Genomic DNA, 115,343 nt, shown 5'->3' with positions numbered 1-115,343 from the left:
GGTGTGAAATAATATGCTAGAAAGTAAGTGGGGATTAAGGTTAATCGCACTTGTATTAGCGTTAGTATTTTTCTTATCAGTTAATAATATGTTTGGTAATATTTTTAATGCTGATAACTTAGGACAGAAATCTTCAGAAACAATTGAAGATGTACCTGTTCAAGTGAAGTATGACAACACATCATTGTATGCGAGTGAAGTTCCAAATAAAGTAGATGTAGAAATATCTGGACCACAATCACAAGTACTGAAGGCTGAAAATGGTGAAAGTATCAAGGCCGTATTAGACTTGAGTGAAGAAAAAGCAGGTAAGCATACTACACAATTCCAAGTGAATGGGTTAAATAAAGATATTGATTATAATGTGAAACCGAAAGAAACAACAATAAATCTGGAAGAGAAAGTAAGTAAAACATTAAAAGTAGAACCAGATGTAAGTAATAATGATTTGGATCCGGAATATAAAGTAAGTGAACAGAGCGTGTCACCAGAAACTGTTAAAGTGACTGGCGGTAAAAATCAAATTGATAAAATTGCTTATTTAAAAGCAACATATAAAAACAAAAGTAAAATTTCTAAAGACACAACAGATGTTGCACAAATTACTGCATTTGATAGAAACTTAAATAAAATTGATGTGATGGTTCAACCAAATGAAGTCAATCTAAGTGTGAAAGTAGAAGACTATAGTAAAAAAGTGAAAGTAAAAACTAAAGCAGTAGGCTCATTATCAAATGGTCGTGAAGTAGATAATATCGAATTAGATAATGAGGAAGTTGAAATTTATGGTAATAAAGAAGATCTAGAAGATATTGATGAAATTACAGCCAATATTGATTTGGATAATGTGGCAGGTTCTACTGAAAAAGATATTACGTTTGAAGTGCCTGATAAGGTTACTAAAGTAAGTCCTAAAGATACAACTGCAACAATTACAGTCAAATAGATTTTTTAAAATAAAGGAGATATATATAATGGCAAAATATTTTGGAACAGACGGCGTAAGGGGCGTAGCGAATAAAGAACTTACCCCTGAACTTGCATTTAAATTAGGACGCTACGGTGGTTACGTATTAGCACATAATGAAGGGGAAAAGCACCCTAAAGTACTCGTTGGTAGAGATACGCGTGTTTCTGGAGAAATGTTAGAATCTGCTTTAATTGCAGGACTTATTTCAATTGGTGCAGAGGTAATGCGTTTAGGTGTTATATCAACGCCAGGAGTTGCTTATTTAACTCGTGCAATGGAAGCTGATTTAGGTGTTATGATTTCTGCTTCTCATAATCCAGTTCCAGATAATGGTATCAAATTCTTCGGTTCAGATGGTTTTAAATTGTCAGACGATCAAGAACAAGAAATAGAAACACTTTTAGATCAAGAAAATCCCGACTTACCTCGACCAATTGGAGAAGATATCGTTCATTACTCTGACTATTTTGAAGGTAGTCAAAAATATATCAGTTATTTAAAATCAACAGTAGATGTAAATCTTGACGGTATGAAAATTGGCTTAGATGGAGCGAATGGCTCTACTTCATCATTAGCACCATTTTTATTCGGAGATTTAGAAGCAGATACTGTGACAGTTGGATGTAATCCAGATGGTTATAATATAAATAAAGAGGTTGGTTCAACACATCCTGAAACTTTAGCTAAGGAAGTTGTAGAATCTGAATGTGACTTTGGACTTGCTTTTGATGGTGATGGAGATAGACTTATCGCTATTGATGAAAATGGAGAAATCGTTGATGGTGATCAGATTATGTTTATTATCGGGCAAGCGATGTCTAAAAATCGTGAACTTAACAACAACATGATTGTTTCAACAGTGATGAGTAATTTAGGTTTTTATAAAGCTTTAGAAAATGAAGGTATTCAATCAAACAAAACTAAAGTTGGAGACCGCTATGTTGTTGAAGAAATGAGAAGAGGCAATTATAATTTAGGTGGCGAACAGTCTGGTCATATCGTGCTTATGGATTATAATACGACAGGTGACGGCTTATTAACAGGTGTACAATTGGCAAGTATTATTAAAATGACTGGTAAGAGTTTAAGTCAACTTGCGGGCCAAATGAAAAAATATCCTCAATCATTAGTCAATGTACGTGTTACAGATAAATATCGTGTAGAAGAAAATATTGATGTTCAAGAAGTAATGACAAGAGTTGAAGTAGAAATGAATGGCGAAGGCCGTATATTAGTAAGACCTTCAGGTACAGAACCACTTGTTCGTGTAATGGTTGAAGCTTCAACTGATGAAGATGCACAACGTTTCGCGCAAACAATTGCAGATGTTGTACAAGATAAAATGGGATTAGACGAATAAACAAATTCCAATTTTGATTAAAATAAAAAAGCTTGGAACAAGTGTTAAAACCCTTGTTCCAAGCTTTTTTTGTTACTATTTTACAGCAATTTCAAAATATTAAAGTACGTTGTATGCTTGAATAATTTCTGTAGTTAATTGATCATCGATTTTAGCATAATCTTTTAAGAATGATTCAACACCGTGTGCTTTAATATAATCATTTTTCTCTACTGTTTCTGGATCGTTTGTGTCATCATATTTTAACAACAATGCAATTGCTTTAACTAAACCGTCATGGGCTAAATTATTTTGATATAAATAATTTAATGGTTTAATGATACGATCTTGAGGCCCTATTTTACGAATTGTGCCACGACCGACACGTGTAACTTCGTCCGATAAGTTAGGATTTTTAAAACGTCCAATAATTTTTTCAACGTACTGTGCTTGTTCATTTTCTGTGAAATCAAATTGACTTGTAATATACTGGCTTGTTTCTTTAAGAACTTTATCTAAATCATGTTTAATATGCTCATCGTTAATAGCATCTAATACTGTAGGTTGATTAAAGTATCGACCTGCGTAAGCTAAGTAAGCATGACCAGTATTTACAGTTAGCAGTTTTCTTTCAATATATGGTGTTAAGTTATCTACATATTTAATGTGATTTAATTCTGGACCGAACCATGCATCTTTTTCGATAACCCACTCATAAAATGGTTCAACTACGACATCTAAAATATTTTCATTCTTTTGCATTGGTACGATTCTATCAACTGCTGAATTAGCAAAATGGATATGGTCGTCTAAAGGACCAGTTATATCTAGAATCGCTTTTTTCAAAGTGTTCGTAGCCATAATAGCATTTTCGCAGGCCACAATATTTACAGGTGTTTCTTTTTCTTTTAAATAGGGCGCAAATGATTTAGCAATAATTGGTAAGATATTAACGCCAACAGCAGTTGTAATTAAGTCTGCTTCTAATACTGCTTCTTTCAAACTTTCGGAAAGGGAACCTGAATCAATTGCATCAACGTTATGCACGCGTGTTGTTGTATGAGCTTCATCAGCTAAAATGACATCATACTCTTGTTTTTCATCTAAAGCATTGATAATATCAGCGTTCACATCTGCAAATGTTACTTTAACGTCATTATCTGCTAAGATGTAACCGATAAAACCTCTACCTATGTTACCCGCACCAAAGTGTAATGCTTTCATTATGCATCAGCCTCCTCAAAGACTTGTTTAATTTCTTCTGCAGATGAAGCTTTAACAATACGCTCCACATTTTCTTCTTCACTAAACGTAATGGCAATTTTAGAAAGTAAGTCTAAATGTTCACCATCTTTACCTGCAATTCCGACCACGACTTTAACTTCTTCGCCATCCCAATCGACACCTTCAGGAATTTGAATTAATGTCAAACCTGATTTTAAGACACTTGCTTTAGCTTCGTCAGTACCATGTGGAATTGCTAAGCCATTACCCATGAAAGTCGTAACGACTTGTTCACGGTCTTTCATTGCTTGAATATAGGCTTCTGTCACGGCACCACTTGAAACTAAGGCTTGTCCCGCTTTTTCGATTGCTTCGTTTTGGTCTTTCATTGATTGGTTAATAAAAATGTTTTCGTTACTGAATAATTCGCTCATTTTCTTCACTCCAAGTTTAATAGATTTTGTAATTGTATAAGATAACTCTGCTTTAAAATATCTAACAATTGTTCTGGATGTTGCATAAATTCATCAATATTGTCTAAATGTTCAACCATTTTTCCTGATATGTCACTGACAAGTTGTGACATCGTATCATCATGCGGTACAAACATATTTAATAAATAATTTACTGATAGATCGTCATTTTGATTACTCTTTAGTGTGATAGGCTCATTTAAAATCGTAATTAAGATAAAAGGTTGTTGAATTATTTCATTCTTTAAATGAGGTATAGCTATCGGATATGGTTCCAAGACAAATCCTTGAGTATCCATATGATGCTTAATGAGTTCGGCGAATGACTGACCATCTGTAATAATTTGATGTGATAATAATGTTTCGGTTAAATAGGTGGTCCAATTAGAAACGCTTATATAGTCAATATATACTGAATCAATAAGTTCTAAACCTTTTCTGATATAAGATAGTTTAGCTTCAGGGTCTGGTATATTTTGATGTGTATAATCTAATGTGTCGCTTGGTTGTACGTCTTTTTGCATGTTTAGAAATGCGACAACATGATTAATATCTGAATCAGGCAGTAGTGGATTTACAGTGATATAAGGTGTTGTAATGTCCAAATCTACCGTCGTGATAATCGCATCAAATTGTGTTGGATCTAATTCATTTAAATCTCCAACAGAAGCTTGTGTCGTTTTTTGAATCTCACTGAATGTTTGCTGTAATCGTGTAGCGAGCAGGCGACTTGTGCCAATACCACTACTACAAACAACTAAGACGCTATAAAATGGACTTCCTTGATTTTGAATAGCGCCACCAAAGTGCAACACAATAAATGCAATTTCACTATCTGGAAAATTAAAATCTGGCCAAATATGTGATAAACCTCGATGTACACTTTCAAAAAGTCTAGGGTATTTATGTTTAATCATTTCTGTTAATGGATTATATGTCTCAATGTTTGCGTTCAATCGATTAATTGCGGGGATAAGATGCAATTTCAAACCTTCACTCAGTGTATCCCAATCTTTAAAGTCTTGTTGTGAATATTTAGCAACAGAGTGAATAAGTTGATCTATACGAGCTTCGTCCTTATTATCTTTAAACACTTCTACGGATTCCTTACGTTTCGCACCGCGTAAATGGATTGTAATAAAGGTTACTTCTGCTTGATTAAACTGCACGCCATAAATGTGTTCTAAATGTAAGGCGAGTGCAGCAGCTACTTTATGTTCAAATGAATCTTTAACATTATTATAGATATCATTATTTAGCGCAACGTATTCACCATTGAGCATACGATCGATGCTTAATACGATATGCACAGTCAATGTGAGATAACTAGATTCAGTCAATGAATAGGGGAGTTGATCTAAATGATCCATAAGTATACGCTCTACTTGGAAAATCTTATCCATATCTACCATTGCCAGTTGAGATTGGTTAATGGATTGGTAGACAAAATGATTTTCAATCACTGAATAGACACTCGTACTATTTAAATTATTGACCATAAGTTGACTTAATAATTCACGTTTTTTTGATTCAGCACCATTTAAATGAATACCTTCACCGCGTTTTTTCTGTAATTTTAATTGATATTGGTCAAGCTCGATGTCTAATTCATCCAAAAGTTTGGTTAACGTCTGTGTAGATACACCAATTTCATGTGCTAAGCCATATTGCTTGATAGGTTCTTTAGCTTGAATCAAAGCATATAAAATAATAACTTTTTGTTCTTCTTGAGATAAATCAATTGTATTTTGTTGTGACAGTACATTTTTCAGTGAGGTCACTGCATGCTCATCTGCATCCAGTTGTATGCCTTTTTTAGTTACACGTTCTAAGTTAATATTAAAAGTATTTATAAATGACTCAATTGATTTTAACTCTCTATGAATAGTACGAGAGGATACAGCTAGATGTTGAGCTATGTCATAAATCGTGACATATTGACCGTGATACTTAATTAACATTTCGATAATTTCTTTTTCACGTGTACTCAAAAACATAGTCATACCCTCCAGTATTATTCTATATAGTTTTAATTAATTTTCGTCTTGTTTAAGATTTTCAAGTAATTCATCATATCTAGGTGAATTTAAGAAATTGTCTACTGAAATATGAATTGCATTAGGTGCTTGTTTAATTGCTCTATCAGTAAGTTTTTTCTGTGTAATAACAAGTTGTGCATCCTCAGGTAATTGATTGATTGCGGTATTTGAAACATCCACATCTTGGATACCTGCTTTTTTAAATTTATTACGTAACATACTTGCACCCATAGCACTTGAACCCATACCAAGCATCACAAGCGAATATAGCATGGTTTACTTTACTATAATCATGCGCATGTACATTTTCTGTATCATAATTATCTAATAAGTCTTCTTCAGATTGTGCTTCACCGCTTTCAGTATCTGCAGATGTAGCCGCAGCACCAGAGCCAGTCGTTCCAACAGTATTATTATCTTTATTCCCTGTTAGTTTAGAAGATACACTTGATTTTTTACCTTTAGTAGATTCCATTTTTTCTGTCGCGACTTCTAAATCTTCATCAGGTTCTTTTGTGAATTTCAAGATGATGGCAACAACGATGAATGAAACTAAGGCTGCGAGTACTACACCGATAAGCATGTGTAAAAATTCGCCTTTAGGTGCGTTCAGAACATAGACAATAAAGGAGCCGGGTGAGGCTGGGCTCTTGAATCCAAAGTCAAATAGTGAATAAGTAGCAACGCCTGTCATACCACCTAAAATTACAGCTACGAATAGTAACGGACGCATTAATACGTAAGGGAAGTAAATTTCATGAATACCACCTAAGAAGTGGATAATACCAGCACCGTAAGATGTTGCTCTTGCAGTTCCAGTACCAAAAATCATATAAGCAACTAAAATACCTAAACCAGGTCCAGGGTTAGATTCAATTGTATATAAAATGGATTGACCAACAGAAGCTGCCTGATCGGCACCAAGTGGCGTAAACACGCCGTGGTTGATTGCATTATTTAAGAATACGATTTTTGCAGGTTCTACTATAATACTCACTAATGGAAGTAAATGTGCATGTACTAATGTTTCAACTGCTAATGAAAGGATGTACATAATGAATTCCATAATTGGTGCTAAAAGTTTGAAACCTAGGATAGTCATTATAAAACCTAAAATACCAGCAGAGAAGTTATTGAATAACATTTCAAAGCCTTGTGGTGTTCTCGGTTGAATAAATTCGTCAGTTTTTTTCATTAACCAACCAACGAGAGGTCCCATAATCATTGCACCAAGTAACATTGGTGTATCCGGTAAAGCAACGATAACCCCCATTGTTGCTACAGCGAGCAATAATACCGCCACGCATTTCATGAATTAAACGTCCACCACTATAAGCAATAAGTAATGGAATCAAGTATGAAATCATTGGTCCAGATAATTCACTTAAATCTTTATTTGGCCACCAACCACCATCAATGAAAATAGCGACGATAAAACCCCATGCGATAAATGCGCCAATGTTTGGCATGATCATACTACTAAGAAACGACCCAAATGCTTGGACTTTGCGCCCAATACCTTTGTTTTCTTTAGTCTCTGTTTGTGACATAAATTGCACCTCTTTTTCTCTTTTTATTTATAAGTTCATTGTATGGCTGTTCACATTAATAAACAACTTAAAGTAATTTCAATTTTGTCATAGAGTTTTTGACAACTTTACGACAGTTATCTAATATGAAAAATAAAGTGAAATACGTAGTGTAACAACATATAAATAATTTTTTAAGTGGTTGTAAAAATAATGTTAATAAATGATTTGCAATCAGCATTGTTTACATTGTACAATAAGAATTATTGAGGGAAAGGAGGACAGTTAAATCGTTTAGTTCAATTATAGCGCCTGTGCAAGTGAAGTGATGAAATGTTAATTATTTAAGGTTTATAACAGAAATCTTAATAGACATGATATCAGTACTTGTAGACGAGGAGGATAGTTATCGAACCATCGGCGGATGCTATCCCGGATGTGGCTCATTCGTGAACTTATTAAGGAAAACATTAGGGCGACCTAGTGCACAAAGTTAATAAGATAGCCAAAAACAAAATAAAAATAATATTATAAGGTGTATGGGACTAATATGCCTATCTTAGACATGGATTCGCTTTTAAATAAACAAAGACACCAGTCCGTCTATGATGGCATATACGCAATTGAACAGGTTCGTACACGCTGAACGTTCGTTGCCCATCGCCATTACATTGGAGGAAAATTAAATGTGTGGAATTGTTGGATATATTGGGCATGATAATGCCAAAGAATTGTTATTAAAAGGTTTAGAAAAATTAGAATACAGAGGTTATGACTCTGCCGGTGTTGCAGTAGTGAATGACAAAGGTAATTCAGTATTTAAATCTAAAGGACGTATTGCTGAGCTTAGAAAAGTTGCAGATAGTGATGATACAGACGGTAATGTAGGTATCGGACATACACGTTGGGCGACACATGGTGTGCCGAATCATGAAAACTCACATCCGCATCAATCAACATCAGAACGCTTTACACTTGTACATAACGGTGTAATTGAAAATTATGAAGAACTTAAAAACGTATACTTAAAAGATGTTTCGTTTATCTCAGAAACAGATACAGAAGTGATTGTGCAATTAGTAGAATATTTCTCAAATACAGGACTTGCTACTGAAGCCGCATTTACAAAAGTAGTTTCTTTATTAGAAGGTTCTTATGCACTTGGCTTAATCGATAGTGAAGATAAAGATAAAATTTATGTAGCTAAAAACAAATCACCATTATTAATTGGCGTAGGCGATGACTTCAATGTGATTGCATCTGATGCAATGGCTATGTTACAAGTTACGAACCAATATAAAGAAATTCACGATCATGAAATTGTAATCGTTAAACGTGATGAAGTTATTATTAAAAATCAAGATGGCACTATTCAAGAAAGAGAAGCTTATACGGCACAAATTGATGCAGCTGATACTGAAAAAGGTGTTTATGACCACTACATGCTAAAAGAAATTCATGAACAACCAGCAGTAATGCGTCGTATTATTCAAGAATACCAAGATGAAGAAGGTAACTTGAAAATGGATGAAGACATCATCAAAGATGTTGCAGCAGCGGATCGTATTTATATTATTGCTCGCAGGTACAAGTTATCATGCAGGTTTAGTAGGTAAAGAATTTATTGAAAAATGGGCTGGTGTTCCTACTGAAGTTCATGTTTCTTCAGAATTTGTGTATAACACGCCATTACTTTCTGAAAAACCATTATTTATTTATATTTCACAATCAGGTGAAACAGCAGACAGTCGTGCTGTATTAGTTGAAATGAACAGATTAGGTCACAAATCGTTAACAGTTACGAATGTTGCAGGATCAACGTTATCACGTGAATCTAACCATACATTACTATTACATGCAGGTCCGGAAATAGCTGTTGCTTCAACAAAAGCATACACAGCGCAAATTGCAGTACTTTCTATTTTTGCAAAAATCGTAGCCAGAGAACGTGGTAAAGAAGTAGATGTAAGTTTATTACGTGAATTAGCTAAAGTAACAACTGCAATCGAAGCGATTGTAGATGACGCAGATGTTATGGAACAAATTGCAACAGATTTCTTAAGAACTACGCGTAATGCATTCTTTATCGGTCGTACAGTAGACTATAATGTGAGTCTAGAAGGTGCTTTAAAACTTAAAGAAATTTCATATATCCAAGCAGAAGGATTTGTTGGTGGAGAACTAAAACATGGTACGATTGCGTTAATTGAAGAAGGCACACCTGTGATTGCATTAGCAACACAAGAAAAAGTTAATTTATCTATTCGCGGTAATGTGAAAGAAGTTGCGAGCACGTGGTGCAAACCCATGTATTATTTCAATGGATGGTTTAAACAAAGACGGCGATACTTACGTTATTCCAAAAGTATATGAACTGTTAACACCATTAGTTTCTGTAGTAACAATGCAACTCATTTCTTATTACGCATCATTACACAGAGATTTAGACGTAGACAAACCACGTAACTTAGCAAAATCAGTTACAGTAGAATAAATAAAAATCAAATTATAAATCTTTGTTTATATAACAAAAGGCTGAATCTATTAGTGATTCAGCCTTTTTATTATGTAGTAAACTTAGTGAAATATATTGATTTTTTTCAAAAGAATTAGGCATAAAATAATTATAAACAATTGTAGCATAACTAAAACAAATGTAATGTTATTCCTGTATAATAGGAAATAAATAATATCATACAAAAATACATAAAAAGTTGTAAGTACTACAACGTTCGAGATTATAATTTTGAGGGTTTTGAATGATTAACAACTAACATAATAGGAGCGAACTAAAATGAAAAAAATAAAATATTTAGTCTTACTTTTAATGTCTGTTTTTATTGTTGGTTGTGCCAACGTAGAAAATACATCTTCTGCCGATAAAGAGACAGATGCTAAGGTAGTCACAGATTTAAAAAGTGAAAAAGAAGAAACAACTACTAAGGTAAAGAATGAAAACAAATCAGAAGAACCTCAAGTAGAAGGTGAAACGACAACTGAAGCTAGTGATGATACGTTTCCAGGCTACAAAAAAATTGAAGTCGATGGTGGTGATTTGTCTGGCAATCGTGACGCGAATGTCGTTGTAGATATCGGTTATGGCAATCGAAAATATTGGGCGTTCACTAACGAATACGGGCAATTGACACGAGTTATCGCAGATGAAATTAAAATACAAGATGATGAGACAGAGGATGTGTTATCCTCTGGTAGATATTATGCTGATGAGGCGAAGGTACCTGGTGTTGAAAGTGATGACTTAGACGAAGGACACATTATTGCTGACTCACTTGGTGGCGTGTCGAATGCTTATAATATTACTCCACAAGATAGTACGCTAAACCGACATGGTGATCAAGCTTATCTCGAAAAGACTATCCGAGAAGCGGGTGGAGCTACTAATTTTGAAGCTAATATTACTTATCCCGATACCGAAACACAAATCCCTTCTAGCTATCAATATACTTATACTATAAATGGAAACGAAGTAACAGATTCATTTGATAATGTGAACCCTGATGAATTAAATGAGTCACTTGGGTTAACTGGTAATAAGGAACCTGAGTCCGAGCCGGCAACTTCAACGGGGGATGAAGGAGCAGTTGCGGACGTTGATTCTGATGGTAATGGACAAGTGACAATAGCAGAGGCAGAAGCTGCAGGGTTCAGTATGCCAATAAATAGTGATCATTGGTTATATGCACATATGGACGATCGAGATAATGATGGGGTCGTAGGTGAATAGTATTTCATTGTTTTAGTGAAATATTAAATAAATGATATAAGTTTAATTCTATACTGATATTATAGTGACGATTAAAGAAAAGTTTGTTGCTGTATAGGCATTACTTTCATAAAAGGCTGGTTGCTTTTGCAAACCTGCCTTTTATTTTTGATTTTGAAAGGTATATAGTATTCATATTATTTTCAAATTATAAATTGTTCTATTATGCTAATATTATTATAAAAATTGTTAAGAGAAACTAAGAGAGGATTTTTAAAATGACGAAACCGAAAATATATACGATGGCTTTCGGCTCTGTATATCCGCATCTGATTAAAAAAGTTGAAAAGAAAGCAAGAACTAAAGCTGAAGCAGATGAAGTTATTCGTTGGATGACAGGATATACGCAAGCACAAATAGATAAACTTGTTGTTGACGGTACGGATTATGAAACATTTATTTTACAAGCACCAGAGTTAAATCCTAATAGAACTAAAATTACAGGTGTCATATGTGGTGATAGAATTGAAAATATGGAGCCGTCAGTTATGAAAGAAATTAGATATTTAGATAAAATGATTGATGAACTTGCTAAAGGCAAAACTATTGAAAAAATATTTAGAGTCTCTCAATCATAAAGTGATTTAAATAAGTGTTTTAAAAATCAGTTGAAGTAAATAGAATAGGGGTGATTTCATGCTTGTTGAGTTGAAAAACGTTGCAAGAAGAAAGCAAGGGAAAGAAATAATTGAAAATGTGAGTTGGCAAATAAACGAAGGTGAAAAATGGATGTTATATGGTTTAAATGGCGCAGGTAAAACAACATTACTAAACATCTTAAATGCTTATGAACCACATACATCAGGGACGCTATCATTGTTTGGTATGCAACCAGGGAACAAAGGTTATTCTGCAGATAATGTACGTGATCAAATCGGGTTTGTTTCAAGCAGTTTAATGAATCGATTTCAAGATGGTGAAATTGTATTAGATGTAGTCATCAGCGGTATTTTTAAATCAATAGGCGTTTATAAAGAAGTGAAACCGACTCATATTGAAATGGCTAAGCGATATTTAGAGCAAATGGGCATGCGTCAATTTGAAAATCAATATTATGGTTATTTATCAACGGGTGAAAGACAAAAAGTATTGATTGCTAGAGCATTAATGGGCGATCCTAAATTACTGATTTTAGACGAACCGGCTTCAGGATTAGACTTTATAGCACGCGAAGATTTGCTCAGTGCACTTGATAAATTATATAAACAAAATCCAAAACTTGCGGTGATTTATGTTACACATTTTGTTGAAGAAATCACACAAAATATTCAACGCGGTTTTTTATTAAAAGATGGTACATGTTATAAGCAAGGAGAACTACAGTCTGTATTGAACAGTGACACTTTAAGTGATTTTTTCAATAGAGATGTGAGTGTGGTGTATCAAAACCACCGCTACTCACTATTTTTAAAACGATAACGCGTTGCGGAAAAGGAAATATAATGCCATAATTTAATACGATAACATGTGATGGAGGATTATTTTAATGGATAATGTGAGAGCAATATTTTTAGATATGGATGGTACGATTTTACATAAAGATAACCGAGTAGATACGGAAACAACTGAAGTGATTCAACAATTACGAAACCTTGGTTATAAAGTGTTTTTAGCAACTGGTAGAGCACATGACGAAATTCATTATTTGGTGCCCGAAACTTTTGAAGTAGATGGCATTATAAGTTCGAATGGAACGTTAGGTGTAGTGGAAAAAGAGACTATTTTTAAACATGGTCTTTCATATAATACAGTAAGTGAAGTTATTAAACGTGCAAAACAAGAAGCTATATATTATGAAATCTTCCCATTTGGTAGTGACCGTGTCGTGCTTAAAGAAGACGAATCATGGGCGAAGGCATTATTTGAACCAACAACACCACCAGGCAAAGTAGGAGAAAGTGAATGGACTTCTAGAAGAGAGTCTCTAAAAGGCAAAGTAGATTGGGAAGATGCTATTCCTGATACGTCATTTTCAAAAATTTATTTATTCTCACCTGATTATGAGAAAATTACTAATTTCCGTAACCAATTAATCGAGGATAAAACAGCATTACAAATCAGTGTATCAAATTCATCACGCTTTAATGCAGAGACTATGGCATTTAATACAGACAAAGGTACAGGCATTAAAGAAATGATCGAACACTTTGGTATTAATCAGGAAGAAACTTTAGTTATTGGTGATAGTGATAATGATAGAGCGATGTTTGAATTTGGACATTATACTGTTGCTATGAGAAATGCGAGACCTGAAATTCAGGCTTTAGCAAAAGATGTAACATCTTTAACAAATGAAGAAAATGGTGCGGCAGACATATTTAAAAGAACATTTCATAAAATAATTAATATAAAACAGATAGGTTTTCCTGAAAAAGGTTATCTATCAGTTTTTTAATATGTTCAAGAACTTTATAATACATGATATAGATAGAGCGCACATAATAGGGGTTTAAAACTCTGCGGATAAATAAGCGGTATGAATGTATCGAAATATAAAAATTGCCAATGTAGACATTTAAAATGCTACATTGGCAATTCGTGTTTGTGAAATATATTATTTATCTGTTTTGTTAATTTGATCTTTTAAATCTGAAGTTTTATCTTTTGTAGTATCTTGAATATTATTACTTTTATCGTTTAAGTTATCTTTTGCATTTTCTTGAATATTATTACTTTTATCACTTAGATTAGACTTCGTTTTTTCAGTAGTATTATTTACACTGTTTTCTATTTTTGAATCGTTGTTTGATTGTTTTTTAGAGTTCTTTTTATCTTTTTTAATTTCAGCTTTATCTATATCTTCACCATTGCGGTTATAATATTGAATAATCGCTAAAATATTCATATAGTAAACGGCTAATCTTACGATAATTACGATAATAGATACAATGTAAATTAAAATCATTGCGATAGTTTGGGAAATACCACCTGTTGAAATTGAAATTAATTGACTCACAGGGTTAGCAAGGATAATTACGATTAAGTTTAATAGTAATATACCAAGGTAGAATTTAAACCATGTTTTCTTACCATTTTTAACGCCCTTGAATCCACGTTTAACAGCTGCCCAAGCACCAACACTAGGATCTTTAACAAATGCTACAGTAAAGTTAATAATTACAATAGCAAAGAACCAGTAAATAAATGATTGAATAAAGACAGTGATTGTTGCCGCAATAATTTGGAATGTTAGTGAAAGACCAAGTGCATGATCAGAACTACTTAATGGACCTTGTAGTGCTTGGAATAATTGCATAATTCCTAAATTAAGCACTTGAGATATGAGTAAATTGAGCGCGAATAAAATTAGAATAAATAATAAAGTGAATAAAGCTAATTTTAAACTTTTAAGATATTTACCTTTTTTAAAGACAGAGAATAAATCTTTTAATTTAACCTTGTCTTTATTTAATGCTTTGTCTATAGTGTATATAGTTCCAGCTATTAAAGGGTAACCAATGAATACAAAAATCAACAGTGGAATCAGAATTGTTAGTATCAACATAAATATTGAACCACCAATTGGTTGTTGCATTGCCATCGACATTGCGAATTTATAAATTGCGGGTTGAACGGGTATAAACGATAAAATTGTTAAAGCAAATAATATGATAAAACTTACAATTGAAAACAGTATTGTTTTAGCATTTTGGGGTTTTACATTTTGCAAAGCTAGTTTATGATATTTAAACAAATTTTAAGCACTCCTTTTTAGTGATAACAATACGATATCAAAAAAATGAAGATTTTAAAATTAATAGGTAACAAATTGGCTATAAAATGTTAGAATATCCTAATGAGAAAAAGTTGAAAGGAGATATCATCATGAAATTTGCAATTATTACTGATGTACATGGAAATTTTGATGCATTAGAAACCGTTTTGGATGATATTGATAGAAGAGAAGGAATCAATAAAATATTTAATCTAGGCGATAATATCGGAGTTGGGCATGAAACAAATAAAGTGCTTGATGAAATTTTCGATAGAGATGATATGGAAGTCATTGCAGGTAATCATGATGAAGCGGTTATGTCGATCGTAAATGATACTCCTTATCCAGAAGACTTAAAGGATAAATTCTATGAGCATCATCAATGGATTGAAAGTCATTTAGATGAAGACTATTATGAGAAATTGGATGAATTACCACGCGTAATTGAGAAGACTTTTAATAATAAAAAAGTGTTGTTTATTCATTACGAAATCGCCAATGAGAAATTAAATACACCTATTGATGGGCAACCTTATAGTCCAATTGTTGAGCCGAGTGAAGAAAACGTTAAAGCATTATTTGAAGACAAGGATGCTGATTTAATTGTTTTTGGACATAATCATACAGTACATTTTTATGACGACAAATCTACTGTGTACTTTAACCCTGGTTCTGTAGGACTTAATAATGGCCCTTATGCAGTTTATGGTATTATAACGATTGATGAAAATGAATGCTCATGTGAACGTGTTAAAGTTCCATATGATAATGAAGAATTTATAAGAGGATTTAGTGAAAAGCAAGTACCAACAAAAGATTTAATTTTTGATAAGTTCATTTAAATTATCAACGGTCTATTAAAAAATATAAGGTTTCATAAATAAAAAAGTGATTTTCCAATCGTATTTGGAAAATCACTTTTTTTAAATATTATTTAATATGAAAATTTAATGTGAGTGTGAATGATCAGTTGTTTGTTTTGAATAAATTGCAGAACATAAAATATTATTATCATGCAGATGATCAGTCGTTTCTAGTTGTATGGTCATATGTTGAATATTTAAGTGTTCTAATTTATGTTCTAATCTGTTTAAGAGCACTTCGCCTTCTTCAATAGTCATCGTATTTGGCACTACAGCATGACAACTTAAAGCATTCATTTCGTTTGAAATTGTCCAAATATGACAATCGTGGATATTTTTAATTTGTTCTTCTTTCGTAATCATAGAAAAGACTTGATTCAGATTAACATCACTTGGCGTACCTTCCATCAAGATATTGAGAGAAGACTTTGTGATGCCCCGACTACTTCTAATAATCAGTACAGATACAATGATACTTGCAATAGGATCTGCGATTGTTAGGTTGAAACTCCATATAAGTACAGCAGCTATAATTGCACCAACTGACCCTAATAAATCTCCGAGTACATGGAGAAATGCGCCACGCATATTAATATTATGCGATGTGTCTCCGCCCTTAAACATTAAATAAGCGACTATAAGATTCACTATTAGTCCAGTAACACTAATTATAAACATTTCTGTGGATTGAACTTCTTGTGGATTAAAGAAACGACCAATAGCTTCAACAATAATAATAATTCCTATAACGAATAATGTGACTCCATTAAATAACGCGACCAATATTTCAAATCTTTTATAACCAAATGTTTTATGACGATTAGCGTGTCTTTCAGCATAAATAAATGCAAGAAGCGCTACACCTAAAGAAATCGTATCACTAAACATGTGTAGACCATCGGAGAGTAATGCCAAACTATTAGAAACAAAGCCGCCAATAATCTCAACAATCATAAAGATTCCAATAATTAGAAAACTAATAAGTAATATTTTTTTGTTATTTGTGTGTACATGACCATGTGCATGATTGTGTCCATGGTGTTCAGATTCAGACATGTCAAACGCCACCTTTCCTTACTATTGATGTGTTGCGTGATGTATCGCTTGTTTTAATAGGGTAGTAACATGCGTATCATCTATGGCGTATATCATAGATTGACCATCACGATTTGCTTTCACTAAATGCGCTTGCTTCAGTACACGCAATTGATGAGAAACATTAGATTGGCTCATTTCTAATTTGTGAGCAATATGACCGACACTATTTTCGCCATGCGATAATAAGTGCATAATACGTAAACGATTGCCTTCACTTAATGCTTTGAAAATTTCAGTCACGTTATCAATTGTTTGAGAATCTAAGGATTCATTCATTATGTAACGCCTCCTTATATTAATATATGAACATTTATTCATATATTAATATAAGGAGGCGTTATTGTCAAAGTATAAATCGCTTTAGTTTTAAAATCCTACAGAAGTGGTAAACTTTTAAGTAGCAACTACCTTTAAGGAGGCAATAATTTATGAGTATATTAGTAATTGGAGCAAATGGTGGCGTTGGCCAACATCTAGTAAATCAATTAAAAGAACGTGGTGAAAGCTTTACAGCCGCTGTGAGAAAGCAAGAACAAGCAGACGCGTTAAAAGATAAAGGCATAGATGCAACTTTAATAGATGTAGAAACGGATGATATCAAAACATTGACTGAAAAGGTTAAAGGATTTGACAAAGTTGTCTTTTCTGTTGGATCCGGTGGTAACACAGGTGCAGATAAAACAATCAGTGTGGATTTAGATGGTGCAATTAAATCAATTAAAGCAAGTGAAGCCAACAACGTAAAACAATATGTGATGGTTTCAACTTATGATTCTAGAAGAGAGTCGTTCGAAGCAAGTGGAGGTTTAAAACCATATACAATTGCGAAGCACTATGCGGACGAATATCTTAAAAAAGCAGATGTAGGTTATACAATTGTGCATCCAGGCGGTTTATTAGATGATGCGACTACGAATAAAATTGAAGTAGGTGCATTCTTTGAAGGTAGAGGATCAATTCCTCGTGAAGATGTAGCGTCAGTATTAACAGAAGTTTTGACTTCAGATGACTACTTAAATACTGAGTTCCAAATAGTTAGTGGCGATGAAGAAATTTCAAAAGCTTTATCAAATTTTAATAAATAATTATCAAAAATAGTACGGGTTTTAGAAGACCAATTTACATAAAAGTGTAAATTGGTTCTTTTTTTATTTGAAATATATAGCTTATAATATAAATATATAGCAAAAATTTGATACAATAATAGATATCGTTTGGAGGTAATTATGAAAATTTCAAACACGAAAATCTATGAACAAATCGCTGACATTATTTTAGAGAGTATAAAATCAGGGGAGTATCAAGTGGGTGATAAGCTACCTTCTATACAAAAACTTGGTCAACAGTATGGTGTAAGTGTTGCATCAGTGAGAGAGGCGTTAAATGCTTTAAGAACGATTGGCATTATAGAAATGAAACAAGGATATGGCACATTTATTAAGCAAATAGAACCTACCTTTTTTGAATTAGGTGATAAGTTCACGTCGTTAGATCAAATTACAGAACTTTTAGAGTTAAGAGAAATCGTAGAAAGCGCTACGGTAGAAAAAGCTGCCATACATCGCAATGAAGCAGATTTAGTAAGTTTAAAAAAAGCATTGGATGAAATGGGTGAAGCGGTAACGGATGGCACATCTGGTGAAAAAGCAGATTTACAATTTCATCTTTCGATTGCAAAGGCAGACAAAAAATTCATTGCTAGTTGAGCTACTAAATAACATTTCTGAATTAATGCAAGATTCAATGGAAGAAACAAGGAAGATATTTATTTATAGCAAACAAAAAACAATGAATAAATTACATGAAGAACATGTAATTATTTATAATGCAATCGTAGAACAAAATGCTACCAACGCAGTCAAAGCCATGGAATCTCACTTATTTGAAGTTAAAGAAACAATTTTAGCTAATTTTAAAGAGCAATAATATTTGATAAGTATCTGAGAGTGGGACAGAAATTTAATTTTTTAACCAGCTTTTGTTGTGTCAGTTTAGGTCGGCAAAGATGACTATAGATAAGAATACAAGAATTGAAATTTTTTAAATGCTTTAATATAGGCATATTTTCAATTTAGTCAGCTACTGCCAATATAACAATGTGGCTGAGACATGTATTTATGTTTCAGTCTTATTGAAAAAGCGCCAATTTCAATTTAAAAAATGAAATGGTGCTTTTATTATTAATTACGTTTATAGCACATGTTTTTCACTCTAGGTTGTTGAGCAATAATAAAAGCCCAAACTTCCGTAGTTTGGACTTTATCGCAAATTTTATATTTTTGAAAAAGTAATCAGCTTTTTCAAGTACATCATAACAATCTTTTAATAACCTTATATGTAAAACAGATAGAGTCCGTTTCCGTAACTCTATAGTAATTATAATATTTTTAGGTATATTATGGCAAGTATTTTTGTAAAAAATTTACAACAATACTATAAGTGTTCATTAATATGACTGAAAATGTAATTGAGTCAAATAAAATAATCTATTACGCTTTATAAAAACTTGATATAATAACAAGTGATTTTAGTATCGTTGAACGCTGAATTAGTCGTTTATAACGCGCATCGTTATATGATACAATCTTTATAGTTCAATTAAAAAATACAAAACTATACATAAAAATTTCCGTTGAAAGTATTTTATATAGAAAGACTTAAAATTTAAATGAAGCAACTTAAGAATTTGGAGGTGTGATTCATGCCATTATTTTTAAAACCAATTTTCCATGAAAAAATATGGGGTGGCAATAGATTAAAAGAATTAGGATATGATCTACCAAGCGATCGTATTGGAGAAGCATGGGGGATATCAGCGCACCCAAATGGCAAATGTGAGATATTAAATGGACCCTACCAAGGTCAGACTTTAGACCAAGTATGGAATAACCACAGAGAATTGTTTGGTGATTTTCCAAGTAAGGAATTCCCGTTAATGACTAAAATTGTCGATGCTAAAGAAGCATTGTCAGTACATGTTCATCCAGATGATGCATATGCTTATGAAAAAGAGAATGGTCAATATGGAAAGTCTGAGTGTTGGTACATCATCGACGCTAAAGAAGATTCAGAAATTATCTATGGACTTTCTGCAGAGACGAAAGAGCTGGCCATAGATAAATTAAATGACGAAGCGTATAATGGTTTATTTAATAAAGTTAAAGTTAAACCAGGAGAATTTTATTTTATTCCTGCAGGTACAATCCATTCCATAGGTGCGGGTATTCTTGTGTATGAAACGATGCAATCATCAGATGTCACGTATCGCGTGTATGATTTCGATCGTGAACATGACTCAGGTAATAAACGCGAACTTGACCAAGGAAAAGCTAAAGATGTCATTGAAATAGCCAATGAAAACATAAACATTTCTACAGATACTGAAATCATAGAAAATCACAAACGTACACAACTCGTATCTAACGATTTTTTCACAATAGTGAAATGGCAAATTTCAGGCACACTAAATTATATGAAACCAAGAGAGTTTGTTCTCGTATCAGTACTCAAAGGTGAAGGACAAGTGATTATTGATGGTGAAGTCTATGATTTAAATCACGGACAAAACTTTATTCTAACTTCAGACGACTTAGATACGATATTTGAAGGAGACTACGAACTAATAGTAAGCTACTTATAGAAAAAATGGAGTGTTTTGAAATGTATAAATTTTTGTATATCTCATTAGTTTGTGGAATGTTAGCAGGTGCAGGCATATTTTTAAAATTACCAATTTTTCCTTCTATGACATTTCCGGTAATTATAGGGGCAATTGGGATAATTTCAGCATTGATTACGATTCCTAATAAAGAGATAAGCGGATTATTAAAGCTTGGCGGGGTTATGATTAATATCATGCCGATTATGGCTGCGTTTGCAGTAGGTCAATAACCAGTAAGTTCAGTATCTTTACATTATTGTAGAAGATACTTTTTTTGATTTTATGAAAAGTATAAACATTTTAAAATTATTTTGAAATATATTTTAAGAAGCATCTTATGATTAGTTGTTTTTGTAGCTGTGGGAATTTAGCTGAAAATATTTAAATAAACATTATAAAATATAATATTTGTTTTTCCAGTTTTATGTCAAAAGAAATATGCTAAAATGGAACTAAATTAGGAGGTGGTAAGTGTGCACAATGTGCGAGGTATCATGATGACCTTGGTAATTGCAATGGTTGCAACAATATTAGGAAGTGAATTTCCAGTCATTGGCGGTGCAATTTTTGCTATTATTATAGGAATTATTATCAATAATATAATTTTAATTCCAAAAAAATATGAAGCTGGTATTAAGTATAGTAGCAAAAAGATTTTGCATTACAGTATTATCGTGCTTGGGTTTACATTGAGTTTTCAATCTATTGGAGCAATTGGATGGAAATCTTTACCAATCATTATCATTACTTTACTTGCCGCCTTTATAACTGTGTTCTTGTTAATGAAGTTATTTAAAATTAATGAACATCTAAGTATATTAATAGGGGTTGGAACAGCTATATGTGGTGGGTCAGCAATTGCCGCAACAAGTCCAGTAATTAAAGCGAAAGAAAGTGAAGTAGCATTCGCTATTTCTACGATATTTTTGTTCAATTTAATAGCAGTATTTATATTTCCACCATTAGGTCACGTATTAAATATGGGGCAAACTGCATTTGGATATTTTGGAGGTACAGCTATTAATGATACTTCAAGTGTGATTGCTCGCAACTTCAAACTATGGCAATACGGCCTTAGAAACAGGCGCAGTTGTAAAGTTAACGCGTACGTTGATGATTATACCAGTAGTACTCTTTTTTACATATAGAACGATACGCAAAGAAAAAGCGAAACAAACTGATACATCTATCGCTAAAATATTTCCATGGTTTATTGTATGGTTTATCGTAGCATCTTTAATCAGTACTGTTTTTAATTTTTCACTTACAGTGATACATGTATTCCAACAAATTTCATTATTTTTAATTACAATGGCAATGGGCGGCATTGGACTAAGTGTTGATTTTAAACAATTTAAACAAGCGGGTATGAAACCGGTAATGCTTGGGCTAGTAACATGGATTGTCGTCATTATTTCAAGTTTAATTACGATGAAGTTGATAAACTTATTGTAATGTTTGTTCAGAAAGAATTTTTTGCATATAATAGGTAAGATAGAATTTTTATATGAGATAAGGAGTATCTAAATGGCAGAGGAAACAAGTTATTTTTGGTTAAACTGCGGATATAATCGTTGGAACCATAATGAACTATTAGTAGGTCAAACGACATTATTTGAATCAGGTGCACAATTTAATCCTTCACAAGGTTTCCGATCATTTAAACAAGCTAAAGTAGGAGACCGTGTTATCTTTTATCAAGTACAGATGGATACTGGTTTATTAGGTTTTGGTGAAATTACAAGTGTACAAACAGGTGCTCAAAATAAAATTCGTGTTCATTTTCAATTACAAGAACAGCTTAAACCATTAACTGCGGATTATTTGAAAAGAAGCGAACAATTAGAATTTAGAATGAGAAATATGAAAGAAACTTTATTTAATCAAATGACACAAGATGAATTTGAGTTAATTGTTAGTTTAGGTAAAGGAGAAACCAAAATTCCTCGATACTTTTTTATATCTGAAGAACAAGAGTTTGAACCTGAATCATACAATACAATATATACGCACACATATAACGGAATTAAACGAAATGGTTATCATTTTTACACGCAACTTGAAATAGGTGATCAACTTATTTTTTATAATAAAAATAGAGATCAGTCCGTCATTGGCGTAGGAGAAGTCAGCAAGCATATACATGAAAAAGCACCTATACCTGGAAGAACAAACAGTACTGCAATTGAGGTCTATTTTGAAAAAGAAATTGACCCTGTCTCATTGGGTACGTTAAACAAACATCCTAAATTAAAAAACTTATATTATCTTCAAGAAAACGCAAAGCAAGCTATTGCTAGCATGTCAAAAACACAATTTGATGCGATTCGTGAAATAAGTGAAAATGATGGTATGAAATCACAATTTGAAACTGTTAAAAGTGGTCAGATGATTGATGAACATACTGAAGATTTAAAGCCGTTTATCTTACTCGTAGTTGATAAAGGAGAAGGCTTAAAGGCAGCTGAAGATTTATTACAAAAAACGAATGCGAAACCAGTTATAACTTCTGGTCATCCTGACTTTTCCGAAGATATGTTGTATGGTAAATATTTACCAAATGAAACAGGTGCACTGTACTATAGAGAAGGATTCATAACGAATCTTATGCCACGTACAGATAAAAGCTATCTTGTTATAGATAACTTTAATCGCATTGATCCAGATATCTTCCAAACATATATCAATGTGCTAGAAGGTTATGAAATAACATTACCACGCTATAATAGAGACGGTAGTATGGTTAAATGGTCTAGAAAAAAAGATTCATTTTATCATTTTAATCCAAATTGGCATATTGTGGGTATCACATATGATGACTTAAATGAAATTAAGCAAAAATATACTGAGCAATTTTTGAAATACACAAGAATCGTGAAAGTAAATCAAGATTAATCTATCTTTAACTCATAGTGTATTTAAAGTAAATAATATAACAAAAGTGATGGGCGTGCCCATAGCTTAAAATAGAAGCATCAATTCATTACGTTTGATTAATGGATTGGTGCTCTTTTAAAATGCTTGGAGTTTTTAAGTGTTAGTCCAATTTAGTTTAAAATGTCCACATCGGTTATAATTAGAGTATAAATGACAATCAAATTGTAGAACGAGTGATATAATGATTTAATTTTATAATTTTAGGATATAATAATAGTGTGGAGAAATCATATTCACTTATGAAGTGACAATAAATTATTTTACTGTTAGGGGTGAAGTATATGCCAATAATATATTATGATGCCAATTGTGTATATTGCTATAATTATGCAATTTGGTTAATACAAAATGGTTTATCAAGACGTTATCAATTTGCTGAATTACAAGGTGAAACAGCACAAAATTTATTTGAAAATTATCCTGAAGCGAAACAATATGACAGTGTTATATTGCAAGAAGGGAATCATTTCGAATATAAATCTGATGCAATCACAACACTAATCACAACACTGACAAATTATAAATGGATCGGTATATTGCTACATTTGACGCCTAAACCACTTAGAGATTTAGGATATCAATTGTTTGCTGATAATAGAGATAAAATGTGGAAAACGCATTGGCATCAGCCTAATGCTTATGAGCAATCATTTTTTATTGATTGAATAGACGGAGGAAGCAAATATGGAGAACATTGTTGTAATAGGTAGTTCATCAATTGATTTAGTAGTGAAAACAGACGTGTTACCGCAAGCAGGTGAGACAGTTATGGGTAATTCATTTTTTACAACTACAGGTGGCAAAGGTGCTAATCAGGCTGTTGCAGCAGCACGTTTGAGTAATAAGGTCTACATGATAGGCGCTGTAGGTGATGATGATAATGGTAAACAGATTATTCAAAACTTAGAACAAAACAATGTAGATACAAGTTTTATGGACAAAATTGAAAATGAAACTTCTGGAACAGCGCATATTACACTGTTTGAAGATGATAATCGAATCATCGTTGTGCCTGCTGCTAATAATCATGTAACGCCTGAAAAAGTGTTGCCAAAACTCGAACACTTTGGTGCAGGAGATATTATTTTGATGCAACATGAAATACCAGAACAAACGATTAAAGAAGTGACAGACTATGCTGTGAAGCATGATATGAAAATAATATTAAACCCAGCACCATATCGTCATATTGACGAAGACATCATAGATAAAGTGACTTGGATTACGCCAAATGAATCAGAAAGTGAACTACTATTTGAAAACGGAGTAGATGAAGCACTGAAAGCATATCCGCGTAAGCTTATTGTAACTAAAGGCGCAACAGGGGCTATGTTTTATAATGATTCTCAACAACTTGTCAAAGGATATACAAAGAAAGTTGTTGATACTACAGGTGCTTGGTGACACATTCAATGGTGCTTTAGCTGTTGCACTAATTGAAAATAAACCTTTAGAAGAAGCTGTTGATTTTGCTAATTTAGCAGGTAGTTTTTCTGTAACTGGATTAGGTGCTCAAGGTGCAATGCCATACAGAAAAGAACTAGATTAATCCCCCTTAATTTGGGTATAATATAGTAAGGTTATGAAATGATGTCCTAGATTAAAATAATTCTAATTTAGGTAGCGAAATTACTTTACAGATTGTAATTATTATTATATAATAATAAATGTAATCAAGAACTCGAGTAGTCATTTTGTAATGATAATTAAACTTAAAGGAGAGATTTTAGCATGACAAACAGTAATAAAGACGTAGTAAAAGTATTAAATGAACAAGTAGCAAACTGGACAGTAGCATTTACTAAATTACACAATTTTCATTGGTATGTAAAAGGACCTAATTTCTTCTCACTACACACTAAATTTGAAGAATTGTATGATGAAGCAAGTCAATATATCGATGACTTAGCTGAACGTATTTTAGCAGCAGGTGGAAATCCAGTTGCAACATTAAAAGAAAGTTTAGACCTTGCAATCATTGATGAAGCTGGTAAAGGCTATAAAGCTGAAGAAATGGTAGAAGAACTATCTAAAGACTTTGAAAATATTACAAAACAATTAGAAGAAGCAATTGAAGTGGCTTCAGCTGCTGAAGATGATGTAACAGAAGATATGTTCATCGGTATGAAAACAAATATAGACAAACATAACTGGATGTTAAAATCTTATTTAGGTAAATAAGAGAATTCAGTCACATATATGAATATTATATTTTGATTGAGCAATAGGCTAGTGTATAACTAGCCTAATCTCAGATTAAAAGCAGTAATCTGTTGTTTTTAGTGGATTGCATAGTAGCTGTCTGTATCTGTATCCAGTCAGTATAATGAGAGCGGAAATAAGAAATCAAATTTTGATTTTTTTCGCTCTTTTTCTATTTAAAAAATCTGTACATTTATATAAAGGCTATGCATATAATTACTATCACAGTGAATCTATTTATTATCTATTCGAACTTTTTATGTCCCATAAATTTTTTCATTAAAAAACAGGTCCTCCAAAACAACGTATGTTTTGGAGGACCTGTTTTATTTAAATAATGATTTGAAATATCAATTACTCAGCCATTTCGAGTGCGACTTCCATCATTTGTGTGAAAGAATTTTGACGTTCTTCAGCTGTAGTTGCTTCATCGCGTAATATATGATCACTCACTGTAAATATACCTAACGCTTTTTTACCAGCGTAAGTTGCATTTAAATATAATGCGAGCAGATTCCATTTCTATACCTAAGATGCCCATACGTTGCCATCTTTCATTAAACGTTGGATCAGCATTATAGAATGTATCAGACGATAATATGTTCCCTACATGTGTAGTTGCCCCAATTTCATCTGCTTTTTGTTTTGCTTTTAAAACTAAATCGAAATCAGCTAATGGTGCGTAATGACCTGGAATATTATATTGTTCTACATAACTAGAGTTTGTAGAAGCGCCTTGAGCAATAATTATATCGTAAAGGTTAACGTTTTCTTGTAATGCACCACAAGATCCAATACGGATAATTGTTTCAACATCAAAGAAATTATAAAGCTCATAAGAATAAATTCCAATACTAGGTACGCCCATGCCTGATCCCATTACTGATACTTCTTTCCCGTTATAAGTACCAGTATATCCAAACATATTTCTAACTTCGTTGAATTGTTCAACGTTTTCTAAATAGTTGTCAGCTATGTATTTTGCTCGAAGCGGATCTCCCGGCATTAATACTGTTTTTGCAATTTTAGTTCCATTGGGTTGAATATGAGGTGTAGATTTTGTCATAATCATCTTCTCCTTTATGTTCTTTTATCAATTTAAAGATAACATTTGTTTATTATTTTTGCGAATTTTTGTAATATAGCTAATAAGAGAGTGTTTATAAAGATATATATTCAATTTTGCTTTATAATAATAAGTGAAATGAATGTTTATTGTAAACAAAAATTAGGAGGATTTAATATGAATTATGCAAAATATATAGATCATACATTGCTTAAACCGGAGTCGACTAGAGCTCAAATCGACAAAATTATCGAGGAAGCTAGAGCATTCAATTTTAAATCAGTGTGTCTTAATCCTACACATGTAAAATATGCAGCTGAAAAACTTAAAGATACAGAAGTATTAGTTTGTACTGTAATAGGATTCCCTTTAGGCGCGTCTACTACAGAAACGAAAATGTTTGAAGTTGAAGACGCTGTGAAAAATGGTGCTTCAGAACTTGATATGGTTATCAATGTTGGTGCATTAAAAGATGGACGTTATGAAGACGTACAAAAAGACATTGAAGGCGTTGTCGGTGCTCGCGAATGGTAAAACAGTTAAAGTAATTATTGAAACATGTCTATTAACAGACGAAGAAAAAGTTAAAGCAAGTGAACTAAGTAAAGCAGCAGGCGCTAACTTCGTTAAAACGTCAACAGGCTTTGCCGGTGGCGGTGCAACGCCAGAAGACGTGAAATTAATGAAAGATACTGTTGGAGATGACTTAGAAGTGAAAGCTTCTGGTGGCGTGAGAAACCTTGAAGATTTCAACAAGATGCTTGAAGCTGGTGCAACACGTATTGGTGCGAGTGCAGGCGTTCAAATTATTCAAGGCTTAGAAAGCGATTCTGACTACTAGAATAGTTAATATGCAAAAAAGGGATATATTATTAAGTTTGCATGATAGACAAACAGGGGAGGCCAACTCATATGAGAATGGTAGATATTATTGAAAAAAAGCGTGACGGACAAGTACTTACAAAAGAGGAAATTGAATTTTTTATAACTGGTTATACAAATGGTGATATACCGGATTATCAAGCTTCTAGTTTAGCGATGGCTGTATTCTTTCAAGATATGAATGATGAAGAGAGAGTCGCGTTAACTATGGCAATGGTTAATTCAGGTGATGTTATTGATTTATCAGATATTCACGGTACTAAAGTGGATAAGCATTCTACTGGTGGAGTTGGAGATACAACTACATTAGTACTTGCACCTTTAGTTGCGGCTGTAGGTGTACCTGTAGCTAAAATGAGCGGGAGAGGACTAGGCCATACAGGCGGAACGATTGATAAATTAGAATCAGTTGAAGGTTTCCATGTTGAAATCAGTGAAGAAAAATTCGTTAAGTTAGTTAATGAAGCAAAAGTTGCTGTCATTGGACAAACTGGTAACTTAACACCAAGCAGATAAAAAATTATATGGTCTTCGTGATGTTACTGGTACCGTCAATTCTATTCCACTTATCGCTTCATCAATTATGAGTAAAAAAATTGCAGCAGGTGCTGATGCAATTGTACTTGATGTTAAGACAGGTAATGGCGCATTTATGAAGACGCTTGAAGATGCTGAAGCTTTAGCACATGCTATGGTAAGCATCGGTAATAATGTAGGTAGAAATACAATGGCTATTATTTCAGATATGGGTCAACCTTTAGGACACGCTATAGGTAATGCCTTAGAAGTAAAAGAAGCAATTGAAACATTACAAGGTAAAGGTCCTGAAGACTTAACCGAACTTGTAATGACTTTAGGTTCACAAATGGTTGTAGTGGGCGGCAAAGCAAAAGATTTAGAAGAAGCACGTGCATTATTAGAAACAGCAATACAAGATGGTTCTGCTTTAGAAAGTTTCAGAACATTTTTAGAGAATCAAGATGGAGATGGCTCAGTAGTAGACGACGTATCAAAATTACCACAAGCTAAATACCAAATAGAATTGCCAGCAAAATCATCAGGTTTCGTGACTGAAATTGTTGCGAATGAAATGGGTGTTGCCTCGATGATGTTAGGCGCAGGTAGACAAACAAAAGATGATGATATCGATTTAAGTGTTGGTCTTGTACTGCATAAAAAAGTAGGAGACAGAGTCGATGAAGGCGAACCACTATTAACAATACACAGTAATCGCGAAAACGTTGATGATGTAATAGAGAAATTGAACCAAAGTATCACAGTAAGTGAACAAGGTGCAGAACCAACATTGATCCATAAAATTATTACTGAATAGGAGTTGAGACAATGACTACACCATTTAAACGAGTACACTTAATTGTGATGGACTCAGTAGGCATAGGGGAAGGTCCTGATGCAAAAGCTTTTAACGATGAAGGCAGTCATACATTAAAACACACATTAGAAGATTTTAATCAGTCATTACCTAATCTTCAAAAGTTAGGTTTAGGTAATATTGAACCATTACCTGTAATTGAAAAAGAAGCAAAACCACAAGCATTTTACACTAAAATGAGTGAAGCTTCAGTAGGTAAAGATACCATGACAGGTCATTGGGAGATTATGGGCTTAAATATCATGCAACCTTTTAAAGTATATCCTGAAGGTTTCCCTAAAGAATTGATAGATGAAATTGAGTCTATAACAGGTCGCAAAGTAGTGGCTAATCGTCCTGCTTCTGGAACGCAAATTATAGATGAATGGGGAGAACATCAAATGAAGACTGGAGACTTAATTGTCTACACTTCAGCTGATCCAGTACTCCAAATTGCAGCACATGAGGATATTATTCCATTAGAAGAACTTTATGATATCTGTGAAAAAGTAAGAGAATTGACTAAAGATCCAAAATATTTAATTGGTAGAATTATTGCCAGACCTTATCTTGGTGAACCAGGTTCCTTTACAAGAACATCTAATAGACACGACTATGCTTTAAAACCTTTTGGTAGAACAGTTATGAATGAATTACAAGACGGCGGCTATGATGTTATTGCTTTAGGAAAAATAAATGACATTTTCGATGGTGAAGGTGTGACTGAAGCGGTTCGTACAAAAGATAATATGGACGGTATGGACAAATTAATAGAAACAGTACAACGTGATTTTAATGGACTAAGCTTTTTAAATCTTGTGGATTTTGATGCCTTATACGGACATCGTCGTGATAAAGCAGGTTATGCACAAGCGATTAAAGATTTTGATGAGCGTTTACCTGAACTTATGGAGCATTTACAAGAAGATGATTTAGTCATTATCACTGCTGATCATGGTAATGATCCTACTGCTGAAGGTACAGATCATACAAGAGAGTATATCCCAGTTTTAATGTTTAGTCCGAAAATTGCTGAATATCATGAATTATCGGTAGATACTACATTTAGTTCGCTAGGTGCAACGATTGCTGATAATTTTAATGTGAAATTACCAGAGTACGGAAGAAGCTATTTAAAAGAAATGGGCATTGAGTAATGAAGAAAATAATTAGAATTTTATTTGGCATTGGTTTTAGCGTAGGCGGCGTGCTTCATTTTAAAGATGAAGAAAATTTTAGAAATATTGTACCTGAATATTTACCATTTAGAAAAGCTGCAGTTTTAATCACAGGTGTGTTTGAAATCGTGTTTGGTTTATTATTATTAATCAAGCAGCCTTCAACATGTTTGAAAAAAACGATAAATGCTTTTTTATGGGCTGTATTCCCAGCTAATATTTATATGGCACGTAAAAATTTACCGCTAGCCGGTAAACAATTACCTAAATGGGCTTTGTATGGCCGTTTACCATTACAATTTATCATGATAAAAATGATTAGTAAGCTATGATAGGTTAAATAAAGAAAGTGGCTGTTAGTATCCTTATTGGAACTCTAACAGCCACTTTTTTATGCAACATAATTAAGTTTGGAATAAATGAACTCACAGTTATCTTAAGTTAATTATAGGATAGTATGATTATTTGTTTTCTCCGTATACATCTTGCCATACTGATTTTTGATCTAAGAAAGTTTGTGCAATTTCTTTAGCGCCTTCAAGAGAGTGACTTGCTGCCCAACCACATTGTACTTCGTTACAAGCGGTACTTCTGTAGCGTTTAATACATCATTGATTGTCTGTTCGATGATGTTTAAGACATCTTCATAATCATCATGGTTAATGAATGAAACATAGAAGCCAGTTTGACAACCCATTGGGCTAATATCAACTACTTTATCTGAATGGTTTCTGATATTCTCGGCCATCAAATGTTCTAGGGAGTGTAAACCAGGCATATCCATATGCTCTTTGTTCGGTTGTTTGAAACGGATATCATATTTATGAATAACATCACCGTTAGCGCCTTCCATTTTACCAACTAGTCTGACAAATGGTGCAGATACTATCGTATGATCTAAATTGAAGCTTTCAACGTTCATTTTTGGCATGTCATATCCTCCTAATATTATAATTAAGTTAATTGTAACAAGACCGCAATGTATTTACAATTTCTGAAACGGGTATAAATATAAAGCGGTAAATACTAATTTATTTTAAAATTCAGAAAAGGAATGACAGAAGACGACAAACCCGATAGAATAAATAATAATTAAACACGATATAAATATTTAGCATGATATGTGGTGTTATCTATAAAATTACTTAATGCATAGCGTTTGGAAGTTGATAGTGTTTTGGTAATTCAGGAGGTAGAGTGCAAACGATGGAGAAAAAACAAATTATTTTAGATTATATAGAAAATGAAAATCATAAATACTTAGAAATGAGTCATCAGATACATCAAAGACCAGAATTAGGAAATGAAGAGATTTTTGCTTCGAGAACTTTGATTGAAGATTTAATAGCGCATGATTTTGAAGTAGAAACCGATATAGCAGGTCATGCAACAGGATTTATTGCACGATACGACTCAGGTATAGAAGGGCCGACAATTGGATTTTTAGCAGAATATGATGCTTTGCCAGGCTTAGGACATGCTTGTGGTCACAATATTATTGGCACTGCCAGTGTACTAGCGGGTGTTGCTTTGAAACAAGTGATTGATAAGATTGGTGGTAAAATTATCGTCTTAGGTTGTCCGGCAGAAGAAGGCGGTGAAAACGGCAGTGCTAAAGCGACTTATGTTAAAGCAGGTGTTATAGATGAGTTGGACATTGCGCTCATGGTCCATCCTGGGAATGAGACATATCGAACGATAGATACATTAGCAGTCGATGTTTTAGATATAAAATTTTATGGTAAAAGTACACATGCATCTGAAAATGCAGATGAAGCAAGAAATGCTTTAGATGCGATGATTTCTTATTTCAATGGGGTAGCGCAATTAAGACAACACATCAAAAGCCGCCAACGTGTGCATGGTGTGATACTGGATGGTGGTAAAGCAGCGAATATTATACCTGATTTTACACATGCACGTTTTTATACGAGGGCTACGTCTCGAAAAGAGCTAGATGTTTTGACTGAACGTGTTGGACAGATAGCAAAAGGCGCAGCGCTACAAACAGATTGTGACTTTGAATTTGGACCAATACAAAATGGAGTCAATGAATTTATTAAAACTTCTAAATTAGATGACTTATTTGCGAAATATGCCACTGAAATGGGTGAAGCAGTTATAGATGATGATTTTGGATATGGTTCCACGGATACTGGTAATGTCAGTCATTGTATACCAACAATTCATCCTCATATCAAAATTGGTTCACGAAATTTAGTTGGTCATACACATCGTTTCCGTGAAGCAACAGGTAGTACCCATGGTGATCAAGCATTAATTAGAGGTGCCAAAATCCTCGCTTTAATGGGGCAAGAACTCATAGAAAACAAGCCATTGTTTGAAGAAATCATCGAACAATATCAATATACAAAGGGGCACAAAAAATGACAAATCAAAGCTCTCTAAGACCTACATTAACACTTAGTGATCTTTACGATTCACATATTGTTTATACTTCTAGACCATCTTATATATCAAATCCTTGGTTAGAACCCGAAGTACATCAATCTAATTTTTTGACTGGTAGAGAGCTGATTATTGCTAATGAGATGCCTGTAATCGTACATGAAGCAAGCGTAACGGATAAATTAAAAATGCTATTTGAAGCAATTGGTAAAGGTATGCCAACAAATATTCTTAAGTTTGAAGATCAAAGTAGCTATGAACAATTGATACAAGATTTGGCACATGATTATAAAAAAGTTTACTTTCAATACATTCATGGTGAAGATATTTTGAATAAAAAGTATTATGCCTTGGATAAGGATATTTTTGTAGCTTTAAATAATAAAGCACGCATACCAGAATGGACAAACCATAAATATCTACCTACAAGAGAAGTTGTTGATATAGATGATTTTGTAAAAGCAGTAGCAAAATGGGAGTATCCATTTGTATTGAAACCTGGAGACGACCTACCAACAGCGGGTGGATATGGTGTGATGATTTGTTATAATGAGGCTGATTTAGAACAAGCAAAGTTGCGCATTGAAAATGCTAAAAACGAAACTGATACGATGATCATCGAACAAAAAGTAGAAGCAGTTGCAAATTATTGTGTTCAATATGCATATTCAAAGTATACTGGTGTGCGTTATATTGGTACTTCTGAACAGTTAACCAATGAATATGGACATTATAATGGAAACGAAAATGTACAAGATGTGCCTGACGCTGTAATTCAAGCAGGGAAAGAGATTATGGAGGTCGGTGTGTCGAATGGATATTTTGGAATAGCGGGTTTTGACCTTTTGGTAGATAGCAACGATGACATTTTTGCGATAGATTTGAATTTTAGACAAAATGGCTCAACAAGTATGTTGTTGCTAGAACCGTTTCTTCAAGAAGGTTATCATAAATTTTATAGTTATTTGTCACAAGTAGATAATTCAAAATTTTTCAATACAATTATGAAGTATGTTAATAAAGGTGTATTATTCCCGTTATCTTATTATGACGGAGATTGGTTTGATAATGAAGTTGTTAAATCAAGGTTTGGTTGCATATGGCATGGGGAAAATAAAGCAAGTGTAGAAAAAATGGAGCAACAATTTTTAAAAGATTTAGAAGCAAATTAGAACAACTATTCACAAATATAATGAATAACTCTAGTGAATTGCATTAGACGTTAATTGACTAGAGTATAAGAGTCATTTATATTTTAAGTATAGGTAAATATTATAAATGAATTGAAGGTGCTATGATGTCTTATAAACAAAATTCATTTTTCCAAGAAATTTTAGTCAATGAAGTCTTTTACGTAGCTACAAAATCAAAAGAATTAATTAGACATGAAGTATTGGGAAAAAACGTAGTGTGTGCGTGGTCAGAAAAATCAAAGGCGGAAACTTTTTTGAAGAAGCTTAATATTGACTACACCCATATAAAGAAAATTGATATAGACCGTTTTGTAACATATGAAATGGATAACTTATTTGAAGAAGGCGAAGAAGTACTCATTGATGCTACTAGTACTACAGATGGAGAATTGATTAATATTGTAGAAATTACAAATGAGTTAATGTCTGATTTAGACAATATTCGTTTGAAAGAATTTGTGAAAGATGTTTCTAAAGAGGATGCAGTATTTGGTTTATCTAATCAAAAAGAAAAACATTTTATATTGATTAGTGATGATGAACACCAAAGACCACAAATTATGCCTGTTTGGAGCATTAAAAGTAGAGCTGAAAAGGTAAGGGACGAAGACTTTGAAGAATGTGAAATTATCGAAATCGAAGGGGAAGTATTCGCTGAATGGTTGGATAATTTACGAGATGATGATAAAGCTGTAGCAATAGACTTAAAATCTGGGGTCGTAGGCACAGTTGTATCTGCTCAAAAAGTGATTGATCAACTTACATTTTAATTATTTCTAAATGCGTTTGAATACGCTAGTATTTTGTTTTTATATTATTTGAATAATGGTAATTATGATGGTTTGTTTTGAAAGTATAAATAGTAATTTGAACCATAAATATTTTGAATTACTAATAAAAGCAGTTTCTACTGAACAAGTAGGAAACTGCTTTTTTATGTTTAAATTTATAAATGAATTGCACCTAATGCACCAGAGAATGCACCATGTTCAATATAATAAGGTTTAAATCCACGAAGTATTGTATAATCTGTAACAACTTTTTTTAATAGATCGTTATTATGAAAAGATGAGCCAATATAAGCTACATTTTCAGTATTGTTTTCTCTAGCAACAGTAATAGACATTGTAGTAATAACTTCCCCGACAACACCTATAACAGAGGCTAATTTATCAGCATCTGTAAAATCAGCGTCCAAATTATGTAGGACGTGGCCAAAGTTTGCCGCTGTAAGGTCACCTGAAATCGGCGGTTCGCTGTCCTTATAAATATGTTTAACCTTCAAATCAATAATCTCTCTATTGCCGTTTTGAGCTGTATCAGTTAATTGCTTATAATCTTTAATACCAGTTAATAAATAACCAAGCCCTTGAATCATTCCGCCACCAGCGCCAACACCACCTACACGTTGTTGATGCTTACCGTCGGAAAAGTGTAATGAAGTGCCAGTACCGACGTTAGTGAAGATGTAATCATCTAATAAGTGCTCTTGTTCTACTAAAAGTATTTCTAAACCTTTTGCAGCTGCATCAAATTCGACAAAAATACGCGAAGGACAAGTCAAGTGTTCTTGTATTACTGCGGCTTGTCCACCGGTTAAACTAATGCTTTCACAATCTTGTTGATTTAACCATGAGATAACATCATCAATTTCAGTTGTTGATTTTGTTGTGTATACACGTTCCCCGTTATTGTCTTGAACTATTTTAATTAGAGTTCCACCAAGCATCAATGCCAATCTTCATCTCTATTTCCCCCAAATAAATTTACATTATAACTAATATTATAATAAAATGGGGGAAAATCAAATATGAAATTAAAAGGAGCGTTATTTCATGATGCAATTAAGCCCATTTATTAAAGTAGACGACGTTGATGAAGCGGTAAAATTTTATAAAAATGCGTTTGGTGGAGAAGAAAAAATATTAAACGAAACGAATGGACGACGACTACATGTAGAATTGCATATGAATACAACAGTGATATTACACATATCAAGTACATACGGAAAAGAATGCCGTAATGATAATACTAATATTATTTTGACCTTTGACGATTTAGAAGCGCAACAACAAGTGTATGAAGCTTTGAGTCAATCAGGTGACCCTCATATGCCACTTAAAAAAACATTCTTCAATGCCATTCATGGTCAAGTTAAAGATCAATTTGGCGTGAATTGGCTCATGAATTGCTTTTTAAACTAAACTGTTTAATATAGGTTATAATTAGTTAGAAAGTGGTATTAATAAATAATTACTAAGTTTTAAATAGGGGATTAGATATGTTTATTAAAAAACAATTTGAAGGAATTACAGTTCAAGTGTATGAAGATAAATATAAAGACGCACTTTATAATTTTAAATTGAACGAGCGCCAACAAATTTATTCATCTTTACCGAGTGAAGTATTGGAAGATGCATTGCAAGATAAAGATAGAATTGCAAACATTGCATTGAATAAAAAAGGGGAAGTTGTAGGATTTTTCGTTTTACATCAGTATTATCAACATGAAGGTTACGATACACCAAAGCAAGTGATTTATGTTAGATCATTATCTGTTAACCAAAATTTTCAAGGTTATGGTTATGGTACTAAAATGATGATGTATCTGCCACAATATGTACAATCTTTATTTCCGGATTTCAATCACTTATATTTAGTTGTTGACGCAGAAAATGAAAGTGCGTGGAATGTTTATGAACGTGCTTGGGTTTATGCATACTGCAACTAAAGAAGAAGGGCCACTTGGGAAAGAAAGATTATATTATTTAGACTTAGATTCAAACCATGTATCGTCATTGAAGTTAAAGCCAAATACGGAAGATGTGCCTTTCAATATTCATATTATTGATTTATATAAAGATGGGAACAAAGTAGGATTTATCGCAGTAGAAAAACATGAGCAACGTATGAATATTTCTTCTGTAGAGGTTAATAAAGCAGAAAGACATCATGGTATTGCGGAAAGTGCTTTGAGACAACTTTCAACATATATTAGAAAACATTTTGACGATGTCAGTCTATTGACAATTACGCTATATGGTGAGAATAATGAATTAAAACCGTTATGTATCAATAGTAATTTTGTTGAAATTGAGTCTGCGGATGATTTTAAGGTATTTGAAAAACATATAAATTATTAATAGAGATTGCGAAATCACGAATTGTCATTTATAATTTACATTTGTTATTATTACTTAAGATGAACTTAGTACGGATTTGGATAAATGCCTTTGAAAGGAAGAATAAATAATGAGAATTCAAGATTATACAAAAGAAATGGTTGATGAGAAATCATTTATCGATATGGCCTATACGCTATTAAATGAAAAAAACAGTACTATGAATTTATACGATATCATCGATGAATTTAAAGCACTTGGACATTATGAAGACCATGAAGTAGAACAGAGAATTGTACAATTCTATACAGACTTAAATACTGACGGTCGTTTTTTAAACGTTGGAGAAAATATTTGGGGATTACGCGATTGGTATTCAGTAGATGATATTGAAGAAAAAATTGCGCCAACGATTCAAAAATTCGATATTTTGGATGATGATGCAGAAGAAGATAAAAATTTAAAATTACTTGGTGAAGATGAAGCTGATGACGATGATGACATCCCTGCTGTAACTGATGATCAAGAAACTTTAAATGATCCCGAAGAGCCAAAAGAGGACGAAGTTGAAGAAGAAGGCATTGTTATTGATGAAGAAGATGAGGACTTCGATGATGATGACGAAGAAGACGAAGAGGCCGAAGAAGAAACTAAAAAATAATTATTAGAGATTTAATTGACTTTTCTCGTGAAAATGATAAAATTTTATTCGGGCTCCTTTAATTAGGACGACGTGTATAAATATTATACGCTCCCCCTTACAACGATGTGAGAGGGAGCGATTTTTTTATTTAAATGACTATAAAAAATTTATAAATTCTTTGAAATTTGGTAGTTGCATAGAGCAACAATTTATACATATGAAAATAATAAATGATAATTATAATATGTAAAACACGCTATTACACAAAAAAATTAAGCAATTGAGTTTAAAAATTCGATGTCAATATCGGTATTGATTGAAAAAAACTGTTTTAATAACTAGGAGGCAGAACATGACAAAATTTATTTTTGTAACTGGTGGAGTTGTTTCTTCATTAGGAAAAGGTATCACAGCAAGCATCTTTAGGAAGACTATTAAAAGATAGAGGGTTAAAAGTAACAATCCAAAAATTCGACCCATATTTAAACGTAGATCCTGGAACGATGAGTCCATATCAACATGGTGAAGTTTTTGTTACAGATGATGGTGCAGAGACAGACTTAGACTTAGGACACTATGAACGATTTATCGATATTAACTTAAATAAATATTCTAATGTTACAGCCGGTAAAGTGTATTCTCACGTATTGAAGAAAGAACGTCGTGGTGATTATTTAGGAGGAACAGTACAAGTTATCCCTCATATCACAAATGAAATTAAAGAACGTTTACTTTTAGCAGGTGAAAGCACAAATGCTGATGTTGTTATCACTGAAATCGGTGGAACAACAGGGGATATAGAATCATTACCATTTATTGAAGCTATTAGACAAATTCGCAGTGACTTAGGTCGCGAAAATGTAATGTATGTACACTGTACATTATTACCGTATATTAAAGCTGCTGGAGAAATGAAAACGAAACCAACACAACATAGTGTAAAAGAATTACGCGGTTTAGGCATTCAGCCTGATTTGATTGTGGTTCGTACAGAATATGAATTAACACAAGATTTAAAAGATAAGATCGCTTTATTCTGTGATATCGACAAAGCAAGTGTAATAGAGTGTCGCGATGCTGAATCACTATATGAAATTCCTTTACAGTTAAGCAAACAAGATATGGAAAACATCGTGATTGATCGTTTAGAGTTAAATCCAAAATACGAAACACAGTTAGATGAATGGCAATATTTACTAGATACAGTGAATAATTTAGATGGAAAAGTGACAATTGGCTTAGTAGGTAAATATGTTAGTCTTCAAGATGCTTATTTATCAGTTGTTGAATCATTAAAACATGCGGGTTATCCATTTAAAAAAGATATTGAAGTAAGATGGATTGATTCTAGTGAAGTGACAGACGAAAATGTCTCAGAAATATTATCAGATGTAGATGGTATTTTAGTGCCCGGCGGATTTGGCTTCCGTGCAAGTGAAGGAAAAATTTCTGCGATTAAATATGCACGTGAAAATAACGTACCGTACTTTGGTATCTGTCTAGGTATGCAATTAGCAACAGTTGAATTTGCTAGAAATGTACTTAACCTTGAAGGTGCTCACTCAGCAGAGTTAGATCCAAACACGCCTTATCCAATTATTGATTTACTACCTGAACAAAAAGATATTGAAGATCTAGGCGGTACATTACGTTTAGGACTTTATCCTTGTCATATTAAAGAGGATACATTAGCACACTCAATTTACAATGAAACTAATATTGAAGAAAGACATCGTCATCGTTATGAGTTTAACAATGAATACAGAGAACAGTTAGAAGCAAACGGTATGGTATTCTCAGGTACAAGCCCTGATGGTCGCTTAATTGAAATGGTAGAAATTCCTGAAAATGACTTCTTTGTAGCTTGTCAATTCCATCCTGAATTTTTATCAAGACCTAACCGTCCACAACCAATTTTCAAAGCATTTATTGAAGCTTCTTTAAAAAATAAACAAGCTAAATAAAAACATAAAATAAAAATGACGCATGTTAGCTAAGTAATTAAAGGTTATAGTTAGCAATGCGTCTTTTTTATATCACTTAATTGTTGAATAGCATTATGCATTAATAATTGAAGTTTTTATAAATGGTTCAAAATTCATATTATTTATTTTAAATGATTTCATAATTATATATTTATAATTACTGTAAAATAAGATGTATACTATAACAAATTCACAAAAATCAGCAGAAAAACGTCTATTTTTATGGTTTTAAAAAGAAAAAACAATTAAAAGCGCTTACAATTGTTTAGAATAATGCAAAAGTTTTCTAATTTTGATATAATTAGATTGTAAAAATATGTGCTTTAAGCACCAAGGAGGAACTTTCATGCCTTTAGTTTCAATGAAAGAAATGTTAATAGACGCAAAAGAAAATGGTTATGCAGTTGGTCAATACAACTTAAATAACTTAGAATTTACACAAGCTATCTTAGAAGCTTCACAAGAAGAGAACGCTCCAGTTATTTTAGGTGTATCTGAAGGTGTTGCTCGCTATATGGGTGGTTTCTACACTGTAGTTAAAATGGTTGAAGGGTTAATGCACGACAAAGAAATCACTGTTCCTGTAGCAATCCACTTAGACCATGGTTCAAGCTTTGAAAAATGTAAAGAAGCGATTGATGCTGGATTTACATCAGTAATGATCGATGCTTCTCATGGTTCATTTGAAGACAACGTTGAAATCACTTCAAAAGTGGTTGAATATGCGCATGAACATGGCGTATCAGTTGAAGCTGAATTAGGTACTGTAGGCGGACAAGAAGACGATATTATCGCTGAAGGTGTTATCTATGCAGATCCTAAAGAGTGTCAAGAACTTGTTGAAAGAACAGGCATTGATACATTAGCACCAGCATTAGGTTCAGTACACGGACCATATAAAGGTGAACCTAAATTAGGATTTAAAGAAATGGAAGAAATTGGTGCTTCTACAGGATTACCGTTAGTATTACACGGCGGTACTGGTATCCCAACTAAAGATATCCAAAAAGCTATTCCTTTCGGCACAGCAAAAATTAACGTTAACACAGAAAATCAAATCACTTCTGCTAAAGCAGTACGTGAAGCATTAGACAAAGATAAAGAAGTGTATGATCCTCGTAAATATTTAGGACCAAGCACGTGAAGCAATCAAAGCAACGGTTATTGGTAAAATTAAAGAGTTTGGTACATCTAACCGAGCAAAATAATTTAATCTATATTACAAATGAGGCTGAGACATGTAATTATGTCCCAGTCTCATTTTTTTATGTTATAATTGCTATCGTTTGGTAAAGAGGTTATTATTAAAGCCAAACTATTTACATAAATCTCAAACAAAATATATATAATTATGATTTAAAACATAAAATAATGGGAAATAAAAACTATAGTAAATAATTTATATGTAACTTGCATCACTTAATTTTAATTTTAAAAAGTTTTAGTAGACTGATGTACTTTGCAAACTGGAAAAAAGTAATTTATAATGCAAATAATGATTGCAAGTCAAAGGAGAACAAGCGAATGGCTCAAGAAGTAATAAAAATTAGAGGTGGACAAACACTTAAAGGTGAAGTGGACATCCACGGTGCTAAAAACAGTGCAGTAGCAATTATACCTGCAGCCATCCTGGCTGAAGATAAAGTAACAATTGAAGGTCTTCCAGAAATTTCTGATGTAGAAACATTGGTTAGTCTATTAGGGGATTTAAATATTAAAACAGAATTAGATGGTATGACATTAAAGGTCGATCCTACTGACATTGAAAATGCACCATTACCTAATAATAAAGTCGAGTCTTTACGTGCCTCTTATTATATGATGGGTGCAATGTTAGGTAGATTTAAAAAATGTGTCATTGGTTTACCTGGAGGTTGTCCATTAGGACCAAGACCGATTGATCAACATATTAAAGGTTTTAAAGCTTTAGGAGCGAAGATTGATGAATCTAGTGAGACTTCTATGAAAATTGAAGCTGACAAATTAACTGGTGCAAATATCTTTTTAGATATTGTGAGTGTTGGTGCCACAATTAATATTATGCTTGCGGCTGTGCGAGCTGAAGGTCATACTGTCATTGAAAACGCAGCTAAAGAACCAGAAGTTGTAGACGTAGCAACATATTTAATTGGTCTAGGTGCTGATATTAAGGGTGCGGTACAAGTACGATTAAGATTAATGGTGTGGATCATCTTCAAGGTTCTCATCATCAGGTTATCCCAGATAGAATAGAAGCTGGAACGTATATGTGTATCGCTGCGGCTTGTGGTGAGGATATTCAAATTAATAATATTATCCCAACACATGTTGAACCATTAACTGTAAAGTTAAAAGAATTAGGTGTTGATATTCAAGTCGGCGACGATAGTGCTAAGATTAAACGTAGTACGCCTTATTCAAGCGTTGACATTAAAACTTTAGTTTATCCTGGATTTGCTACAGACTTACAACAACCGATTACGCCGCTATTATTTATGGCAGATGGTGTATCATTTGTGACTGAAACTATATATCCAGCGCGTTTTAGACACGTTGATGAACTAAAAAATATGGGTGCCAATATCAATGCAGATGATGGTACAGCAACTATTAAACCATCTAAATTAACAGGAGCAGAAGTATATGCAAGTGACTTACGTGCGGGCGCATCTCTTATCGTTGCTGGTCTATTAGCAGAAGGTGTTACCACAATTTACAATGTAAAACATATTTATCGTGGCTACACTAATATTGTGAGCACTTTAGAATCATTAGGTGCAGATATTTGGACTGAAGAAATTTAAAAAATGTGGTATACTTAATATACTAAGTACTTGAAATATATTTTAGTAACTCAGATTATAGAATAAAAACGATATGAGGTGATGACCATGGAGGTTTGCCCTTATCTTGAAGAGACCTTTAAAATAGTAGGTAGAAGTTGGAATGGTCTTATTATTAATTATTTGTCTAGGTGTCCAGAAGAATCTGCTCATTTTTCGGATATGAAACGTGATTTGAAAACAATTACACCACGTGCACTTAGTATAAAATTAACAGACTTAAGTGAATGGGGTCTTGTAGAGAAAAAAATAGTTTCTACAAGCCCGATGAACATATTATACCAACTTACGGATAAAGGTGATGCACTAGCGGCAAGCATTAGTACCAATGGAAAAGTGGGCGCAAGATTTTATTGAACTTGAAAATCAATAATATCAAAGTCTATGAACGAAGATTTAAAGCGTTATAATAAGAAAAGAAGTCTATGACATGTCATAGACTTCTTCAGAGTGTCGACAAAGTCTCCGACTTTGTTGGCACTTTTTTTGTGCACGCTTTCCGCGGGCACAGCCTCAGCCTGTAGTCTTCGGCTAGTGCTTTTCCCGCAGGAGTCGGCACAAATTACTGCCATTTTTTAAACAAAAATAATATAATATATTTAAATTAAACAGTGGTGGTGTTTGTAATGTTGAATAAATCAATCGATAAAAGAGATCAATATGAAATGATTTCAATATCGGAATTAGTTCCTAGTAATCACTTATTACGTAGAGTAGATAGTATATTGGATTTAAATTTCATTTATGAACTTGTCGAAGACAAATATTGTCTTGATAATGGAAGACCATCAATTGATCCTGTAATTTTAGTTAAGATATTACTTATTCAAAGATTATTTGGAATAAAGTCAATGAGACAAACGATAAAAGAAATAGAAACGAACGTAGCTTACCGTTGGTATTTAGGTTATAGCTTTTTAGATAAAGTACCTCATTTCGGTACATTTAGTAAAAACTATACACGTCGTTTTCATGATACAGATTTATTTGAACAAATATTTGAAAGAATTCTTAAAATCGCAATCAAAAATAATTTAATAGATCATTCATCTTTATTCATTGATTCAACACATATAAAGGCAAACGCAAATAAAAATAAATATATAACTGAATTAGTGAAAAAAGATTCACTTCATTTCCAAGAAGAATTAGATAATGAAATTAATGAACAAAGATTATCTCAAGGAAAAAAGCCTATAAAAAAGAAAAAGAAGGAGGAATACAAAAGTAAAAAAGTAAGTACGACTGATCCAGACTCTGGTTACTATGTAAAAGGAAAACGCGAAAAACAATTTGCTTATAGCTTACATGCTTGCGTAGATAGAAACGGCTTTATCATCGATAAACACGTGACACCTGGTAATGTTCATGATAGTACACAACTCAAAACAATGATTGAAAGATTAGAAGTGAAAAATATGTTGCCAATCACATTAGCTGTTGATTCTGGATATAAAACACCTTTTAACGCGCATTACTTACTTGAAAAAACGATTATCCCAGCAATGCCTTACACGAGACCTAAAGGAAAACCAGGTTATTTTAGAACTAAGGATTTCATCTACGATGAATACTATGATAATTATATTTGTCCTAACGATGAAACATTGATATTTAAACGAACAATGCCAACAGGTCACAGATTGTATGTATCCAATCCTAATAAATGCCGTCATTGTCCTTTGTTAAATCAATGTACAGAGAGTAAAGATGCTATCAAACAAATAAGACGACACGTATGGCAAAATGATTTAGATATAGTTGAAGATTTGAGATTTGTTGATACTATAAAAACTCAATATAAATTGCGAAGCCAAACAATTGAAAGAAGATTTGGAGATGCAAAAGAGCAAGCATGGTATGAGATGGACACGATATAGAGGTATAAAAAAAGTTTCCATGGATACCACGCTGATTTGTGCTGCCATGAATCTTAAGAAAATGGCAATGTGGCTCATAAAAGGGCCAGAAATGGTCTGAAAGACCACTTTTTATTTTTAAAATTACGCTATATTTATAAAAAAATAAACCAAATGCCTTTACAGCAAATGGTTTGTCTACGTTCTGAAGAAGTCTATGACATGTCATAGACTTCTTTTTTGTTTCCAAAAAAAGAAAAAATTTTGTAACTTATAAATTGTGAGGTTCAAGGTTATTGTTAAGACTAATCATTAATGAAAAATGATTAGAAAACGCTTAATAACAACGTTTGTAGTCATATAGCGTGAGCATTAATGTTTAAAAATATAGAATCTCGGTTAGAATATAATTATCAACACAAATTAGGGAGTGAATTATTGATGAGAAATTTCACTAAACAATATATTAACGGAGAATGGATTGAAAGCACTAGTGGAGAAACACTAGAAGTGATTAATCCAGCAACAGAAGAAGTAGCAGGTACAATTGCGAAAGGTAATAAAGAAGATGTTGATAAAGCAGTAGACGCTGCAGAAAATGTGTATCTAGAATTTAGACACAGCTCAATAGAAGAAAGAAGAACATTATTAGATAAAATAGTACAAGAATATAAGAATAGAAAAGATGATCTTATAGAGGCAATTACTGACGAATTAGGTGCACCTCTATCAGTATCAGAAAAAGTACATTATCAAATGGGACTAGATCACTTTGAAGCAACACGTGATGCATTAGATAATTTTGAATTTGAAGAACGTCGTGGCGATGATTTAGTTGTGAAGGAAGCAATTGGTGTTTCTGGCTTAATTACACCTTGGAATTTCCCGACAAACCAAACTTCATTGAAATTGTCTGCCGCTTTTGCGACAGGTAGTCCAGTCGTATTAAAACCATCTGAAGAGACGCCGTTTGCCGCAATTATTTTGGCTGAGATTTTTGATAAAGTAGGTGTGCCAAAAGGTGTGTTTAACTTAGTGAATGGTGATGGACAAGGTGTAGGTAATCCATTAAGCGAACATCCGAAAGTAAGAATGATGTCATTCACTGGCTCTGGCCCAACTGGTTCAAGCATTATGAAAAAAGCAGCTGAAGACTTCAAAAAAGTATCACTTGAATTAGGTGGTAAATCACCATATATTATTTTAGATGATTCAGATATTGAGGGCGCAGACAAGTGCGGCAACTGGTAAAGTTGTTAGCAACACTGGTCAAGTTTGTACTGCGGGTACAAGAACATTAGTACCAGCAAGTCTAAAAGAAGAATTCTTAACAGCTGTAAAAGAAAAATTCAGCCAAGTTAAAGTCGGTGATCCACGCGAAGAGGGCACTCAAGTTGGTCCAATCATAAGTAAAAAACAATTTGACCAAGTACAATCATATATCGATAAAGGTATTGAAGAAGGTGCAGAATTATTCTATGGTGGACCTGGTAAACCTGAAGGCTTAGAAAAAGGTTACTTTGCACGCCCAACAATATTTAATAATGTTGATAATAGTATGACAATCGCACAAGAAGAAATTTTTGGTCCAGTAATGTCAATTATCACTTACAATGATTTAGATGAAGCAATTAAAATTGCAAATGATACTAAATATGGCTTAGCTGGATATGTTTACGGTAATGACAAAGACACATTACACAAAGTAGCACGTTCAATTGAAGTCGGTACAGTAGAAATTAATGAAGCTGGTCGCAAATCAGACTTACCATTTGGCGGTTATAAACAATCTGGTATTGGACGCGAATGGGGCGACTACGGCATCGAAGAATTCCTAGAAGTTAAGTCTATTGCTGGCTATTACAAATAATAAATTTTAGCAGTAATTAAATAATTTAAATGAAGCAAGGCAGTTTAACTGCCTTGCTTTTATAATTTATAAAAACTGAAATACATTTTGTAATTAAATAAGAAATTTGCTATAGTTATAAAAGTAAGTAGCGTAGCACGTCGCGTTATTTAAAAACTTATTTATGAAATGGGTGCAAGATAATGCCTGATAAAGTACGAACATCACCTCAGTATGAATCGTTCCACGAATTATACAAAAATTACACTACAAAAGATCTCACTCAAAAAGCAAAATCTCTAAAACTAACAAATTATAGTAAACTTAATAAAAAAGAACTTGTTCTTGCCATTATGGAAGCGCAAATGGAAAAAGACGGTAATTATTATATGGAGGGTGTATTAGATGACATCCAACAAGATGGTTATGGTTTCCTTAGAACAGTTAATTATTCAAAAGGTGAAAAAGATATTTATATCTCTGCCGGCCAAATACGTCGTTTTGAAATCAAACGCGGCGATAAAGTTACTGGTAAAGTAAGAAAACCAAAGGATAATGAAAAGTATTATGGTTTACTACAAGTTGATTTTGTAAACGACGAGAATGCAGAAGAAGTTAAAAAAAGACCTCACTTTCAAGCGTTAACACCATTATATCCTGAAGAGCGAATCGTTTTAGAAACAACGAAACAAAATTTTTCGACTCGTATTATGGATTTAATTACGCCAATTGGTTTGGGTCAACGTGGACTTATTGTTGCACCGCCAAAAGCTGGTAAAACGTCTCTATTAAAAGAGATTGCTAACGCTATTGCTATCAACAAACCAGATGCAGAATTATTTGTATTATTAGTCGGAGAACGTCCAGAAGAAGTAACAGATATTGAACGCTCTGTTGAATCTGCTGAAGTTGTGCATTCTACATTTGATGAGCCACCACAACACCATGTTAAAGTTGCAGAGCTTTTATTGGAACGTGCAAAAAGACTTGTTGAAGTAGGGAAAGATGTCATTATATTAATGGATTCAATTACAAGGTTAGCTCGTGCATACAACCTTGTCATACCACCAAGCGGACGTACATTGTCCGGTGGTTTAGATCCTGCGTCATTACACAAGCCAAAAGCATTTTTCGGTGCTGCTAGAAATATTGAAGCTGGTGGCAGTATGACGATATTAGCTACCGCGTTAGTTGATACAGGGTCGCGTATGGACGATATGATTTATGAAGAATTTAAAGGTACTGGTAACATGGAATTACATCTAGACCGTAAATTGGCAGAACGTCGTGTATTTCCAGCTATTGATATCGGTCGTAGTTCAACGCGTAAAGAAGAATTACTTATTTCTTCAAAAGATTTAGAGTCATTATGGCAATTACGTAATATGTTTACTGATTCAATTGATTTTACAGAAAGATTTGTACGTAAATTAAAACGTACAGAAAATAATGCAGAATTTTTTGAGCAATTACAAAAGGTCGCTAAAGAAAGCACTAAAACAGGCAAACCAATTATTTAAGTTGAAATTAGCGAAGTGTTATCAAGCTAATATATGATTTAGGGTTGCGTTTTGGTTTTAAAGCAATTATAATTATCAAGTATTGGGTAAAAACTCACAAACAACTCTGTTCCAGATGGTTCAGGGCAAAGGAGCTGAAAATAATGAGAAAAAATATTCATCCTGAATACCACAATGTAATCTTTTTAGATACAACTACGAATTTTAAATTCCTAAGTGGTTCAACAAAATCTTCAAAAGAGACTATGGAATGGGAAGATGGCAACGAATACCCAGTTATTCGTTTAGATGTTTCATCTGATTCACATCCATTCTACACAGGACGCCAAAAATTCGCTGCTGCGGATGGCCGTGTGGAACGTTTCAACAAAAAATTCGGAATCAAATCAAGCGACGAGTAATCGTTGTTATAAGGCATTCTCATTATATGAGAATGCTTTTTTGTTTTAGTTAGCGTTTTATAAATATAAGTCCCTAATTGAGAACATTACAATTTTAATAATTTTTATACATAAAATAACTCAATATCTTGAAGAAATAGCATATTTCAAATTAAAAAATATGCTATAATGAATCGATTATGTTTTGAAAAAGGTGGAACGCATAATGTATGAAACTTATCATTCCGGGTGGATTGAATGTATTACTGGAAGCATGTTTAGTGGTAAATCTGAAGAGTTAATTCGTCGATTAAGACGAGGCCTTTATGCTAAGCAAAAAGTAGTTGTATTTAAACCGACTATAGATGACCGCTATCATAAAGATAAGATTGTTTCTCATAATGGCAACGCTATTGAAGCAATTAATATTTCGACAGCGGCTGAGATACTTAAGCACGATTTGTCAGATACAGATGTTATAGGCATCGATGAAGTGCAGTTTTTTGAAGAAGGTGTAGTTAATATTGTTGAACAATTAGCTAAAAAAGGCCATAGAGTCATTACAGCGGGATTAGATATGGATTTCCGAGGGGAACCGTTTGAACCTATTCCACACCTACTAGCAGTAAGTGAAGAAGTGACTAAACTACAAGCTGTTTGTGCTGTTTGTGGTGCATCTTCAAGCCGCACGCAAAGGTTGATTGATGGTAACCCGGCAAAAATAGATGATCCAGTTATATTAGTTGGTGCAAATGAAAGTTATGAACCAAGATGCAGAGCGCATCATATTGTCGCACCAAGTAATAATATGAAGGAGGAAATGTAGTGTTTGATCAATTAGATATCGTAGAAGAAAGATATGAACAATTAAATGAATTGTTAAGTGATCCAGATGTAGTAAGCGATCCAGATAATTTAAGAAAATATTCAAAAGAACAATCAGATCTACAAAAAACTGTAGAAGTATATCGCAATTATAAACAAGTTAAAGAAGACATCGTTGAAATAGAAGAAATGTTGAAAGAAACAAAAGATAGTGATGAAATTGAGATGTTAAAAGAAGAACATCAATCACTTAACAATCAAGTTCCCGCACTAGAAGAGAACCTTAAATTTTTACTTATTCCTAAAGACCCTAACGATGAGAAAGACGTTATTGTTGAAATACGTGCTCGCTGCTGGTGGAGATGAAGCTGCAATTTTTGCAGGGAATTTATTTAGAATGTATTCTAAATACGCTGAAGCACAACGCTATAAAACAGAAATTGTAGAAGCTGCTGAAAGTGACCATGGTGGTTATAAAGAAATTAGTTTCTCAATTTCAGGATCAGGCGCATATAGTAAGTTGAAATATGAAAATGGCGCCCACCGTGTACAACGCGTACCTGAGACAGAATCTGGCGGACGTATCCATACATCAACTGCTACAGTCGCAGTACTACCAGAGGTTGAAGATGTAGAAATTGAAGTACGTAACGAAGATATTAAGGTAGATACTTATCGTTCAAGTGGCGCGGGTGGACAACATGTCAATACTACGGATTCAGCTGTACGTATTACACATATTCCGACTGGAATCATTGCAACATCTTCAGAAAAATCACAAATTCAAAACCGTGAAAAAGCTATGAAGGTTTTGAAAGCACGTTTATTTGATATGAAATTACAAGAAGAACAACAAAAATATGCAGCGCAACGTAAATCGGCAGTAGGTTCTGGTGATCGTTCAGAGCGAATTAGAACGTATAATTATCCTCAAAGTCGAGTGACTGACCACCGTATTGGTTTAACGATTCAGAAGTTAGATCAAGTAATGGAAGGGAAATTAGACGAAGTGATAGATGCATTAACATTAGCTGAACAAACTGATAAATTGAAAGAACTTAACAATGGTGAATTATAAAACACGACTGACTAATGCAAAAAATAAATGCATTGAACTAGACATTGAAACTACTCGAGCAGAATGGTTGATGTTAGATCTATTGCAATGGAGTAAAGCGGATTATTTGATGCATAAGGATGAAGTAATGTCGGATATACATTTAAATTTATATGACGACGCTGAAGTTCGAATGTTAAAAGGTGAACCGATTCAGTATATTGTTGGAAGCCAATCATTTTATGGTGAAACATTCAAGGTGACTGAAGATTGTTTAATACCTAGACCTGAAACTGAGGAAGTCATGTTACACTTTTATCACGAAATTCATTCGAATGATACAATTGTTGATATTGGTACAGGCAGTGGCAATATTCCAATTATACTCAAGAAGATGAATCGTTCATTAACTGTCTATGCTACAGATTTATATGATGCGGCATTAGCTGTAGCGCAAGAAAATGCGCTTAATCATCAAGTAGATATTCACTTTTTGCAGGGTGATGCATTAGAACCTTTAATAGAACAAGGTATAAAAGTAAATGGTTTAATTTCTAATCCGCCTTATATTGATGATAGTGAAGCTGCCCTGATGAATGACACAGTATTGAAGTATGAACCGCATTCTGCATTATTTGCAGAAGATAATGGGTATAAGGTTTATGATGCAATATTAAATCAATTACCGGAAGTACTTCTGCCGAATGCAAGGGTCGTTTTTGAAATTGGCTATAAACAAGGTCAAACATTGAAACAAAGAATACAATCTAAATATCCTTCATTAGATGTTCAAATTATAAAAGATATTAATAATAACGATAGAATTATTTCTTTCGAGTGGTAATAAGAAGTTATGTACTGAACATGATAAATCATGAGAGTGCATAACTTTTTATTTTATTCTAAAATGGATCATGAGAAGAAATGGAGGGACTAAATGGAAACGAAGATTTGGGATTTACAACAGTATAAAAATGAAATCAATCAATTTCCAGATATAAATGAAATCAAGCACATCTTTGAACAAGGAGGCTTGATTGCAATACCAACAGAAACAGTATATGGTCTTGGTGCAGACGCGAGAAATGCTGAAGCAATCAAAAAGATATATGAAGCGAAAGGTAGACCTTCAGATAACCCGTTGATTGTACATATACATGACTTAAAACAAATAGAGCATTTTACACAAGATATAACAGACGAAATTAAATTATTGATGAAACATTTTTGGCCTGGACCAATTTCTTTTATATTACCGCTTAAAAAAGGATACTTATGTGAAAGTGTAAGTGGTGGTTTATCATCAATTGCTGTTAGAATGCCAAGCCATTCAATCGGCAGACAAATTTTACAATTTGTAGACATACCAATAGCGACACCGAGCGCAAATTTAAGTGGTAGACCTTCTCCTACAACATTTGAGCACGTTTATTCAGACTTAAATGGTCGTATCAATGGCATGATAAACGGTGATCAAAGTGAAGAAGGTTTGGAAAGTACTGTGTTAGATTGCACACAGTTTCCATTTAGAATTGCTAGGCCGGGTTCAATAACAAAACCGATGATTGAAGCGGTGTTACCTAATAGCGTATCTACAGCAAACACTTTTGATAACGATAAACCAATCGCACCAGGAATGAAATATAAACATTATGCGCCAGATACACCGTTACAAATTGTTCAAGCATTCAATGTAAAACCTTCAGAAGAAAAAGATTGGAGTCAAACAGCATTTATCGTTCCAAGTGATAAGCGAGCGCTTGTCCCTGAAGGGTCCGTTTTTATAGAATTGTGTAAAAATGAAAATGATATTAGAGGTGCGAATCATAACCTTTATAAAATATTGCATCATATCGACCAAAATGAACAAATTAAAACAGCATTTATTTATGGCTTTGATATCACTGATCATACCGTAGCGATTATGAATAGAATGATGAAAGCTGCAAGTCAAACCATTGTTAAAGGAGATCAACTATGAGAATAATTTTTGTTTGTACTGGTAATACGTGTAGAAGTCCAATGGCTGAAAGTATTGCCAAAGCAAAAATGCCTGAATATATCATAGAATCACGAGGTGTTTTTGCTCAAGAGGGTCAGCCTACGTCTCAGAACGCACTGAGCATTATAAATGAACATCATTTACCATTACCGAATAATGCTAAATGTTTTACTGTAGAGGATTTAAATGCTGATTTAATATTAACAATGTCACAATCGCACAAAGAAACGATACAACAAATATATGGAGAAGCAGGAAAAGTGTATACAATCACGGAATATGTTCAACAAGAAGGAGAAATCACTGATCCATATGGTGGAACGTTATATGATTATAATAAAATATATAATGAATTAAATTTGTTGATAGATACTTTAAAAAATAAAATATTAAAGTAATAATTTTGTTAAAGTAGTATGAGTGAGTAGCTAAATACGTTATAATAATATACGTATAGCGAAATTGCTATCGTCTAATCTTGTATGTCTCATAGCATCAAGGTGTTTAAATACTTTTTTTAAATCATTATTTTAAAAGGGGTGGGAGAATGGAAGATCTAAAGTTATTGTTAAATGAGTTAAAGACTAAGTCTTTCTTTAAAGCAGATGAATTATGTGTGATTGGTTGTTCTACATCCGAAGTAATTGGTGAGCGTATAGGTAGTGTAGGTTCTATGGATGTAGCACAAGAAATATTTGAAGCATTAAAGGAAATTGAGAATGATACAAATGTTTCTTTTGTATTTCAAGGCTGTGAACATATTAACAGGGCAATAACGATAGAAAGGTCTAAGTTCAATCCCCTTACAATGGAAGAAGTGTCTGTTATACCAGATGTTCATGCAGGTGGTAGCTTAGCAACTTATGCTTACCAACATATGCAAGATCCAATGGTTGTTGAACAAATAACAGTGCCAAAAGGTATTGATATTGGTCAAACATTAATTGGCATGCATATTGCGCATGTAGCCATTCCAGAACGTACAAGTATTAAACAGATTGGTGAGGCAGTTGTTACAATCGCTTCTTCAAGACCTAAGAAAATTGGTGGCGAAAGAGCAAAATATAACTAATACAGAACGAGGGGGATTTACCTATGTCATTTATTCAAGAGCAAGATAAAGAAATATATGAAGTGATTCAAAATGAATTTAACCGTCAAAATAACAATATCGAGCTGATTGCTTCAGAGAACTTTGTTTCTGAAGCAGTTATGGAAGCGCAAGGTTCAGTATTAACGAACAAATATGCTGAAGGCTATCCAAACAGAAGATACTATGGTGGATGTGAATACGTGGATGTGTCTGAAACATTAGCTATCGAACGTGCCAAACAACTTTTTGGTGCTGAACACGTTAACGTACAGCCACACTCTGGGTCACAAGCAAATATGGCTGTTTATCTAGTAGCATTAGAACACGGTGATACTGTATTAGGTATGAATTTAAGTCATGGTGGTCACTTAACACATGGTTCGCCTGTTAACTTTAGTGGACAATTTTATAACTTTGTTGAGTATGGCGTAGACAAAGAAAATGAACAAATTGATTATGATGAAGTGTTAAGAGTAGCTAAAGAAAATAAACCTAAATTAATTGTCGCGGGCGCATCTGCTTATTCTCGAACTATTGATTTCAAACGATTCAAAGAGATTGCAGATGAAGTAGGGGCAAAATTAATGGTAGATATGGCGCATATTGCAGGTTTAGTTGCAGTTGGTTTACATCAAAACCCTGTTGAATATGCAGATTTTGTAACTACTACAACACATAAAACATTACGCGGCCCTCGTGGTGGAATGATTTTATGTAAAGAAGAGTACAAAAAGCAAATTGATAAAAAAATCTTCCCTGGTATTCAAGGCGGCCCGTTAGAACACGTTATTGCTTGGGAAAGCAGTTGCTTTTGGTGAAGCACTACAAGACGACTTCAAAACATATCAGCAACAAGTAGTTAATAATGCTAAAACGTTAGCAGATACATTAACTAAAGAAGGCTATAGAGTCGTTTCAGGCGGCACAGATAATCATTTAGTATCTGTAGATGTTAAAGGTTCAGTAGGTATCACTGGTAAAGTAGCTGAAGAAACATTAGATGCTGTAGGTATTACATGTAATAAAAATACAATTCCGTTTGATCAAGAAAAACCATTTGTAACAAGCGGTGTTCGTTTAGGTACGCCTGCTGCAACAACACGTGGATTTGATGAAGCTGCTTTTGAAGAAGTTGCAAAAATCATCAGTTTAGTTTTAAGAAATCCAGAAGATGAAAAAGCATTAGAAGAAGGAAAAGAAAGAGTTAAAGCATTAACTACAAAACATCCTTTATACAATTAAAATTGGAGGAAGTAAATTATGGGCAAAGTACATGTTTTTGATCACCCACTTATTCAACACAAATTAAGTTACATTCGAGACGTACATACAGGGACTAAAGAATTCAGAGAATTAGTAGATGAAGTAGGTATGTTAATGGCATACGAAGTAACAAGAGATTTAGAATTACAAGATGTAGAAATAGATACACCGGTTACTAAAATGGTAGCTAAAAGATTAACGGGTAAAAAATTAGCATTTGTACCAATTTTAAGAGCTGGGTTAGGTATGACACAAGGTATTTTAAACTTAGTACCAGCAGCGAGAATAGGTCACGTGGGTCTATATAGAGATCCTGAAACACTTGATGCAGTTGAATATTTTGTGAAATTACCCCAAGATATCGAAGAAAGAGAAATTGTAGTCGTAGATCCAATGTTAGCGACAGGTGCTTCAGCAATTGAAGCAATCAATTCTCTTAAAAAACGTGGTGCGAAAAACATTCGTTTTATGTGTTTAGTTGTCGCGCCTGAAGGTGTAGAAAAATTACAAGAAGCACATGAAGATGTAGATATTTTTATAGCCGCATTAGATGAGAAATTAGATAATCATGCATACATTACACCTGGTTTAGGTGATCTTGGAGACCGTTTATTCGGAACAAAATAGTTTTACCCAGGAGTGGAGTAGAATGAAGAAAATAATGACTGTGTTCGGGACACGTCCTGAGGCAGTGAAAATGGCGCCGCTTGTATTAGCATTGCGAGATGATGCTGAGTTGGAACCGATAGTAGTAGTTACTGCACAGCATAGAGAAATGTTAGATTCTGTATTGGAAAGCTTTCATATTACGCCAGATTACGATTTGGATATTATGAAACAAGGCCAATCATTATCTGAAATTACTTCTCGTATTTTGACTAAATTAGAGGACGTTATTAAGGAAGAGCAACCAGATATGATACTTGTGCATGGTGACACCATGTCAACTTTCGGCTGGAAGTTTGGCGGCATTATATAATCAAATTCCTATTGGCCATGTGGAAGCAGGGTTAAGAACTTGGGATAAATATGCTCCATTTCCTGAAGAAATGAATAGACAAATGGTAGGGGTAATGGCAGATTTGAACTTTGCCCCTACTAATAATGCTGCAGAAAATCTTATTGCGGAAAATAAACCGTCAGATACTGTAGTAGTTACTGGGAATACTGCAATTGATGCCATGAAGACTACCATACATGAACATTATCAATCTGATATTATCGACAGACATAAAGATAAACGTATTATTTTACTAACTGCCCACAGACGTGAAAATATTGGATCGCCAATGGAGCACATTTTTAAAGCAGTAAGAGATATTGTTGATAAATATGAAGATGTAGTAGTCGTTTACCCTGTACATAAAAATCCAAAAGTAAGAAGCATTGCAGATTTATACTTATCTAATCATGATCGAATTGAATTGATCGAACCATTAGAAGTAGTTGATTTTCATAATTTTGCGCATCAATCTTATTTGATATTAACGGATTCAGGTGGAGTTCAAGAAGAAGCACCATCTCTAGGTAAACCGGTATTAGTTTTAAGAGAAGCAACTGAAAGACCAGAAGGTGTAGAAGCAGGCACACTGAAAATTGTTGGTACAAATACGCAAATGATTTTTGATGCTACGCAAGCATTATTGGAAGACAAGCAATTGTACAAATCAATGAGTGAAGCGCGCAACCCTTATGGTGATGGAAATGCATCAAATAGAATTTGTGAAAATATAAAGTATTATTTTCATCTAATTCCAAAAAAACCTAGTTTTTTTAAATATTAATAGTGGTAAATGTGTCGTTTTTGTGACAAGTGTATAAAAAATTAAACTACATTTTGAATAGAATTGACACCTTTACCGCCCTATATTATTATTAAAACTGTATGATTGAAATGGTTTTCATCATTGAATGAAAAAATGAAGTGAGGCACAGTAATGAAACGTTTCAACATCATTTTTCAACAGTATATACAATTTTATTTATATGGTATAGTTGTACTGTTATTTGTGTTTATTTTCACAAGTTCGCCATTTATTTTAGGACTTATCATAGGCATGATTGGATCACTTATTAATACTTTTACTTTCGAGTTTTACTTAGCGAAAGCTAAACAAAAAGATAATATACATATTTCAACGGGCAACGTTTGGAGATATTTGGTTGTGATTCTTGCATGTTGTATTTGGTATTTTTATAAGGACTATATAAATATAATTGGTGTGGTTATTGGTTTAATGATTTCTTATGTGTTAATGGTTTTGAAACCGTTTTTACACAAGGAATAAAATCTTAATATGAAAGAGGTGAGAAAGCATGGATCATAAAGACCCTCTAGTCAGTTGGAATGTATTCGGTCTAGACATCGTGTTTAACCTATCATCAATTATGATGTTGGTTATTACAGCGCTTATTGTTTTTGTCATAGCTATTATTTGTACACGCAACCTCAAGAAACGTCCATCTGGTAAGCAAAACTTTATAGAGTGGGTTTTTGACTTTGTAAGAGGAGTTATCGAAAGTAACATGGCATGGTCTAAAGGTGGTCAATTCCATTTCCTTGCTGTTACATTAATATTCTTCATATTTGTCAGTAATATGATTGGATTACCTTTTCAATTAATTTCAGGTCATACACTGTGGTGGAAATCACCAACAGCTGATGCAACTGTTACTTTGACATTGTCAACTTTAGTTATCCTTTTAACACACTATTACGGTGTTAAAATGAAGGGTCCAAAAGGATACTTCCAGAACTATACTAAGCCTATATTCTTATTACCTATTAATATCTTTGAAGAATTCACTTCAACATTGACATTAGGTTTACGACTATACGGTAATATCTTTGCAGGTGAGTTACTGCTTGGTTTATTAGCAGGTTTAGTTATCGGTTTCCCAGCATGGGGATGGTTGATAGGTATCCCAGGTTTAATTGTTTGGCAAGGGTTCTCAATATTTATTGGTACGATTCAGGCTTATATTTTTGTAATGCTTTCAATGGTATACATGTCCCATAAAGTTCAGGACAGTCATTAATTAAAAAATTTTAAAAAGAAAAATTAGGAGGATTTATAAATGAATTTAATCGCAGCGACAATCGCAATCGGCTTATCAGCACTAGGTGCAGGTATTGGTAATGGTCTTATCGTTTCAAGAACAGTAGAAGGTGTAGCACGTCAACCAGAAGCACGTGGTCAATTAATGGGTATTATGTTCATTGGTGTTGGCTTAGTTGAAGCACTACCAATCATCGGTGTAGTTATCGCTTTCATGTCACTATAATTAAACCAGTTTTATGGCGAAGTCTTGTTGACTTTCGCCGTTCGTTTTTATCCATATGACTTATAATTATAATGAATGAAAGGAGTGTCTATGTAAGTGACTGCTACGACAAATATGTTCGTACTTGGTGCGGCTGACACTAGTGGTGTTCAGTGGGGAACAATTCTTGTTACCCTTGTAACTTTTCTTATATTAGTAGCTTTATTGAAAAAATTCGCTTGGGGTCCGTTAAAAGGTGTAATGGATCAACGTGAACATGATATTAATAAAGATATAGATGATGCTTGAACAAGCTAAATTAAATGCACAGAAGTTAGAAGAACAAAACAAACAAACGCTAAAAGAAACACAAGATGAGGTTCAAAAGATTTTAGAAGATTCTAAAGTCCAAGCCCGCAAACAACATGAAGAAATTATTCATGAAGCAAACATTAGAGCAAATGGCATGATTGAAACAGCACAGAATGAAATCAACAGTGAAAAAGAACGTGCAATTGCTGATATTAATAATCAAGTTTCTGAACTTTCAGTACTGATTGCATCAAAAGTACTTCAAAAAGAAATTTCAGGCAAAGATCAAAAAGAATTAGTTGAAAAGTACATTAAAGAGGCAGGCGATAAATAATGGCTATCATAGCAAAAAAATATGCCAAGGCTTTATTTGATACTGCTAAAGACACAAACAATCTTGAAATGATGTACGAAGAATTTTCAACAATCAACGAAGCAGTACAACCTGAAACAAAAAAATTACAAGCATTGGATGCAGATCCACAAAAAGATGTACAACAGCGTCGTAGTTTTGCAAAAGTAGTGTTTGGTCATGCCAATCAATACTTACAAAACATGTTAACGATTCTTGCAAGTAACCGTCATCTTTCTTACATTCATGAAATATATATAGAATTTGAAGCTTTATTTAATCAACATCACAATCAGGAATATGCTGTAGTTGAATCAGTATATGAATTGTCAGATGAAGATTTAGAACGTATTGATACAATAATTAAATCACGTACAAATTACTCTAAAATCATGATTACAAATAAAATCAATCCAGACCTTATCGGTGGTGTCCGAGTTAAAGTTGGAACGAAAGTCATGGACGCAAGTATTAAAAATGATCTTGCACAATTAGAGAAACAATTTATTAGAGTGAAATAAAAATTTAAGGAGTGACATAGATGGCCATTAAAGCTGAAGAAATCAGTGCATTACTTCGCTCACAAATAGAAAATTATGAGTCAGAAATGGCTGTTACTGATGTAGGTACAGTACTACAAATAGGTGATGGTATAGCATTAATCCACGGATTAAATGATGTTATGGTCGGTGAGCTAGTAGAATTTAATAGCGGCGTTCTAGGTTTAGCACAAAACTTAGAAGAGTCAAATGTAGGTGTCGTAATTTTAGGCCCTTACGGCGACATTAAAGAGGGGGACGAAGTAAAACGTACTGGACGTATTATGGAAGTTCCTGTTGGTGAAGAATTACTTGGCCGTGTTGTTAATCCATTAGGACAACCAATAGATGGACAAGGACTCGCTAACACAACAAAGACACGCCCAGTTGAGAAAAAAGCAACTGGTGTCATGGATCGTAAATCAGTTGATGAACCATTACAAACAGGTATTAAAGCGATTGACGCATTAGTACCAATTGGCCGTGGTCAACGTGAATTAATTATAGGCGACCGTCAAACTGGTAAAACGACAGTTGCAATTGATACGATTTTAAACCAAAAAAACCAAGATACGATTTGTATTTATGTTGCAATCGGTCAAAAAGATTCAACTGTACGTACAAACGTTGAAAAATTACGTCAAGAAGGCGCGTTGGATTATACAATTATTGTTTCTGCTTCTGCGACCGATCCGAGCACCAATGCTTTATATTGCACCGTATTCTGGTGTAGCTATGGCTGAAGAGTTCATGTTTGATGGTAAGGATGTATTAATTGTTTATGATGATTTAACAAAACAAGCTGCGGCTTATCGTGAATTATCATTACTATTACGTAGACCTCCAGGCCGTGAAGCTTACCCTGGTGACGTGTTCTACTTACATAGTAGATTATTAGAAAGAGCGACAAAATTAAACGATGAATTAGGTGGCGGTTCAATTACTGCATTACCAATTATCGAAACACAAGCTGGCGACATCGCGAGCATATGTACCAACAAACGTTATTTCAATTACTGATGGACAAATTTTCTTACAATCAGACTTATTCTTCTCGGGTGTAAGACCTGCAATCAATGTTGGTCAGTCAGTATCACGTGTTGGTGGTTCTGCACAGATTAAAGCAATGAAAAAAGTTGCGGGTACTTTACGTTTAGACTTAGCGTCGTTCCGTGAATTAGAATCATTTGCTCAATTTGGTTCTGATTTAGATGAATTTACTGCACAAAAATTAGAACGTGGTAAACGTACAGTTGAAATTTTAAAACAAGATAAAAACCAACCACTACCTGTAGAGAACCAAGTATTAATTATCTATGCTCTAACTAAAGGTTATTTAGATGATATTCCAGTTGAAGATATCACTCGTTTTGAAGCAGAATTAAATCAATGGGCGAAATCAAATGCCTCTGAATTATTAGACGAAATCAAAACTTCTGGTGCTTTACCTAACGAAGATGCATTTGAATCAGCTATTACTGAATTCAAAAAAGTTTCAGTAAAACAGAAGCATAATAGTTATAGTAAATAAAAGGTGGTGAGATAATGGGATCTCTTAAAGAGATTGATACACGTATAAAATCAACTAAAAAGATGAAACAAATTACGAAAGCAATGAACATGGTTTCAAGTTCGAAATTGCGTCGTGCTGAAAGAAATACAAATCAATTCAGACCTTATATGGAAAAAATGCAAGATGCAATTACTGCGGTTGCTTGGTGCAGATAAAAATTCAAATCATCCAATGTTACAACAACGTGAAGTGAAGAAAAGTGGCTATATTGTCATTACAAGTGATCAAGGCTTGGCCGGCGCGTATAATGCAAATGTATTGAAGCATTTAGTTAACGATATTGAGAATAAACATGCTAGCAAAGATGAATATTCAATTTTAGTATTAGGGCAAACTGGTGTGGACTTCCTTAAAAATAAAGGTTATGAAATTCATGATTCACTTGTTGAAGTACCTGATCAACCTTCATTTAAAGAAATACAAGCGATCGCTAAAAAAGCGGTAGATTTATATAGCGATGAAGCAGTAGATGAGGTTAAAATCTACTATAGTCATTTCGTCAGTGTATTAGAAAATACACCTTCCATGAAAACCGTACTTCCATTGTCTCCAGAAGATTCAAGTTTAGGACATGGTCAAATGTCTTCTTATGAATTTGAGCCAGACAAAGAAGCAATCTTAAGCGTTATTCTACCTCAGTATGTAGAGAGTTTAATATATGGAACGATTTTAGATGCAAAAGCAAGTGAACATGCGACGCGTATGACTGCTATGAAAAATGCATCTGATAATGCGACAGAGATTATTGATGATTTATCAATTGAATATAACAGAGCTAGACAAGCAGAAATCACTCAACAAATTACTGAAATTGTTGGTGGATCAGTTGCGCTTGAATAATTATTAAAGGAGGCAAAAAAGCATGGGATTAGGCCGTGTAACACAAATTATGGGTCCAGTAATTGATGTTCGCTTTGAGCACAATGAAGTTCCAGAAATTAACAATGCTTTAACAGTCGACGTTGAAAGAGATGAAGGTACTGTCACGCTTACATTAGAAGTTGCATTACAACTTGGCGATAATGTAGTACGTACGATTGCAATGGATTCAACTGATGGTGTTAAACGTGGTACAGAAGTTCGAGATAGTGGTGAAAGTATCAGCGTACCAGTTGGAGATATTACACTAGGTCGAGTATTTAATGTACTTGGCGACACAATTGATTTAGATGAAAAAATTGAAGATTCAGTTCGACGTGATCCAATTCATAGAGAAGCACCTGCATTCGATGAATTATCTACTAAAGTTGAAATTTTAGAAACAGGAATTAAAGTCATCGATTTATTAGCACCATATATCAAAGGTGGTAAAATCGGTTTATTCGGTGGAGCCGGTGTTGGTAAAACTGTATTAATTCAAGAATTAATTAATAACATTGCTCAAGAACATGGTGGTATTTCTGTATTTGCGGGTGTTGGTGAACGTACACGTGAAGGTAATGACTTATACTTCGAGATGAGCGAAAGTGGTGTTATTAAGAAAACTGCAATGGTATTCGGTCAAATGAATGAACCGCCTGGTGCACGTATGCGTGTAGCATTATCTGGTTTAACAATGGCAGAATATTTCCGTGACGAACAAGGACAAGATGTATTACTATTCGTTGATAACATTTTCAGATTTACACAGGTCTGGTTCAGAAGTATCAGCATTGTTAGGTCGTATGCCTTCAGCTGTTGGGTACCAACCAACATTAGGTACAGAAATGGGACAATTACAAGAACGTATTACATCAACAAACAAAGGTTCGGTTACTTCAATCCAAGCGGTATTCGTACCTGCCGATGACTATACTGACCCTGCGCCAGCAGCAGTATTTGCTCACTTAGATGCAACTACAAACTTAGAACGTAAATTAACTGAAATGGGTATCTATCCAGCGGTTGATCCGTTAGCATCTACTTCAAGAGCACTTGACCCAACAATTGTTGGACAAGATCATTATGAAATAGCACGTGATGTACAATCTACTCTACAAAAATATAGAGAGTTACAAGATATCATTGCTATTTTAGGTATGGATGAATTATCGGAAGAAGATAAACAAACTGTAGAACGCGCACGTCGTATTCAGTTCTTCTTATCACAAAACTTCCACGTAGCAGAACAATTCACTGGTCAAAAAGGTTCTTACGTTCCAGTTCAAAAAACTGTAGAAGGTTTCAAAGCAATTTTAGATGGCGAGTATGACCATATCCCAGAAGATGCATTCCGTCTTGTTGGTAGTATGGAAGAAGTAATTGCTAAAGCTAAAGACATGGGTGTTGAAGTTTAAAAATTAGGAGGTATGGATAATGAACACATTAAGCCTAAATATTGTCACTCCTAATGGTTCTGTTAACAACCGAGAAGATGTTAATCTTGCAGTGTTCCAAACAACTGCAGGTGAGATCGGTGTCATGTATGGACATATTCCAACAGTTGCGGCACTTGAAATTGGCTATGTCAAAATTAACTTTGATAATGGTTCAGAATATATTGCAGTGAGTGAAGGTTTTGTTGAGGTTAGACAAGATAAATTATCGGTTATTGTACAAACTGCAGAACCTGCTAACGAAATAGATGTAGCTAGAGCAGAATTAGCTAAATCTAGAGCAGAATCTCATATAAATAATGAAGAAGATAATAGTGACATTAGTAGAGCTAAGCGTGCGTTAGAACGCGCTAACAACCGTATTCGTGTCGCTAACTTACAATAAATATTATTTGAAATTTGAAGTTCCTAACAACAGGGACTTCATTTTTTTATTATAAAAAATTTCAACATGCTCATAGTTCGTAAATTTTATTGAAGGATGACCTATAAATAAATTGGCTTAATTACTATATAGAAAATTTTATCACGCGATATACATAAAATATTTTTATCTTTATATTTAATATGAATATCTTTTATGCTATTAGGGAATAGCAAAATATAACATTTAGTTATATTAGGGGTTTGATCGCTGTTCTTAAGTATCTTTTAGAGCCAATTTCGTGTAAAATAGTTGAATAGTATCAAGTGAGGAGTATGGCTTATGGAGTATTTAGGACAATTTTCAGTTGTACATCTTATCTTACATGTGCTTTGTATTTGTCTTGCTTATTGGGCACTTAACTCAATAAGGTTAGAGCAATTTTTTAAAAAAGGGTATCCGGCTCAAGTACAAATATGTATGATATTTTTAGCAATATTGTTAGGTACAGCAGTAAGTAATTTTATTGTAGATTTACTACAATTTTCAACTCAAATAAAATATTTAGCACAATAATTCAAATATCTGTATCTTTGTTTGGTTTACAGATATAATAATTTAAGAGTACATAAAAAAAGATGAATTTTAATGAAATATAAAAGTAGTTAAGTGGAGGATTTAAGATGGATATGATAGAGATTAATGGTGGAAATAGATTAACTGGTGAAGTGAAAGTATCAGGTGCAAAAAATGCTGTATTACCAGTATTAACTGCTTCACTATTAGCATCAAAAGGTGTTAGTAAACTTATGAATGTACCAAGCACTTAGTGATGTGGAGACGATTAATAATGTGATTTCAACATTAAACGCAGATGTTTCATACAATAAAGAAGAAGAATCTGTCACTGTTGATGCTACAAAGGAATTAAATGAAGAGGCACCATATGAGTATGTGAGTAAAATGAGAGCAAGTATACTTGTAATGGGTCCATTATTAGCTCGTCTAGGTCATGCAAAAGTTGCATTGCCAGGTGGTTGTGCAATTGGTTCAAGACCTATCGAACAACATATCAAAGGCTTTGAAGAGTTGGGTGCCGATATCCATATGGACGGTGGTTTTATTTATGCCGACACTGAAAATGGATTGAAAGGTACTTCAATTCACTTAGATTTTCCAAGTGTAGGAGCGACTCAGAATATCATTATGGTCGCATCATTAGCTGAAGGTAAAACAGTATTAGAAAACGTAGCACGTGAACCAGAGATTGTTGATTTAGCAAACTATATCAATGAAATGGGCGGTAATGTAGTAGGCGCCGGTACGGATACGATAACTATTCATGGTGTTGAAGCATTACATGGTGTGGAACATTCGATTATTCCTGACAGAATTGAAGCAGGAACGTTACTTATTGCGGGTGCAATTACACGTGGTGATATAATTGTAAACGGAGCTATCAAAGAACACATGACAAGTTTAGTTTATAAATTAGAAGAAATGGGCGTAAATTTAGATTATCAAGGTGATACGATCCGTGTTACAGCAGATGGTCCATTAAATCCTGTAGATATTAAAACACTTCCTCATCCAGGTTTTCCAACAGATATGCAATCACAAATGATGGCACTGTTACTTACAGCAGACGGCCATAAAGTAGTGACTGAAACAGTATTTGAAAATAGATTTATGCATGTTGGAGAATTCAAACGCATGAACGCTAAGATACAGGTTGAAGGTAGAAGCGCAAAAATTGAAGGTAAAAGTGAGCTTCAAGGCGCTCAAGTAAAAGCAACAGATTTACGTGCAGCTGCGGCACTTATTTTAGCAGGACTTGTAGCTGATGGCACAACCCAAGTTACTGAGTTAATACACTTAGATAGAGGTTATGTAGATTTACATGGTAAATTAAAATCTTTAGGTGCCGATATCAAACGTACACAAAAATAATACTTCAATGTATTAATATAGAACTCGCAACGAAAGAAGATTTGGAGGAAGCAAACGATGGAGACAATTTTCGATTATAATCAAATTAAAGATATTATTCCACACAGACAACCTTTTTTATTAATTGATCGCGTGATTGAATATGAAGAGGGCAAACGTTGTGTTGCTATTAAACAAGTTTCTGGGAATGAGCCATTTTTCCAAGGACATTTTCCTGAATTTGCAGTTATGCCAGGCGTATTAATTACAGAAGCCCTAGCACAAACAGGTGCGGTAGCTATTTTAAATAGTGATGCAAATAAAGGCAAGCTTGCATTATTTGCGGGTATCGATAAATGTCGATTTAAAAAACAAGTCACACCAGGTGACACTTTGCAGTTAGAAGTTGAAATAACGAAGATGCGTGGACCAATTGGAAAAGGGACTGCGAAAGCAACTGTTGATGGTCAACTTGCATGTAGTTGTGAATTAACATTTGCAATACAAGATAAAGCATAAATAAAGTGCCTTAAGGATTTGTGAATTTCACTAAATCCTTAAGGCATTTTTGCGTTTAGTATTTACTTTTCGAATCTTTCATCTTTAAGTCTTGGTTTAGATTGCATCATACGATTAAATGATTTTTTCAATTCTTCACCAGTTAGGCCTTCATCAATCAATTGTTCTAATAAACTTTCTGCATAAACTTGTCTCAAAGTATAGATGTGACACTCAAAAACTACAGAAATAGTGCCATCTAATTGACTAATGTTTTTAATCGTTGCGTCAAATAGCGCAGGGTCATTAGCAGGACGTGTAATGACAACGCGAATATCCAAGAGATCTTCATTGTTCATATGCTGTTTCATAGTTTCATAATGGAAGTCTGAAATGACGATTTCAAGCAACTTGACCAGTACCACTATTTTCTTTATTTATAATGACTCCATCTTCTAATTCATATTCAGTAACTCCGCCATTTTCTGATACGATTTGAAATCGAACGGCTTTAAATGTTTTCATCGTCTTCACATCCAATTGATTAATTTAAAATCTACTATAATTGCATTTATATAATCATTATAACGTAATTTCAAAAGAGAAAGGTGAAATTTGTAGAAATTAGTAGTAATTTACTTTTTAGTTTATGGAAAAGTGAGTTTTGACTCAATTTATAAATTTAATTATGATTAAAACACAAAGGAGGTGACCTATGATTAATAACATCGTCATTGTAGGACGATTAACAAAAGATCCCAAAATTTATGAAAAGGAGGGCAAGAAATTAGCTACCTTTTGTGTAGCGGTAAATAGAAACTATAAAGATAAAGATCAAAATACAGTCTGTGATTACTTGTATTGTAAAGCATTTGGTAAAATTGCCGACAATATTGAAAAGTATATCAATCAAGGATCACTTGTAGGTATTACGGGACAAATGCAATCACGTAAATTTGAAAAAGAAGGACAGATGCATTTTGTATCAGAACTTTATATTGAAACAATTAAATTCATGTCTCCACGAATTAAAAATGAAACTGATGAACTTTTTGAACCATTCCCATTAGAGCAAGAACATGAATCATTCAACGAAATTAATATTCAAGAAAATGATATATACGAAATTGTATAAACTCCCACTTAAAATTTATCCCACATTAAACTATTCCAATTAATATACATTAAATCCTACTATCAATTATACTTCTTTCAGGCTATTCCTCTTAATAATGCCCAATCTAGAGGAATAGCTTTACATATTATATCCATAAATATATGCGACAAAAAATAAAGGAATGTAAAAGCACTGTAAATTTCAATTCACAAAACATCTTAAAAATGCGAGTTATAGCATTTATATAATACAGAATAATCAGTTTAATTACGAAGATGTTACAAGGTTATAGGGCCAATAATAGTACAAAAGGTTATCATGATAGTGCTTATATGCTTAAATATACATAAAAATGAGTATTGTTGATGTAATTAGGTTGTAAAAAAAAGCTTATTTTTTTATTTCACTGTAACCTACAAAGAATTTTTGAATGGTATAATTGTACTTGCAAATTAATCATAAAATAAATTAATCACCTTATAGGAGGACTTTTTAACAATGAAAAAAACAGTAATCGCATCAACTTTAGCACTAGGATTAGGCGTAACAGGAGCAGTAAATTCAGCTGACGCTTCAGAACAAGGCGTAGACAAAGCAGAATTAGCTCAATTAGCGCAATCAAATTCAGAACAATTAAATGAAGCACCTGTACAAGAAGGCGCTTATGACATAGATTTTAATTATAATGGTACAGACTATAGCTTTGAATCAGATGGTACAAACTTTAGCTGGAGCTTTGGTGGAGGATCAACTGAAGCACCCGCACAACAAGAAGCACCAGGCAGAACAAGCGACTGAGCCAGCTCAACAAGAAGCACCAGCTGAACAAGCTGCAGAGCCAGCTCAACAAGAAGCACCAAAAACTGAAACAACTCAACAACCACAACAAGAATCTGCTTCAAAAGAATCAAGTGAAGCTTCAAGTGGTTCATCAGTAAATGTTAACTCTCATTTACAAGCAATTGCTCAACGTGAATCAGGCGGCGACCTTAACGCTGTTAACCCATCATCAGGTGCGGCAGGTAAATACCAATTCCTACAAAGTACTTGGGATTCAGTAGCACCAGCAGCTTACCAAGGTGTATCTCCAACAGAAGCACCTGAATCAGTACAAGATGCGGCGGCAGTTAAACTTTATAACACTGCGGGCGCTTCACAATGGGTTACTGCATAATTTAGTCAGTAATTAATTATTAATAATATAGAACAGTGCCAACAAAGTCAGAAACTTTGTTGGCACTTTTTTGTGCATATTTTCTGCTGAGATAACTACACCTTCTAGTTAGTTAATGTACAATTTCTATGATATATACAACATAGACTTTTTATTGAAGTACGTTCTTTTGCAATGTCATACTACATTTGTTATGTTTAAAGAAATAATAATATATGAAAATCTACTAGGGGAGCCTTTATGGCTGAGATGATTTAGTTCAGACCCTTACGACCTGATTTGGTTAATGCCAACGTAGGAAAGTAGTTTAATTTATAATTGAATTGCTTAGCCTTTCTATTAATTAACTACATTCTTACTTGGAATGTAGTTTTTTTATATTTAGGAGGACTTAAAGTGTTATTTTCAAAAGAATTAAAAACAGATGCCAAGCCTATTATTGATGACATCTATAATGATCCATTTATACAAGAAATGTTACAAGGTCATTTATCGAAAGATGCTACTAAATTTTATTTAAGAGCAGATGCATCTTATTTAAAGGAGTTTGCTAATATTTACGCATTACTTATACCTAAAATGGAGCAAATGGAAGATGTGAAATTTTTAGTTGAGCAGATCCAATTTATAGTTGATGGAGAAGTAGAGGCACACGAAATATTGGCTGAATATGTAAATGAACCTTACAATGAAATAGTAAAAGAAAAAGTTTGGCCACCGAGTGGCGATCACTATATTAAACATATGTATTTTAATGCTTTTGCTAAAGAAAATGCGGCATATACAATTGTTGCCATGGCGCCTTGTCCATATGTGTATCAAGTTATTGCACAACAAGCGTTACAAGACAATACTTTGAATACCAATTCTATTTTGGCAAAATGGTTTGAATTTTATAGTACCGAAATGGATGAACTTGTGCATGTTTTTGATAATTTAATGGATAAATTGACACAAAATTGTACGAAACAAGAGAAAGATGATATAAAAGATTGTTTCTTACAGAGTACAGTTCATGAGCGTAAATTTTTTAATATGTCATTCACGGAAGAAGAATGGCCTTATGGAGGGGTTAATAATGAATAAACCTAAAATTGCTTTAACTATAGCAGGCACTGATCCAACGGGTGGCGCAGGCGTCATGGCAGATTTAAAATCATTTCATGCTTGTGGCGTATACGGTATGGTCGCGATTACGAGTATCGTAGCGCAAAACACAAAAGGCGTTCAACATATTCATAACATAGAAACAAGTTGGTTATCCGAGCAATTAGAAAGTATCTTTGATGATGAGTTGCCTCATGCGTTGAAAACAGGCATGATTGCTTCAAAAGAAATGATGGAATTAATACAATATTATTTAAAGCAATATCCAGAGATCCCTTATGTGATAGATCCTGTAATGTTAGCTAAAAGTGGTGACTCGTTGATGGATGAGGATGCTAAAGCTGACTTGCAAAACATTTTATTACCTTATGCTACTGTGGCAACACCAAACTTGCCTGAAGCAGAGGAAATAACAGGATTAACGATACAAGATGAAGCATCAATTTATAAAGCAGGTGACATTTTCATTAATGAAATTGGCAGCAAAGGTGTTGTAATTAAAGGTGGACATTCAGAGGATTTAGACTTCGCTAAAGATTATTTATTCACTAAAGAAAATGTATATACTTTTGAAGAACCTCGATATGATACAAAACATACGCATGGTACCGGATGTACTTTTTCGGCAGTGATTACTGCAGAATTAGCAAAAGGCAAAACAATATATGAAGCAGTGAATAAAGCAAAACAGTTCATTTCTTTAAGTATTAAACACACACCTGAAATTGGTCAAGGTAGGGGACCAGTTAATCATTTTGCATATATGAAAGAGGTAGGATTAGATGATGAATAATTTAGAAGCACTCAGAAATAATAACCCGTTAGTTATTTGTTATACAAACGATGTTGTTAAAAATTTTACCGCAAATGGCTTATTAAGTTTAGGTGCAAGTCCTGCAATGAGTGAAGCACCAGAGGAAGCGTCAGATATGTTAACACACGCAAATGCTTTACTGATTAATATTGGCACGCTGACTAAAGATAAAGAGTCAGATATTTTAAAAATTGCGAAGGTAGCTAATCAAATTGGAACACCAATCGTCTTTGATCCTGTTGCTGTAGGGGCATCACAATACCGCAAAGATTTTTGTGAGACATTTTTAAATGAAGTAAAGGTAGCAGTTATCAAAGGTAATGCATCAGAAATTTTAACACTTATTGATAATGATACACAGATGAAAGGTACAGATAGCGAAATGAATCTGGATGCTGTAAATATTGCTGAAAAAGCTCATAAACAATTTGGGACAGCAATTGTTATCACAGGTAAAGAAGATATTGTAGTGCATGAAGATAAAATTGTGAAACTGGCTAATGGTTCGCCTATGCTTGCAAAAGTGACAGGTGCAGGTTGTTTATTAGGTGCTGTGATAGCTAGCTTTTTAAAATCTAACCAGCAACCACAATTAAATCAATTGGTAGAAGCAGTTACTGTATATAATATTGTTGCTGAACAAGCTGAAAAAATTTCGGATAATCGAGGGCCTGGCGCATTTATGGTTGAATTAATGAATGCATTATATCAAGTCACATATGATGATTATTTGAATTTAATACGCAGTCAAGAGGTGCAATAATGTTTGATAAAAATAAACTAAAACTTTATTTTATTTGTGGAACGCAAGATGTTGCAGAAGATAAATCGATTATTGATGTTGTAACTGAAGCTTTAGAAGCAGGTATAACGCTATTTCAGTATAGAGAGAAAGGGGAAACTGCATTAGTAGGTGATGATAAAGTGAAGTTAGCACAACAATTACTTTCTTTGTGTCATCAATACGATGTACCTTTTATAGTAAATGATGATGTGAGTTTAGCTAAAGACATTGATGCAGATGGTATTCATGTAGGGCAAAATGATTTAGAAGTAAATGAATTTGCACAACAATTTGAAAATAAAATCATTGGTCTGAGTGTAGGTGATGTAGATGAGTACTTAAATTCTGATTTGAAATATGTTGATTATATAGGCGTCGGTCCAATGTTTGCAACGACATCTAAAGATGATGCAAGTTTGCCGGTTGGTCCAGAAATGATTACACAATTAAGACATTACGTTAATGATTTTCCTATTGTTGCGATTGGCGGCATCAATTTAGATAATACACCATCTATAATTCATGCCGGGGCAGATGGTATATCAATTATTTCGGCAATTGCTAAAAGTCAAAATATAAGTGAATCAGTGAGACAATTTTTACAAACTGTTGAATAATGTATAAAAATTTCTTTTTTTGTTTTCTACTTCCCTATGAGTATGATAAAATAAATTCTATGTGAATAAATCATTAGAGGTGGAAAAATGAAGAAGAAAGCGCTACTCCCTTTATTATTAGGTGTAATGGTCTTTTTAGCAGGTTGTGACTATTCTAAACCTGAAAATAGAGATGGGTTTTTCTATAATACGTTCGTAAATCCAATGGACAGTCTTATACATTGGTTAGGAACTAGTTTTAATAACGACTATGGACTAGCAATTATTGTCATTGTATTGGCGATGCGTATCATATTATTACCATTCATGTTATCGAATTATAAAAACAGTCACATGATGCGTGAAAAAATGAAAGTTGCTAAACCGGATATTGATGCAATTCAAGAAAAGGTTAAGCGTTCACGTACGCAAGAAGAAAAAATGGCAGCTAACCAAGAAATGATGGAAGTTTACAAGAAATATGATATGAATCCGATGAAGAGCATGTTAGGTTGTTTACCAATCTTGCTTCAAATGCCAATCATCATGGGTCTTTTCTTCGTATTGAAATATCCTTCAAGTGGTGGTTTCACTGAACACCCAGATTTCTTATGGTTTAACTTAGCTCAACCAGATATTTGGATTACGATTATAGCAGGTGTCTTATACTTCTTACAAGCTTATGTTTCAAGTAAGAGTATGCCAAACGAACAGCGTCAAATGGGTTATATGATGATGATTATTTCACCAATTATGATTGTGTGGATTTCATTAAGTTCTGCATCAGCATTAGGTCTATATTGGTCAGTCAGTGCCGCATTCTTGATTGTACAAACACAAGTAGCGAATATGCATTATTCTAAACTTGCTAAAAAAGAAGTTGCACCTATGATTGAAGCAATGGAGAAAAACAAAGCTGAAGCGACAAGTAAAGGTAAAAACACACAAGTTGTTTCTAAGAAAAATAAGAAAAAATAAATTGTTTGAATTTTAAACAAATTTGTAATAAAAAGGCGTCGTAGTATAACTACGACGCCTTTTTTGTATTATTTGAAATACCATTCATTAAAAAATTGAGTTACAAATACTTCCATATACTCATGTCTTTGTTGTGCAAGCTGTTTAGCGGTTGGTGTATGCATTAATGCTTTAAGTTTAAACAGTTTTTCATAAAAGTGTTTAATAGCTGATGCTTGGAACAGTATTACTATCGATTTCTTTGTTAGACAAAGTATCATTGTATTCTCCTTCTATCCACATGGGTTCTCCGAAATGGCCAGCAAATTGGAAAGTACGAGCAATGCCAATTGCACCAATAGCATCGAGGCGATCAGCATCACGTACAATTTGGCCTTCTATTGATAATGAAATATCATTATTTTCTCCATTTTTATAACTCATATGTTCAATAATATGTAGAATAGCTTCTTGCTGTTGTATTGGCGACTGAAGTTGAGTCAGAAATTGTGTTAATTTAGGTTTTGCTTGGTCGGCATCAGTTAGTTTTGCGTCAATCGTATCATGTAATAAACTAGCTAGTTGAATGGTTAATAAATTTCCAACTTGCTCTTGTTGCGCAATGTATTTTGCCATTTTAACGACACGCAATACGTGAGCGACATCGTGGCCAGTTGCATCATCTTTATGAAATGCTTCCATATATATCTGCGCTGAATTGACTATCTCTTGTGGATTCATTTAAACGCCTCTTTTCATAGAAATAAAGTTATTTAAGCTAGTGATTTAATATGATTATTCACTTTATAATAAAGAAAGCCCAAAGCAATATTGATGTTAATCGATTACTTTGGACAGAGTTAAATTATTATAAAATAGGTGATAAGAGTCTTGCAATGCCTTCTTTAAATTTAATCCACAAACTTCTCTGCTCATAACGCTCTTTTGTTAGTCGATAGGATAAGGCTAAATCTTTTTCAAAAGTGGCTTTAAGTTCTTTCGTTATGAAAGTGTCATAAATAAAAGCATTAATTTCAAAGTTTAAAGTAAAGCTTCGGTGATCCATGTTTGTAGTACCCACACTTGCAACTTCGTCATCGATAAGCAGTATTTTTGAATGTAAAAATCCATTATCATAATGGAAAATATTCGCACCTGCATCTAAAAGTGATGCTACGTTATTATAGGTAGCCCAATATACAAACGGATGGTCAGGTTTATTAGGAATCATGATATTCACCTCGACGCCACCTAAAGCTGCGATTTTTATCGCGTCTAAGAATGATTGATCTGGAATAAAATAAGGAGATTGAATATGAATAGATTGTTTAGCAGAAGTAATCATTTTCAAATAACCATATTTGATTTGTTCCCACTCTTCATCTGGCCCACTAGATGCGATTTGGACACCTATTGTACCTCCAGAATCCACATCAGGAAAATAACGTTCAGCATATTTCAAATTATCACGTGTTGATTGAACGTTCCAATCGAGCATAAAACGTAATTGAAGTGCGTTAACAGCATCGCCAACGATGCGCAAATGTGTATCTCTCCAGTAACCAAATTTTTTCTTTAATCCTAAATATTCATCACCAACATTAAAACCGCCGATGTAGCCAATATGTCCATCAATGATTACTAACTTTCGGTGATTTCGATTGTTCATTCTTAAATTGATTAATGGCAATTTAGAAGGAAAAAAGGCTTCAACTTTGCCACCTTTTTTTCGAAATGATTTAAAATCTTTAAGTGATAAACTACGCGAGCCCATGTCATCATAAAGCATCTTCACTTCTAACCCTTGTTCAAGTTTTTGCTCGAGCGCTGTTAAAATTCGTTTACCTAAGTCATCATTTCTAAAGATATAGTATTGGATATGGATATAATCTTTTGCCTCATTTATATCTTTAATAAGTGCATCAAACTTTTCTTTACCGTCTGTAAAGATATCAATATCATTGTCTGTTGTTAAAAAGGCGACATTATTGTATAACAACATTTGAACCATATCTTTAAATTTAACAATTTGATGATTACCTTTTGAAAATTCATCGTTCTTTAAGGCTTCTAATTGTTCATTAACAATCATTTCAATACCTATTTTATCTTCTTCATCTAAAGTGAAGATACGGTTGCGCTGAATTTGTCGCCCAAACAATAGATAGATGATAAAGCCTAATATAGGTATGAAAACTAACACTAACAGCCACGCCCACACGGCGCCCGCCGAACGTCGTTCCATAAAAATAATTGTGAAGGCAAAGATAAGGTTTAATATAAATGCGCCAAGAAAAATGATGTTAAGAATAACGTTTGTATTGTTAAACGTTAAAGAAAATATATCTATCATATTAAACCTCCAAAATGCGTTTCAGTTATTTAAAGTACTATAAAAGTCTTAATTATTGTAACATGAATATAAGGTTTTATCATTTGACTAATACCGCATAGGGGTATAACATATAATTGAAATTATTAGGAGGCGTGTAATATATGGCGGAAATACAAAAAGCGCATCACTCAGAACAAATTAAATCTAATTTAAAATCAAGATTAAATCGTATAGAAGGCCAAGTGAGAGCGATTAATCGCATGGTAGATGAAGATGTTTATTGTGATGACGTACTCACACAAATTAGAGCTACTCGTTCTGCTTTAAATAGTGTTGCTACTAAATTACTAGACCATCATATGAAAAGTTGTATTATGGATAAAGTAGAGCAAGGACAACAAGAGGAAGCTATGGAAGAACTATTGGTTACATTTCAGAAATTAATGAAGGATTAGGCAAGGTGAACGTAGTGGAAACAAAAGTGATTTATATTTCTGGTATAGAAAATGAAACACAGCAAAAACATATCAAACAGCGGCTTATGCAATTACACGGTGTAGACCAAGTTAATATCGAAATCAAGAGCAATAATGGCAAAATTTTCATTGATTTTGAAACCCCCGCAAGTTTAAATAATCTAGAAAAAGAAGTTTATGATTTAGGATATGAAATTTTATATTAAACTGAAATGCTGAAAACAGATTATAGTTTCACTTTAAGTGGTGTTTGTTATTTTTAAAAACTTATTTTACAAAGAAAAACTATTTTTACGATGTAATTATACAATAAAATTGACTAAATATTTGATTATAATAAAAAAATTTTGAATATAATGTAGTATTTAGTAATTAAATAGGGTAAGATATAGTAGAAGCAAGTAATTTAGGGGTGATGATATGAGTAAAGATAACGAAAAGATTCAAAATGTAGTTAAACTATTATCATCATTAGGGGTAAACATAAAGAAAACAAAATCAAGATTAGAAGTTATGCAGACTTTGCCGACAACTGTGAAAGCCGCTAACGAATTGAAATAGTAAAGTTACCCAACTAAGCGATTGGAGCAGTGTGTTCTAGTCGTTTTTTGTTATACAGAAAAGCTGTTTTATTAAATAATTGGTATAAAAAAAGAACTGTTATGATCATTGAGATGATTGTAACAGTTCTTTTTGTTGGAAGTAGAAATTAAAATGTAATCATTCTTTATTTTGTTTTTTGAATGTCAGGTGAGTACTGTTTCGGTTGATGATAAGAAATGGATAATAACACACCAACACCACACATTAAACTCCATAAGGAACTACCACCGTAACTTATAAATGGTAATGGAATACCAGTAATAGGTAATAACTGTATTGTCATACCTATATTTTGTAATACGTGGAATAGAATAAGTGCCGTGTAACCAATAATAAATAACTTGCTGAATGGTAATTCTATTTTAGTCGCAAGTCTAACTAAGTGGAACATAAATCCTAAGAACACTAGAATTAAAACGACTGAGCCAATGAAGCCAAACTCTTCTCCAATAACAGAGAAAATGAAATCAGTATGATTCTCAGGTATATATACTTCACCTTGATTGAAGCCTTTACCAAACAGTTGACCAGATCCAATGGCTTTAAGTGATTCTGTTAAATGATAGCCGTCGCCACTGCTATAAGTATAAGGATCTAGCCATGAACTAATACGTCCGAGTTGATAGGTCTTAATGCCCAAACTATTCTCAATAAGCGAGGGCTTGAAAATAATAGATAAGATGATACTTGAAGCTAAGACGAATACTGCAATAAACAATGGTGCAATTATTTTCCATGTGATACCACTTACTATAATTACACCAACAATAATGGCACATATAACAAGCGTTGTACCTAAGTCATTTTGTAGTAGAATTAGCCCCATAGGGATAACAGAAATACCAAAAATTTTCAGTAGTAATTTAAAATCTGTCTCCAATGATTTATTGAAAGTGAATTGATTATGCTTTGAAATTAGTTTAGCAAGCGCCAATATCAACACTATTTTCATAAATTCTGAAGGCTGTACACTGATTGGACCTAGTTTATACCAACTTTTCGCACCATTTATAATAGGTGTGAACGGTGTTTCTGGAATAATGATTAATATAAATAAGGTCGCACAAAGAAGAAAGTACAATAAATATGTATATTTCATTAGTTTCTTAGGTGAAATTAACATGATTAAAAATGCTATGAATCCACCAAAGACATAATACAGAATTTGTCTAATGCTAAAGTTGGCGCTATATTGGCCACCACCCATAGCTGAATTGATTATTGTTACACTAATAATTGCTAACAATACGAGGAAGCCTACTAAAGTCCAGTCGACCCGCCGTATCCAATGGTTGTTTTTTAATTGACGTGAAGTACTCATTTCTTACTCCTTTGAAAAGCTTAGTTTTCTTTAACTTTGTAATATATATAGATTTTACCGAACTTTTATGTATATTGCTAGAAGTAGGGTGCTAAATTGAAAAATTATAATAAGATAACCGTATATTGATAAGTTAAAGTTATTACTTTTAATCCATTGTAAAGTGCCATATACTAAATTGAAAAATAAAAAGTTTTTATACTACTAAACAAATGCAAAAAAATATTGAATCGTGATATGATGTAGTTTAAGAATTGTATATGGAGGCTAAAGTATGGCTAAAGAAAATGTATGTATCGTATACGGAGGAAAAAGTGCGGAACACGATGTTTCAATATTAACAGCACAAAATGTCTTGAACGCGATTGATAAAGATCAATATCAAATAGACATCATTTACATAACAAATGAAGGTGACTGGAAAAAGAAAGAAAATATCGTAGACACTATAAATGAAATAGACACTTTACGTTTAACAGATGTTGCTCGCAGGTGAAATCTCTCAACTACTTAGTATTGGTAGCACAGGGAACGCCTATAGTGCAGTTTTCCCAGTATTACATGGACCGAATGGTGAAGATGGTACAATTCAAGGTTTATTTGAAGTATTAGATATACCATATGTAGGAAACGGTGTTTTAGCTGCCTCAAGCTCGATGGATAAACTTGTTATGAAACAATTATTCGCGCATAGAGGATTGCCTCAACTACCTTATGTGAGCTTTTTAAGAAGTGAATATCATAAATATGAAAATAACATTTTGAAACTTGTACATGACAAGTTAGAATATCCAGTATTTGTAAAACCAGCAAACTTAGGTTCTAGTGTTGGTATTAGTAAATGTAATAACGAAGAAGAATTGAAAGTTGGTATTGAAGAAGCATTCCAATTTGATCGTAAATTAGTAATTGAACAAGGTATTGATGCGAGAGAAATAGAAGTAGCTGTACTTGGTAATGATTATCCTGAAACGACTGCGCCAGGTGAAGTGATTAAAGATGTAGCATTCTATGATTATAAAGCGAAGTATAAAGATGGAAAAATAAAATTAGATATTCCTGCTGATTTAGATGAAGAAGTGCAAACAACATTAAGAAATATGGCTGTCGAAGCATTTAAAGCAACAGATTGTTCTGGTTTGTTACGAGCTGATTTCTTTGTCACTGAAGACAATCAAATTTTTATTAATGAAACAAATGCAATGCCAGGCTTTACTGCTTATAGTATGTACCCAAGACTTTGGGAAAATATGGGCGTAACATATGCGGAATTAATTGAAAGATTAATTGAATTAGCGAAAGAAAAACATGAAGATAAGAAACAAAATAAATACAAAATTGACTGAGGCGAATGAATAATGATTGAAGTAACTTTAGAACAAATCCAAGACTGGATTCCATGTGACATTGATAATGAATATTTAGATCATACGATTAAAGGTGTTTCTATTGATTCACGTGTAATCAACAATCAAAATTTATTCATCCCATTTAAAGGTGAAAATGTAGATGGACACAAATACGTCGCACAAGCATTGAAGGATGGCGCGGGTGCAGTATTTCATCAAAAAGACGTAACATTAGATGAAAATATAAACGGTCCAGTGATATGGGTAGAGCACACACTCAAAGCATTACAACAATTAGCTAAAGCTTATTTAGAATTTGTTGGGCCACAAGTCATTGCAGTGACAGGTTCAAATGGTAAGACCACGACCAAAGACATGATTGAAAGTGTTTTAAAGCCACAGTTTAAAGTTAAAAAAACACAAGGCAATTATAACAACGAAATTGGGTTACCATTAACAATATTAGAATTAGATCAAGATACTGAGATTTCAATTTTAGAAATGGGGATGTCAGGTTTTAATGAAATTGAGCTATTGTCAAAATTAGCGGAACCTAATATAGCGGTAATTACTAACATTGGTGAATCACATATGCAAGATTTAGGTTCTAGAGAGGGTATTGCCCAAGCTAAAGCTGAAATTACAATAGGATTAAGAAAGAATGGTGTCTTTATTTATGATGGTGATGAACCATTATTAGAATCTCACGTTGCGAAAATAGAAGATGCAGATATAGTAAGTATTGGTAAAGACAAAGACAACACACTCGTTTGTCAGATTGAAGATATTGAAAACGCAGGTATCGCATTTAATATTAACGGAGAAGAGAGATTCGAATTACCAATATTAGGTGAACATAATATGAAGAACGCAACAATCGCAATTGCTGTTGGTAAAAGATTAGGCTTAAGTTATGACACAATATTTAACAACTTACGTAAAGTAGAACTTACTGGTATGAGAATGGAACAACATTATACCAGTGACAATAGATTAGTCATTAATGATGCATATAACGCGAGCCCTACAAGTATGAAAGCGACGATTGATACCCTTTCAGCTATGAAAGGGAGAAAAATCATCGTACTTGGAGATGTGTTAGAGTTAGGTCCTGATAGTCAGATGATGCATGAAAATGTAGGTCGATATTTAGAAGATAAAAATATCGATGCATTATTTACTTTTGGTCAAGCCTCAAAATATATTAGTAACGCGGCCAAAGCTTATGTAACGTATGCAGAGCATTACGACGATAAGCAGGCTTTGATAACAACTTTACAAGCTTATGTTCAACCTGATGATAAAATTTTAGTCAAAGGTTCTAGAGGAATGAAATTAGAAGAGGTTGTCGAAGCTTTAATTTAAACATTAACCAAAAACGAGCAGTTAGAATTCGATTAGAAATCTAACTGCTCGTTTTTATTTTGCTAAAACGGGAAAACTTATATAAGACAACAATTATAAATGTAACTCATATACTCTTGTTGAAAAAACGATGTTTCAAAAAGAACTTAGAGTTAAGCTTAACAACGATACCAATGCATTGTTCAGTTAAAGAAGATTTAAAATTTAAGTTAAATAAGGGGTGAATAAGCCATATCTTACAAGTAAAATATTCTGACAATTAACAGAATAAATAAATTAATAAATTTTTTTAAGAGAGTATAAAGTAAGTTTATGAAAGAAAGTTAAACGCTTACAACCTATATATTTCGGTATTTTTGCTGTTTTAAAAGATTTTAAAACTAGTAAAGTTATTGCATTTAATCAAATTTGGTTTATTGCGATTATATACTTGAGGTGGTACTATTAAGAAGTTGAATAAACTTAAGTGAACATATATGTATATAAATACAGATAAATAAAGGAGAATTATATTGCAAAAATTTAAAGAATTAGGGCTCTCAGATAAGATGGCAGAAACCCTAGCATCAATGGGGTTCGATGACGCCACTCCTATACAAAAAGAGAGTATCCCTCTTGCCTTAGAAGGCAAAGACGTTCTTGGTCAAGCGCAAACAGGTACAGGTAAAACTGGCGCGTTTGGTATTCCACTAGTTGAAAAAGTGACAGGCCAAGAAGGCGTACAATCATTAATCCTTGCACCAACAAGAGAATTAGCTATGCAAGTAGCTGAATCAATCAGAGAATTTGCTAAAGGTCTAAACGTACAAGTTGTTACTGTATTTGGTGGTATGCCGATCGACCGTCAAATCAAATCGCTTAAAAAAGGACCGCAAATCGTTGTAGGTACGCCAGGTCGAGTGATTGATCACCTTAACCGTCGTACATTAAAAACTAATGACATCCATACGCTTATATTAGATGAAGCGGATGAAATGATGAACATGGGCTTCATCGATGATATGAAATTTATCATGGATAAAATTCCAGCTTCACAACGTCAAACAATGCTATTTTCAGCTACAATGCCAAAAGCTATTCAAACATTAGTTCAACAATTCATGAAAACACCAGTAATTGTTAAAACAATGAATAATGAAATGTCTAATCCACAAATCGAAGAATACTATACAATCGTAAAAGAATTAGAAAAATTCGATACATTTACGAATCTATTAGATGTACACCAACCAGAATTAGCTATTGTATTCGGCCGTACAAAACGTCGTGTAGATGAATTAACAAGCGCGTTAATCTCTAAAGGTTACAAAGCTGAAGGTTTACATGGTGACATTACTCAAGCGAAACGTTTGGAAGTATTGAAGAAATTCAAAAATGATCAATTAGATATCTTAGTTGCGACAGATGTTGCAGCACGAGGACTAGATATTTCAAACGTAAGCCATGTTTATAACTTTGATATTCCTCAAGATACTGAAAGCTATACACACAGAATCGGCCGTACTGGTCGTGCTTGGTAAAAAAGGTGTAGCAATCACATTTGTGAACCCAATTGAAATGGATTATATCCGTCAAATTGAACAAGCAAATAAGAGACAAATGACTGCAATGAGACCACCTCATCGTAAAGAAGTGCTTAAAGCACGTGAAAACGATATTAAAGGTAAAGTTGAAAAGTGGATGTCTAGAGAAAATGAACCAAGATTACAACGTATTGCTTCAGAATTAATTGAAGAATATAGTGATGTTGATTTAGTTGCTTCATTATTACAAGAATTGGTTGAATCAAATGACGAAGTTGATGTTCAATTAACATTTGAAAAACCATTATCTCGTGGTAAAGGCGGTCGTCAAGGTCGCGGACCAAAACGTGGCGGTCAAGGCAACAATAAACGTGGCAACAAATTTGATAATAAAAATCGTCGTTCAAAAGGCGGATTCAACAATAATAAGAAGAACGAAAAATCTTCTGACAGAAACAATAACAACAAGAAATCAATGAAAGGTCGCACGTTCGCCGACCACCAAAAATAAAAAATAATTTATCATATATGAAATTTAGGTTTAATCATTCCACTTACGTGGGATGATTTTTTTGCATTTTTTAAGAAAAGCGTCATAAAAGCTATGATGAACAATAAATATTAAGCGCAATATATTTAAAACAAGAATAGTTATTTATACGTTTTAAATGGATAATGAAATGACTATAAAAGCTATGTTATAATAAATTGAAATCTTAATTAAGGAGTGTGTATATGACTAACGACCAACTATTTAACAGAAGTCCTAAACAAGCTATGAAGTATTACTACATAATCGAAGGACTGGAATTTATTGTTAGTTTGATCGTTTCGGTTATTTTAATATTTTTATGGAGTCACTTTAATTGGTGGCATTTCATTATATATTTAATCGTTGCTTTTATAGCGTTTAACTTTGTGCGTTTATTGATCAGACCCTGGATTAAGTTTAAATATACATTTTATAGAATTAAAGAAAATTATATAGAAGTAAAATACGATTTCTTCTTTAAATCTAAAAAGATAGTGAAATTAGAACGCACACAGCTTATTGAAAGACAGAACAACCCAATTTTAAAAAAAATGAGACTTTCTAAAACTACATTAATTACTGCTTGGTCACAGGGTTAGTTTTCCGCTGATGTATACAGATGATGCGAAATCATTTGAATTACTAACTCTCAACTACTTGAGAGGAGCTGATTTTGATGTATAATCCTCAAAAATTACATCCTATTTCTTATTTAACGGGTGTTATTGAAGCTATAAAGCAAAATATCTTTTTGATTATTATTTTTTTAGTCTTTAATATTCAGGATTTTGATTTTACAAATATAACTTCATACATATTCCCGGCTATCGTTTTTGCCTTCTTTTTATTTTCATTTGTAGCACAAGTATTAAAAGTTTATAACACGACATATTGGATTGAAAATGATCATTTTATTTTAGCAACTGGTATCTTTACTAAAGAAAGAAAAGAACTTAACATACGTCGTATACAAACATTAGATACATCACAAGGCATTATAAATCAAATCGTAGGTGGCGTGAAATTACAAATCAAAACACCGAGTGATGGTATTGATTTGGACACTGTTTCTAAAAAACAAAGTGAATTAATACAACTTACAATTAAAGCAAAACAGCAAGAATTAACTAGTCAAAATGAAGAACTGGATTTAACTAGAATTCCTGAACAAGAGGACAATGAAGATATTTCGAAGCAACAATCGCAACCTGTGCGCTTATATAAACTTAATTTTAAAGAATTATTGTTTATGGCATTAACGAGTGGGGCGATAGGCGTGGCGTTTGCGGCAATTTCACCGATAATTGGTGCCTTTTCAGAAGTAATACCATGGGAATGGATCACTGGTGAATTTGCGCGGATTTCTCAAGCAATTTTTGTGATTGTGTTAATAATGGTTGCGACTATTGTTGTCGCAAGTTATATATTGGGTACATTGATTGTAATTATAAAAAACTATAATTACACTGTGACACAAAATGATAATCAATTAAATATCCGATATGGTTTATTTAATGTTAAAAGCATCACAGTGCCAACTGATAGAGTCCAAGCTGTAGTCGAAAAACAATCTTTCTTAAGAAAACTATTCGGTTTTACGTCTATACATTTTGTGATTACGAGCGATATGAATGGTAATGATAAAGACGATATTTCATTAGATGGAAATGTTATGATCTTACCTTTTATTAAACGTAAAAAAGCATTCGAAATCATTAAATCACTTATTCCTAGTATGGCGTTTGAAAATGCGGAACAGGGCATGCCTTGGAGAGGTTTCCATAGGTATTTTTGGCAAGAAACAGTCATATTGCTAGTGATTGCAACTATCGTTAATCATTTCTGGTCACCATGGTCATTTGTTATCGCGGCAGTTATTATTTTACTGCTAATTATCCATAGCCTTATAGTTATTAAATCATCTGGATTAAAAGTACGAAATGATGAACTTGTAGTACGTAATGTAACTACATTTGGATTCAAAAACACGTATTTCAAGCATGGAAAAATACTAGGTATGGAAATTAAACGAAATCCATTTTTAATTAATAGTGATTTAGGTCATTTTAATTTTATCATTGCAAAAGCTGCGGGAAATGAAGCTGTGGGTTTGAAATTTAATAATTACAAAGAAGTTGAAACACTTCAAAATTGGTATTTGAGAGGTGAGCATCATGAATGAATATAATTATATGGATAGATCTGGAAAAACAGTCATGCGCCTCTCGGCATATATCATGACGACGATATTTGTATTAATTTTAGCAGCGATATATATTGTTAATACAATGTGGTTGGAATGGCTTAATTCCAATACGATGATATGGGTCTTAATTATTGGTGTGATTATTATCGTAATTCAATTGCTGCTGGGTGCTATTTTAATTCCAATGTACCAATATCAAATCTTTAGATACAAACTAGATGAAAATGAAATCATTGTAAGAAATGGTTTGTGGTTTGTTTCAGTAATCAAAATTCCGTTATTCAGAATTCAAAATGTCGATACACACGAAGGTATTTTAATGCGCAAATATAAATTAGCAAGTTTAACGTTGTCGACAGCAGGTGGAAATACTGAGATTAAACTTATCGACAAAGATATAGCGGCTACATTAAAGTACAAAATAAAGAATGTTAATAAAACAATTGAAGTAACAGAAAATGAAGCTTCAGATATTGAGTATTCTAAAGATAATAGTGATTTAAAATAAATTACAGGCTTTATATGATTGGGGGAGACTTATGATACACGGTATAGGTGTAGATTTAATAGAGATAACAAGAATAAAAAAACTTTATAGCAGACAAGATAAATTGCTAGAACGTATATTAACTATCAATGAACTACAAAAGTTTAATTGTTTCAAAAATGAACAACGTAAAATGGAATTTCTTGCGGGTAGATTTGCTTGTAAAGAGGCTTTTAGTAAAGCACTAGGTACGGGTCTAGGTAAAACAGTAGCATTTAATGATATTGACTGTTTTAACGATGAAAATGGTAAGCCTTGTATTACCTATGAAGGCTTTAAAGTGCATGTAAGTATTACACATACGGAACATTATGCTATGAGCCAAGTTATTTTAGAAGTTTAATTTATTGAATTTTTTCTATATTCCAGTATGTTTAATTTGGTTATCCTATCATCATTGTTATAAAATTGATTTATTGTAGAAAACTAGCGAAAGCTATTTATTGAAATAGGAGGTACATACTTAATGTCTGATAAGTATTATAGATCGACGTACTTGAATGTAGATTTAAATGCTATTGTTTCAAATTTTCAAGTATTTCAAACATTACACCCAAATAAAACAGTTATGCCGGTAGTTAAGGCGAATGGTTATGGTCTTGGTAGCATTAAAATAGCACGTCAATTAATGGAAAATGGAGCTGAGTTTTTCGCAGTTGCAACACTGGATGAAGCAATTGAACTTCGTATGCATGGAATCAATGCAAAAATACTTGTACTTGGAGTTATTCCAACATATAACATAAACAAAGCAATTCAACATCGTGTAGCAATTACGGTGCCATCTAAAGCATGGCTCGCTGAAGCTATTGAAGAAATTCCAACTGATAATAAAAAAGATTTATGGCTTCATGCTAAATTAGATACTGGCATGGGCAGGTTAGGAATAAAAAATGTAGATGAGTACAAAGAAGTCATTGAATTAATTCAATCACATGAGCATTTAGTTTTTGAGGGCGTGTTTACACATTTTGCATGTGCTGATGAGCCGGGTGATTCGATGAATAAACAACAAGCATATTTTGAAGAAATTGTTGAACAGGTAGAAAAGCCTAATTACATACATTCTCAAAATTCTGCAGGTGCATTGATGAAAGACAGTCAGTTTTGTAATACAGTCAGAATAGGCATATCATTATATGGTTATTATCCTTCAGAGTACGTTAAATCAAATGTGAAGGTACACTTAAAACCAAGTGCACAATGGATTAGTGAAGTCGTGCAAACTAAAGTATTACAAACTGGAGAATCTGTGAGCTATGGAAGTATATATACAGCGAAAGAACCTACAAAAATCGGAATTATCCCAGTAGGTTATGCAGATGGTTATCCGAGAATGATGACAGGATTTAGTGTAAACGTGAATGGACACCAATGCGAAGTAATTGGAAAAGTATGTATGGATCAAACAATAATTAAAATTCCTGAAGAAGTTAATGCAGGTGATAAAGTCATTTTAATGGATCACCATAGTGACAGTCCACAATCAGCAGAAGCTATGGGGCGACAGCAACAGACTATTAATTATGAAGTATTGTGTAGACTAAATAGAAGGCTTCCTCGAATTTATCATGGGACGCAAGACCTAGAAATTCGCAATGAATTACTAAAATAGTATAGTCACTTAATGTAAAATTTGTTATTATGAGTCTAACAACGAATCTCAATATATTCTATTTTAGTAACATGGAGGTCTTTATTCATGGCAAGTTTTAATCAAAGCAGAAACCATAGTATTGAACAACTATTAAAAGAAGGCTATTCTCAAATGGCCGATTTAAATCTCTCCCTTGCGAGCAGAAGCATTTCCATTTGAATGTGAAGCTTGTGATTGCAATGAAGTTTACCTCAGCTCTAAGAATAACAATGAATGATGAGAAGAGGAGACGTTTATTTAGCTGATTTATCACCAGTTCAAGGGTCTGAACAAGGGGGAATAAGACCTGTCGTTATCATACAGAATGATACTGGAAATAAATATAGTCCTACCGTAATTGTAGCCGCAATTACTGGTAGGATTAATAAAGCTAAAATACCTACACATGTAGAAATAGAAAAAAGTAAGTATAAGCTTGATAAAGATTCTGTAATACTGCTTGAGCAGATTAGAACTTTAGATAAAAATAGGCTGAAAGAAAAATTAACATACCTTTCTGAAAGTAAAATGAAAGAAGTTAATGTTGCTATTGATATAAGCTTAGGATTACATAATGTTAGAAATAGTAAATCCTGATTTTCAAAGGTTTAAAAAACAGTTAATAAAATAGTGAATTATATATCGATTCCCTATAACATGTAATTACCACTTAATTAGCAATATTATTGTTATTGGAAAATTAAGGATTTTAGTTTTGTGGTTTAATACCTTTGAGTGGGATGTTTTAAGTTGAAAAGCTTTAGGTTATCCTAAAGCTTTTTTAGGTATTTGGAGCGAGTTTATCATTTATAGCAAGTAACACATACAAACACGTAAAAAATTTGAATAAGCGCGTTCATTATAAAAGATATTTTTACTTACATACATAGTACATTTAAACATGTTATAACCGATGTATGCGGTTTATATTTGTATTTTTAGGAGGAATTACTATATGGAAGAATTCAAAAATCAATATAAAGCGCTAATTGACGAAAGTTTGCACACTATAGATGCTACTGATTTTATGAAAAAGTGTGAAAGCTTTACAGATGAAGTGATAAAAAGAGATTTATTACCAGAAGATATAGTTGAAGTTCATAGAGATTATGTCAGAGTGCTAAATTTAAATGAAACTCAAATTTTAGAAACTTTTAATGTGCTTAAAGAAGTAGTCAGAGGGTTTGGGTATAGTTATAGAGATTATCAACAATTAGTAAATCGTCTACAATATCACGATAAAGAGATTGATTTAGCCTCTCGTTTGCGACAAACAATGCTTAAAACGGATATTCCTCAATTTGATAGCATACAAATCGGTGTTATATCAGTAGCAGCGCAAAAAGTAAGTGGTGACTATTTTAACTTAATAGACCATAAAGATGGCACGATGAGTTTCGCAGTGGCAGACGTTATAGGTAAAGGTATACCAGTCTGCACTTGCAATGAGTATGATAAAATTTGGCATGGACTCTTATGGTCATTCTCAACTTCCGAGTGATGGCTTAAAGCGCCTCAACCGAGTAGTAGAGAAAAACGTCAATCAGAATATGTTTGTAACGATGTTTTATGGACTATATGAAGAGTTAAATCATTTATTATATTGTAGCTCTGCTCGGGCACGAACCAGGATATGTATATAGAGCAGAAACTGAAGAATTTGAAGAAATCAGCGTTAGAGGTAGAGTGTTAGGTGTCAGCGAGCAAACGAGATATAAGCAACAAGAAATCCCAGTATTTTTAGATGACCTAGTTATTATATTTACAGATGGAGTCACAGAAGTTAGAAATGAAGCGGGCGATTTCTTAGATAAAAACCATCTTTTAACGATGATTCACAAGTATAAGCACATGCATCCACAAGATATCGTTCAACTTTTATATGAAGCGATTTTGAAAATACAAAACCCTGACAAGAGAGATGATTTAACGATTCTAATTATAAAAAGAGTTAATTAGTTTTATCATAGTTAAGGTTAAGTTATTTGATTTAAGGGTATGGAAGTTATTATGAGACTATAATTAGGAGTGTAATGTTATGAATCTTAATATCGAAACGGTAACACATGATACTCATTACGAGGTTAAAGTTGGCGGAGAACTAGACGTTTATACTGTTCCAGAACTAGAAGAAGTTTTAGTGCCGATGAGACAAGAAGGAACTCATGATTTACATGTAAATTTAGAAAACGTGAGTTACATGGATTCAACGGGATTAGGCGTATTTGTTGGTACACTAAAAGCGTTAAACCAACATGATAAAGAATTATATATATTAGGTGTTTCAGATCGAATAAGTCGACTATTTGATATAACAGGATTAAAAGATTTGATGCATGTTAATGAAGGAACGGAGGTCGAATAACATGCAACTTAAACAAGATTATATAGAAATGCGTTTACCAGCATCTGCAGAATACGTGAGTTTAATACGTTTAACACTGTCAGGCGTTTTTTCACGTGCGGGCGCTTCATATGACGACATAGAAGATGCGAAGATTGCAGTGAGCGAAGCAGTAACGAATGCAGTAAAACATGCATATAAAGACAACCCAGAAGATGTGGGTATGATTAATCTATGCTTTGAAATTTTCGATGATAAAATCAAGATTGTAATTTCAGATCAAGGTGAAAGTTTTGATTATGAAGAGACAAAAGCACAATTAGGGCCATATAAAGAAAACGAAAACATAGATTTCCTAAGAGAAGGCGGTCTTGGTCTGTTTTTAATTGAATCTTTAATGGATGAAGTTACAGTCGATAAACAATCAGGCGTAACAATCAGTATGATAAAGTATATTAAAAAAGAGCAGGTGCGAAATAATGGCGAAAGAGTCGAAATCAGTTAATGATGTATCACCTGAACAAATTAACCAATGGATAACGCAAGCATCAAAATGACGAAAACAAAGATGCTCAAGATAAACTCGTAAGACATTATAGAAAGTTAATCGAATCATTGGCATATAAATATTCAAAAGGTCAATCTCATCATGAAGACCTCGTTCAGGTTGGTATGGTTGGTTTGATTGGTGCAATAAACCGATTTGACTTATCCTTTGATAGAAAGTTTGAAGCCTTTTTAGTACCAACGGTCATTGGTGAGATTAAGCGTTATTTACGTGATAAAACATGGAGCGTCCATGTACCAAGAAGAATCAAAGAGATTGGACCTCGTATTAAAAAAGTAACTGATGAATTAACAAATGAGTTAGAACGTTCTCCTTCTATTGCAGAAATAGCGGATCGACTTGAAGTAAATGAAGAAGATGTGTTAGAAGCAATGGAAATGGGTCAAAGTTATAACGCATTAAGTGTTGACCATTCGATTGAAGCAGACAAAGATGGTTCTACAGTTACTTTATTAGATATTATGGGTCAGCAAGATGACAATTATGATTTAACTGAAAAACGTATGATATTGGAAAGAATTTTACCAATATTAAATGAAAGAGAAAGACAAATTATTCAATGTACATTTATTGAAGGTTTAAGCCAAAAAGAAACTGGAGAAAGAATTGGTTTAAGCCAAATGCATGTTTCAAGATTGCAAAGAACAGCAATCAAGAAATTGCAAGAAGCCGCTAATCAATGATTGAATAAAATATAAGGCGGCGTTCCTATAAATTAGGGAGCTGTCTTATTTTAATTTATATACGAGTTGCTATCACTTTAATAAAGCATGACGTTTTGAACAGTGGTTACTATTAAATATGTTAAAATGTTAAAGAAAGTAAAATAAAAAGAGAAATAAATGAGCGGAGGATTCTATGGATAGTAATCTAATACAATCTATAAGAGAGAAATACAATTTCACAACAAAACAAATTAATTCAGTGTTATCACTCCTAGAGGATAAAAACACGGTACCTTTTATAGCTCGCTATAGAAAAGAGCAAACAGGTGGATTAGATGAAGTAGAAATTAAACAAATAGATGATGAATATCAATATATGGTTAACCTTCAAAAAAGAAAAGAAGAAGTTATACATAATGTAGAAGAACAAGGTTTATTAACAGCAGACTTAAAAAGTGATATTTTAAAACAAACAAAACTCCAACGTGTTGAAGATTTATATAGACCATTCAAACAAAAAAAGAAAACGAGAGCTACGGAAGCTAAGAGAAAAGGCTTAGAACCATTTGCAAAATGGCTGAAACAATCTAACTTAGACACAACAATCGAAAATAAAGCGCAACAATTTTTAAACGAAGAAGTAGAAACTATTGAAGCCGCTGTAAAAGGTGCGCAAGATATTATTGCAGAATTAGTTTCGGATGCGCCTAAATATAGAACTAAAATTCTTAAAGATACATTTCAACATGGCAATATCATTACACAAAAGAAAAAGAATGCTGAAGACGAAAAAGAAACATTTTCTATGTATTATGATTACAGCGAACCAGTGAAAAAAATTGCTAATCATAGAGTCTTAGCTGTGAACCGTGGAGAAAAAGAAAAAGTATTATCAGTAAAATTAGAAATGGATACACAAGGCATTGAAAACTTCATTCGCAAAAATGAAATAACTACAAATCATGAAGGTAATTATATAATTGAAGATGCCATTAAAGATAGTTTGAAAAGATTAATAATGCCTTCTATCGAAAGAGAAATAAGAGGGGACTTAACAGAAAAAGCTGAAAACCATGCTATCGATGTCTTTAGTGAAAATTTAAGAAATTTATTGTTACAACCACCAATGAAAGGTAAACAAATACTTGGGGTGGATCCAGCATTTAGAACAGGGTGCAAACTTGCAGTTATTAACCCGTTCGGTACATTTGTTGCAAAAGGCGTGATGTATCCGCACCCTCCAATTAATAAAAAAGCAGATGCTGAAAAAATATTCGTTAAATTTGTTAAAGATTATGACGTAGAACTTATCGCAATAGGCAATGGGACAGCTAGTCGTGAAACTGAACAATTTGTAGCATCTATGATCCAAGAACATCATTTGAAGGTGCAATTTATTATTGTGAATGAAGCGGGCGCATCAGTATATTCTGCATCAGAAGTCGCTAGAACAGAATTCCCGGATTTCCAAGTTGAAGAACGTAGTGCAGTTTCAATTGGTAGAAGAGTGCAAGATCCATTGAGTGAACTTGTTAAAATCGATCCTAAATCAATAGGTGTAGGTCAATATCAGCATGATGTTAATCAAAAAGCACTTGAAGCGGCGTTAACATTTGTGGTTGAAACAGCAGTGAACCAAGTAGGTGTGGATGTTAATACAGCTTCACGCTCACTACTCCAATATGTTTCTGGTTTATCACCAACGATTGCACAAAACATAATCAACTATCGTGAAGAAAACGGAGCAATCAAACATAACAAAGATATTGCAAAAGTTAAGCGTTTAGGTGCTAAAACATTTGAACAAAGTATCGGTTTTTTAAGAATTGTCGATGGTAGTGAACCATTAGATAATACTTCAATTCACCCTGAAAGCTACAGAGCAACGTATCAATTATTAAATGAAATCAATATGAAAGCTGAAGATCTTGGCACAGAAAATTTAAAATCAGCATTAAATCACTTAAGTATAGAGGAAATGGCTGAAAAATTGAATATAGGTCAACCAACATTAGAAGATATTATAAAATCGTTGATTGCCCCAAATAGAGATCCGCGTGATGAATTTGAAACACCTATTCTAAAATCAGACGTTTTATCAATCGAAGATTTATCAAAAAATATGAAGCTAAGCGGTACAGTTAGAAACGTTGTAGACTTTGGTGCCTTTGTAGACATTGGAGTCAAACAAGATGGGCTTGTACATGTTTCAAAACTATCTAAGAAGTTTGTGAAGAATCCAATGGATATTGTTAGTGTTGGAGATATTGTAGATGTTTGGATACTTGATATCGATGATAAAAAAGGTAAGGTATCATTAACTATGATTGATCCACATGGATAATGAAACGCTCCAAAGGTTAACAGAGACGATATCTGAATCATACTTTAAGCGTTCATTTAAACATAAAGCTTATTTTAATAAACGCTTAAAAACAACTGGCGGTCGCTACTTATTAAAATCTCATAATATTGAAGTTAATGATAAGCAGTACACTAAATTTGGTGAAAAAGCAGTTGAAGATATTATTAAGCATGAATTGTGTCATTATCATTTACATATACTAGGAAAGGGATACCAAGCATAAGGATAAGGACTTTAAAGCGTTGAGTAAGTTAACAGGCGCTCCAAGATTTTGTTCAGCTGTAGAAAAATATGAAGATCGTGCGAAGTATATGTATAAATGTAATACATGCGGTGCCCAATTTCCGAGAATAAGAAAAGTAAACACGAAAAAAATGATGTGTGGACATTGTAAAGGTAAATTGATTGAACATGATATAGTGCAATAATAGGAGTTATTATAAAAGGGCGAGCTAAAACGATTGATTTTAGCTCGTTTTTTTATTTTGAAGTAAAATATAAGTAGAATTTAAGTGAAAAAGACTTATTCAGGTGATTTTTAATGTGTATTTTAACATCAATAGTTAAATCCAACTTATAACTAGATCATTTTACTCATTTTTGTTTGTTTTTTCTGTTGACGATGAGTCGATTATATTATAAGATAATAAACGTTGCGAAATTAATAGGTAATTGAGTTAAGTAAGTATTAACTTTATTAAATTAACTTTAAAAACGTGTTGACAAGACATTAAAAGTATATTACAATATATAATGTTAACTTAACAAACAAACCGTTTTGCGAGCGGCCGTGGCGGAACGGCAGACGCGCTAGGTTGAGGGCCTAGTGGGAGAAATCCCGTGGAGGTTCAAATCCTCTTGGCCGCACCAAAAATATTACATATTATTAATATGCGGGTGTAGTTTAATGGTAAAACCTCAGCCTTCCAAGCTGATGTTGTGGGTTCGATTCCCATCACCCGCTCCAATAGAAACATTAATGAACATTGAAAACTGAATTGCAATATGTCAACGTTAATTCCGAACGCAACATTAAATTGTTGGTTCAAACGTGTTAGAGATAACACACAAATTAGTATTTTATGAGCTAATCAAACATCATAATTCATTTATGGAGAGTTTGATCCTGGCTCAGGATGAACGCCGGCGGCGTGCCTAATACATGCAAGTCGAGCGAACGGATAAGGAGCTTGCTCCTTTGAAGTTAGCGGCGGACGGGTGAGTAACACGTGGGTAACCTACCTATAAGACTGGAATAACTTCGGGAAACCGGAGCTAATGCCGGATAACATTTGGAACCGCATGGTTCTAAAGTAAAAGATGGTTTTGCTATCACTTATAGATGGACCCGCGCCGTATTAGCTAGTTGGTAAGGTAACGGCTTACCAAGGCAACGATACGTAGCCGACCTGAGAGGGTGATCGGCCACACTGGAACTGAGACACGGTCCAGACTCCTACGGGAGGCAGCAGTAGGGAATCTTCCGCAATGGACGAAAGTCTGACGGAGCAACGCCGCGTGAGTGATGAAGGTTTTCGGATCGTAAAACTCTGTTATTAGGGAAGAACAAATGTGTAAGTAACTGTGCACATCTTGACGGTACCTAATCAGAAAGCCACGGCTAACTACGTGCCAGCAGCCGCGGTAATACGTAGGTGGCAAGCGTTATCCGGAATTATTGGGCGTAAAGCGCGCGTAGGCGGTTTCTTAAGTCTGATGTGAAAGCCCACGGCTCAACCGTGGAGGGTCATTGGAAACTGGGAAACTTGAGTACAGAAGAGGAAAGTGGAATTCCATGTGTAGCGGTGAAATGCGCAGAGATATGGAGGAACACCAGTGGCGAAGGCGACTTTCTGGTCTGTAACTGACGCTGATGTGCGAAAGCGTGGGGATCAAACAGGATTAGATACCCTGGTAGTCCACGCCGTAAACGATGAGTGCTAAGTGTTAGGGGGTTTCCGCCCCTTAGTGCTGCGGCTAACGCATTAAGCACTCCGCCTGGGGAGTACGACCGCAAGGTTGAAACTCAAAGGAATTGACGGGGACCCGCACAAGCGGTGGAGCATGTGGTTTAATTCGAAGCAACGCGAAGAACCTTACCAAATCTTGACATCCTTTGAAAACTCTAGAGATAGAGCCTTCCCCTTCGGGGGACAAAGTGACAGGTGGTGCATGGTTGTCGTCAGCTCGTGTCGTGAGATGTTGGGTTAAGTCCCGCAACGAGCGCAACCCTTAAACTTAGTTGCCAGCATTTAGTTGGGCACTCTAGGTTGACTGCCGGTGACAAACCGGAGGAAGGTGGGGATGACGTCAAATCATCATGCCCCTTATGATTTGGGCTACACACGTGCTACAATGGACAATACAAAGGGCAGCTAAACCGCGAGGTCATGCAAATCCCATAAAGTTGTTCTCAGTTCGGATTGTAGTCTGCAACTCGACTACATGAAGCTGGAATCGCTAGTAATCGTAGATCAGCATGCTACGGTGAATACGTTCCCGGGTCTTGTACACACCGCCCGTCACACCACGAGAGTTTGTAACACCCGAAGCCGGTGGAGTAACCATTTATGGAGCTAGCCGTCGAAGGTGGGACAAATGATTGGGGTGAAGTCGTAACAAGGTAGCCGTATCGGAAGGTGCGGCTGGATCACCTCCTTTCTAAGGATATATTCGGAACATCTTCCTTGAGAAGATGAAGAGGAATGACATTGACATATTGCATTCAGTTTTGAATGCTCATTACGAGTATTCATTGCGTTATTTTGTACATTGAAAACTAGATATGTAAGTAAAATTTATGATTTTACCAAGCAAAACCGAGTGAATTAGAGTTTTAAAAAGCTTGAATTCAAAAAAATAGAAATAATCGCTAGTGTTCGAAAGAACACTCACAGATTAATAACATTTTAGATTTTCAACCGATTTTTTTCGTGTTGAAGGTCGAAAAGATTAAGTTATTAAGGGCGCACGGTGGATGCCTTGGCACTAGAAGCCTACGAAGGACGTTACTAACGACGATATGCTTTGGGGAGCTGTAAGTAAGCTTTGATCCAGAGATTTCCGAATGGGGAAACCCAACACGAGTTATGTCGTGTTATCGATATGTGAATACATAGCATATCTGAAGGCAGACGCGGGGAACTGAAACATCTTAGTACCCGCGGGAAGAGAAAGAAAAATCGATTCCCTGAGTAGCGGCGAGCGAAACGGGAAGAGCCCAAACCAACGAGCTTGCTTGTTGGGGTTGTAGGACACTCTGTACGGAGTTACAAAAGAACAAATTAGACGAATCATCTGGAAAGATGAATCAAAGAAGGTAATAATCCTGTAGTCGAAAGTTTGTTCACTCTTGAGTGGATCCTGAGTACGACGGAACACGAGAAATTCCGTCGGAATCCGGGAGGACCATCTCCCAAGGCTAAATACTCTCTAGTGACCGATAGTGAACCAGTACCGTGAGGGAAAGGTGAAAAGTACCCCGGAAGGGGAGTGAAATAGAACTTGAAACCGTGTGCTTACAAGTAGTCAGAGCCCGTTAATGGGTGATGGCGTGCCTTTTGTAGAATGAACCGGCGAGTTACGATTTGATGCAAGGTTAAGCGACTAATGTGGAGCCGTAGCGAAAGCGAGTCTGAATAGGGCGTTGAGTATTTGGTCGTAGACCCGAAACCAGGTGATCTACCCATGACCAGGCTGAAGTTCAGGTAACACTGAATGGAGGGCCGAACCGACTTACGTTGAAAAGTGAGCGGATGAGTTGTGGGTAGCGGAGAAATTCCAATCGAACCTGGAGATAGCTGGTTCTCTCCGAAATAGCTTTAGGGCTAGCCTTAAGTAATGATTATTGGAGGTAGAGCACTGTTTGGACGAGGGGCCCTTATCGGGTTACCGAATTCAGACAAACTCCGAATGCCAATCAATTTTATCTTAGGAGTTAGAACGCGGGTGATAAGGTCCGTGTTCGAAAGGGAAACAGCCCAGACCACCAGCTAAGGTCCCAAAATATATGTTAAGTGGAAAAGGATGTGGCGTTGCCCAGACAACTAGTATGTTGGCTTAGAAGCAGCCATCATTTAAAGAGTGCGTAATAGCTCACTAGTCGAGTGACACTGCGCCGAAAATGTACCGGGGCTAAACATATTACCGAAGCTGTGGATTGTCCGTAAGGACAGTGGTAGGAGAGCGTTCTAAGGGCGTTGAAGCATGATCGCAAGGACATGTGGAGCGCTTAGAAGTGAGAATGCCGGTGTGAGTAGCGAAAGACGGGTGAGAATCCCGTCCACCGATTGACTAAGGTTTCCAGAGGAAGGCTCGTCCGCTCTGGGTTAGTCGGGTCCTAAGCTGAGGCCGATAGGCGTAGGCGATGGATAACAGGTTGATATTCCTGTACCACCAAATTTCGTTTTAAGCGATGGGGGGACGCAGTAGGATAGGCGAAGCGTACTATTGGATTGTACGTCCAAGCAATGAGACTGAGTGTTAGGCAAATCCGGCACTCTTAAGGTCAAGTTGTGATGGGGAGAGGAAATTGTTTCCTCGAGTCGTTGATTTCACACTGCCAAGAAAAGCCTCTAGCTAGAATTTTGGTGCCCGTACCGCAAACCGACACAGGTAGTCAAGATGAGAATTCTAAGGTGAGCGAGCGAACTCTCGTTAAGGAACTCGGCAAAATGACCCCGTAACTTCGGGAGAAGGGGTGCTCTTTAGGGTTAACGCCCAGGAGAGCCGCAGTGAATAGGCCCAAGCGACTGTTTATCAAAAACACAGGTCTCTGCTAAACCGTAAGGTGATGTATAGGGGCTGACGCCTGCCCGGTGCTCGGAAGGTTAAGAGGAGTGGTTAGCTTCGGCGAAGCTACGAATCGAAGCCCCAGTAAACGGCGGCCGTAACTATAACGGTCCTAAGGTAGCGAAATTCCTTGTCGGGTAAGTTCCGACCCGCACGAAAGGCGTAACGATTTGGGCACTGTCTCAACGAGAGACTCGGTGAAATCATAGTACCTGTGAAGATGCAGGTTACCCGCGACAGGACGGAAAGACCCCGTGGAGCTTTACTGTAGTCTGATATTGAAATTCGGTACAACTTGTACAGGATAGGTAGGAGCCTTTGAAACGTGAGCGCCAGCTTACGTCGAGGCGTTGGTGGGATACTACCCTTGCTGTGTTGGATTTCTAACCCGCACCATTTATCATGGTGGGAGACAGTGTCAGATGGACAGTTTGACTGGGGCGGTCGCCTCCTAAAGAGTAACGGAGGCGCTCAAAGGTTTCCTCAGAATGGTTGGAAATCATTCATAGAGTGTAAAGGCATAAGGAAGCTTGACTGCGAGACTTACAAGTCGAGCGAGGGTCGAAAGACGGACTTAGTGATCCGGTGGTTCCGCATGGAAGGGCCATCGCTCAACGGATAAAAGCTACCCCGGGGATAACAGGCTTATCTCCCCCAAGAGTTCACATCGACGGGGAGGTTTGGCACCTCGATGTCGGCTCATCGCATCCTGGGGCTGTAGTCGGTCCCAAGGGTTGGGCTGTTCGCCCATTAAAGCGGTACGCGAGCTGGGTTCAGAACGTCGTGAGACAGTTCGGTCCCTATCCGTCGTGGGCGCAGGAAATTTGAGAGGAGCTGTCCTTAGTACGAGAGGACCGGGATGGACATACCTCTGGTGTACCAGTTGTCGTGCCAACGGCATCGCCGGGTAGCTATGTATGGACGGGATAAGTGCTGAAAGCATCTAAGCATGAAGCCCCCCTCAAGATGAGATTTCCCAACTTCGGTTATAAGATCCCTCAAAGATGATGAGGTTAATAGGTTCGAGGTGGAAGCATAGCGATATGTGGAGCTGACGAATACTAATCGATCGAAGACTTAATCAAATTTAAAAAGTGTTTTGTTTGGCATTATCAAATTTTACTTACTATCTAGTTTTGAATGTATAATTTTTATACAGTTCATTGTCTGGTGACAATGGCAAGGAGGTCACACCTGTTCCCATGCCGAACACAGTAGTTAAGCTCCTTAGCGCCGATGGTAGTCGGACTTACGTTCCGCAAGAGTAGGACGTTGCCAGGCAATTAGGGACCCGAAAGGGTCTCTTTTTTTATGTTTAAAAAGAGCTTAACTACTAGTTCGAAGAACTAAAAACCTGATTTAAGAAAGCGTTTGAAGCTGACGAACTCAGCGAAAGACGCGACGAGCTTACAAGCGGTAAGTGAGTAAGGAAAGAGCGCAAGTGAGAAAAGATGCGAGCGCTTGGCTTATATCAGGAAAGCTCCTTAGCGCCGATGGTAGCTGACTTACGTTCCGCAAGAGTAGGACGTTGCCAGGCAATTAGGGACCCGAAAGGGTCTCTTTTTTTATGTTTAAAAAGAGCTTAACTACCAGTTCGAAGAACTGAAAACCTGATTTAAGATATGAACACATAAGCTTAAGCTCATGTGTAAGAACTACTAATCCCAATTATATTGGGAAGTAGTTCTTTAAAAAAAGCTTAGCACAATAGCTAAGCTTTTAAATAAGGAGTGAATAAAGCATTTTATTTTGATTAATGTAAATATTTGAAGCATCAAACTCATTTACATTCTTTTTCAAGTTATTCAAATCTTTATGATTATTTAATTGAATGCCTATAATAACTGTACCGGTGTTTTGAGATGATTTTTTTAGGTACTCGAATTTAGTAATATCATCTTTAGGTCCGAGTACATCATTTACAAATTCTCTTAAAGCGCCGGGACGTTGGGGAAAGTTTAAAATGAAGTAGTGTTTCATTTCTTCGAAAAGTAGTGAACGCTCTTCAATTTCTTTCATGCGGTTAATGTCATTGTTACCACCACTCACAACACAAACAACTGTTTTACCTTTGATTTCTGCTTGATAATTATCTAAAGCGGTAATACTTAATGCACCAGCAGGTTCTGCTATAATAGCTTGTTTAGAGTACATATCTAAAATAGTTGAACATACAGCGCCTTCGTGTACTTGAACATAATCATCAACAACTTTTTTAGAGATGTCATAAGTTATTTGACCAACTCTTGCAACTGAAGCGCCATCAACAAACTTATCAATCTCAGGTAATGTTACGATTTGATTTTCTAAAACAACTGATGTATACATACTGCTTGCTCCAGCAGGCTCTACGCCAACAATAGATGTTTGAGGTGAATTTTCCTTGAAATACGTACCAACACCAGAAATTAAACCTCCGCCTCCAATTGCGGCAAATAAATAATCAAATTGTATATTTGCTTCTTTAGATTGATCAATGATTTCTTTAGCAAGTGTACCTTGGCCCGCAATAGTATAGATATTGTTAAAAGGATCAATGAAATTCATGTTGTTGTCTTCTGTATAGACGAGCGCTTCTTTTAAACAATCATCAAATGTATCACCTGTAAGAATAACTTCGACATTTTGTCCACCAAAGAATTTAACTTGGTTAATCTTTTGAAGTGGGGTAGTGACAGGCATAAATATAACTGCATCTAAGTGTAATTTATTAGCAGTGTAAGCCACACCCTGTGCATGGTTACCTGCACTTGCACATGTGATGCCCATTTCTCTGTCTTCTTTATTCAAGGATACAATCGCATTGTAAGCTCCTCTAAGTTTAAAAGATCTGACCCATTGTAGGTCTTCTCTTTTTAAATATACATTACAATCATATTTAAGTGATAAATAATGATCCTTTTGTAATGGCGTCTCTTTAACAGTATCTTTTATTTGTAAGTAAGCTTCATCGATATCTTTTGAAGAAACAGTTGTTTTTACAGTCATATGTTTCACACCTTTGTTAGTTTAGTATCTTTAAAAAGTTTTTGCTCTTTCGTAAGATTTGATTTCATCTTCATATTGCAATGTTACTGCAACATCATCAAGTCCTTTTACGAGTTTGTTTTTCCATGTTTCATCGATATCAAAAGTAAATGTTTTGTCTGGAGAAGTAACAGTTTGATTTGGTAAATCTACTGTAATCGATTCTGCTTGTGCTAAATGTTTTCTCGCTTCTTCATCTAATACAATTGGTAACATCGCATTTTTAGTACAGTTCATATAGAATATATCACTGTAACTGCCGAGCAATAATAATGTCAAAACCATAGTCTTTAATTGCCCAAGCAGCGTGTTCACGACTTGAGCCACACCCGAAATTATCTCCGGTAATTAAAATCGATGCATCTTTATATTCTGGTTTATTTGGATTGAAATCTGGATTATCAGAACCGTCATCTAAATAACGCCATTCATCGAAAGCAAATGGTCCAAATCCTGATTTTGAAATACGCTTTAAATGGACTTTAGGTATAATTTGATCGGTATCGATATTGTCATGAAATAATGGTACGACTTTACCTGTATACGTAGTGATTGGTTTGATTTCCATATTATACAACCACCTTTCTAACATCTACAAATTTACCATTAATTGCTGCATGTCTGCTGCCATAGCAGGGGAAACAAGATGTGTTCTTGCACCTTTACCTTGGCGACCTTCAAAGTTACGATTACTTGTCGAAGCACAGTGAACACCATTAGGTACTTGGTCTGGATTCATACCTAAGCACATAGAACAACCGGGCTCTCTCCAATCAAAACCTGCTTCTTTAAAGATTTTGTCTAGTCCTATTTTTTCTGCTTCTTTTTTAACTGTACGAGATCCTGGAACAACGATTGCTGTAATATTAGGGTGGACTTGATTTCCTTTAACAATATGACTCGCTTCAACTAAATCTGAAAGACGAGCATTTGTACAAGAACCTAAGAAGACATAACCTAAATCGATATCCTCAGCTTTTTGACCAGGTTTTAAATCCATATAATTATATGCACGTTCGTCATTAACATTTTTTATTTCAGGGAAAGGTGTACTAAAACTTACTCCCATTTCAGGACTAGTTCCCCAAGTCACTTGAGGTTCTAAGTCTGAGACATCCATTTCAATGACTCTATCGAATTCAGCATCGTCATCTGTGTAGAGTTCACGCCATTCATCAACGGAAGCATCAAAATTTGTTGCGTATGGACGACCTTTAACATATTCAAATGTCGTTTCATCAGGCTCCATCATGCCGTATTTAGCACCGACTTCGATTGCCATATTACAAATTGTCATTCTAGCTTCCATACTCAAACTACGTATCGCTTCTCCCGAAAATTCTAGGGCATAACCTGTACCAAAATCAACGCCATATTGACTAATCAAATGTAAGATAATATCTTTGGCATACACACCAGTCGGCAATTTGCCTGTTACATCAATTTTTAGATTTTTAGGTTTAGTTTGCCATAGGGATTGGGTAGCAAATACATGCTCAACTTCACTTGTACCAATACCAAAAGCAATTGCTCCGAAAGCACCATGTGTAGCAGTATGAGAATCACCACAAACAATTGTTTTACCTGGCTGTGTTAAACCAGTTTCAGGACCTACCATATGCACAATACCTTGTTCATCAGAACCCATATCAAATATATGGACGCCGAATTCTTTAGCATTATTTTGCAATGTAGTAATTTGCTTATTTGCAATTTCATCTTTGATATTAAAAATATCTACTGTCGGCACGTTGTGGTCAAGTGTTGCATATGTTAAGTCTGGTCTACGCAGTTGTCTATTTTGGAGTCTCAGACCTTCAAATGCTTGAGGAGATGTGACTTCATGTATAAGATGCAAATCTATATATAATAACTGTGGGTCACCTTCTTTACCAGTCAAGACATGTTTATTCCAAACTTTATCAAATAGTGTTTTACCCATATGACATCTCCTCCTTTTTATAAATTTTCTTTTACGAAATTAATAATATCTGACGTATTATAATTTCCATTGAGATCACGGGTTGTTTTACCTTCTTTAATGAGTTGATAAATTACTGATTCTAATTTTTCAGCTGCTTGTGGTTCATTTAAACTTTCTCTAAGACACATTACAACTGATAAAAGCATACCGAAAGGGTTTGCGATATCTTGGTTTGCAATATCTGGTGCTGAACCATGAATCGGTTCGTAAAGTCGTGGGCCTTGTTCACTAAAACTTGCAGAAGGCGATAAACCTAATGAACCAGGAATTACAGATGCTTCATCACTTAAAATATCACCAAATAAATTTTCAGTTACAATGACATCAAATTGTGAAGGATTAGTGATTAAATGCATTGCACAAGCATCTACAAGTAAATGGTTAACTTCTACTTCTGGATAATCTTGTGAAACTTCATTTATTACTCTACGCCATAATTTACTAGAAGAAAGCACATTTTCTTTATCCACCGAAGTTAATTTTTTATTTCTTTTTTGAGCTAAATCAAATCCAACTCTAGCAATGCGTTCTATTTCTGATCTTGTATAAGTAAGGGAATCGAGTGCATCGTCATCACCCAATTTCTTAGGTTCACCAAAATAGATACCGCCAGTGAGTTCTCTTACTAAAACAAAATTTGTGCCTGCAACACGTTCTTCTTTAATCGGAGATAAATGACTTGTACCATTTGTCACTGTAGTAGGGCGTATATTAGCGAATAAGCCTAATGCTTTACGTATGCCTAATAATCCTTGTTCAGGTCTATTGTTAGGGTCAGTCCATTTTGGACCACCCACAGCACCTAATAAAATTGCATCAGCATTTTGACATGCATTTAGTGTTGATTCAGGGAGTGGTTTACCATGGCGATCTATAGCAATGCCACCAAAATCATGTGTTTCTAAGTCATAATTAAAATTAAAATCTTGGCTTAATTGTTCTAATATTTCTAGTGATCCTGTCATAATCTCAGGACCAATACCATCACCTGGTAGGGCTACAATCTTATAACTCATGAATGAATACCTTCTTCCGTAGCAGAATTAGCAACATACTTAGCATGTGCTTCTACATATGATTTACATGAAGCAAGTAAGATATCATGGTCAATACCAACACCTGTAACGATTTGGTTATCAATTTTAATTTGTACATGTACTTCAGCTTGTGCATCGGTACCTTCAGTAACAGAATCAATACGGTATTCTATTAACTCAGTGTTGAGGTCAAAGATACGATCTATTGCATTGTACACGGCAACGATAGAACCGGTGCCAATACTAGAATCTTGGTACGTATTACCGTCTTTATCTTTAATAACGACTACAGCACTTTGAAGCCCATTAGAAACAAATTGTAGTTGTAAAGTTTCAACTTGATAAATTGCATTTTGTTCATGTTCTGTACCTTGTATTAAGGCGTGGATATCACGGTCTGTAACTGCTTTTTTCTTATCTGCAATTGTTTTAAATTGTTTAAATAATGCTTTTTGTTCTTCTGGCTCAACATCGTAACCTAAATTAATTAATTTTTCAGCAAAAGCATGTTTTCCTGAAAGTTTACCTAAAGGTAATTCTGTTGTTTTAACACCAACAAGTTGAGGTGTCATAATTTCATATGTTTCAGGGTTTTTGATTACGCCATCTTGATGGATACCTGATTCATGACTAAAGGCATTTTGGCCGACAATGGCTTTGTTTCTAGGAACTCGAATTCCTGCAAATCTAGCAATTAAATCTGAAGTTTGTTTTGTTTCTTCAAGGTTAATTCTAGATTGATTGCCGTAATGATCTTGTCGAACGTAAAGGCCAAGTGCTACTTCTTCAAGTGCCGCATTACCCGCACGTTCCCCAATACCATTTAAGGTACCTTCTATTCGTTTGGCTCCATTTTCAATTGCGACCATACTATTTGCTACTGCAAGTCCAAGATCATCATGACAGTGTGCACTATAAATTACTTCGTGGTCTGTTTTGACAGATTCTTGTAGTGTTTTGAAAATTTGACCATATTCAGAAGGGTAACTGAAACCTACAGTGTCAGGTACATTGATTACACTTGCTCCGGCATCAACAGCTGTTTGAACACATTCTATTAAAAATGGTAGTTCTGTTCTTGTTGCATCTTCTGGGGAGAACTGAACTAAATCAAAATATTTTTTAGCATAGCTTACATGTTCTGTTATAGATGCTAAAACTTCTTCCTTAGACATCATAAGTTTGGAATCACGATGTATCGGGCTTGTTGCGATAAAGACATGAATTCTTGGTTTTGTCGCTTCTTTAGTTGCTTGATATACTGCATCAATATCTTTTTTCACACAACGGGCAAGACCACATACAGCAGTTGTTGTTAATGCTTTTGAGATTGCTTCAACTGATTTAAAACTACCCTTACTTGATGCAGGGAACCCAGCTTCTATAATATCTACGCCCCATTTTTCAAGTTGATTTGCTATCTTCAAACGTTCATCGAATGAAAAGTTTACACCAGGTGTTTGTTCGCCGTCTCTAAGTGTTGTATCAAAAATTTGAATATGGCTACTCATTTTCAACATCTCCTATAAATGAATTTTAGACTCATATAACCGTAAGTAATGAAGAAACACACTTTTATGAGAAAAGTAGTTGCATTTTTAAGCAATCACATATTCCTAACTAAGTGTGATTCTTCAATTACGATTAATTTAAAGGTTGAATCTAATTATTTTTCAATACTTTTAGATTTAATGAATGGCATCATTTCACGTAGTTCTTTACCAACCGCTTCGATTTGATGTCCATGTTGTTCTTCACGTAGTTTGTGGAACTCTTCAAAATTATTTTCATTATCTTTAATGAAACGATCACTGAATTTTCCTTGTTGGATATCTTCTAGTACTGCTTTCATATTATCTTTAACGTCTGGTGTAATGATACGTGGTCCAGATACATAGTCACCAAATTCTGCTGTATTTGAAATTGAATAACGCATGTTTTCCATGCCACCTTCGTATAATAGGTCTACGATAAGCTTCATTTCATGTAATACTTCGAAATAAGCAATCTCTGGTTGATATCCAGCTTCAACTAATGTTTCGAAACCAGTTTGTATTAATTTAGTTGTACCACCACAAAGGACAGCTTGTTCACCAAATAAATCTGTTTCAGTTTCTTCTTTGAATGATGTTTCTAATACGCCAACACGTGTAGCACCGATACCTTTAGCATAGCTTAAGGCTAAGTCTGTAGCTTCTCCACTTGCATCTTGTTCTACTGCGAATAGGGCAGGGACTGCACTACCTTCAGCAAAAGTACGACGAACTAAATGTCCTGGTCCTTTTGGAGCTACTAAGAATACGTCAACGTTTTCTGGTGGGTTGATAACATCAAAATGAATATTAAAACCATGAGCAAAAACTAATGCATTATTTGCTTCTAGATTGGGTTTGATTTCTTCTTCATATATTTTTCCTTGAGCTTCATCTGGTAGAAGTACCATAATAACATCAGCTTGTTTTGCTGCCTCATTTACAGGATATACTTCGAAGCCGTCATCTTTTGCTTTATCAAAAGAACGTCCAGGTCTGATACCAATGATTACGTCATAGCCGTTGTCTTTTAAGTTTTGTGCATGCGCATGACCTTGAGATCCATAACCTAAAACCGCTACTTTCTTACCTTGTAATGCATCTTTCTTTACTGTTTCATCATAATAAACTGTTGTCATAATATAATCCTCCATGTGTTTTGAAATTTTTGTTAAAACATTAAAGCTTAAGCTAAATAATACCTGCCGAACCCGTACGTGAGACTTGTTCGATTTTATATGATGATAGATCGTCTAATAAATTATCCATCGTGTATTGTGGACCTGAGGCTTGAAGGTACGTATAAGTTTCTTCATTTTTCAATATAGAGACTAGCGCATCATAAGGTTTGATTAAATTTTGTAATTCTTGATGATTGTTTGGTGTTTGTAATTTCACAAGTACCAACTCTCTATTGTAGGTATTTGTATCTGTTATATCTTCAACCTCAATAATATTGATTTGCTTTTCAAGTTGTTGAAGTAGCGTGCGTAGCACATCTGTATCAGGTATTTCTGCTACAAAAGTAATATTAGAAATACCTTCTTCTAGCGTAGGTGTTGCGGAAAGATTAACGATATTAAATTGTCTTCGTACGAAAATACTTGTTAATCTATTTAATGTACCTGCTTTATCTCTTACTTTTGTTCTAAATGTTCTTCTCATAATAGACCCTCCATCTCATGGTTTGCTTTACCACTTGGTACCATTGGAGAGACAATTTCAACTGGTGAAATGCGAATGTCAATTAAAGCTGGTCCGTCGTGTTGGAAAGCCTCATCCAATTTTTGTTCTAAGTGTGTAGGATCATCTATGAGATAGGCTTTTACATTATATGCTTCAGATAGCTTAATAAAGTCTGGCTGTCCATTAAACACAGAATGTGAAAAACGTTTATTAAAGAATTTATCTTGCCATTGTTTCACCATGCCAAGCGTACCGTTATTTACAATTACGATTTTAATATCAATGCCATATTCTTCTAAAATACCCATTTCTTGATTTGTCATTTGGAAACCGCCGTCGCCTACAAAAGCTACAACCGTTTTGTCTGGTTTAGCCAATTTAGCTCCAATTGCTGTCTGGTATACCAAAGCCCATTGTTCCTAAACCACCACTGGTAACAAGTTGACCATGGTCTTTAAATGGATAGTATTGTGCAACCCACATTTGATGTTGTCCAACGTCTGTAGTTACAATTGCATCACCATTGGTAATTTCTCCAATATATTCAATTGCACGTTGTGGTTTTGAAAATACACCATCTTCATCATCGCTGTATGCAAATGGTTGTTGTATTTTATTTTCGTTACATGTTTCTAACCAATCTTCATGTCTAATTGAATAACTATCGAAATCGAGTAGAAACTCTAATGTCGCTTTACAATCGGCAACAATACCCAAATCTACTTTAATAATTTTGTTGATTTCAGATGGATCGATATCAACATGAACGATTTTAGCATTTGGTGCGAATTCATCAGGGTTACTCGCTAATCTGTCATCAAAGCGGCTTCCGAAGTTAATAAGTAAATCACATTCAGTTAAGGCCATGTTACTTGCGTATGATCCATGCATACCACCCATGCCTAAAAATAGGGGGTGTTCGTATGGAATCGCGCCGAGACCAAGTAACGTACTCACTACTGGTAATTGATGTCTACTTACAAATTCAGTAAATAATTCATTGGCTTTGGCATGATTGATGCACTGCACCTGAAAGTACTAATGGTTTTTTAGCACTCTTTAAAAGGTCTCTCAATTTTTGTATATCATCTTTTTTTGGTTTATTAGGTATTGTGTAACCAGGTAATTCTAATTCATCAGTAACTTGTGCATTCGTTGATAGGATACCCATATCTTTAGGAAAATCGATTACTACTGGACCTTTTCTTCCAGTATTAGCGATATGAAAAGCCTCATGAATAGTTTTAGGAATATCTTGTACATTTTTAACTTGATAATTATGCTTAGTAATTGGTGTTGTCATAGATAGTAAATCCGCTTCTTGGAATGCATCCTTACCGATACCAGGCGTTGCGACTTGACCTGTGATAACTACTAAAGGTAAAGAGTCGCTATAAGCATCAGCAATACCGGTAATCGCATTTGTAGCTCCTGGACCACTTGTAACAACAACTACACCTGTATTACCAGAAACACGTGCGTAACCTTCAGCTGCGTGCGTTGCGCCTTGTTCATGACGAGCTAAGATGTGCTTTATTTTCCCTTCATATAGTGTGTCGTAAAGAGGGAGAACAGCGCCTCCTGGATAACCAAATATAAAATCAACACACTCATTTGCCAATGATTCGACTAATAATTCTGAACCAGATCTCATTTCATCAATTGTCTCTTGTTCTAGTTCAACTTCAGGTTCAACTGCTTCTGCTGCTTCCAAAGATTCAAAATTTTCTGATTTTTCTATTTCAAGTGTTTCAGTATGTTTAGACATTGTGCTCACTCCTTAAATGAGATTTTCGGGAACTTGCATTACGCCACCAGTATTAGCACTTGTAACGAGTGCGGTGTAACGTGCAAGATAACCAGTTTTCACTTTTGCTTTAAATGGTTTTACATCTTGTTTTCTATTTTCTAAAGTTTCATTTGATACTTCGACATTCAATGTTCGGTTAGTTAAATCAATAGTAATTTCATCACCATCTTTAATTAGTCCAATAGGTCCACCAGAAGTCGCTTCAGGTGAGATATGTCCTACAGCAATGCCTCGAGTTGCACCTGAGAAACGGCCATCTGTAATTAATGCAACATCTTTACCTAATCCTCTTCCTACAATTGAAGAAGTAGGGGCTAACATTTCAGGCATGCCTGGACCACCTTTAGGACCTTCATATCTTATGACAACAACATGGCCTTCTCGAACAACGTGATTGTCAATTGCTTCTACTGCATCATCGTGTGAATCAAAACAAATTGCTTTACCTTTAAATACTTTAATTGAAGGATCTACACCACCTACTTTAATGACGGCACCATTTGGAGCTAAATTACCGTATAGAATTGAAAGACCTCCTTGTTTGTCGTAAGGATTATCTAGATGTCTAATTACATCGCTATTTAAAATTTCTTTACCTTCATTATTTTCACGAAGGGTCTTGCCTGTTGCTGTGATTCTATCTGGATGTAAGGTACCTTCTCTTTTAAACAGTTCATTAATAATTGCTGGGACGCCGCCTGCTTCATGTACATCATGCATTGAATAAGAAGAACTAGGTGCAATTTTTGAAAGGTAAGGTGTTTTCTTAGCAATTTCATTAATTCTTGTTAAGTCATAATCGATGCCTGCTTCATTTGCAATTGCTAATGTGTGAAGTACAGTGTTTGTAGAACCACCCATTGCCATATCTAACGCAAATGCATCATCAATCGCTTCACGTGTTACGATATCTCTTGGTTTAATATCATTTTTAATATTATCTACTAATTTGAATGCGGCTTCTCTAATCATTTCTCTACGTTGATCACTCACTGCTAATGCTGTTCCATTATATGGAAGGGATAAGCCTAAAACTTCCATTAAACAGTTCATTGAATTCGCAGTGAACATACCAGAGCAAGAACCACATGTTGGACAAGCGTTTTGTTCCATATCTAAAAATTCATCTTTTGAAATCGAACCATCTTTAAAAGCACCAACTGCTTCAAACATTGAAGAAAGTGTTAATGCTTTACCTTCTGAAGATAATCCTGCTTTCATAGGGCCACCAGAACAAAAGATGGCTGGAACATTGGTTCTGACTGATGCAAGTATCATACCTGGTGTAATCTTGTCACAGTTAGGAATATAGAATACACCGTCAAACCAATGCGCGTTAATTACTGTTTCAGCAGAATCGGCAATGATCTCTCGTGAGGGAAGGGAATATCTCATTCCTATATGACCCATTGCGATACCATCATCTACACCGATCGTGTCAAATTCAAAGGGAATAGCACCTGCTTCACGAATTGCTTCTTTGGCAATGTCTGCTAATTCTCTTAAGTGGACATGTCCTGGGACGATGTCAATATATGAATTACAAATTGCCACGAAAGGCTTATTCATATCTGTTGGTTTTTCTAATGCACCTGTAGCATGCAAAAGACTTCTTGCTCGGAGCCTGCTGATCACCTTTTTTGATCATATCGCTTCTCATACTGTTTCCCCCTTAAAATTGAAAATAAAAAAACGTCCCAATAAATTATTGGGACGCTTTCAAGTCCCATTCAACTAGAAAGAGGACTTAAACGTTTAGTAAATTCTTCACTAAAGTTCCAGTCCTAATAGCATAATAAAATGACTAAATTGTTTGAAGTTGTTGGTTTGTATTGCATATGGTTTTTGGTCATTTTATTATACTCCTCTCGAATGAATGGTTTTATTTAATTGAATTGTCTAAAAATTCGATAAATTAAATTTACTACATCGGCGAGGTCATGTCAATAACTTTTTCGAATTATCTCTAAATTCACATAATTGCAAAAAAGAAAGAACTTGTTTCACTATGAAGTAAAATAGACAAAAATTTGTTAAACTATAAGAGTTATTTATATAGAACAGATAAATTGAAGTAATAGATAGTGATTAATTCGAATAAAATTGCGAATTGCTAATATAGAAAGAACTGAGTTTTTATAATGGGTTATAAGAGAAGTGTTAAAGGTATACAAGTGCTAATCGCACTTGCATAAGAGTTACTAATTCAATAAATTGAAAAGTAACACTTTACATGCATAAAAGCAACTAATCACAATAAATTGTGGGAATTTAAAAGGAACGCCTGAGCTAAAGCTCATGCATAAAAGCAACTAATCACAATAAATTGTGGGAATTTAAAAGGAACGCCTGAGCTAAAGCTCATGCATAAAAGCAACTAATCACAATAAATTGTGAAGTTGCTTTAAAAGGGAGAGGAATATGATTAAGATAAAGGATTTAGATGGAATGGCGGTTTTTGCTACAACGCTAGCGAAGTATTTATCAGCCGGCGACCTTGTATTGCTTAATGGTGATTTAGGTGCTTGGTAAAACAACATTAAGTCAATTTATTGGAAAAGCGTTAGGTGTAAAAAGAAATATTAATTCACCAACGTTCAATATTATAAAATCATATCAAGGATTAAATTTGAAGTTACATCATATGGATTGTTATAGATTAGAAGACTCTGAAGAAGATTTAGGCTTTGATGAATATTTTGAAGATGAAGCAGTTATTTTAATCGAATGGAGTCAATTTATTTCTGAGTTTTTACCACCGTCTTCTTTAACTATTAATATAACGACATTAAATGAATCGGAAAGAAATATAGAATTAGAAGCACAAGGTGGACATTATGCAAAAATAAAGGAGGAGGTTGAACGTGAACTATCTGTTGATTGATACGTCAAACCAGCCATTGTCAGTTGCTATAATGCAAGATGATAAGGTGTTAAGTGAATTGAATTCAAATGAAAAAGTAAATCATTCAGTACAGTTAATGCCGGCAATCGAACAAGTTATTGCTGAAAGTAAAGTATTGAAAGAAAATATCGATGTCATTGTAGTTGCACAGGGGCCAGGTTCATATACTGGTTTAAGAATAGGTGTAACAGTGGCAAAAACTTTAGCATATGCTTTAAATGCTGAGTTGTATGGCGTGTCCTCATTAAAGGCGCTTGCCGCAACGATTAAAGAAGATACGAGATTGATTGTACCTGTGTTTGATGCAAGAAGAGAAGCAGTTTATACAGGTGTATACCAATATGAAACGGATCAATTAGTCCAAGTTGAACAAGACCAGTATCTACCTATTGAAGAACTATTGGATTTATTGCACAAGACGGGTCAACCATACATGTTTGTAGGGATGGACACTGAGAAGTTAGAGGAACTATTAGATAGTACCTGTGTTGCGAATGTGCCACTAGCTAAAAATATGAAACCACTTATTGAAACGGCAGAGGACATTCATCAATTTAAACCAAACTATATTAAAATATCAGAGGCTGAGAGAAATTGGTTAAACCAACAGAACAAGAGTTAAATATACGATTAATGAACACAAAAGATGTGCCACAGGTATTTGATATAGAAAGAAATAGTTTTAATGACAGTAGTTGGTCGATTGATGCATTTTATCACGAGGTAGAGCAAAATGAATTTGCAAATTATTTTATTATTGAATTTAATGAGAAGATAATTGGTTATATTGGCTTATGGATAGTTATTGATCAAGCACAAATTACAACCGTCGCTATTGATAATGAATATAGGGGTTACGGTTTAGGCCAACTTTTATTAAAATATGTAATGAATTTTGTCCGAGAAAAATGTGAGATGATGAGTTTAGAAGTGCGCGTAGATAACGATGTAGCACAACACGTTTATACAAACTTAGGTTTTAAATATGGTGGTAAGCGAAAAAATTATTACGGTGAAGGCGAGGATGCATTAGTTATGTGGGTGAATTTTAATGAGTGAAGTAACATTAATATTAGCAATTGAATCGAGTTGTGATGAAACAAGTGTAAGTATTATTAAGAATGGTACAGAAATACTCAGTAATATCGTATTGAGTCAAATTGAGAGCCATAAACGTTTTGGTGGCGTAGTGCCAGAAGTAGCGAGTAGACATCATGTTGAAGGAATAACAACAACGATTGATGAATCGTTAGTTAAAGCAAATGTAACAATGCATGATATAGATGCAGTTGCTGTAACGCAAGGACCAGGATTGATTGGTGCATTATTAGTGGGAATTAATGCGGCGAAAGCCTTGGCATTTGCTTATGATAAACCTTTGATACCTGTTCATCATATTGCTGGTCACATTTATGCGAACCATTTAGAAACGCCTTTACAGTTTCCTTTAATGGCATTAATAGTCTCAGGTGGACATACAGAATTAGTATATATGAAAGATCATTTAAGCTTTGAAGTTATAGGAGAGACAAGAGATGACGCTGTGGGTGAAGCTTATGATAAAGTAGCGAGAACAATTGGACTAAGTTACCCAGGTGGTCCCCAAGTAGACCGTCTTGCGGCAGAAGGACAAGATAATTATCAATTTCCTAGAGTATGGCTTGAAAAAGATAGCTATGACTTCAGCTTTAGTGGTTTGAAAAGTGCAGTAATTAATAAATTGCATAATTTAAAACAAAAAGGTGAAGCAATTAACAAAGCAGATGTAGCAACAAGCTTTCAAAATAGTGTCGTAGAAGTTTTAGTCGGTAAAGCTATTTCAGCTTGTGAGCATTATGATGTTAAACAACTGATTGTTGCAGGCGGTGTGGCAAGTAACAAAGGGTTACGAGCAAATTTAGCAGTAGCCTGTGAATCACATAACATCAAACTTTGTATACCGAGTCCTAGTCTTTGCACAGATAATGCTGCCATGATTGGTTCAGCAGGCCATTATTTATATCAGGTCGGCGTAACTGCTGATATGACATTAAACGGTTTTAATAGTATGGATATTGAACAATTTTCAGTTAAATATTAGTTGATATTTAAAAAGATGAATTCATGACAACATATGCGCTTAATATATTTTCTAAAAATAATAACACCAACCATTGAATGATAGGATATGCTCCCTTCAAAGTTTTTACTTTTTAAGTATCTACTTGACTGGGTGCAGTTCAATTTGTCGATTGGTTGGTGTTTTTTTATTTATATTTGAAAAATAAGGGTATAGGTAATTTAGTAAAACATTAGCTAATAACAATAGAGTCTAAGGATATTTAAAAATATTATTTTTAAAGGAGGCTATTTTAATGAAATCAGTTCAATATTTTAACTTTCAAAATAGTTTAGCAGCGTTAAATTTTTATGAAAAGCACTTAGGGGCCACTGACATACAGCGTGTTGGCGGTGATCATGAAATGTTTGCAGATATGCCAGAGGAATATGATATTGATAAGAACTTTACTATGAATGCATCATTTAAAATTTTAGGTGAAACATTCTATTGTAGTGATACAATGAAAAATAAAAAAATTGATAATAGTGGTGCGATTGTGGCTTTTACTTTTGATTATTCAAATGAAGCGGACAAACAGCAAGCAGAAGCATTTTTTAATAAAGCGATAGAAGGTGGATGTGAAGCTACGATGCCATTAGCTAAGACAGAGTGGTCTGAACTATATGGTATGTTTAATGACCCATTTGGTGTGACTTGGATGATCAATGCAGAATAAATTATAAAAAGATAAGGCTGAGACATGTAATTATGTCCCAGCCTTATCTTTTTGATTAATTGGTTTTTGAGGTGAAAGAATTTGCGCGTTTATAGATTTGTTCTGGAAATTGCATAATACGTAATAACTCTATAGCATTTCTAGTATCGGCTTTACCAGGTTTTACCTTGAAGTCAAAAGCAATTTCGTTTTCTAAAATGGATTCATTGAAATGATAATTTGCATAGTTTTTCTCTAGTAAAGTAGCTAACTCTATATCGTGTGTAGCGAGCAATAAGTCTATAACCGGGTAGTTGGTTCAAGTAGCTTAATACAGATTCTGAAGCCGCAATACGTTCTGTAGTGTTGGTTCCTTTAAAAATTTCATCAATAAAGCAATATATTTTGTTGGAGGTTGTTATATCGAATAAGCGTCGTATCGATTTGACTTCAGTCATAAAATAACTATCTCCAGTTAAAATATCATCTTGATTAACCATAGAGGTATAAACTACGCCAGGTTTATAGATGAATTTCGTTGCTGTAACAGTGTTTACTGCTTGAGCTAATACTAAATTTAGAGCAATTGCTTTCATAAACGTTGATTTACCTGAAGCATTGGACCCCGTTAAAAGTATATGATTATTTATACTCATATCATTAGATACCGCTTCGTAGATAAGAGGGTGAGTTAATTCTTCAAATTCAAGGTAGTCTTCTCTATTGACTTGTGGAAGTGAGTAATGATCCAACGTCTCTTGCCAAAGTGCTACGGCATAATGATTATCTATGCTCGCAATATATTTATAACAAGACATTACTTCATCTTCATATTTTTTAAAACTGTTTTGAATTAAGTGGAAGATATGATAGTCCAGCATAAAAATTATTTTTATTAGTAAAGATATGACAAAGGCATCTTCGCTAGAATTAACACGACCTAATAAACCACTAAATCTACGAGCTATACGAAAATGGCTGAAATCGACATCAAGATTAGGTGTATCCTCAAGTTTTTGTAATGTATGTGCTTTTTTAATGACTGTAGATGTATAAAATATTGCATTTAAATCTTGATTATACGTCTTTTTTAACGAGCCACTAAGAATCATATTGAATATAACAGAAGCGATTGTTAAAGCTATACCTTCACTAGGTGAAAAGAAAGTTAGAATCATAAAAATAAGAGGTAAATATGTACATAGCATAAAAAAATTATTTCGTTTAATATGTAATAATTGATCTGGAAAAATAGGATAAATAGCTTTACCAATTTTTGCTAATTGCAGAGAAACGTAATTTCTAAATGAAATATTTGTTTTAAATTGATGAATTAAATTTTCATCTTTTACTTTATACATATTTCTTAGTGTAGCAAAAAGTCTCATCTCGCCAATTGCAGTAAAATTAAAATTCATACTATGAAATACACTTTCCATATCTAAATCAGACCAGGTTTTATCATCTAGCAATAAATTTTCATCAAATCTATTTCTATATGTGTCAAACTCATAACTATAGTTATGGTTAGGACGAATAAAGTTTTCTAGTGATTTTTGGTTAGTCCATAGATTTTGTAAATCATGCTTTAATTTTTTATTAGCAAGCAATCGTCGTAGTAATAATCAGTATTGTCGTTCCTAGAATAAAAGCAATTAGAAACCATAATAACGTAGGCATATTTTTGTACATCCTTTCACGATTTTGCTGTAAACTCGTAATAATTATGACATGGCATTCCATTTTAAACAAATACCTTTCGTTTTGAGTAATTTATAGTTTGAATGGAATGTCAATAGGGAACGTGCGTACTTATCAACAAATAGTGCATAACTTGTGGATAAGTAGTGGTTATGTTTGTGGATATAGGTTGATATCTGAAAATTGAAAACAGCTAATAGTTACTTATTACTTGTGGATAAGTAGGATAA

73 protein-coding genes, 2 tRNA genes, 3 rRNA genes, 40 pseudogenes and 1 riboswitch (1 of these 119 cut by a window edge) are annotated in these 115,343 nt (G+C 34.2%); of the genes and pseudogenes, 94 read left to right on the top strand and 24 right to left on the bottom strand.

The genetic code is table 11. The features are described 5' to 3' along the window. The 3 genes in view from cdaA to glmM are tightly spaced (at most 28 nt apart) and all read left to right on the top strand, a layout consistent with a single transcriptional unit that may run on beyond the window. Positions 1-12, top strand: partial view of a diadenylate cyclase CdaA gene (gene cdaA, locus ABLV95_RS08240; RefSeq protein WP_460872819.1) — the 3' portion only. It extends 795 nt beyond the left edge of the window; 12 of the gene's 807 nt are visible here — the last part of the coding sequence; the start codon falls outside the window, past its left edge; the stop codon is at positions 10-12. Position 13: 1 nt separating this feature from the next. Beyond that, positions 14-946 carry a CdaR family protein gene (locus tag ABLV95_RS08235; RefSeq protein ID WP_427706772.1) on the top strand — a complete coding sequence of 311 codons (933 nt, stop codon included), beginning with the start codon at positions 14-16 and terminating at the stop codon, positions 944-946. A gap of 28 nt (positions 947-974) precedes the next feature. Beyond that, the gene (gene glmM / locus ABLV95_RS08230; RefSeq protein ID WP_427706774.1) at positions 975-2,330 is read left to right on the top strand and encodes a phosphoglucosamine mutase; all 1,356 of its coding nucleotides are present in this window, start codon (positions 975-977) and stop codon (positions 2,328-2,330) included. A 99-nt stretch (positions 2,331-2,429) separates the two neighbouring features. Here the strand turns inward: glmM and ABLV95_RS08225 are convergent, their stop codons facing one another. The 4 genes and pseudogenes from ABLV95_RS08225 to ABLV95_RS08210 all read right to left on the bottom strand — a co-directional run bounded on the left by ABLV95_RS08225 (position 2,430) and on the right by ABLV95_RS08210 (position 7,595). Continuing rightward, positions 2,430-3,533, bottom strand: coding sequence for a mannitol-1-phosphate 5-dehydrogenase (locus ABLV95_RS08225; RefSeq protein ID WP_460875329.1), 1,104 nt, complete (start codon positions 3,531-3,533; stop codon positions 2,430-2,432). Then, on the bottom strand, positions 3,533-3,967 hold the full coding sequence (locus tag ABLV95_RS08220) for a PTS sugar transporter subunit IIA (RefSeq protein WP_046466182.1): 435 nt from the start codon (positions 3,965-3,967) through the stop codon (positions 3,533-3,535). The genes ABLV95_RS08225 and ABLV95_RS08220 overlap by 1 nt, the downstream gene beginning before the upstream one ends. A gap of 5 nt (positions 3,968-3,972) precedes the next feature. Then, a complete protein-coding gene (locus ABLV95_RS08215) occupies positions 3,973-6,003 on the bottom strand; it encodes a BglG family transcription antiterminator (RefSeq protein WP_460875327.1) in 2,031 nt (676 codons plus the stop codon). Positions 6,004-6,039: 36 nt separating this feature from the next. Beyond that, a pseudogene (locus ABLV95_RS08210) lies at positions 6,040-7,595 on the bottom strand (PTS mannitol transporter subunit IICB). Between the two features lie 665 nt (positions 7,596-8,260). Here ABLV95_RS08210 and glmS point away from each other — a divergent pair. The 5 genes and pseudogenes from glmS to ABLV95_RS08185 all read left to right on the top strand — a co-directional run bounded on the left by glmS (position 8,261) and on the right by ABLV95_RS08185 (position 13,753). Next, positions 8,261-10,068: pseudogene (gene glmS, locus ABLV95_RS08205) on the top strand (glutamine--fructose-6-phosphate transaminase (isomerizing)). Between the two features lie 300 nt (positions 10,069-10,368). Continuing rightward, a complete protein-coding gene (locus ABLV95_RS08200) occupies positions 10,369-11,319 on the top strand; it encodes a DNA/RNA non-specific endonuclease (RefSeq protein ID WP_427706784.1) in 951 nt (316 codons plus the stop codon). A 257-nt stretch (positions 11,320-11,576) separates the two neighbouring features. Then, a complete protein-coding gene (locus ABLV95_RS08195) occupies positions 11,577-11,936 on the top strand; it encodes a DUF2200 domain-containing protein (RefSeq protein WP_427706786.1) in 360 nt (119 codons plus the stop codon). A gap of 58 nt (positions 11,937-11,994) precedes the next feature. After that, on the top strand, positions 11,995-12,777 hold the full coding sequence (locus tag ABLV95_RS08190; protein ID WP_285324263.1) for an ABC transporter ATP-binding protein: 783 nt from the start codon (positions 11,995-11,997) through the stop codon (positions 12,775-12,777). A 67-nt stretch (positions 12,778-12,844) separates the two neighbouring features. Then, a complete protein-coding gene (locus ABLV95_RS08185; protein ID WP_460875324.1) occupies positions 12,845-13,753 on the top strand; it encodes an HAD family hydrolase in 909 nt (302 codons plus the stop codon). Between the two features lie 159 nt (positions 13,754-13,912). On the opposite strand, the gene ABLV95_RS08180 is transcribed toward ABLV95_RS08185, so the two are convergent. Next, positions 13,913-15,052: a hypothetical protein gene (locus tag ABLV95_RS08180; RefSeq protein ID WP_427706790.1), complete on the bottom strand. Its 1,140-nt coding sequence runs from the start codon at positions 15,050-15,052 to the stop codon at positions 13,913-13,915. Between the two features lie 131 nt (positions 15,053-15,183). Here ABLV95_RS08180 and ABLV95_RS08175 point away from each other — a divergent pair, with 131 nt between their 5' ends. Continuing rightward, complete coding sequence (locus ABLV95_RS08175; RefSeq protein WP_460872816.1) at positions 15,184-15,915, top strand: metallophosphoesterase family protein; 732 nt, start codon at positions 15,184-15,186, stop codon at positions 15,913-15,915. Positions 15,916-16,020: 105 nt separating this feature from the next. Here ABLV95_RS08175 and czrB read toward each other — a convergent pair whose 3' ends face one another. Both czrB and ABLV95_RS08165 read right to left on the bottom strand, forming a co-directional pair. Further along, the gene (gene czrB, locus ABLV95_RS08170) at positions 16,021-16,992 is read right to left on the bottom strand and encodes a CDF family zinc efflux transporter CzrB (RefSeq protein ID WP_460875321.1); all 972 of its coding nucleotides are present in this window, start codon (positions 16,990-16,992) and stop codon (positions 16,021-16,023) included. Between the two features lie 21 nt (positions 16,993-17,013). Continuing rightward, positions 17,014-17,310, bottom strand: coding sequence for an ArsR/SmtB family transcription factor (locus ABLV95_RS08165; protein ID WP_046466171.1), 297 nt, complete (start codon positions 17,308-17,310; stop codon positions 17,014-17,016). A gap of 152 nt (positions 17,311-17,462) precedes the next feature. On the opposite strand from ABLV95_RS08165, the gene ABLV95_RS08160 reads away from it, so the two are divergent. The 9 genes and pseudogenes from ABLV95_RS08160 to ABLV95_RS08120 all read left to right on the top strand — a co-directional run bounded on the left by ABLV95_RS08160 (position 17,463) and on the right by ABLV95_RS08120 (position 25,813). Then, entirely contained in the window at positions 17,463-18,119 is a 657-nt protein-coding gene (locus tag ABLV95_RS08160) for an NAD(P)-binding oxidoreductase (protein ID WP_460872814.1), read from the top strand. Positions 18,120-18,260: 141 nt separating this feature from the next. Then, a pseudogene (locus ABLV95_RS08155) lies at positions 18,261-18,960 on the top strand (FadR/GntR family transcriptional regulator). A gap of 775 nt (positions 18,961-19,735) precedes the next feature. Further along, a complete protein-coding gene (locus ABLV95_RS08150) occupies positions 19,736-20,674 on the top strand; it encodes a type I phosphomannose isomerase catalytic subunit (protein WP_427706796.1) in 939 nt (312 codons plus the stop codon). A gap of 20 nt (positions 20,675-20,694) precedes the next feature. Further along, on the top strand, positions 20,695-20,925 hold the full coding sequence (locus tag ABLV95_RS08145) for a hypothetical protein (RefSeq protein ID WP_427706798.1): 231 nt from the start codon (positions 20,695-20,697) through the stop codon (positions 20,923-20,925). A gap of 243 nt (positions 20,926-21,168) precedes the next feature. Further along, positions 21,169-22,150, top strand: a pseudogene (locus ABLV95_RS08140) (YeiH family protein). A 72-nt stretch (positions 22,151-22,222) separates the two neighbouring features. Beyond that, positions 22,223-23,590: an EVE domain-containing protein gene (locus ABLV95_RS08135; RefSeq protein ID WP_046466166.1), complete on the top strand. Its 1,368-nt coding sequence runs from the start codon at positions 22,223-22,225 to the stop codon at positions 23,588-23,590. A gap of 323 nt (positions 23,591-23,913) precedes the next feature. Next, complete coding sequence (locus tag ABLV95_RS08130; protein WP_427706802.1) at positions 23,914-24,297, top strand: thiol-disulfide oxidoreductase DCC family protein; 384 nt, start codon at positions 23,914-23,916, stop codon at positions 24,295-24,297. A gap of 19 nt (positions 24,298-24,316) precedes the next feature. After that, positions 24,317-25,181 (top strand): annotated as a pseudogene (gene rbsK, locus ABLV95_RS08125) (ribokinase). Positions 25,182-25,363: 182 nt separating this feature from the next. Further along, positions 25,364-25,813, top strand: coding sequence for a Dps family protein (locus ABLV95_RS08120; RefSeq protein ID WP_046466163.1), 450 nt, complete (start codon positions 25,364-25,366; stop codon positions 25,811-25,813). Positions 25,814-26,188: 375 nt separating this feature from the next. Here ABLV95_RS08120 and deoD read toward each other — a convergent pair. After that, positions 26,189-26,900, bottom strand: a pseudogene (gene deoD / locus ABLV95_RS08115) (purine-nucleoside phosphorylase). Positions 26,901-27,077: 177 nt separating this feature from the next. On the opposite strand from deoD, the pseudogene deoC reads away from it, so the two are divergent. From deoC to ABLV95_RS08095, 4 genes and pseudogenes are all read left to right on the top strand, one after another. Then, positions 27,078-27,741: pseudogene (gene deoC / locus ABLV95_RS08110) on the top strand (deoxyribose-phosphate aldolase). Between the two features lie 71 nt (positions 27,742-27,812). Beyond that, a pseudogene (locus ABLV95_RS08105) lies at positions 27,813-29,115 on the top strand (pyrimidine-nucleoside phosphorylase). An 11-nt stretch (positions 29,116-29,126) separates the two neighbouring features. Further along, positions 29,127-30,311, top strand: a complete 1,185-nt coding sequence (deoB, locus tag ABLV95_RS08100; protein WP_427706807.1) for a phosphopentomutase — start codon at positions 29,127-29,129, stop codon at positions 30,309-30,311. Continuing rightward, positions 30,311-30,664: a hypothetical protein gene (locus ABLV95_RS08095; RefSeq protein WP_460875318.1), complete on the top strand. Its 354-nt coding sequence runs from the start codon at positions 30,311-30,313 to the stop codon at positions 30,662-30,664. Before deoB ends, ABLV95_RS08095 begins: the two co-directional genes overlap by 1 nt. A 129-nt stretch (positions 30,665-30,793) precedes the next feature. Here ABLV95_RS08095 and ABLV95_RS08090 read toward each other — a convergent pair. After that, positions 30,794-31,263 (bottom strand): annotated as a pseudogene (locus tag ABLV95_RS08090) (S-ribosylhomocysteine lyase). 275 nt (positions 31,264-31,538) lie between these two features. Between ABLV95_RS08090 and ABLV95_RS08085 the strand changes: the two are divergent. From ABLV95_RS08085 to ABLV95_RS08075, 3 genes are all read left to right on the top strand, one after another. Beyond that, the gene (locus tag ABLV95_RS08085; protein ID WP_460875315.1) at positions 31,539-32,723 is read left to right on the top strand and encodes a M20 family metallopeptidase; all 1,185 of its coding nucleotides are present in this window, start codon (positions 31,539-31,541) and stop codon (positions 32,721-32,723) included. Then, positions 32,720-33,913, top strand: a complete 1,194-nt coding sequence (gene ldmS / locus ABLV95_RS08080; RefSeq protein ID WP_427706813.1) for an L-aspartate--L-methionine ligase LdmS — start codon at positions 32,720-32,722, stop codon at positions 33,911-33,913. Before ABLV95_RS08085 ends, ldmS begins: the two co-directional genes overlap by 4 nt. Positions 33,914-34,038: 125 nt before the next feature. Continuing rightward, a complete protein-coding gene (locus tag ABLV95_RS08075) occupies positions 34,039-34,704 on the top strand; it encodes a DUF2750 domain-containing protein (RefSeq protein WP_427706815.1) in 666 nt (221 codons plus the stop codon). A 176-nt stretch (positions 34,705-34,880) separates the two neighbouring features. On the opposite strand, the pseudogene coaW reads toward ABLV95_RS08075, so the two are convergent. Beyond that, positions 34,881-35,679: pseudogene (coaW, locus tag ABLV95_RS08070) on the bottom strand (type II pantothenate kinase). A 90-nt stretch (positions 35,680-35,769) separates the two neighbouring features. Between coaW and ABLV95_RS08065 the strand changes: the two are divergent. The 33 genes and pseudogenes from ABLV95_RS08065 to fabZ all read left to right on the top strand — a co-directional run bounded on the left by ABLV95_RS08065 (position 35,770) and on the right by fabZ (position 65,521). After that, positions 35,770-36,138, top strand: a complete 369-nt coding sequence (locus ABLV95_RS08065; RefSeq protein ID WP_427706819.1) for a VOC family protein — start codon at positions 35,770-35,772, stop codon at positions 36,136-36,138. A 77-nt stretch (positions 36,139-36,215) separates the two neighbouring features. Beyond that, positions 36,216-37,077, top strand: a pseudogene (locus tag ABLV95_RS08060) (GNAT family N-acetyltransferase). Between the two features lie 109 nt (positions 37,078-37,186). Next, entirely contained in the window at positions 37,187-37,717 is a 531-nt protein-coding gene (rpoE, locus tag ABLV95_RS08055; protein ID WP_427706822.1) for a DNA-directed RNA polymerase subunit delta, read from the top strand. Positions 37,718-38,051: 334 nt separating this feature from the next. Continuing rightward, a pseudogene (locus ABLV95_RS08050) lies at positions 38,052-39,663 on the top strand (CTP synthase). Between the two features lie 367 nt (positions 39,664-40,030). After that, positions 40,031-40,892 (top strand): annotated as a pseudogene (gene fdaB / locus ABLV95_RS08045) (class IIb fructose-bisphosphate aldolase FdaB). Between the two features lie 316 nt (positions 40,893-41,208). After that, positions 41,209-42,467, top strand: a pseudogene (locus tag ABLV95_RS08040) (UDP-N-acetylglucosamine 1-carboxyvinyltransferase). An 87-nt stretch (positions 42,468-42,554) separates the two neighbouring features. Further along, positions 42,555-42,879 (top strand): annotated as a pseudogene (locus ABLV95_RS08035) (winged helix-turn-helix transcriptional regulator). Positions 42,880-43,132: 253 nt separating this feature from the next. After that, a pseudogene (locus ABLV95_RS08030) lies at positions 43,133-44,486 on the top strand (IS1182 family transposase). A gap of 320 nt (positions 44,487-44,806) precedes the next feature. Continuing rightward, a pseudogene (locus tag ABLV95_RS08025) lies at positions 44,807-46,235 on the top strand (aldehyde dehydrogenase family protein). A 182-nt stretch (positions 46,236-46,417) separates the two neighbouring features. Continuing rightward, positions 46,418-47,734, top strand: coding sequence for a transcription termination factor Rho (rho, locus tag ABLV95_RS08020; RefSeq protein ID WP_460875312.1), 1,317 nt, complete (start codon positions 46,418-46,420; stop codon positions 47,732-47,734). 143 nt (positions 47,735-47,877) lie between these two features. Then, positions 47,878-48,135: a type B 50S ribosomal protein L31 gene (locus ABLV95_RS08015; protein WP_046466146.1), complete on the top strand. Its 258-nt coding sequence runs from the start codon at positions 47,878-47,880 to the stop codon at positions 48,133-48,135. Between the two features lie 205 nt (positions 48,136-48,340). Further along, complete coding sequence (locus tag ABLV95_RS08010; RefSeq protein ID WP_460875308.1) at positions 48,341-48,940, top strand: thymidine kinase; 600 nt, start codon at positions 48,341-48,343, stop codon at positions 48,938-48,940. Continuing rightward, a pseudogene (prfA, locus tag ABLV95_RS08005) lies at positions 48,940-50,017 on the top strand (peptide chain release factor 1). The gene ABLV95_RS08010 and the pseudogene prfA overlap by 1 nt, the downstream one beginning before the upstream one ends. Beyond that, complete coding sequence (gene prmC, locus ABLV95_RS08000) at positions 50,004-50,840, top strand: peptide chain release factor N(5)-glutamine methyltransferase (protein ID WP_427706833.1); 837 nt, start codon at positions 50,004-50,006, stop codon at positions 50,838-50,840. The pseudogene prfA and the gene prmC overlap by 14 nt, the downstream one beginning before the upstream one ends. A gap of 93 nt (positions 50,841-50,933) precedes the next feature. Next, complete coding sequence (locus ABLV95_RS07995; RefSeq protein ID WP_460872805.1) at positions 50,934-51,977, top strand: L-threonylcarbamoyladenylate synthase; 1,044 nt, start codon at positions 50,934-50,936, stop codon at positions 51,975-51,977. Next, positions 51,974-52,396, top strand: a complete 423-nt coding sequence (locus ABLV95_RS07990; protein WP_427706837.1) for a low molecular weight protein arginine phosphatase — start codon at positions 51,974-51,976, stop codon at positions 52,394-52,396. The genes ABLV95_RS07995 and ABLV95_RS07990 overlap by 4 nt, the downstream gene beginning before the upstream one ends. A gap of 149 nt (positions 52,397-52,545) precedes the next feature. Further along, entirely contained in the window at positions 52,546-53,070 is a 525-nt protein-coding gene (locus ABLV95_RS07985) for a TIGR01440 family protein (protein ID WP_069817680.1), read from the top strand. 23 nt (positions 53,071-53,093) lie between these two features. After that, positions 53,094-54,333 (top strand): annotated as a pseudogene (gene glyA / locus ABLV95_RS07980) (serine hydroxymethyltransferase). An 18-nt stretch (positions 54,334-54,351) separates the two neighbouring features. Continuing rightward, entirely contained in the window at positions 54,352-54,981 is a 630-nt protein-coding gene (upp, locus tag ABLV95_RS07975) for a uracil phosphoribosyltransferase (RefSeq protein WP_460875305.1), read from the top strand. 22 nt (positions 54,982-55,003) lie between these two features. Continuing rightward, positions 55,004-56,138, top strand: a pseudogene (gene wecB, locus ABLV95_RS07970) (non-hydrolyzing UDP-N-acetylglucosamine 2-epimerase). Between the two features lie 153 nt (positions 56,139-56,291). Beyond that, the gene (locus ABLV95_RS07965) at positions 56,292-56,642 is read left to right on the top strand and encodes an ATP synthase subunit I (RefSeq protein WP_427706844.1); all 351 of its coding nucleotides are present in this window, start codon (positions 56,292-56,294) and stop codon (positions 56,640-56,642) included. Between the two features lie 28 nt (positions 56,643-56,670). Continuing rightward, positions 56,671-57,393 (top strand): F0F1 ATP synthase subunit A, encoded by a 723-nt coding sequence (atpB, locus tag ABLV95_RS07960; RefSeq protein WP_046466137.1) that lies wholly within the window; start codon positions 56,671-56,673, stop codon positions 57,391-57,393. Positions 57,394-57,432: 39 nt separating this feature from the next. Beyond that, on the top strand, positions 57,433-57,639 hold the full coding sequence (atpE, locus tag ABLV95_RS07955) for a F0F1 ATP synthase subunit C (protein WP_460875302.1): 207 nt from the start codon (positions 57,433-57,435) through the stop codon (positions 57,637-57,639). Positions 57,640-57,735: 96 nt separating this feature from the next. Then, a pseudogene (locus tag ABLV95_RS07950) lies at positions 57,736-58,264 on the top strand (F0F1 ATP synthase subunit B). Next, a complete protein-coding gene (locus ABLV95_RS07945) occupies positions 58,264-58,803 on the top strand; it encodes a F0F1 ATP synthase subunit delta (RefSeq protein WP_046466136.1) in 540 nt (179 codons plus the stop codon). Before ABLV95_RS07950 ends, ABLV95_RS07945 begins: the two are co-directional and overlap by 1 nt. A gap of 20 nt (positions 58,804-58,823) precedes the next feature. After that, a pseudogene (atpA, locus tag ABLV95_RS07940) lies at positions 58,824-60,336 on the top strand (F0F1 ATP synthase subunit alpha). 30 nt (positions 60,337-60,366) lie between these two features. After that, positions 60,367-61,234: pseudogene (atpG, locus tag ABLV95_RS07935) on the top strand (ATP synthase F1 subunit gamma). A 22-nt stretch (positions 61,235-61,256) separates the two neighbouring features. Then, positions 61,257-62,241: pseudogene (gene atpD, locus ABLV95_RS07930) on the top strand (F0F1 ATP synthase subunit beta); the annotation flags it as partial. 18 nt (positions 62,242-62,259) lie between these two features. Then, positions 62,260-62,670: a hypothetical protein gene (locus tag ABLV95_RS07925; protein ID WP_460872888.1), complete on the top strand. Its 411-nt coding sequence runs from the start codon at positions 62,260-62,262 to the stop codon at positions 62,668-62,670. A gap of 19 nt (positions 62,671-62,689) precedes the next feature. Beyond that, positions 62,690-63,094 (top strand): F0F1 ATP synthase subunit epsilon, encoded by a 405-nt coding sequence (locus ABLV95_RS07920; protein ID WP_002507082.1) that lies wholly within the window; start codon positions 62,690-62,692, stop codon positions 63,092-63,094. A 321-nt stretch (positions 63,095-63,415) separates the two neighbouring features. Beyond that, positions 63,416-63,649, top strand: coding sequence for a DUF1146 family protein (locus ABLV95_RS07915; protein WP_046466132.1), 234 nt, complete (start codon positions 63,416-63,418; stop codon positions 63,647-63,649). 107 nt (positions 63,650-63,756) lie between these two features. After that, positions 63,757-65,023: pseudogene (murA, locus tag ABLV95_RS07910) on the top strand (UDP-N-acetylglucosamine 1-carboxyvinyltransferase). A gap of 57 nt (positions 65,024-65,080) precedes the next feature. After that, complete coding sequence (fabZ, locus tag ABLV95_RS07905) at positions 65,081-65,521, top strand: 3-hydroxyacyl-ACP dehydratase FabZ (protein ID WP_046466130.1); 441 nt, start codon at positions 65,081-65,083, stop codon at positions 65,519-65,521. Positions 65,522-65,583: 62 nt separating this feature from the next. On the opposite strand, the pseudogene ABLV95_RS07900 reads toward fabZ, so the two are convergent. Continuing rightward, positions 65,584-66,025 (bottom strand): annotated as a pseudogene (locus ABLV95_RS07900) (YwpF-like family protein). 190 nt (positions 66,026-66,215) lie between these two features. Here ABLV95_RS07900 and ABLV95_RS07895 point away from each other — a divergent pair. The 7 genes and pseudogenes from ABLV95_RS07895 to yidC all read left to right on the top strand — a co-directional run bounded on the left by ABLV95_RS07895 (position 66,216) and on the right by yidC (position 72,070). Then, on the top strand, positions 66,216-66,635 hold the full coding sequence (locus tag ABLV95_RS07895) for a single-stranded DNA-binding protein (RefSeq protein WP_069817686.1): 420 nt from the start codon (positions 66,216-66,218) through the stop codon (positions 66,633-66,635). A 480-nt stretch (positions 66,636-67,115) separates the two neighbouring features. Next, a pseudogene (locus tag ABLV95_RS07890) lies at positions 67,116-67,791 on the top strand (transglycosylase family protein). Positions 67,792-68,009: 218 nt separating this feature from the next. Further along, positions 68,010-68,109: riboswitch (TPP riboswitch) on the top strand. A 78-nt stretch (positions 68,110-68,187) separates the two neighbouring features. Next, on the top strand, positions 68,188-68,877 hold the full coding sequence (tenA, locus tag ABLV95_RS07885) for a thiaminase II (RefSeq protein WP_460875300.1): 690 nt from the start codon (positions 68,188-68,190) through the stop codon (positions 68,875-68,877). Then, positions 68,870-69,691, top strand: a complete 822-nt coding sequence (gene thiD, locus ABLV95_RS07880; protein ID WP_460872803.1) for a bifunctional hydroxymethylpyrimidine kinase/phosphomethylpyrimidine kinase — start codon at positions 68,870-68,872, stop codon at positions 69,689-69,691. Before tenA ends, thiD begins: the two co-directional genes overlap by 8 nt. After that, positions 69,684-70,475: a hydroxyethylthiazole kinase gene (gene thiM, locus ABLV95_RS07875; RefSeq protein ID WP_460872887.1), complete on the top strand. Its 792-nt coding sequence runs from the start codon at positions 69,684-69,686 to the stop codon at positions 70,473-70,475. Before thiD ends, thiM begins: the two co-directional genes overlap by 8 nt. Next, complete coding sequence (gene thiE, locus ABLV95_RS07870) at positions 70,475-71,113, top strand: thiamine phosphate synthase (RefSeq protein WP_427706855.1); 639 nt, start codon at positions 70,475-70,477, stop codon at positions 71,111-71,113. Before thiM ends, thiE begins: the two co-directional genes overlap by 1 nt. Positions 71,114-71,200: 87 nt before the next feature. Then, entirely contained in the window at positions 71,201-72,070 is an 870-nt protein-coding gene (gene yidC, locus ABLV95_RS07865) for a membrane protein insertase YidC (RefSeq protein WP_460872802.1), read from the top strand. Between the two features lie 68 nt (positions 72,071-72,138). On the opposite strand, the pseudogene ABLV95_RS07860 reads toward yidC, so the two are convergent. Both ABLV95_RS07860 and cls read right to left on the bottom strand, forming a co-directional pair. Continuing rightward, positions 72,139-72,790 (bottom strand): annotated as a pseudogene (locus ABLV95_RS07860) (HD domain-containing protein). Between the two features lie 127 nt (positions 72,791-72,917). Continuing rightward, complete coding sequence (gene cls, locus ABLV95_RS07855; RefSeq protein WP_460875297.1) at positions 72,918-74,402, bottom strand: cardiolipin synthase; 1,485 nt, start codon at positions 74,400-74,402, stop codon at positions 72,918-72,920. Positions 74,403-74,545: 143 nt separating this feature from the next. Between cls and csoR the strand changes: the two genes are divergently transcribed. The 3 genes from csoR (at position 74,546) to ABLV95_RS07840 (ending at position 75,421) form a co-directional block, all read left to right on the top strand. After that, entirely contained in the window at positions 74,546-74,839 is a 294-nt protein-coding gene (csoR, locus tag ABLV95_RS07850; protein ID WP_069817693.1) for a copper-sensing transcriptional repressor CsoR, read from the top strand. Positions 74,840-74,844: 5 nt separating this feature from the next. Beyond that, the gene (gene csoZ / locus ABLV95_RS07845; RefSeq protein ID WP_427706861.1) at positions 74,845-75,066 is read left to right on the top strand and encodes a putative copper chaperone CsoZ; all 222 of its coding nucleotides are present in this window, start codon (positions 74,845-74,847) and stop codon (positions 75,064-75,066) included. A gap of 214 nt (positions 75,067-75,280) precedes the next feature. Continuing rightward, the gene (locus ABLV95_RS07840; protein WP_002507098.1) at positions 75,281-75,421 is read left to right on the top strand and encodes an Lmo0850 family protein; all 141 of its coding nucleotides are present in this window, start codon (positions 75,281-75,283) and stop codon (positions 75,419-75,421) included. A gap of 166 nt (positions 75,422-75,587) precedes the next feature. On the opposite strand, the gene ABLV95_RS07835 is transcribed toward ABLV95_RS07840, so the two are convergent. Beyond that, entirely contained in the window at positions 75,588-76,784 is a 1,197-nt protein-coding gene (locus ABLV95_RS07835) for an FtsW/RodA/SpoVE family cell cycle protein (protein ID WP_460872800.1), read from the bottom strand. Positions 76,785-77,058: 274 nt separating this feature from the next. Between ABLV95_RS07835 and ABLV95_RS07830 the strand changes: the two are divergent. The 21 genes and pseudogenes from ABLV95_RS07830 (at position 77,059) to rrf (ending at position 97,956) form a co-directional block, all read left to right on the top strand. Further along, positions 77,059-78,130, top strand: a pseudogene (locus ABLV95_RS07830) (D-alanine--D-alanine ligase). A 12-nt stretch (positions 78,131-78,142) separates the two neighbouring features. Continuing rightward, on the top strand, positions 78,143-79,498 hold the full coding sequence (locus ABLV95_RS07825; protein WP_460875294.1) for a UDP-N-acetylmuramoyl-tripeptide--D-alanyl-D-alanine ligase: 1,356 nt from the start codon (positions 78,143-78,145) through the stop codon (positions 79,496-79,498). 512 nt (positions 79,499-80,010) lie between these two features. Then, positions 80,011-81,532, top strand: a pseudogene (gene cshA / locus ABLV95_RS07820) (degradosome RNA helicase CshA). Between the two features lie 224 nt (positions 81,533-81,756). Then, positions 81,757-82,152, top strand: coding sequence for a PH domain-containing protein (locus ABLV95_RS07815; RefSeq protein ID WP_460875292.1), 396 nt, complete (start codon positions 81,757-81,759; stop codon positions 82,150-82,152). Between the two features lie 77 nt (positions 82,153-82,229). Next, positions 82,230-83,735: a PH domain-containing protein gene (locus ABLV95_RS07810; protein ID WP_427706867.1), complete on the top strand. Its 1,506-nt coding sequence runs from the start codon at positions 82,230-82,232 to the stop codon at positions 83,733-83,735. After that, positions 83,728-84,267: a PH domain-containing protein gene (locus tag ABLV95_RS07805; protein ID WP_069817699.1), complete on the top strand. Its 540-nt coding sequence runs from the start codon at positions 83,728-83,730 to the stop codon at positions 84,265-84,267. Before ABLV95_RS07810 ends, ABLV95_RS07805 begins: the two co-directional genes overlap by 8 nt. A gap of 31 nt (positions 84,268-84,298) precedes the next feature. Next, the gene (gene acpS, locus ABLV95_RS07800; protein WP_069817700.1) at positions 84,299-84,649 is read left to right on the top strand and encodes a holo-ACP synthase; all 351 of its coding nucleotides are present in this window, start codon (positions 84,299-84,301) and stop codon (positions 84,647-84,649) included. 123 nt (positions 84,650-84,772) lie between these two features. Next, positions 84,773-85,921, top strand: a complete 1,149-nt coding sequence (gene alr, locus ABLV95_RS07795; protein WP_427706869.1) for an alanine racemase — start codon at positions 84,773-84,775, stop codon at positions 85,919-85,921. Positions 85,922-86,008: 87 nt separating this feature from the next. Then, positions 86,009-86,180, top strand: a pseudogene (gene mazE, locus ABLV95_RS07790) (type II toxin-antitoxin system antitoxin MazE). Beyond that, positions 86,177-86,539 carry a type II toxin-antitoxin system PemK/MazF family toxin gene (locus tag ABLV95_RS07785; protein ID WP_002511418.1) on the top strand — a complete coding sequence of 121 codons (363 nt, stop codon included), beginning with the start codon at positions 86,177-86,179 and terminating at the stop codon, positions 86,537-86,539. The pseudogene mazE and the gene ABLV95_RS07785 overlap by 4 nt, the downstream one beginning before the upstream one ends. 358 nt (positions 86,540-86,897) lie before the next feature. After that, positions 86,898-87,901 (top strand): annotated as a pseudogene (locus ABLV95_RS07780) (SpoIIE family protein phosphatase). 79 nt (positions 87,902-87,980) lie between these two features. Next, positions 87,981-88,307, top strand: a complete 327-nt coding sequence (locus ABLV95_RS07775; RefSeq protein WP_002511417.1) for an anti-sigma factor antagonist — start codon at positions 87,981-87,983, stop codon at positions 88,305-88,307. 1 nt (position 88,308) lies between these two features. Then, positions 88,309-88,791: an anti-sigma B factor RsbW gene (gene rsbW / locus ABLV95_RS07770; RefSeq protein ID WP_046466108.1), complete on the top strand. Its 483-nt coding sequence runs from the start codon at positions 88,309-88,311 to the stop codon at positions 88,789-88,791. Further along, positions 88,766-89,537 (top strand): annotated as a pseudogene (sigB, locus tag ABLV95_RS07765) (RNA polymerase sigma factor SigB). Before rsbW ends, sigB begins: the two are co-directional and overlap by 26 nt. Before the next feature lie 175 nt (positions 89,538-89,712). After that, a complete protein-coding gene (locus ABLV95_RS07760; protein WP_427706871.1) occupies positions 89,713-91,863 on the top strand; it encodes a Tex family protein in 2,151 nt (716 codons plus the stop codon). Then, a pseudogene (locus tag ABLV95_RS07755) lies at positions 91,856-92,312 on the top strand (SprT family protein). The gene ABLV95_RS07760 and the pseudogene ABLV95_RS07755 overlap by 8 nt, the downstream one beginning before the upstream one ends. Before the next feature lie 356 nt (positions 92,313-92,668). Next, positions 92,669-92,754, top strand: a tRNA-Leu gene (locus ABLV95_RS07750). Between the two features lie 23 nt (positions 92,755-92,777). Then, positions 92,778-92,851 (top strand) — tRNA-Gly (locus ABLV95_RS07745). A 141-nt stretch (positions 92,852-92,992) separates the two neighbouring features. Beyond that, positions 92,993-94,545 (top strand): 16S ribosomal RNA (locus tag ABLV95_RS07740). A 289-nt stretch (positions 94,546-94,834) separates the two neighbouring features. Continuing rightward, positions 94,835-97,760, top strand: a 23S ribosomal RNA gene (locus tag ABLV95_RS07735). Positions 97,761-97,841: 81 nt separating this feature from the next. Next, a 5S ribosomal RNA gene (rrf, locus tag ABLV95_RS07730) occupies positions 97,842-97,956 on the top strand. Together the 16S, 23S and 5S rRNA genes with 2 tRNA genes alongside form the textbook arrangement of a ribosomal RNA operon. A 438-nt stretch (positions 97,957-98,394) precedes the next feature. Here the strand turns inward: rrf and ilvA are convergent. The 9 genes and pseudogenes from ilvA to ilvD all read right to left on the bottom strand — a co-directional run bounded on the left by ilvA (position 98,395) and on the right by ilvD (position 109,411). Further along, a complete protein-coding gene (gene ilvA / locus ABLV95_RS07725; RefSeq protein WP_427706875.1) occupies positions 98,395-99,663 on the bottom strand; it encodes a threonine ammonia-lyase IlvA in 1,269 nt (422 codons plus the stop codon). Positions 99,664-99,693: 30 nt separating this feature from the next. Continuing rightward, positions 99,694-100,270, bottom strand: a pseudogene (gene leuD / locus ABLV95_RS07720) (3-isopropylmalate dehydratase small subunit). A 1-nt stretch (position 100,271) separates the two neighbouring features. Beyond that, positions 100,272-101,644, bottom strand: a pseudogene (leuC, locus tag ABLV95_RS07715) (3-isopropylmalate dehydratase large subunit). A gap of 17 nt (positions 101,645-101,661) precedes the next feature. After that, positions 101,662-102,702: a 3-isopropylmalate dehydrogenase gene (gene leuB, locus ABLV95_RS07710; protein WP_046466311.1), complete on the bottom strand. Its 1,041-nt coding sequence runs from the start codon at positions 102,700-102,702 to the stop codon at positions 101,662-101,664. Beyond that, entirely contained in the window at positions 102,699-104,234 is a 1,536-nt protein-coding gene (locus ABLV95_RS07705; protein ID WP_460875287.1) for a 2-isopropylmalate synthase, read from the bottom strand. The genes leuB and ABLV95_RS07705 overlap by 4 nt, the downstream gene beginning before the upstream one ends. Before the next feature lie 155 nt (positions 104,235-104,389). Further along, on the bottom strand, positions 104,390-105,394 hold the full coding sequence (gene ilvC / locus ABLV95_RS07700; protein ID WP_460875285.1) for a ketol-acid reductoisomerase: 1,005 nt from the start codon (positions 105,392-105,394) through the stop codon (positions 104,390-104,392). Between the two features lie 52 nt (positions 105,395-105,446). Next, the gene (gene ilvN / locus ABLV95_RS07695) at positions 105,447-105,920 is read right to left on the bottom strand and encodes an acetolactate synthase small subunit (protein ID WP_002507123.1); all 474 of its coding nucleotides are present in this window, start codon (positions 105,918-105,920) and stop codon (positions 105,447-105,449) included. After that, positions 105,917-107,709 (bottom strand): annotated as a pseudogene (gene ilvB, locus ABLV95_RS07690) (biosynthetic-type acetolactate synthase large subunit). The gene ilvN and the pseudogene ilvB overlap by 4 nt, the downstream one beginning before the upstream one ends. 12 nt (positions 107,710-107,721) lie before the next feature. Further along, positions 107,722-109,411 (bottom strand): annotated as a pseudogene (ilvD, locus tag ABLV95_RS07685) (dihydroxy-acid dehydratase). Positions 109,412-110,172: 761 nt separating this feature from the next. Here ilvD and tsaE point away from each other — a divergent pair. From tsaE to ABLV95_RS07660, 5 genes and pseudogenes are all read left to right on the top strand, one after another. After that, positions 110,173-110,635: pseudogene (tsaE, locus tag ABLV95_RS07680) on the top strand (tRNA (adenosine(37)-N6)-threonylcarbamoyltransferase complex ATPase subunit type 1 TsaE). Next, positions 110,616-111,278: a tRNA (adenosine(37)-N6)-threonylcarbamoyltransferase complex dimerization subunit type 1 TsaB gene (tsaB, locus tag ABLV95_RS07675; RefSeq protein ID WP_427706888.1), complete on the top strand. Its 663-nt coding sequence runs from the start codon at positions 110,616-110,618 to the stop codon at positions 111,276-111,278. Before tsaE ends, tsaB begins: the two are co-directional and overlap by 20 nt. Then, complete coding sequence (gene rimI / locus ABLV95_RS07670; protein WP_427706890.1) at positions 111,251-111,715, top strand: ribosomal protein S18-alanine N-acetyltransferase; 465 nt, start codon at positions 111,251-111,253, stop codon at positions 111,713-111,715. The genes tsaB and rimI overlap by 28 nt, the downstream gene beginning before the upstream one ends. Beyond that, a complete protein-coding gene (gene tsaD / locus ABLV95_RS07665; RefSeq protein WP_460872790.1) occupies positions 111,708-112,736 on the top strand; it encodes a tRNA (adenosine(37)-N6)-threonylcarbamoyltransferase complex transferase subunit TsaD in 1,029 nt (342 codons plus the stop codon). The genes rimI and tsaD overlap by 8 nt, the downstream gene beginning before the upstream one ends. A 274-nt stretch (positions 112,737-113,010) precedes the next feature. Continuing rightward, a complete protein-coding gene (locus ABLV95_RS07660) occupies positions 113,011-113,433 on the top strand; it encodes a VOC family protein (RefSeq protein ID WP_427706894.1) in 423 nt (140 codons plus the stop codon). Between the two features lie 55 nt (positions 113,434-113,488). Here the strand turns inward: ABLV95_RS07660 and ABLV95_RS07655 are convergent. Continuing rightward, positions 113,489-115,092: pseudogene (locus ABLV95_RS07655) on the bottom strand (MutS-related protein). Positions 115,093-115,343: the final 251 nt, after the last annotated feature.

The organism is Staphylococcus sp. Mo2-1 (assembly GCF_046721385.1).
GTDB lineage: Bacteria > Bacillota > Bacilli > Staphylococcales > Staphylococcaceae > Staphylococcus > Staphylococcus equorum_A.
The sequence above is the reverse complement of the archived record's forward strand: the minus strand, read 5'-3'. Positions and strand labels throughout refer to the sequence as shown.

What these genes read in the sequence shown, in the direction of transcription:
- ABLV95_RS08235 (WP_427706772.1), top strand. Translation starts at nt 14, where the DNA reads ATGCTAGAAAGTAAGTGGGGATTAAGGTTAATCGCACTTGTATTAGCG.
- glmM (WP_427706774.1), top strand. Translation starts at nt 975, where the DNA reads ATGGCAAAATATTTTGGAACAGACGGCGTAAGGGGCGTAGCGAATAAA.
- ABLV95_RS08225 (WP_460875329.1), bottom strand. Translation starts at nt 3,533, where the DNA reads ATGAAAGCATTACACTTTGGTGCGGGTAACATAGGTAGAGGTTTTATC.
- ABLV95_RS08220 (WP_046466182.1), bottom strand. Translation starts at nt 3,967, where the DNA reads ATGAGCGAATTATTCAGTAACGAAAACATTTTTATTAACCAATCAATG.
- ABLV95_RS08215 (WP_460875327.1), bottom strand. Translation starts at nt 6,003, where the DNA reads ATGTTTTTGAGTACACGTGAAAAAGAAATTATCGAAATGTTAATTAAG.
- ABLV95_RS08200 (WP_427706784.1), top strand. Translation starts at nt 10,369, where the DNA reads ATGAAAAAAATAAAATATTTAGTCTTACTTTTAATGTCTGTTTTTATT.
- ABLV95_RS08195 (WP_427706786.1), top strand. Translation starts at nt 11,577, where the DNA reads ATGACGAAACCGAAAATATATACGATGGCTTTCGGCTCTGTATATCCG.
- ABLV95_RS08190 (WP_285324263.1), top strand. Translation starts at nt 11,995, where the DNA reads ATGCTTGTTGAGTTGAAAAACGTTGCAAGAAGAAAGCAAGGGAAAGAA.
- ABLV95_RS08185 (WP_460875324.1), top strand. Translation starts at nt 12,845, where the DNA reads ATGGATAATGTGAGAGCAATATTTTTAGATATGGATGGTACGATTTTA.
- ABLV95_RS08175 (WP_460872816.1), top strand. Translation starts at nt 15,184, where the DNA reads ATGAAATTTGCAATTATTACTGATGTACATGGAAATTTTGATGCATTA.
- czrB (WP_460875321.1), bottom strand. Translation starts at nt 16,992, where the DNA reads ATGTCTGAATCTGAACACCATGGACACAATCATGCACATGGTCATGTA.
- ABLV95_RS08165 (WP_046466171.1), bottom strand. Translation starts at nt 17,310, where the DNA reads ATGAATGAATCCTTAGATTCTCAAACAATTGATAACGTGACTGAAATT.
- ABLV95_RS08160 (WP_460872814.1), top strand. Translation starts at nt 17,463, where the DNA reads ATGAGTATATTAGTAATTGGAGCAAATGGTGGCGTTGGCCAACATCTA.
- ABLV95_RS08150 (WP_427706796.1), top strand. Translation starts at nt 19,736, where the DNA reads ATGCCATTATTTTTAAAACCAATTTTCCATGAAAAAATATGGGGTGGC.
- ABLV95_RS08145 (WP_427706798.1), top strand. Translation starts at nt 20,695, where the DNA reads ATGTATAAATTTTTGTATATCTCATTAGTTTGTGGAATGTTAGCAGGT.
- ABLV95_RS08135 (WP_046466166.1), top strand. Translation starts at nt 22,223, where the DNA reads ATGGCAGAGGAAACAAGTTATTTTTGGTTAAACTGCGGATATAATCGT.
- ABLV95_RS08130 (WP_427706802.1), top strand. Translation starts at nt 23,914, where the DNA reads ATGCCAATAATATATTATGATGCCAATTGTGTATATTGCTATAATTAT.
- ABLV95_RS08120 (WP_046466163.1), top strand. Translation starts at nt 25,364, where the DNA reads ATGACAAACAGTAATAAAGACGTAGTAAAAGTATTAAATGAACAAGTA.
- deoB (WP_427706807.1), top strand. Translation starts at nt 29,127, where the DNA reads ATGACTACACCATTTAAACGAGTACACTTAATTGTGATGGACTCAGTA.
- ABLV95_RS08095 (WP_460875318.1), top strand. Translation starts at nt 30,311, where the DNA reads ATGAAGAAAATAATTAGAATTTTATTTGGCATTGGTTTTAGCGTAGGC.
- ABLV95_RS08085 (WP_460875315.1), top strand. Translation starts at nt 31,539, where the DNA reads ATGGAGAAAAAACAAATTATTTTAGATTATATAGAAAATGAAAATCAT.
- ldmS (WP_427706813.1), top strand. Translation starts at nt 32,720, where the DNA reads ATGACAAATCAAAGCTCTCTAAGACCTACATTAACACTTAGTGATCTT.
- ABLV95_RS08075 (WP_427706815.1), top strand. Translation starts at nt 34,039, where the DNA reads ATGTCTTATAAACAAAATTCATTTTTCCAAGAAATTTTAGTCAATGAA.
- ABLV95_RS08065 (WP_427706819.1), top strand. Translation starts at nt 35,770, where the DNA reads ATGATGCAATTAAGCCCATTTATTAAAGTAGACGACGTTGATGAAGCG.
- rpoE (WP_427706822.1), top strand. Translation starts at nt 37,187, where the DNA reads ATGAGAATTCAAGATTATACAAAAGAAATGGTTGATGAGAAATCATTT.
- rho (WP_460875312.1), top strand. Translation starts at nt 46,418, where the DNA reads ATGCCTGATAAAGTACGAACATCACCTCAGTATGAATCGTTCCACGAA.
- ABLV95_RS08015 (WP_046466146.1), top strand. Translation starts at nt 47,878, where the DNA reads ATGAGAAAAAATATTCATCCTGAATACCACAATGTAATCTTTTTAGAT.
- ABLV95_RS08010 (WP_460875308.1), top strand. Translation starts at nt 48,341, where the DNA reads ATGTATGAAACTTATCATTCCGGGTGGATTGAATGTATTACTGGAAGC.
- prmC (WP_427706833.1), top strand. Translation starts at nt 50,004, where the DNA reads ATGGTGAATTATAAAACACGACTGACTAATGCAAAAAATAAATGCATT.
- ABLV95_RS07995 (WP_460872805.1), top strand. Translation starts at nt 50,934, where the DNA reads ATGGAAACGAAGATTTGGGATTTACAACAGTATAAAAATGAAATCAAT.
- ABLV95_RS07990 (WP_427706837.1), top strand. Translation starts at nt 51,974, where the DNA reads ATGAGAATAATTTTTGTTTGTACTGGTAATACGTGTAGAAGTCCAATG.
- ABLV95_RS07985 (WP_069817680.1), top strand. Translation starts at nt 52,546, where the DNA reads ATGGAAGATCTAAAGTTATTGTTAAATGAGTTAAAGACTAAGTCTTTC.
- upp (WP_460875305.1), top strand. Translation starts at nt 54,352, where the DNA reads ATGGGCAAAGTACATGTTTTTGATCACCCACTTATTCAACACAAATTA.
- ABLV95_RS07965 (WP_427706844.1), top strand. Translation starts at nt 56,292, where the DNA reads ATGAAACGTTTCAACATCATTTTTCAACAGTATATACAATTTTATTTA.
- atpB (WP_046466137.1), top strand. Translation starts at nt 56,671, where the DNA reads ATGGATCATAAAGACCCTCTAGTCAGTTGGAATGTATTCGGTCTAGAC.
- atpE (WP_460875302.1), top strand. Translation starts at nt 57,433, where the DNA reads ATGAATTTAATCGCAGCGACAATCGCAATCGGCTTATCAGCACTAGGT.
- ABLV95_RS07945 (WP_046466136.1), top strand. Translation starts at nt 58,264, where the DNA reads ATGGCTATCATAGCAAAAAAATATGCCAAGGCTTTATTTGATACTGCT.
- ABLV95_RS07925 (WP_460872888.1), top strand. Translation starts at nt 62,260, where the DNA reads ATGGGTATCTATCCAGCGGTTGATCCGTTAGCATCTACTTCAAGAGCA.
- ABLV95_RS07920 (WP_002507082.1), top strand. Translation starts at nt 62,690, where the DNA reads ATGAACACATTAAGCCTAAATATTGTCACTCCTAATGGTTCTGTTAAC.
- ABLV95_RS07915 (WP_046466132.1), top strand. Translation starts at nt 63,416, where the DNA reads ATGGAGTATTTAGGACAATTTTCAGTTGTACATCTTATCTTACATGTG.
- fabZ (WP_046466130.1), top strand. Translation starts at nt 65,081, where the DNA reads ATGGAGACAATTTTCGATTATAATCAAATTAAAGATATTATTCCACAC.
- ABLV95_RS07895 (WP_069817686.1), top strand. Translation starts at nt 66,216, where the DNA reads ATGATTAATAACATCGTCATTGTAGGACGATTAACAAAAGATCCCAAA.
- thiD (WP_460872803.1), top strand. Translation starts at nt 68,870, where the DNA reads ATGAATAAACCTAAAATTGCTTTAACTATAGCAGGCACTGATCCAACG.
- thiM (WP_460872887.1), top strand. Translation starts at nt 69,684, where the DNA reads ATGAATAATTTAGAAGCACTCAGAAATAATAACCCGTTAGTTATTTGT.
- thiE (WP_427706855.1), top strand. Translation starts at nt 70,475, where the DNA reads ATGTTTGATAAAAATAAACTAAAACTTTATTTTATTTGTGGAACGCAA.
- yidC (WP_460872802.1), top strand. Translation starts at nt 71,201, where the DNA reads ATGAAGAAGAAAGCGCTACTCCCTTTATTATTAGGTGTAATGGTCTTT.
- cls (WP_460875297.1), bottom strand. Translation starts at nt 74,402, where the DNA reads ATGATAGATATATTTTCTTTAACGTTTAACAATACAAACGTTATTCTT.
- csoR (WP_069817693.1), top strand. Translation starts at nt 74,546, where the DNA reads ATGGCGGAAATACAAAAAGCGCATCACTCAGAACAAATTAAATCTAAT.
- ABLV95_RS07840 (WP_002507098.1), top strand. Translation starts at nt 75,281, where the DNA reads ATGAGTAAAGATAACGAAAAGATTCAAAATGTAGTTAAACTATTATCA.
- ABLV95_RS07835 (WP_460872800.1), bottom strand. Translation starts at nt 76,784, where the DNA reads ATGAGTACTTCACGTCAATTAAAAAACAACCATTGGATACGGCGGGTC.
- ABLV95_RS07825 (WP_460875294.1), top strand. Translation starts at nt 78,143, where the DNA reads ATGATTGAAGTAACTTTAGAACAAATCCAAGACTGGATTCCATGTGAC.
- ABLV95_RS07815 (WP_460875292.1), top strand. Translation starts at nt 81,757, where the DNA reads ATGACTAACGACCAACTATTTAACAGAAGTCCTAAACAAGCTATGAAG.
- ABLV95_RS07810 (WP_427706867.1), top strand. Translation starts at nt 82,230, where the DNA reads ATGTATAATCCTCAAAAATTACATCCTATTTCTTATTTAACGGGTGTT.
- ABLV95_RS07805 (WP_069817699.1), top strand. Translation starts at nt 83,728, where the DNA reads ATGAATGAATATAATTATATGGATAGATCTGGAAAAACAGTCATGCGC.
- acpS (WP_069817700.1), top strand. Translation starts at nt 84,299, where the DNA reads ATGATACACGGTATAGGTGTAGATTTAATAGAGATAACAAGAATAAAA.
- alr (WP_427706869.1), top strand. Translation starts at nt 84,773, where the DNA reads ATGTCTGATAAGTATTATAGATCGACGTACTTGAATGTAGATTTAAAT.
- ABLV95_RS07785 (WP_002511418.1), top strand. Translation starts at nt 86,177, where the DNA reads ATGATGAGAAGAGGAGACGTTTATTTAGCTGATTTATCACCAGTTCAA.
- ABLV95_RS07775 (WP_002511417.1), top strand. Translation starts at nt 87,981, where the DNA reads ATGAATCTTAATATCGAAACGGTAACACATGATACTCATTACGAGGTT.
- rsbW (WP_046466108.1), top strand. Translation starts at nt 88,309, where the DNA reads ATGCAACTTAAACAAGATTATATAGAAATGCGTTTACCAGCATCTGCA.
- ABLV95_RS07760 (WP_427706871.1), top strand. Translation starts at nt 89,713, where the DNA reads ATGGATAGTAATCTAATACAATCTATAAGAGAGAAATACAATTTCACA.
- ilvA (WP_427706875.1), bottom strand. Translation starts at nt 99,663, where the DNA reads ATGACTGTAAAAACAACTGTTTCTTCAAAAGATATCGATGAAGCTTAC.
- leuB (WP_046466311.1), bottom strand. Translation starts at nt 102,702, where the DNA reads ATGAGTTATAAGATTGTAGCCCTACCAGGTGATGGTATTGGTCCTGAG.
- ABLV95_RS07705 (WP_460875287.1), bottom strand. Translation starts at nt 104,234, where the DNA reads ATGAGTAGCCATATTCAAATTTTTGATACAACACTTAGAGACGGCGAA.
- ilvC (WP_460875285.1), bottom strand. Translation starts at nt 105,394, where the DNA reads ATGACAACAGTTTATTATGATGAAACAGTAAAGAAAGATGCATTACAA.
- ilvN (WP_002507123.1), bottom strand. Translation starts at nt 105,920, where the DNA reads ATGAGAAGAACATTTAGAACAAAAGTAAGAGATAAAGCAGGTACATTA.
- tsaD (WP_460872790.1), top strand. Translation starts at nt 111,708, where the DNA reads ATGAGTGAAGTAACATTAATATTAGCAATTGAATCGAGTTGTGATGAA.
- ABLV95_RS07660 (WP_427706894.1), top strand. Translation starts at nt 113,011, where the DNA reads ATGAAATCAGTTCAATATTTTAACTTTCAAAATAGTTTAGCAGCGTTA.